Raw genomic sequence first — 112,088 nt, forward strand, 5'->3', positions numbered from 1 at the left:
GGGCTCCGTCGGTGGTGAAACCCTTGATCGCGACGTACGCCGAGCCGGGGCCGACCGCGCGCGAATCGTTGGTCACCGCGCTCACCTGCACGTCAGGCACATCGACACCGAGTACGTCGCGCAGGGCCGGGCCGTCCAGAATCACCGCGCGAGCGTATCGCTTGGTCTTTCTTGCCCTATCTAGGCTCGCCGCTAGACAGGTAGATACGGGGCAATCATGCCTCGGGTAACCAGCCGATCGCCCGGAATGTATTCAGCGCGAACTCTCCAACGTCAGGTGGGGTCAGTTCCGAACGGGCGAACCACTTCGCGGCGCCGAACCGGCGATCCGCGCGGCGTACACGGCGCTGACGTAGGCGACCTGATCTCCGTGGGGATAGGTCACCCGGAACTGTGGTCCGCCGATCACTCCGAGGAGGCCGGTGAGTTCGACGTCGAGACCGGTCTCCTCCTTGGCCTCCCGACGCGCCGTGCCCGACCTTCTCCCGCAGACGGGCAATGTGTGGAGCGACCGGCATTCTCCCAACGTACCTACGCGCTCAGCTGTGGGTCGCAGGATGTTGTCGGTGGTCGCAAGTACGGTCGTTTCATGGATGGGAAGCACCTTCTGGACGAGGCCGAGCAGGCCTCGATCGCAACCGTGCAGCGGTGGCGCGCTGAGGTGAATGCGACGGCGGGACAGGCTGCTTCACCACGGATCCAGCAGGGTTTGATTCAGGAGTTGGAGTACCTCAAGGACGCGATCACCGCCCGGCAGATCAAGTTGACCGCAGCTTCGTCTGAGGACACCCGTGCCCGTCGCCCGGGGATTCCGCATGACCGTTCGGATCGGCACACCGGGGTTGGAGTGGCCTTCGCGCGCCGACGTCACCCGGTGGCTGGGCAGCGGTTGGTGCACCAAGCCCGGGTCATCGTGGGCGAGATGCCGTCGGTATTGGCGGCGATGCGGGCTGGCCACCTGAACGAGGAGGCCGCCGCGGTCCTGGTCCGCGAGACCGAGGGCCTGAACCCGGCCGCCCGCGCACAAACCGCTCAGGAGTTGCAGGACCGGTGGCAGTACCTCGGCGAACGTGGCCTGCGGGAAGCGGCCCGGGGCATCGTCACGCGGCTGGATCCCGACCTGGCCAAGGTGCGCGCGATCGCCGCTGCCGAGGACCGGCACGTGACCTGGCGTTCGGCACCGGACTCGATGATGCGCCTGAGTGCCCTGGTGCCGGCCACCACCGGGTTGGGCTGTGTTCAAGCCCTGCAGTCCGCCGCGCAGGCTGCCATCAAGGAAAAGGGCGCGGAGAAGGTCACCCAGCAGGACCGTCGCCGCGCCGAGGCGGATGCCCTGGTGGCCCTGATCACCGGGGCCGAGTCGGGGCAGCAGCCCCCGGTCGATGTGCGGGTCAACCTGATGATCCCGATCGAGGCCCTGACCGGGGACGCGCCCGGAGTGTTGGACGGGTACGGCACGATCAGCGGCCACCTGGCGCGGGACCTGATCACGGCGTGCCCCGACGAGCAGGGCCCGGCCATCCGGCGGATCTTCACCGCGCCCGAGCATCAGGAGCTGATCGGGATGGAAAGCACCTCCCGCAGCTACACCGGGTTGCTGCGTGAGTTCATCCGGTTACGTGATCAACGCTGCCGCACGCCGTACTGCGAGTCACCGGCCAAGCACACCGACCACATCCAGCCCGCCGCGACCGGTGGTCCTACCACCGCAGGCAACGGCCGCGTCACGTGCGCCGGGTGCAACTACGACAAAGAAGACCCCGACTACCACGTCACTGGCGACGCTGGGCAGGTCATCTGCACGGTGGGCGGGGTGAGCGTCCGCTCCCAGCCTCCGCAACCGCCCAGCAGCTCACCGCCGACCACGGTTTTCGGATTCGAACGCAAGTTCATCGACATCATCTGGCACGGCTTCACCACGCCTCGACGCGAGTGAACACGTCGCAAGTGACCGCGAATCCGCCTCTGCCGCCGTACGATCTGCGCTGTGGCGAAGGTGACCCAGGTGACCCCGCGCGTACGCGAGGAGATGTGGCGCGAGCGGGTCGTCGACATGAACGATGGCATCCTCGGCGTGGCTGGCCTGCTCCAAGGACTGGTCGCCGCCGACATCTACAACTCGACGATCGTCATCACGGCCACCATCGCCATCGTCGCGGGTGCCTTCTCGCTGGGCGCCTTGCGGTACACCGAAGCCAGCTTCACCCGCGACGCAGTGATGGACGACATCGCTGAGGAAAAGCGCCTACATGCCCTGTCCCCGGACGAGGAGTTCCAGGAACTCGTCGACATCTATCTCGACAAGGGACTGAGCGATGAGCTGGCGCACCAGGTCGCGACTGAACTGACCGCGCGTGACGCTTTGGCCGCACATCTCACCGAAGAACTCGAGATCGATGAACGAGACATCGCATCCCCGTGGCTCGCCGGATTGAGTGCGTCACTCGCCTTCGCGGTCGGCGCACTGATCCCCACCGTCATCGCGATCGTTGTCACGCCGCACGACCGGCTCCTGGTCACCATCGCTGTCGTCACCCTGTCCCTGGCCCTCACGTCGTTCGTGGGCGCCAAGTTCGGCGGTACCCACCCGCTACGGACCGTGCTGCGCTCGGTGTCCTTCGGCTTGCTCATCATCGGCATCGCCGCGGCCGTCGGCGAAGTCATCTACTGACCACGGCCCCGCCGCACTACGATCTGCGCTGTGGCGAAGGTGACCCCGCGGATACGCGCGCAGATCTGGCGCGAGCGCGTGGTCGACGTCAACGACGGCATCCTCGGAGTGGCCGGTCTGCTCTCGGGTCTGGTCACCGCCGACCTGCGCAGCACCACCATCATCGTCACGGCGGCCGTCGCCATCGCTGCGGGCGCAACCTCGATGGCCGCCATGCGATTCACCGAAGCCTCCTTCAACCGGGACGCGATCATGGAGGAGATCGCGGAGACGAAGCGCCGGTTGGCGCTGACCCCGCAGGAGGAGTACGACGAGTTGGTCGATATCTACCTCGACAAAGGACTCAGCGACCGGTTGGCTCACGAAGTCGCGCAGGAACTCAGCGCCCACAACGCGCTCGAGGCCCACATCGACGACGAACTGGACCTCGACGAGCGCGACTTCCAGTCACCGGTCACCGCCGGGCTGACCGCCGCATTTGCCTTCCTGGTGGGCGCCCTCATGCCGACGCTGATCGCGCTCCTCGTCCCGCCCTACAACCAACTGATGGTCACCCTCGGCGCGGTCACCCTGTCGCTCGGCGTCACCTCGTTCGTGGGCGCGAAGTTCGGTCACACCCACCCGGCCCGCACCATCATCCGAGCGGTCGGCTTCGGGCTCCTGACGCTCGCTATCGCGTCCGGCGTCGGCGAACTGGCCGACTGACGCCCCTCAGGTAGGTGGCAGGCAGCGGGACCGACCGGCAAGGCTGACCCTATGAACCAACCGGCGATCCTGTGGCTGCGTCGCGACCTGCGCCGCCACGACCACCCCGCGCTGCTGAAGGCGCACGAGGACGCCGGCAGCGCAGGCGTCCTGCCCCTCTTCGTGATCGACCCCGTGCTGTGGAAGTCCGCCGGACCAGCCCGGCGCGGCTGGCTGGCCGCGACCCTCAAAGCCACCAGCTCGGCGTACGTCGATCGGCTGGTTATCCGCCTGGGTGACCCTGCCGCCGTGGTCCCGAAGGTGGCTCGTGAGCTCGGCGCCGCGCGCGTGCACGTGACGCGCGAGACCACCCCCTACGGCACGCGGCGGGACCGCAAGATCGCCAAGGAGGTCGAACTCGTCGAGACCGGAACGCCGTACGCGGTCGGACCCGGCCTGATCACCAACGGCAGCGGCAACCCCTACAAGGTGTTCACGCCGTTCTCGAAGGCGTGGCGTGATCACGGCTGGCCGGCGCCCGCACAGGTCGAGAGGGTGCACTGGGCGACCGCGGATTCCGACGGTCGCGTCGAGAAAATGCTCGACAAGGCGATCCGCGAGGCACCTGACCTGCCGCCCGCCGGTGAGGACGCCGCCATGAAGCGCTGGCACGAATTCCTTGACGACATCGGCGATTACGGCGACGACCGCGACCGCCCCGACCTCGACGCCACGTCCCGCCTGTCGCCCTATCTGAAGTACGGCGTCCTGCACCCGCGCACGCTGCTCGCCGAAGTGGCCAGAGGCAAGGGCGCTGAGCGCTACGTCACCGAGTTGGCCTGGCGGGAGTTCTACGCCGACGTCCTCCATCACAACCCGCGCTCCGCGTGGCACGACCTCAACCCGCTCGGCATTCCCTACGACGACCCCGACGAAACCTTCGAGGCGTGGAAGGAGGGTCGCACCGGCTTCCCCATCGTCGACGCGGGAATGCGGCAGCTGAACGAGACCGGCTGGATGCACAACCGGGTCCGGATGATCACCGCCAGCTTCCTCACCAAGGACCTGCACATCTGGTGGCCGCACGGTGCGCGCTACTTCCTGGACCGCCTGATCGACGGCGACATCGCGTCGAACAACCATGGCTGGCAATGGGTTGCGGGCACCGGCACCGATGCTGCTCCGTACTTCCGGGTCTTCAACCCGACCACGCAGGGCGAGAAGTTCGACCCAAAGGGCGCCTACGTCCGCCGCTGGATCCCCGAGCTCGGCACCGACGACTACCCCGAGCCGATCATCGATCACAAGGCCGAGCGCGAGGAGACGCTACGGCGCTACGAGCACCGGGGGCACTGACCGAAGATCTCCACGGTATGGCTGACCTGCGTGTAGCCGGCATCGGCAGCGATCTGCGCCGCCCACTTCTCCACCGCGGAGCTGGCCACTTCGACGCTTGCTCCGCACGAACGGCACACCAGATGGTGATGGTGCGAGTCAGCCTCGGACGGCCCGCACAGCCGGTACCGGCTCTCTCCATCCGGCCCCTGCACGACATCGGCCCGGCCGTCTTCGACGAGTGCGTTCAACTGTCGGTAGACCGTGGCCAGACCGATCGACTGGCCGTCCACCCGCAGGCCCGCGTGCAGTTCCTGCGCGCTGCGGAAGGTCGTATCGGACGCCAACGCCGCCTCGACCGCGGCGCCCTGCTTCGTGACGCGGCGGCTCATGCGACCCTCCTGGCCGTCCAACCGCGAGCGCTGCGGGCCCGCCCGACCGCCCAGCAGATCAGGTAGATCAGGAACGACAACGTGGTGACATATGGACTGATCGGGATGCTCGCACCCGTCGCCAGGAGAATCCCGCCGACCATCGCGATCAGCGCGAAAACCGTTGCCAGCACAGGCGCCCACACCGGCGAAGCGGTCACCCGGAACGCCGCCGCTGCCGGCGTCACGAGCAGCGAGAGCACCAGCAGCGCACCGACGACCTGGATCGACAGTGCGACCGCGACACCGAGCGCCAGCATGAAGGCCAGCGACAACGCCCGCACCGGCACACCGCGGGCCTGCGCGACCTCCGGGTCGACACTGGCGAAGAGCAACGGCCGCCACATGATCAGCAACGCGACGATGGCGACGACCGAGCCGACCAGCAACGCGGCCAGTTGGGTGTCGTCCACTGCCACGATCTGACCCAGCAACAACCCGAACTTGTTGGCCGAACGCCCTTGGTAGAGAGACAAACACAGCACGCCAAGGCCCAGACCGAACGGCATGAGTACGCCGATGATCGAGTTGCGATCCCGCGCCCGGCTCCCGAGGAAGCCGAGAATGGCCGCCGCAATCAACGATCCGATCACCGACCCGGCCACCACGTTGATACCGAAGAGCAGCGCCGCCGACGCGCCCGCAAAGGACAGCTCGCTGATCCCGTGCACCGCGAACGGCAGGTCACGCATCATCACGAAGGTTCCGAACAGGCCACCGAGGAAGCCCAGCGCGACCGCCGCGATGAGCGAATTCTGCACCAGCGGAAGAAGTTCCGCGTAGTCACTGAAGTCAAAGATCCGGTCCATCAGTGCTCCTCCCCCGGGTGGCAGTGCTGATGATGGGTGTCGCCGGCGGCGATGTCGGTGCCGAGCACCACGATGCGATCGCCGCGTCGGATCACCTCGATCGGTGCTCCATAGAGCCGGCTCAGCGTCTCGTCGTTCATCACTTCCTCAACCGTGCCCAGCTGGAAGCTGCCGTCGACCAGGTACAGCACTCGATCGCAATAGGGCAGCACGGGATTCAGCTCATGGGTGATGAAAAGCGTTGCCGTGTCGTTGCGCCGCTGGTCCGAGATCAGTTGCACGATGGCCTGCTGGTGGGGGATGTCCAGGGACACCAGCGGCTCGTCACACAGCAACAGCGCCGGCCGGTTGGCGATGGCCTGCGCGATCCGCAGACGCTGTTGCTCACCTCCGGACAACAACGACATCGGCACATCGGCATAGGAGGACGCCCCCACCTGCTCCAGCAGTTCGTCGACCCGTGCTTCGACACCGGCACGCCGCCGGCCCGGGCCCCAGTGGTTGCCGTCGATGCCCAGGCGCACCAGATCGCGGCCACGGATCGCGAATGCCGAAGCGGACGAACGGTGTTGCGGTACGTAGCCGATGTGTTCGTTGCCCTGATGGACCGGTTCACCGGCCACCCGGACCGTGCCCGAGAGGGGCTGCAACCCGAGGATCGCGCGCAGCAGGCTGGTCTTGCCCGAGCCGTTGGGACCGAGCACGGCGATGAACTCACCCGGCTCGACGGTCAGGTTCAGTCCGCTCCACAGGACGCGATCGCCGTACGCCAATGCGGCGTCGGTCAGCTCCAGTGCCGGGGTACTCACGGCTGGTCCAGGGCGTCAGACAGCGCGGTCAGTTGGCTCTTCATCCAGGTGACGTACGTCGATCCGGCCGGCAGCGTCTCGGTCACCGGCACCGCGGGGACGTGTGCGCTCTTCGCGGTGTCCAGCACTTTCTGAGTGATGGGCCCGGTGGTCTGAGCGTTGTAGACCAGCGCCTTCACTTGGTGAGCGGTGAACAGTTTCAGGGTCTCGTTCAGGACGCCCACCGAGACGTCGTTACCGTCCTCGATCGCGGCGCTGAAGGCTTCCGGGGTCTTGTTGACCAGACCGCACGCCTCCAGCAGGTAGCCCGGCACCGGCTCGGTGATCGCGACCGGTTGGCCGTTGTGGGCGGCCTTCACCGAAGCGGCCTGCGCTTCCAGGGTTTTCATCTGGTCGGTGAAGCCGGCCAGATTCGTGGCGAAGGTGTTCGCATGTGCGGGGTCCAGGGTCGCCAGCTTGTCCTTGATGGCGCCAGCGACCTTCAGGACGGTGGGAAAGTCGTACCAGACGTGTTCGTTGAGGTCCTCGCCCGCGGCAGCCGTCTTGCCGGAGATCTCGACGGCGTTGAGCACGGTGTTGCTGTCTCCGACAGAAGTGACCATCTTGTCCATGAAATCGTCGTAGCCACCGCCGTTCTCGATGACGATGCCGGCGTTCTTGATGGCGAGCTGGTTGCGGACGCTGGCCTCGTATTCGTGTGGGTCCTGGCTGGGGTCATTGATGAACGACGTGACCTGCACCTGATCACCGCCGATGGTTCTGGCGATGTCACCCCACACGTTGGTGGACGCCACCACCTGCACCGGCCCACCGCTGGAGGGGCCCGCCGAGGAGCCGCCACCGCCGCACGCCGCGAGCCCGACAGTGGCTGTTACCAATCCCAGAGAGATCCCCCAGCGGCGTCCTGTCATGACCTAAACGATAACGGTTCTCATTTCCATCAGCAAGTCAGAAGTGGGCGGTACGCGTGAGTAACCCAACATTTTCGCGCGACACGTGTCTCAAACGCGGTCAGGACTGCCGGTAACGCACAGTTATCGCAATACTGCTGGTATGAGCGAAACATTGATCTCCGATCCCGACGACTCCGGTCTCCGGATTGACGCCAATACCCTGGAGCGCACTGTCGCCCAGCGTTTCAAGCAGTTCCTGTTGGTGACCGGTGCGGTGTTGCTGGTCATTGGACTGCTCATCCTGATCTGGCCCGGTCACACCGCCAAGGCCATCACCGCGCTACTGGCGATCGGGGTGCTGTTCTCCGCCCTGGGTAACGCCGCTGTCGCCCTCACCCCCGGCCTGCCGACCCGCGCCCGGGTCATCGCCGCCATCGTTGCGGTGCTGTTTGCGTGGGCCGGCATCTGGGCGCTGTTCAACCTGGGCAGCACGACCGTGGGCCTGGCCTTCGTGGTCGGCCTGTTCATCGGTATCGCGTGGATCATCGACGGCATCGCCGCCCTGGTCACCCTGGGCGACGCACCCTCGAAGGTCTGGGCCGTCATCTTCGGTCTGATCAGCATCGTCGCCGGCGTCATCCTGCTGATCGGCCCGATCTCCGGTGCCGCCATCATCTGGCTGCTGGTCGGAATCGCCTTCGTGGTCATGGGTGTTCTGCAGATCATCCGTGGTCTGCGCTTCGGCAACCAGACGATCAAGGCAACCCTGTAACGAACCCCCTGGGCAAAGCCCCGGTTCTCGGTCACCGACCGCTGAACCGGGGCTTTTCCTTGGCCAGGAAGGACTTCACCGCGCCCAGGTGGTCCTGGGTGAGACCGAGCCGCTGCTGGGCGGGGCCTTCTGCATCGAGCGCCTGGTCCAGCGTCGACGAGGCGGCCTGATCGAGCAGAGCCTTGGACTCGGCGTACGCCGCGGTCGGGCCGGCCGCCAACCCCACCGCGAGTTTGGTTGCGACAGAGAGCACTTCGTCCGGCGCCACCAACTCAGCGGCGATCCCCCAACTAACGGCGTCGGTCGCCGGGAACGGCATCGGCAACAACACCAGACGCCGGGCGCGGGACAACCCCACGGCGCGCTGCAGCGTCCACGACAGGCCCGAGTCGCAGGTCAGCCCGATACCGGTGAAGGCCGTGCCCAGCTTCGCCTCGTTGGACAGCACCATCAGGTCGCACGCGAGCGCGAAGCCGAAACCCGCTCCGACACAAGTGCCGTTGACCGCCGCGATCACCGGCTTGGGCATCGTCGCGATGGATCGCACGATCGGGTTGTAGTGCTCATCAACGGTGTTCAGGCTGCGCTCCGGCGCCGACTCCAGGTTGGCGGCGTGCTCGGCGAGGTCCTGTCCAACGCAGAACGCGGAACCGGTTCCGGTGAGGATGACCGCCCGCACGGACTGGTTGGTCGCGACGCCGGCCAGCGCATCACGCAGCGCCACCTTCACCGCGACGCTCAGCGCCGGCTGCCCCAGGGTGATGGTCGCCACGGACCCGTCGATCGTCGTACTCACAACCTCGCTCATGCCTACGAGATTAGCCATGCAGTGGAAAGATCGAAGCCATGGCCACCGAGCAGGAATACCGCGACAAGGTCGCGGCTCTGATGCCGCAGATCATCGATGAACTCAAGGCGATGGTGGCGATCCCCTCGATCGCGTTCCCCGCCTTCCCGGCCGAGCCGGTCCATCAGATGGCGCAGGCCGCCGTCGACGCGTTCCAGCGGTACGGCGTGCCCGCACGATTGCACGACGTTCCGGGCGGTTACCCGGCCGTGTGGGCCGAAATCCCTGCACCGGAAGGCGCCCCCACCGTCCTGCTCTACGGGCACTACGACGTCCAGCCCGCCCCGAAGGACCAGGGCTGGAGCACCGAGCCCTTCGTCGCCACCGAGAAGGACGGACGGATCTACGGTCGCGGTGCCGCCGACGACAAGAGCGGCATCGCCATCCACCTGGCCACCCTCGCCGCCTTCGAGGGCAAACCACCGGTGGGGGTGAAGCTGGTCCTCGAGGGCGAGGAGGAGACAGGTAGCCACCTCGACGCGTACGTCGCGGCGCGGCCCGATCTGTTCCGGGCCGACGTCATGGTCGTCGCCGACATGGGCAACCTGACCGTCGGCGAGCCGGTGCTTTCCACCGACCTGCGTGGCCACGTCACGGCTGTCGTCGAGGTGTCGACCCTGCGGGATCCCGTCCACTCCGGCCTGTTCGGCGGCGCTGCTCCGGATGCCCTGATGGCACTGATCAAGCTGCTATCAAAGCTCACCGACGACGACGGCACCTGCCTCATCCCGGACATCGAGGCCACTGATTGGCAGGGCGCCGACTACACCGAGGAGATGCTGCGCACCAACGCCGGTGTCCTAGACGGGGTCGACCTGACCGGGACCGGCTCTATTGCCAGCCGCCTCTGGTCCAAACCGTCGATCAGCGTGTTAGGTATCGATGCCCCGAGCATCGACGAAGCGGGTAACGTGCTGCAGCCGCGGGCTCGGGCGCTGGTGGCAATGCGCATCCCTCCGGGACAGGACCCCGACCAGGCGGTGACATCGCTCAACGGCTTCCTGCGGGACAACGTCACCGGGGGCGTCCACGTCGAGATCATCGCCGACTCGGCGGCGCCTGGCTTCCATCAGGGCACCGACGGCCCCGCGTTCACGCAGATGAAGGCCGCTTTGAAAACGGCGTACGGCAGGGACGTCGGCCTCGCCGGTTCCGGCGGATCCATCCCGTTGCTGGACCGGCTGCGCGCCGCCAGCCCGCAGGCGGACTTCGTGCTGATCGGAGCCGAAGATGCGGCCCTGTCGCGCATCCACGGGCCCGACGAAAGCGTCGACCCCAGCGAGATTGAGAAGATGGCGCTCGCCCAGGTCCTGCTCCTGGATGCCCTGTCCCAGGGTTGATCGTCCTGGTCATCGGCTAACTTGCGGGGTATGCCGCAACCGACCCGTCCGCGCCGTGGCCGCCCCGGCCACGACCAGGGCGACATCCTGCGATGCGCGATCGACCTCTTCAACCGCCAGGGGTACGACGGCACGAGCGTTGGCGACATCGCCGCCGAGCTCGGGGTGGTCAAGTCCGCGATCTATCACCACGTGCCGAGCAAGGAGCACCTACTCGCGGCCGCGTTGGACGAAGCACTCTCCCAGCTGACCGCCACGGTGGAGGCGGCGAGCGTCAGCCAGGGCTCGGCGTACGACCGATTGCGGACGGTCGTGCACGACTCGGTGCTGATCCTCACCGAGCACCTGCCCGCGGTCACCTTGTTACTGCGGGTGCGCGGCAACAGCCCCGTCGAGCAGGATGCGTTGCGCCGCCGGCGAGCGTTGGACGAGCAGTTGGCCGGGCTCTACGCGCAGGCCGCCGCCGAGGGATCGGTGCGCGACGACATCGATCCCGTGGTCGCCAGCCGCCTGCTCTTCGGCATGGTCAACTCCCTGGTCGAGTGGTACCGCCCCGGTGGCCCGACCGACCCGCAGGCCCTCGCTGACGACGTGGTGCGTACGGCGTTTGACGGGCTTACGGCGTAAGGCCGGGATTGGGGCGTGAGGTGCCGCGACTGCGTCCCCGCAGGGTCGCGATGACCTCGCCGTCGCGGGTGACGTCGACGTCGTAGACACCGTTGCGGCCGCTCAGGACTCTCTCGGACGCGGTCGCCACGAGGACGTCGCCGAGCTTCGCCGGTTGCAGGAAGGTTACGTCGATGCTCGCCGCGACGGTCACCACACCACGCGAGTTGCAGGCCACAGCGAACGCGGAATCCGCCAGGGCAGTGATGAATCCACCGTGCGCGATCTCCCAGCCGTTGACCATGTCTTCACGCACGGCCATCGACACGGTCGCTGTCCCGGGCGACACCGCGACCACCTGCATGCCTAGCCCCTGGGAGGCGGCGTCGGTGCGCCACATCTCCCGGGTGCTCAACTCGGCAACCTGCTGCGGGGTCACCATTCGTAGAACCCCTGGCCGCTCTTGCGACCCAGCTCACCGGCCGCGACCTTGTCGCGCAGGATCTGCGGCGGCTCGAAACGGTCGCCCAACTCCTTGGCCAGGTGTTCGGCGATGGCCAACCGCACGTCGAGCCCCACGATGTCGGTGGTGCGCAACGGACCGGTCGGATGCTTGTAGCCCAGCGTCATGGCGGTGTCGACGTCCGCCGCACTGGCCACTCCGTCCTCGACCATCCGCATCGCCTCCAGCGCCAGGAAGACCCCGAGCCGGCTGCTGGCGAATCCCGGCGAATCCTGCACGGTGATAGCGGTTTTGCCCAGATCCTTCACCCAGCCCTGGGCACGCTCGACCAGTTCCAGCGCGGTCTGTCGACCGACGACGATCTCCACCAAGTCGCTGGCCGGGACCGGGTTGAAGAAGTGCAACCCAATCAGCCGCTCCGGCTTGGGTAGATCCGCCGCCAGCTCGGTCACCGACAGTGAGCTGGTGTTGCTGGCCAGCCAGGCGTCCGGCGCTTCGTGCGAACAGGTCTGCAGAACAGTCTTCTTCAAGGCAGGATCTTCGGGGACTGCTTCGACGATGAGGGTGCTGTCGTGCAGGGTCGTGGGATCGCTGCTCACGGACAGACGGGCGAGTAGGTCCTCCGGCGCGGTCCCCTCCGGAAGCGCTTGCCGCTGTGCGGCTTTCGCCAGACTGCCTGCGACTCGTTCTTTCGCCGCCTCGGCCGCCTCCTCCGACGCCTCGGTGATAACCACCTCGGCGCCGGTCAGCAGGAAGGCGTGCGCAATGCCCGCACCCATCCGGCCGCCGCCGTAGACCCCGACCTTCATGACCTCTTCCTCTCCAGGAACGCGGTCATCCGCTCCTGCTTCTCCTCGGTCTCGAAGAGCACCGCCTGCGCGATGTCGTCGATCAACGGGTGGGCTTCGCGGGGTGCGTGGAACACCCGCTTGGTGAGCTGCACCGCCAGCGGCGCGTTGCGGCCGATTCGGTCGGCCAGGCGATGACCGGCCGCGAGCAACTCCGCGGCCTCGACCACCTCGGTCAGCAACCGGACCGCCAACGCCTCGTCCGCACCCAGGACCCGTCCGGCGAGCAGGATCTCCTTGGCCAGCGGTTCACCGACCAGTTCCGCCAGCCGCCAGCTCGCACCCGCGGCGGCAAGGATGCCCAGGCCGATCTCCGGGTTGCCGATCTTCACACTTGGCGTCCCGATCCGGAAGTCGCAGGCGTAGGCCAACTCGGCGCCACCGCCGAGTGCGTACCCGTCGATCAGGGCGATTGTCGGCATCGGCAACCGGCGGATCCGGTCGAACAGCGCGGAGTTGATCCCCCGCAGCGCGTCGGCGCGCCGACGCTCCCGCAGCGCCGCGATGTCCGCGCCCGCCGCGAAGGTGCTGCCCTCACCGATGATCAGCGCAATCCGTGGATCGGCCTCCAACCCGGCGCAGACCTCGTGCAACGCATCGACCATCTCCTGATCGATGGCGTTGCGAGCCTGCGGACGGTTGAGCCGCACAACGACCCGGTCATCGGCCTGCTCCAGCAGCACCGGTTCAGGCATCGAAGTCCACACTGACCTCGTCGCTGACCGGATAGGTCTGGCAGGTCAGCACGAAGCCGGCGTCCACCTCGGCGTCGTCGAGCGCGTAGTTGCGTCGCATGTCTACCTCACCGCAGCGCACGATCGCCCGGCAGGTGCCGCAGACGCCGCCCTTGCAGGCAAACGGCACGTCACTGCGGGACGCGGCGGCACCATCGAGGATGCTGTGCTCGCGCGACATCGGGATCTGCGTCGCGCGGCCGTCCAGGGTCACCGTCACCTGGCTGACCGCACCATCGAGCGAGGCTTCCGGCCGGTGGACCTCCGGTGGCGGCTCGTCGACGTAGAACAACTCGAAATGCACACGCTCCGAGGGGAATCCGATCTCTTCGAGTACTTCCCGGGCGTCGGAGATCATCCCGAAGGGGCCGCACAGCCAGACGTCATCGACGTCGTCCATCGGCTGCAGGGCCAGCAACTGGCGCAGCCGATCGGCGTCCAACCGGCCGGAGAATAGATCGACCGACCGCGGCTCGCGCGACAGGACGTGCACCACCTCGAACCGTGCCGGGTACCGATCCTTCAGATCCGCGATCTCCTCCGCGAACATCACCGACCCACTGGTCCGGTTGCCGTAGAGCAACGTCACCTGCGCGTCGGGATGCGTCAGGACAGTCGCCGCGACCGACAGCATCGGGGTGATCCCCGAGCCAGCAGCGATGCACAGGTGCCGTCCACCCGCGGTGGGGTCCGCGCGGAAGCGGCCACTCGGCGTACCGACCTCGACCCGGTCCCCGACCCGGACCTCACGGGTCAGCCAGGTGGAGAACATCCCACCGCCGGGGATCTCCCGGACCCCGACCCGGGGCGCGCTGCCCGCGGGCGCACAGATCGAGTACGACCGCCGGTGCTCGGTGCCGTCGCTCCGGCGCCGCAGCGTCAACGACTGCCCCGCCCCGAAATCGAAGTCCCCGCGCAACTCGTCCGGCACCTCGAAGGTCACCGCGACCGCGTCGTCGGTGAGCCGTTCCACCTTGGCGACGCTCAACTCGTGGAAGGTGGCCATCAGATCTCCTTCACGTGTTCAAAGGGTTCGAGGCAGTCGGTGCATCGGTAGATCGCCTTGCAGGCGGTCGGCCCGAACTCGGAGGTCACCTCGACGCGCTCTGAACCGCAGCGCGGGCAGGACACCGCGCGCCGGGTTGGCAACAACGACAAGGGAATTGGTCCGGTACGCCGCGGGGCTGGCCCGGGTGCGGAGATCCCGTGCTCCTGCAGCGCCGCCCGGCCCTTCTCGGAGATCCAGTCGGTGGTCCAAGCCGGTTCGAGACTCACGTTGATCTGCACGTCACGAAAACCGTTGCGCTGCAACGCCGCCGCCAGGTCGTCGCGCATCGTGGCCATCGCCGGGCAGCCGGAGTAGGTGGGCGTGATGGTGACCGTGACGCCGTCGTCACCTTCGTTGACGTCTCGCAGTACGCCGAGGTCGGCCAGGGTGAGCATCGGCAGTTCCGGGTCGGTGACAGCCGCGGCCACTTCACGCGCAGTCAGCCGCGCCGTCGCCACGGCGTTCACCATTGCCCCGCCGGGTGCGCCCGGGCGACGGACTGCATCTCGGCCAGCATCCGGGAGAGGGCCTCGGTGTGCCGGCCGTCGCGACCGGTGCCACCGTTCACGGCACCCACCCGTCGCACTTCCGGCAGGTCGAGGTTAGCCGCCGAAAAGACCTGGGCCACAACGTCTTCCGCTTCGTCGCGCAGCGTGCTGGGCAGGACACCGACGCCCTGCTCGGCCATCAGCACCTCGACCGGATGATCCAGGAAGAGTTCGTCCCAGTAGGGCAACACCACCTGCAGCGCAGCCTCGACGCGGCGCCGTGACTCGTCCGTCCCCTTCGCCAGGGTCACCAGCCAACGAGCGGCGTAGTCCCGGTGATAGGTGACTTCCTTGACGCCCTTGGCGGCAATGGCGGCCAGCACCCGGTCACTGCTGAGCCGCAGGCGGTCCAGCAGCGCCAGCCGATAGGTCGCGAAGAGGAACAACCGCACGATCGTGACCGCGAAGTCGCCGTTGTCGGGCTCGACGAACCGCACATTGCGGAAGTCGGCGTCGTCCCGGAAGAACGCCAGGGCATCCTCGCCCGGAACGGGGGAACCCGCCGGCAGTGACGGCACGACGCCTGGATCGGCCAGCGCGGCGCGGGCCAGCAGCAACCGCGCCTGACCGAGCAGGTCCAGCGCGGTGTTGGCCAGCGCGATGTCTTCCTCGAGATCCGGTGCGTTGCTTGCCCATTCGGACAGCCGGTTGGCGTAGACCAGCGCATCGTCCCCGAGCATCAGGCAATAGGTCGTGAGCGCCGCGGCGTCCGTGCCCGGTGCGATGGTGGTGTCCACCCCGGCCAACGGGTCCTCGAAGTCCGTGCCGAACGCCCAGTTGGCATCCTCGCCACCGGCGAAACCGTCAAAGATTGAATCGTGACTCATCGGCGCCTGCTCACATGTGTGGGACGTTGTCGGGGATCGTGTAGAACGTCGGGTGCCGGTAGACCTTGTCCCCGGACGGCGCGAAGAGCGGGTCCTTCTCGTCCGGGCTCGAGGCGGTGATGTCGGCCGAGCGGACGACCCAGATGCTGACGCCCTCATTGCGACGGGTGTAGACGTCCCGCGCGTGCCGTACGGCCATGTCATCGTCCGCCGCGTGCAACGAGCCCACATGGACGTGGTTCAGTCCGCGCTTGCCCCGGACGAAAACCTCATACAGCGGCCAGTCGGCGCTCATCACGAAACCCCTTTCTCGGCGTACGCCGACGCTGCCTCCCGCACCCACGCACCCTCATCGTGCGCGCGCTGGCGGTGGGCCAATCGCTGTGTGTTGCAGGGACCTTCACCCTTGACGACGGCCTTGAACTCGGCCCAGTCGGGTGATCCGAAGTCGTAGTGCCCGCGCTCGGCGCTCCACCTCAACTCCGGATCCGGGAGCGTCACCCCGAGAGCCTCGGCCTGCGGCACGGTCATGTCGACGAACTTCTGGCGCAACTCGTCGTTGGTGTCGCGCTTGATCCCCCACGCCATCGACTGGGCGGTGTTGGGCGAGTCGTCGTCCGGCGGACCGAACATCATCAGCGCCGGCCACCAGAACCGGTCCACCGATTCCTGCACCATCGCCCGCTGCTCATCGGTACCGCGCATCATCGTGGACAACAACTCGAAGCCCTGCCGCTGGTGGAAGGACTCCTCCTTGCAGATGCGGATCATCGCCCGGCCGTACGGGCCGAAGGAGGTGCGGCACAGCGGCACCTGGTTGCAGATGGCCGCGCCGTCGACCAGCCAGCCGATGGTGCCCACGTCGGTGTAGGACAGCGTCGGGTAGTTGAAGATCGAGGAGTACTTCTGCTTGCCGGCCAGCAGCAATTCGGTCAGGTCGCCACGTGTGACACCGAGGGTCTCGCAGGCTGAGTAGAGGTACAGCCCGTGCCCGGCCTCGTCCTGGACCTTCGCCAGCAGGATCGCCTTGCGCCGCAACGACGGCGCGCGGGTGATCCAGTTGCCCTCCGGCTGCATCCCGATGATCTCCGAGTGCGCGTGCTGGGCGATCTGCCGGACCAGGGTGGCGCGGTACTTCTCCGGCATCCAGTCCCGCGGCTCGATGCGGTCGTTGGCCTCGATGACAGCATCGAAGTGCTCTTCGAGGAAGGTGTCGTCGACGAGGGTCATGGGGCCTCCTGGCGTATTTACAGACCGTTCGTTCAGTAATAATATGTCAGCTACGTCACACCCGCGCAACCCGAGAGGTTCCCTCGTGTCCGAACTGCTCAGCAGCTATCTCGCCGGCTCCTGGTTCACCGCCGCTGACGAGGGCCGCCCGGTCCTCGATGCCGTCACCGGTGAGGAGGTCTGCCGGGTGTCGGCCACCGGTGCCGACCTGGCCGGCGCCGTCGACCACGCCCGGTCGGTGGGTGTGCCCGCGATCCAGGCGCTGACCTTCCACGAGCGCGCGGCGATCCTGAAGAACGTCGCCAAGCACCTGACGGCGGCCGAGGACGGCTTCTACGAACTGTCTGCCCGCACCGGCGCCACGAAGCGCGACTCCGCGGTCGACATCGACGGCGGCATCGGCACCGTCTTCTCGTTCGCGTCCAAGGCCACCCGGGAGTTGCCCAACGACACCATCGTCCTGGACGGCAAACCGGAGGCCCTCGGCAAGGGCGGCACCTTCGTCGGCCAGCACATCTACACCTCCCGGCCCGGGGTCGCGGTGCAGATCAACGCCTTCAACTTCCCGACGTGGGGCGTGCTGGAGAAGTTCGCCCCGGCGTTCCTGGCCGGCCGCCCGACCATCGTCAAACCGGCCACCCAGACGGCCTACCTCACCCACGCGGTCGTCGCGTCGATGCTGGACAGCGGCTTCCTGCCCGACGGCGCCCTGCAACTGTTGTGCGGTAGCGCTGACGGCTTGCTGGATCTGCTGGGCACCCAGGACCACGTCGCCTTCACCGGTTCGGCAGCGACGGCGTCGACGCTGCGACAGCACCCCAGCGTCGTGCACGGCGGCCTCGAACTCGGGGTGGAGGCCGACTCTCTCAACTGCTCCATCCTCGGTCCCGACGTCACGCCCGACGACCCGGAGTTCGACCTCTTCGTCAAGGGCGTGGTCACCGAGATGACCGTCAAGGCCGGGCAGAAATGTACGGCGATCCGCCGGGTTCTCGTGCCCACCGAACGGGCCGACGACGTGATTTCCGCTCTGTCACAACGGCTGTCGAAGATCACCGTCGGCAACCCGGCTGACGACACGGTGCGGATGGGTGCCCTGGTCAGCCTCGACCAGCGTGACGAGGTGCGTAAGAGTGTGCAGTCGCTGCGGGCGTCCTCGGATCTGGTTTTCGGCGACCCCGACCACGTGACCGTCGTAGGCGCTTCCGCGGTGGACGGTGCCTTCATGGGGCCGGTGCTGCTGCGCGCCCACGAGGGCGCCACGGAACCGCACGAGGTCGAGCCGTTCGGACCGGTTTCGACCGTGATCACGTATTCCTCCGTCGCAGACGCCATTTCGCTGGCTGCGAAGGGCGGCGGCAGTCTGGCTGGCTCCCTGGTCACCCATGACCCTGCCGTCGCGCGCGAGGTCATCCTCGGAGTGGCGCCGTGGCACGGCCGCTTGCTGGTCCTCGACCGCAACGACGCTAGCGAGTCGACCGGCCACGGGTCGCCGTTGCCGAGCCTGGTGCACGGTGGCCCCGGGCGGGCCGGTGGTGGCGAGGAACTCGGTGGCATCCGGGCGGTCCTGCACCACATGCAGCGCACCGCGATCCAGGCCTCCCCCGATGCGCTGACCGCGATCACCGGATCCTGGTTCACCGGAGCCGAGCGCACGGTGTCCGAGCAGCACCCGTTCCGCAAGTCCTTGGCCACGTTGCGGATCGGGGACGCGATCGTCTCCGATCGACGTACCGTGACCGGCGAGGACATCGCCCACTTCGCGGAATTCACCGGCGACACGTTCTACGCACACACCGACCCGGAGGCCGCTGCGAAGAACCCGCTCTTCGGTGGGATCGTCGCGCACGGCTACCTGGTGGTGTCCCTGGCCGCGGGCCTGTTCGTCGAGCCCAACCCGGGTCCGGTCCTGGCCAACTTCGGCGTCGATAACCTGCGCTTCCTGACGCCGGTCAAGGTCGACGACGACATCGCGGTGACGCTCACGGTCAAGGCCATCACCCCCCGGTCGAGCGCGGACTACGGCGAGGTGCGGTGGGATGCTGTGGTCACCAACCAGCACGATGAACCGGTCGCGACGTACGACGTCCTGACCCTGGTCGCGAAGGAAGATGCCTGATGCACCGGATCACGGTCGTCTACGAACAGCCCACGAGTGTGGACGAATTCGAGGAGCACTACGCCAATACCCACGTCGATCTGGTCAAGTCGCTGCCCGGGTTGCGGCGCTTCACCACGTCGCACCCGCGTGGGCTGGGTGGGGAGAAGACGCCGTACTTCGTGGCGGAGCTGTGGTTCGACGACGAGGCGGCTCTGAATGCAGCGCTCACCTCGCCGCAGATGGCCGCCGCCGGCAAGGACGCCGCAACGCTGCCCGCAGACATGACGATGTACTTGGCCGAGGTCGTCGAGCAGTAGGGCCAGGTCAGTCGTCGGACCACGGTTCGAAGCGGCTGAAACCACCCTCCCGGAACCGTTTGCCGAGTCGCTCGTCGGTGTCGCGCGGATCGGCGGGCGCCGCCAGCCCGTGATCGCGCAGGTGGATGTCGCGGGCCACCAGGATGGCGGCGCGGGCTGCCTCGGCCCGCTCCTCACTCGTGGGGCCGCCACCGAGGAGGTTCTGCTCGCCGACCAGCGGCGCCTCCTTGACCCCGCGCTCGCCGTACCAGAACACCAGCCCGGCCCGGGACAGTTCGACAGCGGCCAGTTCGGCCAGCGGGATCCGCCGACCGAACAGATGCCCTCGCACCAGGACGTCCTCGTGCGTCAGGTCGATACCCGGCCGGAGCGCGAACAGCGCCAGGAAGCCTGCGAGCAATACCAGCGCCAGCATCATTCCGACCCGTTTCGGTTCGCCGCCGAGTCCGATGACGAGTGACGCACCGGCCAGCAGGGCGGCGGCGCCGCAGAAGAGCACGCGGAACCACACCGGCGCGCGCCAGGATCCGATCAGCTCGCTGGGCTCGGCCATACCGACATTCTCGACCTGCGCGAGCGGTAGTCCTACCGTTTCGGACGCTGGTCCACGATCCGGCGCATCTTGCCCACCGAACGCTCGACCGAGTCCGGAGCGACGACGTCGACCGACACGGAGACGCCGATCGTGCTCTTCACCAGGTGCCGCAACTCCTGACCGGCGGCGAGACCATCTGCCATAGAAGCGCTTTCGCGGTGCTCGACCAGCACGGTCATGGCATCCAGGGTGTCGGTGCGCGAGAGCACGCACTGGAAGTGCGGTGACAGGGCCGGCGTGCGCAGGATGAGCTCCTCGATCTGGGTCGGGAAGAGGTTCACCCCGCGCAGGATGATCATGTCGTCGGTACGACCGGTGATCTTCTCCATCCGGCGCATCGTGCGGGCGGTGCCGGGCAGCAACCGGGTCAGGTCGCGCGTGCGGTAGCGGATGATCGGCATGGCCTCCTTGGTGAGGCTGGTGAAGACCAGTTCCCCCTCCTCACCATCGGGCAGCACTTCACCGGTGATTGGGTCGATCACCTCCGGATAGAAGTGGTCCTCCCAGATGTGCAGGCCGTCCTTGGTCTCCACACACTCGTTGGCGACGCCGGGACCCATCACCTCGGACAGGCCGTAGATGTCGACCGCGTGCATGTCGAGGCGCTGCTCCATCTCCAGGCGCATGTCGTTGGTCCACGGTTCGGCACCGAAGATGCCCACCTTCAGCGACGTCTTCCGCGGGTCGACGCCCTGACGCTCCATCTCATCGATGATCGCCAACATGTAGGACGGGGTGACCATGATCAGGTCGGGCCGGAAGTCCTGGATGAGCTGCACCTGACGCTCGGTCATCCCCCCGGAGACCGGCACGACGGTGCAGCCGAGCTTCTCGGCGCCGTAGTGCGCACCGAGGCCCCCGGTGAACAAGCCGTATCCGTAGGCGTTGTGCATGATGTCGCCCGCGCGCCCACCGGCTGCGCGGATGCTGCGCGCCATCACGGTGGCCCAGGTGTCGATGTCCTTGGCGGTGTAGCCCACGACCGTGGGCTTGCCGGTCGTGCCCGACGACGCGTGCACCCGGGCGACCTGGGTGCGGGGCACCGCGAACATCCCGAACGGGTAGTTGTCCCGCAGATCGGCCTTGGCCGTGAACGGCAGCTTGGCCAGGTCGCTCAGTTCCTTGATGTCGTCCGGGTGCACCCCCGCGGTGTCGAAGCTGTTGCGGTAGTGCGGCACGTTCTCGTAGGCGTGCCGCACCGACCAGCGCAGCCGCTCGGTCTGCAGCGCGCGCAACTCATCGGTCGAGGCCCGTTCGATGGGTTCAAGGTCTTCGGGGTGCGGGGTGCGGTCTTCCATGAGGCCAGCCTTTCCTGAACGATCGGTCAGTATCTTATGTGGGCCGGGTCACATGTGGCAACCGGTGGGATGATCGCTGCCATGACCACCCCGTGGCCCGACCTGCCGACCCACCGTGAATGGCTGCACGAGCAGGCGCGTTCGCTGCTGACCTTCGGGCGCCGTACGCCGAGTGCGGACGGAGGTGCCTATTGGCTGGATGACCATGGAAACCCGTTGCCGCAGAACGGGATCCACACATGGATCACCGCGCGCACGGTGCACGTCTACTCCCTCGGTCACCTGATGGGCCTTCCGGGCTGCACCCCGATCGCGCAAGCCGCGCTGGACGGGCTGACCGGCCGGTTGCACGACTCGGAGTACGGCGGGTGGCTGGCCAGCGTCGGACAGCACGATGCGGACGGCACCAAGGCGGCCTACGCGCACGCCTTCGTCCTGCTGGCGGCCTCATCGGGGGTGACGGCCGGGCTCAGCGGCGCGGAGGCCCTCCTGGCGGACGCGCAGGACGTCCTCCTGGAGAGGTTCTGGGACGAGGAGGCCGGCCTGGCGGTGGATGAGTGGGACCGCACGTTCAGCACGCTGGACCCCTACCGCGGCATCAACGCCAACATGCATCTGGTCGAGGCGTGTCTGGCGGCGGCCGACGTCACCGGCGACCGCTCCTGGCTCGAACGGGCTTCCCGCATCTCGCAATTCGTCGTCACCCAGGCAGAAGGGAACGGTTGGCGGATCCCCGAGCACTTCGACGCCGACTGGCAACCGCAACTGGAGCTGAATCGCGACAAACCCGGCGACCAGTTCAAGCCCTACGGCGCCACCGTCGGACACGGCCTGGAGTGGTCCCGGCTGCTCATCCACCTGGACGCCGCCCTGGGCATCGACCGGGACACCGACTGGGTGACCCCCGCCAAAGCCCTCTTCGACCGCGCGGTCACCGACGGCTGGGCCGCGGACGGCGCCGATGGGTTCGTCTACACCACGGACTGGTCCGGTCGGCCGGTAGTGCGCGAACGGATGCACTGGGTCGTCGCCGAGGCGCTCGGCGCGGCCGTGACGCTGTGGCACCGGACCGGCGACCCGGCGTACGCCGATCGGTATGCGCAGTGGTGGGACTACACGCAGCGTTACGTCATCGATCACGAGAACGGTTCGTGGCACCACGAACTCGACGCCGCCAACCAGCCGGCCGCCACGGTGTGGGCGGGCAAGCCGGATCTCTATCACGCGTTCCAGGCGACGCTGCTGCCGTTGCTCCCGCTCACGCCCAGCTTTGCCACCGCGATCGCCCAGGGGCACCTCGCGTAGCGTGGGCCTGGTGACCAGGGCCGAGGACTTCGCCAACCATGTCGACGCGCTCGCCGGCAAGCCTCCGGCGAACGTCTACTACCAGAACCTGGCCGACGGCACCCCGATCAGCGCCTTGGTCTACCAGGACGTCCCGGAGGCGGGGATGCTCATCGGCGTCACCTACGGACTGTCGCTGCTGGACAACCCGGCGTGGACCCGGGGCCGCCCGGAGTTGCTGATCGGGGTGCGCTCCACCGATCACCGCTGGGCGCGCGCGGTCGGACTGCTGGCGGTCAACCTCACCGACTGCCCGTTCAGTTACGGCAACGTGCTGAACTTCGGCCAGCCGATCACGGAGGAATCCGCGATGGACCACTTCGTGATCTTCGCGCCGACCCTGCTGGACCAGCAGGACTTCCTCAACGTGCTCGACGCACCCGAGGGTGCCCCGGCGCAGGATGTCGTCAACATCGCTGGGATCTATCCGATCCACGCCTCCGAGGCGGCCGCCATCAACGACGGCGGGATGGAGGCGTTCTGGAAGTCCGGCGCCGACCTGTACGACGTGACCCGACCTCCGGTGCTCTAGCCGCCTACAGCTCGACGAGCGCCTGCTGACCCGCGCGCAGCGACGAGGTCGGCACGATGTCCTTGCCCAGCGGGACCAGCGCGATGGGGATCATCTTGAAGTTGGCGATCCCGAACGGGATCCCGATGATCGTGATGCACAGCGCGATGCCGGTCGTGATGTGGCCGAGGGCCAGCCACCAGCCGGCGAAGATGATCCAGATGACGTTGCCGATCGTGCTGCCGGCACCGGAGTTGGGTTTGCTCACGATGGTCCGTCCGAACGGCCACAGCGCGTAGGCACCGATGCGGAACGAGGCGATGCCCCACGGGATCGTGATGATGAAGATGCACAGCACAATTCCGGCGAGCAGGTAACCCAAGAACATCCAGAATCCGCACAGCACCAGCCAGATGATGTTCAGGATCGTCTTCATACCTCCATTGTCCGGCACGACCCACCTCGTTCACGAACTCGCGAGTTATGGTTCGCGCATGAGGCTGCACCGCTGCGCGATCGCCGGGGTCGCCGTCGCTCTGAGCGGCGGGTTGGCCGCGTGCGGCGGTGGGTCCGATGCGGGTACGCCGAGCCCCACCGCCACGAGTACCTCGCCGACCGCCTCGATCACCTCGTCCGCGTCGCCCACTCAGTCCACGACGGCCACTTCGTCCGCGTCGCCTACTGGGTCGATGACTACGCCACCCCCGGCCAACGACAGCAAGGCTGCCAGCCCGAACGCAGCGCTGGAGTCGGCGGTCCGTTCCTACTCAGGTTTCTACACCGGCGGCAACGGGCCGGCCGCGTACGCGCTGGTATCGGCCCGTTGTCAGAAGCTCTACAGCGAGCCGGTGTTCAGCGCCGTGGTGCAGAAGGTGCACCAGAGCTACGGCACGGCGCCGATCGCCACCCTCAGCGTGCTGGTCAACGCTGACTCTGGTTTCGCGACCTACACCTACGCCAAGAGCGGTCTGAACCAGAACCGCCAACCGTGGGTGCTGGAGAGCGGCTCCTGGAAGAACGACGACTGCTAGAGGACCTCATCGATCGGGGTGTCGCCGTCGTTGAAGGCGATAGTCCGCCCGGCCGCCTTGTCTCCTGCCGCAACGACGGCTGCGATCACCCGGGCGACGTTGCCGCGGGAGACCTGGGTGCCCTCGGTGGCGTCGGCATCGATGCGACCCGTGGGTTCGGCCAGCGTGAGCGAACTCGGCTGCAGCAGAGTCCACTTCAGCCCGGAGGCGGTCAGGTGCTGGTCGGCGGCGGCTTTCGCCTCGGCGTACGCGAAGAAGGAGTTGTCCGGCGGCACCCCGTGGTCCGGGCCGGCTCCGAAGTAGCTGACCATCACATACCGCGCCCCGTCCCGCTCCGCAGCGTCCATCGACCGGATCGCCGCGTCCCGGTCCACCGCGTAGGTGCGCTCCGGTGACCCGCCGCCCGCACCTGCCGACCAGACGATCGTGTCGTAGCCCTCGAATGCCGCGGCCATTGCGTCGACGTCGGCGCTCTCGACATCCAGCAACAGCGGCTCTGCGCCGGTCGCGCGCACATCGTCGAACTGGTCGCGGTTGCGCACGACGCTGGTGACCTCAGCCCCCTGCGCGATCATTAACGGCGCCGCCAGGAGAGCGACCTTGCCGTGTCCGCCGATGATCAGTACGCGCATGATTACCCCAGGTCGATCTCGTAGTGGACGAATCCGGTATCCGTCGCCACCTTGTCATAGAGCGACCGGGCGCGGGAATTGCCCTCCTGGGTGAGCCAATACACCTTGGCGGCTCCTGCATCGCGCGCCGCGCGGACCACATGCGCGATCAACGCCGCACCCGTGCCGTGCGCGCGGGAATCCGGCGACACGAAGAGATCCTCCAGGTAGCAGTAGCCCTGCGGCGTCCACGTCGAGGCGTGGAACAGCCAGTGCACGAATCCGATCGCCGTCCCGTCAGCATCCCGGGCGAGCACCCCGTGCAACTCCTCATCGGCAACGAGTCGCGCGAACGTGTCGTCGGTGACGGTGTCGGGCAACTGCTCCTCATAGAACTCCAGGTAGCCCTGCCACAGCGGCTCCCACACCGCCCGGTCCGCGGCAGTGATCGGGGTCAAAGCGGGCCCGAGCGGTTTGGTGAGCACCACGAAGGCCATATCCGGCCGACTGGCAGCGGCCAGCAGCTCCGGCGGCATCGGAATGACCTCGTCGGTGTCCTGATAACCGCGCCGGTGGTACCACTCGATCAGTTCCGCACGGGCGTCGATAACCTGCATGCGCATCGTGTCCGCGTGCCAGGTCTGTTGCGCGTAAACCTCTGCGGCGGTGAGTAGTTCACGGCCCACCCCGGCGTTCTGCAGGGTCGGGTCCACTGCGAACATCCCGAAGTACGCCGTGTGCTCGTCGAACCGTCGCAGCTCGGCGCAGGCGACGAGTCGGTCGCCGTCCCGTCCGTTCAGAACCGCGCTGTCAGCACCGTCGATGATGGCCCGCACACCGTCCGCATCGATCCGCTCGTCGTCAAGGAGATCGGACTCAGTGGTCCACCCACGACGGCCGGACTCACCGCGGTAGGCACTTTGCACGAGGTCAGCGATAGCGGCCGCTTCGTCGCGGCGGGCGGGACGGATCTGCATGGCGGCATCGTGTCATGGCGCCGGTCGCCTCAGGACAGCGAGATGACCTGGTCGGCCCAGTCGGCCAACTCCACGTCGTTGGTGGTCATCAGGACCGCAGCGCCGCCGTCGGCTGCCAGGCGTACGGCCCGCAAGACCAAGCCGCGACTAGCGCGGTCCAGCGCGCTGGTGGGTTCGTCCAGCAGCAGGGTCTTCGGCTGGGCAGCGAGGGCACGGGCCACGGCGAGTCGCTGACGCTGACCACCGGACAGTTCATCGGGCATGTTGCGGTCGACGCCGTCCAGCCCGAGCGCCACCAGCAACTCCTGACCGGCATGCTCCGCCTCGTCTGCCGATGCCCCTCGGATCAACCCCTGCAACACCAACTGCTCCAAAGCGGTCAGGCTGCTCGGCAACTGGTAGCTCTGCGTGACGACGGCGATCGGTTCGTCGACCGCAACGTTGCCCGCGTCCGGCTTCAGCACGCCCCGGCACAGGTCGATGAGCGTGGACTTGCCGCTCCCCGCGTGCCCGGTGACCAGGGCGACCTTGCGGTCCGGGACGTCCAGACTCAGCTTTTGCAAGACTGCTGTGTCACCGAATTGAACTGTGGCCGAATCGATCTGGATCACCGCAACTCCTCGACCTTCGTCAGGATGATCGCGCCGTTGGCCGGATCCCGCTCGATCCGCAACCGTGTGCCCGGTGGGAAGTCAGTGTCGAACTCCGCGCCCAGCAGGACGGTGCCGCCCTCGCCGACGAGGATCTCCGTGGTCTCGAAACTGGTGCTGTCGTTGCCGACCCGGCCATCCCGGATCGTCACGATCCGCCCACCCAGCCCGACGGCCACGTCCACGTCGTGCGTAACGGCCACGATCGTCGTACCTCGTTGGTTGTTGATAGCGCGCAGAGCCTCGGTGATCCGGCGAGCCTCATCGCCGGTCAGGCTCGAGGTGGGTTCGTCGGCCAGCAGCAGTTGGGGATCGGGCGCGACGCTCGATGCCAGGGCGGTCAACTGACGCACCGTCGGGGACACCGCGCCGATCGGGGAGTTCCAGTCCTCCTCGGGGACACCAACCATCTCCAGCGCGTCCGCCGGGCGGATCGCGGTGCGCAGCCGCGGTGGCGCCGTGAGACTGACGTTCTCGCGAACACTCAAGTAGGGCAACAGGTTCCGGTCGATGTCCTGCACCATGACGGCGACCTTGTCACCGCGCAGCGCGTCGACCTGCTCGGTGCTGGCCCGGGACAGGTCCAGATCACCCAGCATGACGCGGCCGGCACTAGGTGGGACCAGCCCGGACAGCACGCTCAGCAGGGTGGACTTGCCGGCGCCCGACGGCCCGACGAGCGCGACCACCGATCCGCTGGGCACCGCCAGACTGACCCCGGACAGCGCCGCGACGTCCTGGCCGTCCACGGTGTAGATCTGCACCAGGCGGTCCACTTGCACAGCCATGCCCTGCCGGGGCTCGAAGTCGGTCATCGGGCACCTCCCGCAGCCCGCAGCGCTCGACGGCTCACCAGCACGGCGATGATCGCCAGCACGAGGAAGAGGACGAGGACCGCCCCCACCCCGGCGGGCCAGGCGAATCCGGTTCTGGTGACGGGGTAGTCGGGTGGCGTCGACCACCAGGGCAGCGAGTCGCCGACAATCGTGGCGCCGACGGGCGCCGCGATCAGGCCGAGTACGGCCGCGACGACGGCGACCAGGAGGAACTCCATCGTGGTGGCTCGCGCGACCATCCGGCGCGGGACTCCGGCGGCCGCCAGCGAACGTACGTCGACCGCCCGTTGGCGTCGCGTCGCCGTGACCATGGTGGCGAGGGAGAGCAACGCCACCAAGACGGCCGCGGCGCCGAGCAACAAGCTCAGGTGCATCGACCACGCAGTGGCCGTGGCGTCATACTTGGCCCGCTGTTGGGCGATGCTGTTGACGTTGATGAGATCGAACCCGGCAGCACCCAGGTTGTCCTTCAACCGTTGCAGCACAGCGGGATCCGTCGTCGACGACCACACGCTTTCCAGCACCTGATCGGTCCGCGAGCCAGCAGCCAACATGGTCTTCAGATCGACGACGACCGCCTGCAACGGAACTCCGGGAATGTACGCGGTGGTCGCGACCACGGTCACCTGCCCGTCCCGGTCGGCCATGCTCGGCGCCGTCAGCTGGCTACCGGTCCTGGCGGTCACGGCGTCGGAGGTGATCGCGGAGAGAGCCGCCGGCAAACCAGGTTGGGCCAGCGCGTCCCAGGGCACGCTGGACGACAATCCGTCGGTCGCGGCAATTCGCTTCATGTCGGCCGGAATGACACCGACGGTGGCGAGCGCATTGTCCGACGCAGCGCTGATCTCGATGACCGGTGTCAGGTGGGTATGACTCGGATCGGTCTTGTCGACCGCTTCCAGGAGCGCCGAGGGGTCAACGGCCCCGGTCACCGAGGAACTCGCGCCCACGACGACGGCAGCCCCGATGTCGGCCGTCGCCCGCGCCTGCCGGTTCTCATCACCGCGCATCAACAAGCTGGCACTGAAGCTGACCAGTGTCGTGGCGATGATCAGCGTGGTCAGCACCGGGACGACCCCCGGGCGACGGATCGTCTGGGCCAGCCCGAGCGCACCGGTCGCCCGGCCGCTACTGAACAGTCGGCGTACCAGCGCAGCACCGACCACACCGAGCCCGGCCGCCAGCAGTGTGGCGAGCACGATGGCTGCCAGTGTCGGGACCAGCAGACTCGGTGCGCCGGACAGGTTGCCGGTGGCGGCGAGCACGACGCCAGCGAACGCGAGTGCACCGGCCACGATCAGCGACACCGGCACTCCACGGACCCGGCGCGGCGCGGCGCGCATCAGGTCGATGATCGGGGTCCGGGTCATCCGCGACCAGATAACGGCGAAGAGGGCGATCGCCGCAAGGACGGCGAGCACGGCCCACAGCAGCGCCCACCAGTTCCAGCTGGGCAGCGTGTGGGTCGGCAGGATGAACCGTCCGATCGCAGCGTCCGCGAGATAGGCGATCAACAGACCGATCGGCAGTCCCAGCAGGACCGCGCCTGCGAATTCACCCACCGCGAATCGCAAGAGGCTGCGCCGGTCGTGTCCACGCATCTTGAGCACGGCCGCATCCGAGCGGCGCAGGTTCGTCAGCAGACTGAACACCTGGTAGGCGAGGATCAAGACCAGGATCAGCAGTTGCACGAACAGCAACGGCACGAGTTGCTTGACCTGGTCGAGGTCGACCGCGATGTCCTGCTGGACCTGGGTGAGCGGCTCGGTGATCGTCACTCCGTCGGGCATCGCGCTGCTCGTCTTCGCCGAGCCCGCGACCGCTGTGCTGAGGGTGTTGGCGTTGATCGCGTCATTCTTGAGCGGGAACCTCGCCGACAGGTTCGGGGAGTACCAGCCCTGGCTGGTGTCGAACGTCGCCGGGCCGGTCAGCCAGACCTGGTTCGGCGCCGTGCGCGCCGGGTTGGGTGGGGCATACCGAGATGGGTCGACCCCGCCCCAGTACGAGGTGGCCGTCGCCGTGAACGACCCGACCACCTTGAGGACCTTCTTCGGCAGGTCCTGCGGCAATACCGAGCCGTTGACCTGCTGTACGTCGATCCCGGACCCAAGCTTGATGCCGCTCACCTTCTGCGCGGTGAGCGCCGCGTCGGACACCAGGATCTCGTTGGCCGCCGACGGACAACGGCCGGAGGTGATTTTGATCTGCTGGCACTGCCCGTCGCTGTTCTGCACGAGGACCAGGACGCTCTGGTCGGCCCACATCGCGGTTACCTGGGTGGTGTCCACGGGCGCCTCGGTCACCGCGCGCAGCCGCGGATCGACGTACCACGCCATTTGCTGAAAATCGTGGGCGTACCGCTGCGGCCCGGCCACCTCGACCTGGGCACTGACCGGCGGCAGGTTCTGCACGCGGTAGTCGACCAGGCCCGCGGAGAACGAGCGTTCCACCAGCGGGATCAGCGCGACGGTGGCCACGATCAGGGCGACGACGACGGTGACCACGACGTGCTGTCCGCGCCGGCTGCTGCGGGCGCGGGCAACCAGGGACGTCACCCGCCCACCCTGCCAGGAACGGACTTCCATCGGGTCGCAATGCGATAACGATCAGTCCATCGGTCGACCTCGCGACGAGGCGTTGCCTGCAGTTACGCAATTTTGCATTACTGCAACTTTGCGTTAGTGTAGCTATATGTCCACCTCAAAGACGTCCGGTCTGCGCGACCGGAAACGCACCGAGACGGCGGCCCGGATCCACGCGGCCGCCGTTTCCTTGGTCCTGTCAGGGGGATTGGACGCCGCCACGATCGAAGCGATCAGCGAGCGCGCCGATGTCTCGCCCCGGACCTTCTTCAACTACTACGAGGGCAAGGACGCTGCGATCCTTGGCATCCAGCCGGACGTTTCCGACGACGCGGCCTTCGAGGACGTGCTCGCCGTGGCCGAGACCGGGTCGGTGGATCCGCTGACTCTGGTGATCCGCCTCGTGCTGGCCACCATGGGCACCAGCAGCCACGTGCACACCCCGGCCCGTCACGCCGACCGGATGACGGTCATCCAACGCCATCCTGAACTCATCACCGGCCAGTTCGCGCAACTGGCCGCCCGGCGTACCCGCACCGTCGAGTACGCCGCGCGCATCCTGGCCGCACACCCCGCCTGGGCTGCCGATCCGGCGAGCGCGCCCTCGACTCCGCTGGTCATCGCCTTGTGCGGTGCCGCGGTCAAAACCGCGATCGAGGACTGGGCGGCAACGACGCCGGACCAGCCGCTCGATGAGAACCACCTTGAGGAGCGCGCACTCGCGCTCGTCCATCACACGATCAGGAGTCTTCAATGACCTCAGCTGCTCTTGAGCACGCTGGCGAACCCGATTCCGCCGCGCCGCAGCGCCGGGGAGTCCTGTTCGTCTTCGCCGGTCTGATGATCGCGATGCTGTTGGCATCGTTGGACCAGACCATTTTCAGCACCGCGCTGCCGACCATCGTCGGTGAGTTGAACGGTGTCGACCACATGCTGTGGGTGACCACGGCCTACATCCTGGCCTCGACGATCATGATGCCGGTCTACGGCAAACTCGGTGATCTGATCGGCCGCAAGAACATCTTCATCGCCGCCATCACCCTCTTCATGGCCGGCTCGGTCATCGGTGGGCTCGCCGGGACCATGACGTGGTTGATCATCGGCCGCGCCGTCCAGGGCCTCGGTGGCGGTGGCCTGATGATCCTGGCGATGGCCATCATCGCCGACGTGGTGCCGGCCCGCGAGCGCGGTCGCTACATGGGCATCATGGGCGGTGTCTTCGCGTTCGCATCGGTCGCCGGTCCTCTCCTTGGCGGCTACTTCACCGAGGGTCCCGGCTGGCGGTGGGCGTTCTGGATGAACATCCCGCTGGGCATGGTCGCCATCGCGGCCGCGGTGTTCTTCCTGCATCCGCACACGGCCACTGCCGACCGCCCCAAGCTGGACGTTGCGGGCACCGCGCTGCTGGCTCTCGCTTCCGCGTCGCTGGTCCTCACCTCCGTGTGGGGCGGCACGACGTACGCCTGGGACTCCGCTCAGATCATCGGCCTGATTGCCGTGACCCTCGCTGCCGCAGTCGGATTCGTCTTCGTCGAGCAGCGTGCCGATGAGCCGGTCATGCCGTTGCACCTGTTCCGGGAGCGCAACTTCGTCCTCACCACGGTCGCCGGTTTGTTGATCGGGATCGCGATGTTCGGTGCCATGGCCTATCTGCCGACGTATCTGCAGATGGTCACCGGCTCCAGCGCTACCAAGGCGGGTCTGCTGATGATCCCGATGATGGCGGGCGTCCTGATCACCTCGACACTCATCGGTCAGGTCGTCAGCCGCACGGGTCGCTACAAGATCTACCCGATCATCGGCGCCGTCGTCGTCGGTGTCGCGCTGTGGCTGATGTCCACGATGACCGCGGACACCTCGATCGTCGTGATCTGCAGCTACCTGGCCGTGATGGGCATCGGGCTGGGTCTGTCGATGCAGATCCTGGTCCTGATCGTGCAGAACACGTTCCCGGCCCGGGAGGTCGGCACGGCCACCGCGTCGAACAACTACTTCCGCCAGATCGGTGCTTCCCTCGGATCGGCCATCGTCGGAACGGTTTTCGCCAACCGCCTGGCCGAACTCCTCTCCGGTCTATCGACCAGTGGCAGCGGTGCATCGGCCAACTCGCTGACGCCGGAACTGGTCAAGACCCTCCCGGAGTCGGTGCAGCACGTGATCGTGTCGGCCTACAGCGAGGCGCTGACCCCGGTGTTCTTCTACCTGGTGCCGCTGATGGTGCTGGCTGCCGCGCTGCTCGGGTTCGTCCACGAGAAGCCACTGGCCACCACGATCGAGCACGAAGCCGCCGAACCACTCGAGGTTGCAGCCGTCATGGCCGACTAGACCGGCACGTCGACGAAGTGCTCGACCACCGGGAACGGGTCGTAAAAGTGGTGCAGCAACTCCTTCCACCGCTGGTATTCCGGTGACCGACGAAAGCCCTCGGTGTGCGCCTCGACGCTCTCCCATTCTACGAGTAACACGTAATGGGAGGGCGTTTCGGCGCTCCGCGCCAGTCGCAGCGAGACGAATCCCGGCTGGCCACTGATCAACGGGCGCGCTTCGGCGAAGGCGGCTTCGAACGCAGCCTCGTGACCGGGCAACACGGGCAGCAGAGCATGCTCAAGAATCACCCCCGGCACGCTAGCGCAGCCGCCGTCTTCCTCACGTAGGTCATCGATGCTCTAAATCGACCTGTGGACAACGGTTTTCGACCCTCCACACCGACCACACTGACCAACATGACACTCACCAAACCTGCAGATACTTTCGTCCGGACCGACGCCGACCTTCTCGAAACGTGGCGCAACCTCATGGGCCCGTTCGGCTTCAGCAAACGATCGCTCTGGCTGATCTTCATCGAGGAGGATGGCCGGCTCTCGCCGGTAATCCTGCCCATCGACGGCATCCCGGGCGAACCCGACAAGCAACTGCTGCGCAACCTGGCGATGGTCGTCCGGGAGACCATCCGACGGGAGTTGCCGACCTCGGCTGCCTTCCTGCTCTCACGACCCGGCGCAGCAGCTGTCCAGGACACCGACCGGCACTGGGCCGAGCAACTGGCCGCCGCCGTCGACCAAGAGCTAGCGCCCTGGCCGATGTACCTGGCGACCAACGATGGAGTTCGGCTACTGGCCGCGGAATAGCCTCAGCCGAAGGCGCCTTGTCCTGTATATGCGCGCTGCTGCCTACGACGAATACGGAAGCCCCGACGTACTCACCACCCGGGACCTGCCCGACCCCAAAGTCGGACCCGGTGAACTCCTGGTCGAGGTGCGCACAGCGGGGGTGAACCCGGTCGACTGGAAGCTGATGTCCGGCGGTCTCGACGGGATGATGGAGGCGACCTTCCCGGTCGTGCCCGGCTGGGACGTGGCCGGTGTCGTCCGTGCGACCGGTCCGGACACCCCGGAGTTCGAGGTCGGCGACGAGATCCTCGCCTACGCGCGCAAGGACTGGGTGCACGGCGGCACGTTTGCCGAGTTGGTCTCCGTTCCCGTCCGCGCGGCGGCGCGCAAACCCGACGCCCTCTCGTGGGAGGTCGCCGGTGCCCTGCCGCTCACCGGGCTCACCGCGCTGCGCACGTTGCGCGCGCTGCGGGTCAGCGAAGGCGACACCGTGCTCATCCACGGCGCGGCCGGCGGGGTGGGCCGGATCGCTGTCCAACTCGCGCGACTCCTGGGCGCCACCGTGATCGGCACCGCGTCCGACGCCAACCACGACCGCCTGCGCGGGCTGGGCGCAACCCCCATCACGTACGGCGATGGCCTGGCTGACCGGGTCCGTGACCTGGCGCCGGACGGAGTGAACGCCGTTGCCGACTTCGTCGGTGGGAATCTTGAGGACACCCTCGCGGTCCTGGCCGAGGGCGGGCGGCACGCCTCGGTCGCCGACCCCTCGGTGGAGCAGCACGGCGGTCACTGGATCTGGGTCCGCCCGGATGCGGCCGAGTTGCAATGGCTCGCCGATCTCGCGGGACGCGGTGAACTGGTCGTCGACATCGCCGGAACCTACGAATTGGACCAGCTAGCAGCGGCTTTCAAGCGCAGCCAGGAAGGACACGTCGCCGGCAAGCTGGTCATCGTGATCAGCGCGGAGATTTAGCCGGCCATCGCGGCCGCCAAAACTCGCGTGCCCTTCACACCCGCGCGGGTGTAGCGTTCGATCACCGTCACTCGCCCGGCTGCATCCCCGAACGTCGGCCGCGCCATCGCCCCTCCGGCAACTGGATCCCCCTCCCGACCTTCCAGGCGTGTCATGTCCGGCATTTTCACGACCCTCGCAGACGCGATCAAAGCCGCGCTGGAACCTCCCCACGACCCGCCACAAGCGGGAGACCCGCCACCACTACCCACACTCATCGAGGACGGTGCCGATCGGCTGACTGGCCTGTTCGATCTGAGCGGCGCTCTTTCGACGGCGCCAGCGGACCTGGAGAACTGGATCTCCAAGTTCAAAGAGTTGATGAGTGATGCAGATCTACGCGAATGCATCGCCATCCGCATGCTGCAGGTCCACCTCCCGCGGGTGGCCGAGGTCCTGACCCTCGCCGGCGTGATCACCGCGACCTGGCAACCACCGCAGAAGGCTCCACAGAAGTTCACCCTCAACTGGTCGGCGCTCAACTCCCTGACCAAAGACCCCGGCAGCTTCTACCTCAAGCAGTTGACTGCGGAGGTGACGGCGATCGGTGACGTCAAAGCATTTCAGGTGCTCCTGCTGTTACTGCTTGGTGGACCGCACGAGCTCCTCCAGCTCGAGTACGACCATCAGGGTTTCCTCGCGCTCCCGGTCGCGGACCACCCGGGCGTCAACCTGGATGACCTGATCAACCTGGTGAATTCCCCTATCGCAGTGGAACTTCCACCGCCTGACCCTCTGACCCTGAATAGTCTGACCACGGACACGACCATCCCAGCGGGCAAGAGCGGAAAACTGGTCTTCGACGGACCCGATGCACCACCGTCGCCCGCCAGTCCACTCAAGGACATCGGGCTACGGGTGGTCGCCCGTGAGACCACCGCCGTCCGCAAGACGATCCCCTTGCCGGGCAACTTCGCGCTCGACGTCGCATTCGATGCCTCGACGGGGCCACCCAACTCGCCCATCGTCGCGCTGAAGTTCGGTGACAACGGCTTCGATCTGTCAGCGCCCCGCCCCGCCGCCGGCCTGGAGGTGACGGTCAACAAACCACCCAAGGACCCCAAGGGCGACGCCTTCCTCTTCGGTGAGAAGGCGGGCACCCACTTCAGCGTCAAGTCGGTGGCGATCGGCGTCAAGATGGGCCTACCGGACGACAAGTCCGGGCTGTTCGCCTTCGTCTACCGCGCGCAGGACGTGGAGTTCCAGGTTGCGTCCGACCTGCTCAAGACGGTCGCCATGGGCCTGCCGGTCCCTCCGAGCCTGACCTTCCTGGCCCCGATCGAACGCACCATCCGCCAGGGGGTCTCGACGGCGACGGACGCAACGGCCGGTAAGCCGTTCAGCACCCAGTTCACCCAGCATCTCGGGCTGGCGATCGGATCGTCCGCGGCCGGCCTGTGGGTGGACGACATGTTGGTCCGCATCGAGATCATGCTCGCCGGCAACGGCGTTCTGTTCCGCACCGTGTTCCGCTTCGACGCCCGTGCGGCACTCGGGCCCCTCAAGGCGACGATGACCGGCGGCGGAGTCTGGATCGGACGATGGACGGGCGGCACTGCGGGGATCGTGCCGCCCGACGGGATCGGGCTGAGCCTCGCGGCCGGCCCAGTGAGCGGTGGCGGGTTCCTCAAGAACCTCGGACCCGGACGCTACGCCGGCGCCTTGCAGTTGAAGATCCTGGGTGTGGGCGTGTTCGCCTATGGCCTGTACGACGAGATCCCGGGTGGCGTGTCGTTCGCCGCCCTGATCGGGATCCGGCTGCCGATGCCCGGCATCCAGATCGGCTTCGGCTTCGCCGTCAGCGGATTCGGCGGATTGATCGCCGTCAACCGTCGCGCCGACCTCGACGCTCTACGCGACCGGCTGCAGAGTGGGTCGGCCGGGGACGTGCTCTTCACTGATAACCCGATGGCGAACGCACCCAAACTGCTGGGCGACATGGCGGCGATGTTCCCCGTGGAGCGCGGCGTGCACGTGTTCGGCCCGACGATGCAGCTCAACTGGTGCCAGCTGCTCATGCTGGACGTGGGCCTGTTCATCGAACTTCCCGGACCCCGCAAGATCTTCGTCGCCGGGCGGGCCCGGCTGATCATTGGTTCGGAGGACTTCGCGCTGGTCCGGATCAGGGTTGACTTCGTGGGCGGGGTCGATCTGACCGCCTCGTTGATCTTCTTCGACGGCATGCTCGTCGATTCCAGCGTGCTGGGCATCATCAAGATCACCGGCGGCGTCGGGCTGCGGATCGGTTTCGCGGGCACCGCGTTCTTCGTCTACAGCGTCGGCGGATTCCACCCGGATTTCAACCCGGGCAATCTGCCGGTGCCGGTCCTTCCGCGCGCCGGGGCCTCGCTGTCGATCGGGCCGCTGTGGATGAAGCAGGAGGCCTACCTCGCGGTCACCTCCAATACCCTGCAGTTCGGCTCGAAGACCGAAGCGGGCGTGAAGATCGGTCCGATAGGCGTGCACGGCTGGTTCGGCTTCGATGCGCTGATCCAGTACCGGCCGTTCTACTTCAAGGCCACGATCGATGCCGGCATGGAGGCGTCCTTCGAGGGTTGGTCGTTCGCGAGCATCCGCGTGAGAGGGTCGCTCACCGGACCGGGTCCGTTGGTGCTCTACGCCACCGCAACCGTCAAGATCATCTTCTCCATCAGCAAAGACGTCACGATCACCATCGACACCACGCCTGCCGAGCAACTACCCCCACCACCGGCACTGGCCGACCTGCTCGCACCCGAGTTGTCCCAGGTGAGCAACTGGCGCGTCGACGGCACCGACCCGGACGTCGCCTTCGCCGGGGCTGACGGTGTCGGCGAGCGGCTGATCCCGGTGGGCCGGTTGGTGTGGGAGCAGAAGCGGATCCCGTTGGATCAACCCATCGACCGCGCCGCGGGTCGCGACCTGCCGTCGCCCGCGAGCGCCTCGGTCACCCTGACCGACCCGGCGCTGCCCGCGTTGACGGCGGAGTCCGACCAGTTCGCGCTCGGAACGTTCAGTCGCCTGACCGACTCGGCCGCGCTGGCCGCACCGACCTTCGTCACGGCTCGTTCCGGAGGCGCGCTGGGTTCCGCGAGCCAGATGGACTCCGGAAGCGCAGCACCGAAGGACATCGAACTCAACCTGGTCACGCTGCCGCATCGCACCCGAACGCGCTTGGCCGGCGTGATCTTCACGCCGGCAGCCGGTCTCCATGCCGCCATCACCGAGCGGATCACCGGTGCAAGCGTCGCGCACGAGAGTCCGGTGGTCGGCGTACGCGACGAGGTGTACGACGTGTCCGGCGGCACGCAGCCACTCAGTGGCGTTGGTGCCATGCAGGCCTGGACCACCAGCCTGCATGGCGGTGGGGCTGTGGTGCCATCCGCCGACCCGGCGGTCGATCTCGCAGGGGTTCTGTGATGGCGCCCGACCTGAATTTCCGCAGTTGGCGCCGCCCGGCGCTGCTCAATACCGCCCAGTTCAGCGAAGGCAAACCACCCACAGTCTCCGTCGGGCTGACGGCGGTCGACAGCACCGGCCGATCGACGACGGGAAGCTACCAGGCCACGTTCCGTTGGCCCGGGGACGTGCGGGCACTCAATGCGTCCGCTATCAGGCACCGCGCACCCGCGCCGAGTGTCCAGGACGCCGAGACCACCAAGTTCGTACACATCGACTTCTGGTCACCGGACCTGCCGTGGCGCTACACGCCCCAGACCGGTGCGCAGTTGCGGCCCTGGCTCGCGCTCTTGGTGGCCGCCCCCGACGAACTGGATCTCGCCGCGAACACCCTGGGGGCATCGAACCGTACCCGTGGGCTTGTCGAAGCCAACGCCACGTTTGACGGCAAGGCGTTCCCGCCCCACCTCACCGCGCACCTCCAAGTCCCGGACGGAGAGGATCCAGCAGTAGCGGGAACCCCTGCAGCACAGCGATTTTCGCGATTGCTGTCCCCACGGGTCCTCACACCGCAGACCGACTACACGGCCCTGGTCATCCCGGCATTCCGTGCGAACGGCCGCCCGCTGTGGACCATCGCGGGCGACGCCGTCACCGTCGACCTGGGCGGATCACCCATCCCGGTCTTCGACCTTTGGCGTTTCCGGTCCGGCGAGGAGGGCGATTTCGAGACCCTCGCGGCACGGCTGTGGATGCCCGATCCCGGACAGGTCGGTCGGGCGTCACTGACCTACCAGCAGTCGGACGGCACGGACATCGCCATGGAAGTGCGCGGCGCGCTGTCCTCCCTCAAGGACGCCCAGCCGCCCGTCGGCGACCTGACCGCCGTCACCAAGGACCTTCGTTCGCTCACGCAGCTGGTCCCTCCTGACGGTGGGCCGGAGCCGATCGGGATGCCGCAGTACGGCGTGCCCTGGGTTGCCGACCCTTCGACCGCTCCCGCGGACAGCTGGACCGAGACGCTGCACCTGGATCCTCGCGAGCGGATCCACGCCGGCACAGGAGTCCGGATGGGGATCCTCGCCCAGGAGGACCTGATGCGGGCGGCCACCGAGCAGGCGGGCGCACTCGCAGAAGCGCGCGTGCGCATCGCGCAACTGGCTGCCGGGCTCGAACTGGGCCGGCGTACCTACTCGGCTGCGTTGCCCACCGATGAGGCCGAACGGATCGCGACTCTCGGCCCGATGACCGCCCGGCTGCGAAGCGGGGACCAGTCCACGGTCCAGACGGCGATCACCGGATCGGACAGCACTTTGTCCGCCGCGCTGCTCACCGGTGCCGGTAACCGGTTGCTGCACCGGGCGCCGTCGGAGCCCGGGCAGATCCTGGCTGCCGCCAACGAGGGTGCCCCACCAACGACTCCCGACCCACAGTCGGAGGCCGCGGCGAGCGCCGACGCAGCTGAACAGGTCTGGGATCAGGCGGGTGTCGACCGGGACCTGATCGATCGCATCAACAAATTCCTCTGCGAAGCGCTCCGGCGAAGCGTGCGCGCTGGGAGCACCTTCCGGCGACAGCGGTCGGTGGAGACCGACCCGGAACGTATCGCCAGACGACTCTTCAAGGCCTCAGCTGTCCTGCTCGAAGAACTGCAGCAACTCCTGGCAGATGCAGTTCCCGAGACGCGCGCGTGCAACAACGAGGACCTGATCAACATCGGGCAGGATCTGTTCGCGGTCGCTGGCCAGGTGGTGGGCGCCGGAACGCAACCGCCACCGGGCGGCGAGACGGACAACGAACGCCACGCCCGGCTCGACCAGCAGCGTCGGGGTTTCACCGCTCATCTGCTCACCGACGGCAACGAAGAAGGCGGCATCTACGGCGTCCTCGCCACCTTGATCCTGCGGTGTGTCCTTGATGGGCACCCCCTGTGGCCGGGCACCCGCAGGGACCACTGGGGCGACCGGTTCGGCGACCTCGGGTTCAGCGCCTGCGACCCCGGAAGTGCCGTCGACCTCGGGCGGCTCTCGGCGGCCCTGGATGCAGCTATCGACCCCGGCGGAGAGCAGCCCCCGGCGCGGGCCCGGCTCGGAGCACGCCTGGACGGGTTGCCGATGACCGACCTCGGTCCGCCGCGCTACCCGCTCGGTCTGGACTTCCCGACCTGGAGTCTGTTGAACCAGTACGAACGCGACTGGTTGCTGCCCGGTGCTGACGATCTCAAACCGGACTCCATCACCGCCTTAAAGACCAATCCCCGGTTCATCGATGGCTATCTGGTCGGTCTGAACACCCAGTTCCAGGCGGAGACCCGCTGGCGAGGCATGGCGTCTGATCCGACCGGCACTCCGCTGCGAATGTTCTTCGCACCGGTGGATCCAGCAACCGGCAGCCGAAACCCGGACATCATCCCGATCGGTGCGTGGCCCCCGGGCTCCGGGCTCGGCGCAGCGAATCACCTTGCCGGGGCGGCGGCGCTGGGTGGCGGAGCCGAGCGCTTGGTGATCCTGTTCAACAGCAGCCTGTTCCGGCGTTATCCACGCACCGTGGTCTACCTGCACGCGGCGGCCGGTGCACCCGCGGACCTCAAGGACCCACCGAAGCCCGCCAAGGACACCCCACCGTGTCTGACCGGTTCCATCACTCCCGATCTGGTCTTCTTCGGCTTCGACATCCCGGCGCAGGAGCTGGACAACTACTGGTTGGTGTTGGACGAACCGCCTGCCGAATTGCGCTTTCGCAACGACCAGCCCCAGAACCGTTCGGACTCAGCGAATTTCGCTGCTTCGACGATCGACCAACCCACTCGGGTCGCGATCTCGGGAGCTGACCTGCGGGCCTGGTCCACCGGGCAACCAGGAGGCGTGAAATGACCAGCTTCCGTCGCCGGGATGCCCGCATGGCCCTGATCGACAAGGCGCTGGCCAAGGACCCCGACAGCGCCGCGCTCGCAGCCGAGCGTACGGCGTACTCCGCACAGGACTGGACGGTGGCGGATCACACCGTGGAAACCGTCGGATACACGCAGTTGTGGACCGACCCGCGCCAGGCGGTAGGTCCACTCGATGACCCGGTCCTGAAGACGTTGCGGCGAAAGCACCGGTTCACCGACGCCGATGTGGCGGCCATCGAGGCTATCCCGCGGCCGGTCGGACCCACCGGTCCCGGCTTTCCCACAGCGGTCCTGAAGGCGCTGGGCAACCAGCGGGCCGCGCTGGAGGATCTGCTGGTCTCGGTCCACCACACCTGGCTGCTCTCGGTGGTCGGCGGGCAGCCGCCGTACCCCTTTGACGACGTGGGGGTGCTGCTGCCCCTGGGCATCGAGACGGTCTTCAAGCAGACCGGTGCGGACTGGAAGGTCCAGTTGCGGGTGATCCCGCAGCCGCCATCGATACACGGGTTCCGGGCCGCGCTGTCCACCGGCGAGCAGGAAGCCGCCGACCGGTTCTGGCAGTCCTGCAACCGGTCCGGGCGGATGCGGGCGACGTGGCTGGACACGGAACCCATTGCCCGGGCGTTCGAAGTGCTGACCCAATCAGTCGGACCCGCCCGGGCCGCGTGGATCGTCACAGCAACCAAAGGGGTGCGAAGCGGAAAACAGGTTGCGGCAGTAGCCATTGAGGAACCACCGGAGATCGCGGACGACATCCTGCAGCACGTTGTCGGTCTGCCACCGCAACTGTCGGTCGCGATCTGGACCCACGACGCCGCGGGCCAGCAGCAGATCCAGGAGATCGGCACCCTGCCACAGCCCGGCGCCGCAATCGATCCCCTGCTTCCGGTGCGGCTCCCGCAGACTCCGCAGGAGGTGAAGGGCAACTGGCTGGTTGACTGGGAGGCAGCCGAAAAGGTAGGACTGGCAGGCACTTTCGCGTTGCCGCCCGGTGTCGGCCCGGACGACCTGGGCGGGATCACCGTCGCCGGTATCGGTGACGAGTCACCGGGGCAGCTGTTCGGCGACCAGGTGCGTGCGGGGAACCTGGGCGAGGTGGTGCTGGGGGCGGCGACAGCAAGTGTGTCCGGCGCGACGACCGCGCTGTCGACCGCAGCGCCGGGTGGCGCTCCGGCCCTGGACGGCGCACCTGACACCGCGTCGTACCTGCTCGCGGCACAGGACCGGGTGCAGGACACGGCGCCGGCCCCCGGCTCCTTCGACGCGCTGGTGCGCGACTACCTGGCCGGCTCACCGGAGATCCCGGCGGTCGCGCGGGTGCGCGGTCTGGGCGCGCTGCAGGCGCAGGAGTCCATGCCCGACGAGGTCAGCACCCCTGGTGGCCTGTCCCGGATCATGGTCCGCGCCCTGTGGCCCGCTCTATGGGGCAACTGGGTGTTCAACGCATGGGGTCTGCAGGAGGAGGGCGGCGCGATCACCCGGTGGGCGCTGAGCCATCTCTACCCCGAAGGCCCCCTGCCGCCGGTGCGGTTCGGGACCTCGCCGTACGGCGTCCTGCCGGTCACGTGCCTATCCTCCTGGCGCCCGGACGAGGACGATCCTGACGGCCCGGTGCTGCAGGAAGTGGCCGCGCGGGTCAACGAGATCCGGAACCGGTTGTACGCCGGGGGCCGCTCACAGCGATCGATCCGCCGCACCGACGGTGGCGTCGTCGATCCGCAGACGCAGGCGAATCTCTTTTCCCGTGCAGGGGTTTCGGCTGGTATCCAGTTCCGCGGCTACCGACCCGTCAGCGCCCTACCCGACCCTGCGCCGTACCTGGACAACCTGAACACCGCGCTCAAAGAACTCGGTCTGCCGACCCGGAACGACTTCTGGGGTTCCACCGATCTGCGCGCCCGGCACAGCGGGCCGCAGTCGGTGGTGCCGCACCATTCGATGGTCTGGTTCTACCCCGACCGGCCACGCGACGTCGAGGCCTATTGGCTGCGCATTCCGCTGACCCGGCTGCTGGACTACGTGCTGCGGCGCGGTGAGTGGACCATCGCCGTGCCGGCGCCGAACGCCCTGACCGAACTGGACGCGTTGTTCGCGGGCGGCCTGAAACTAGGCCTCCTGGAAGACCCTGGACTCGAGCCTGGCGGTGGCCTCTTGCGGATCCTGCCGGACGATCTGCTCACCCGGCTCCTGGTGCAATCAGCACTCACCGCCAACGCTTGGCGGATCAATCCGTTCGCCGCAGCGCCGGACCTGGTCAAGGAGGCGCAGCCCGGTGCGCCCGAAACGGACCAGGACGACCAGATCGCTGCCTCGGTCCGTCTGGCGGCGCTGGCCGATCCGCACAAAGTGGAGCGGTGGGATGGTGTTGCGACGATCCCGGGTGGCACGATGCCGCACTTCGCGGTCGAGCAGGAGCCCGGCCGACGGGATCGTCTGGCGCGAGCGCTGGGTGCCACGATCGATGCCGTATCCCACCGGATCGACCCTGTCGCAACCGGATTCGCCTGGCAACGGCTCCGACGTTCGGTCGAAGGACCGACCGCTGCGCACCGGCTGGGTGCCTACGGCTGGGTCTTCGGACCGTTCATCGGAACCCCGGGGCCGACCCCCTCCGGCCGACTGCACACACCGTCCCTGGCGCAGACGACGACCGCCGCGATCCTGCGGGAGCGTTATGTGCGGGCCAAGGCTTCGGGCTTGACCAACCGCCAGGGCGAAACCCCGTGGGCGATGAACCTCACCAGCCGACGCGTCCGGCTGGCGCAGGAGTACGCCGGCGCCATCCGTGCGGGCCTGCATGTGTGGGAGGTGATCGGTCAGGAGGTGGAGCGGATCGTGGGTGAGTCGGCAGGTCCACGCGGTCCCTATCAGCGCATCGCGGACTTGCGGATGGACTACCCGATCGCCGACCCTGCGTCGCCGCACCGGACGTGCCACGGTCTCAAGGCACTTGCCGCGCTCCTCACCACGCCGGCCGGGCTGAACCAGGATAAGGTGGCAGCCCTTCGCGATGTGGACGGTGCGCTCGACGCGCTGGCCCAGCTGACCGTCATCGAAGGATTGACCCACGCCCAGTCGCGGGCCACCGGGCGGGTCGGAGCGGTGATGGACGCCGCGGCGGGCCTCGGCAGGATGCCGGATCTGGACTATCCCAAGACCCGCCCCAGCGGCTACCTGGTGCATTCGACCGTGCTGTCCGTGCTGCCGCTGGCGCAGGCCGGACCGGACGCCAGCCCGGGGCGGGTCGCCGATCCGTCGGTCGCGGCGTTCCTGGAGCAGCAACTCGGCACCGACTGGGTCTGGAAAGTCTCGTTCGAGGACAACACGTCCCACCAGGTCTCACTCCAGGATCTGGGTCTGTCTCCCGTGGACACCCTGGTGCTGTCCGAAGCGCAACTGGACGCCCTGGTCAGGACCGCAGCGGGCAGCCGGCCGCTGAGGATCGAGCAGGGGGAGAACCGCGCCTGGCAGGTCACGGATGACGCCGGCGACCGCGGCACCCACTCGGTCGCCGGTCTGAAGCTGAACCCACGTGACCTGTCCGAGCAGGGGGCCGCCTCCGTCAAGAGGGCGGTGCTGACGGCGGTGTACGGCGGTGTGCCCGACCCCAAAGTCCACCCCCACGCCGAGATCGTGCCCGCGCCGTACGTCGATCTCTGGACGGTGTGGGACCAGCTCGGCAACTTCGTCGGTAGCTACGACGCGAGGTCGTTCTTGGATCCGGACGCGGTGGCGGCACTACCGCGACCCGAACTGGAGAAGCGGGTGCGGCTCTCGCTGAACGCGCCCGCCGTCGTCACCGTGCAGCGCCCAGCAGAACTGGCTGCTGCCGCCGACCTGTGTCGCCTGCTGGGGACGCCGGCCACGCGGCGCCAGTTGGCACCTGAAGGTGCGGATGTCACCAATTCCGTTGCGTACGAGGAGCTTCGGGCGCGTTACGTTCGCCTGCTCGACGACCTGAAACAGGCGGGCGCGACGTGTACGGCCGCGGCCACGAAGGCTGCCACCGATGAGGACCGACGGGCGGCGTTGCGTACCGCCGCCCGATGGGGAGTCACCTGCGACGCGGTCCCGGCAGACGCAGCAGCGTTCTACTGCGCCCTGACCGACGCGGACCCCCCGGACGGAGCAACCCCGCTGCGGACCCTCCTCAGATCGGCCGCCAGCACACTGAAGAAGCGACTCGCGGGAGTGCCGAGTGCGGCCAAGTTGCCCAAGTCCGGACAGATGGACCAGCCGGTGGCCGATCCGTTGGCGCAGCGTGCCGCGGGCGTTCCGGACGGGGTGGCGTCACTGGCCGAACTGATCTCGCAGCTCGCGGCTCCGCAGGGCGCGCTGCCGGTCCTGGTCGCGTGGGACGTCGCCGACCTGAGGGCCACCACCGGCCTCGACACGACACCGCGGCCCGCCCTCGACAAGGACTGGCTGCCGATCCTGGCCACGGTGCGGGACAAGCTGGCCCGGGTCGCGGCGTACCAAACCTCCCCCACTGCACTGACGTCGTGGTCCAGCTCTGCCGACCCATGGCTGACGGCGCAGGTGGACGCCGTGGCCCAGGCTCGGCGTACCGCCTCGATCGAGTCGCTCACCCCGCCGTCGTTGACAGTCGCCTACGGACCAGCTGGGGCTCTGCAGACCAAACGCGTGGCGGTCGGTGTGATCGATGCGTACGGCGAGGCGATCCCCATGCGCGAGCGCGACACGTCCGTCGCGTTCGGCTTCAACGCCCCGGCCGCCCGCGCCCCCCAGGCCATCCTGTTGGCGGTACCTCCGCAGAAGGGCACCCGGCTGGATACCGCTGCGCTGCAGGACATTCTGCGAGAGACCCGCGAGTTGATGGTGGCCCGTACGGCGACCGTGGACGACCTGGGGTACGCCGACCGGATCATGCGTTCGGTGTGGCTGCCGGGAAGCTACGGCGACGGAATCCTCAGTGTTCCCGCGTACCAGTCGACGCCCTGAGAGACCAAGGATCAGACGATGCCGAATCTGCCCGATCGCCGCCTGCGGCTGGAGTCCGCTCCCGACGGGAACTGGGAGGATGCTGTCGCCCAACGCGTCCACGACCCTCTGTGGTTCCTCGCCCGGCAATGGCAGTTGGGCGAGTTCCAGGGGGAGAACGCAAGCACACCGGTGCAGGTCACCGCCCAGGTGAGCAAGGCGGACATCACCTATACCCTCGGCGCGGCTGACCCGGGCCAGGTGCCGGCCGAACCCCTAGTGGAGATGGGCGCACCCGATGGTCTTCCGGACCCGACCAAGCTGGGCTCGACGTGGGATCCGCGACAGTTGCGATACGACCGGAAGGACGTATTCCGCAGTGACGCAACATCATTCGATGTTCGACGGCATAACGGCGATCACGTGGACTGGTACACGGTCGACGCCAACAGCGCCGAACCCCCGCACCCCGGGCCGCCCGAGCCGGTCGTTCGTCTGCCGGTCCGGTTGGACTTCGCCAACAAACCGCCGCAGGGGATCTGGGAGATCGAGGATGCCGACGCGGACCTATCGGCGATCCCTCCGGACAGCGCCCACCCGAGCACCGCGATCGCGGTCGATCTGCTGAACGGCTCGCACGACGAATGGTTCGTCTTCCAGGTGCCCGGCCTGGCCGGAAGCGTGCTGTCGGTCGAGGGCGCCGAGGTCCTGGACAGCATGGGCGATACCTACGACGACGGGGACGTCGGGCTGCAGCCGCCGCAGGACTGGACGCTGTTCCTGACCGAAGGCCTGGCCGCTCACCAGTTGTTGCTGTGGAACATTGCCGAGTTCCCCTTGATGAGCGAGCCGATCGAGCGTGTCCAGTTCGGTGTCGATGAGGCAGCCAACCTGGTGTGGGCGGTGGAGCGCCGCATCGGGTCACGCGATGCCACCGAGGTGAATCCCGTGCCAGCGCCGGAACCACCCGAGCCCGGGGGCGACCTCACGGGTGCCCAGTCCTACCTTTATGTGCCCGGCGAAGGTGCGGCCGCGCACTGGATCCCCTACTCGCTGGATGAAGACAAGGCCGCCCCCGACCACGCGTTCGTGCAGCGGCGGTTGCTGGACCTGTCGACGCCACCGACACCAATGCCGATGCCGCGCCCGATGGCGCAGGTGCTGTTGCCCGACGAGGTCCATCGCGTGCTGTCGTCGGCGATCCCGCAGGACGGGATCGAGCTCGAGCGCCGGTACCTGTTGGCACGCGACATCCACGGCCAGCCGCAGTTGTGGATCCAGCAGCAGATCCGCCCGCTGCTCAGCCCACCGGCACGCGCGCTGGCGTTCGACGTGGCCCGGCCGCTGGGACACACCAGCGCGTAGGTCACTCCGCCTGGCGCGCCAGGTGAGCGGCTTGTTTGGCGCGGTTGCCGGCAGGCCCGCACCCGCGCCGCTTGCGGGCTTGGCTCGGAGACGAACGAGTGCACAGCGCTGGACTGAGCCCTACTGGGCAGACAGTTGGGCGCGGGCCAGACCGATGATCTCCTCATTGGTGTTCGCATGACCGGCCATGCCCCAGCCTCCGTCGTAGGTTTCCGTGAGTAGCACCCAGGTGCGCTCCTGCAAGGTGGGGTCACCGGCTGCGTCCGCCACAGCGGCCGTCAGTCGCCGTACCGCCTCCAGTTGCTTGTCTCGATCCAGCGCGCCCGCGTTGGTGAGCACCTGCACGCGGACGTGGTCGGCACTCCCGATCGCGTCGCTGACCACGACGTCGTGCACGAAAGCCGCTGTGTTCTCACGGAATAGCGGGATCGGCGGCACCTGCTCGACCTCCATCAGCGTCGCGGCCAGCGACAGGGCAAGGGCCTTGGGCTCCGCGAAGGTTCCCGGCGCGGCGTAGACATCGATCATCGGCATGGCGATCTCCTTGAGGTGGCAAACTATGTACATCGGCATAGTGACAGAAATTATGCACTATTGCATAGTTCTTAGGGAGGGCAAGCACGTGGCGGTTGGTGACAAACGCGCACAGTTGGTGGCCGGCGCCTTGCGCCTGTTGGCGACGCAGGGATTGGAAGGTACGTCGTTCGCCGAGGTGCGAGAGGTCGCCGGCGGTTCACGGGGATCGACCTACCACCACTTCCCCGGCGGCAAGGATGAACTCATCGCGGCGGCCCTGCAGTTGGCTGCCAGCCGGGCGTACGACGCCGTGGAGTCAGCGCGCGGATCCACACCCGTCGTGGTCCTGGATCGGTTCGTGGACATGTGGCGGCAGCTGCTGAGTAGGTCGGACCAGCGCGCCGGTTGCGCGGTTCTGGCTGTCACCGTCGCGACTGACTCGGAAACGTTGCGCGAGCAGACGGGAACGATCTTCGCCGAGTGGCGCTCGCATCTCGCGAGCCTCTTCATGGACGGTGGCCTTGACGCGAAGCGCGCGAACTCCCTGGCTGCGATGGCTATTTCGTCGATGGAGGGCGCCGTCGCGCTTGCTCGTGCCGAGCGCAGCATGGAGTCGTTCGAGCTCGTCGCAGAGCAGTTGCGAATGCTTGCCACCCCGTGACCGGCGCAGCCTGAGTGGCGTGATTTGCTCGGTGCCGAAGAAGGATTCCACGCAGCCCCTGCAACTCGTGGCGCTTCCGTCACCAATCGCTGCCGAACTACCCGTTGCACCCCGCAACTCGTGGCGCTTCCGTCACCAATCGCTGCCGAACTACCCGTTGCACCCCGCAACTCGTGGCGCTTTCGTCGATAGTCGCTTGCTATGCCTGCGTCGTGCTGTCGGCCCGGCTGGGTCAGTACGCGAACAACATGCAGGTGGTAACACCGTGAGCGATCACCCGATCGCGACTGTCGAGGATGCGGGCCTCCGCGGTCGCCGTACGCCGCCCGATCGTGACCACCTCACCGCGGCACCGCAGGGTGCCACTACGGAGGTTCGCGGCCCGGGTGAACTTGATCGTCAGATCCAGCGACGTGTACCCGGTCCCGGCCGGGAGTTTGGTGTGCACGGCGCAGCCGAGCGCCGAGTCGAGCAGACCGGCCAGCATGCCGCCGTGGACCGCGCCGATCGGGTTGTAGTTCCACTCCGCGGGCTGCAACTCGAACTCCGCCCAGCCGTCACCGACGGCGACGGGCACAACACCGGTGGTCACGCCGGCGGGCACTGCGGGCAGTTCGCCGCTGCTGACCTTGCCGAGGAACTCCAGTCCGCTGAGGCCCGGCGCAGCGTCGACGAAGATCTGCGGATCTTCCCAGGTGTAGGTGCGCTCGCGGTTCATGCGTCGCTCCGGGCAAGCTGCGGGTAGAGCGCCTCGATCGGACCGGCGAGCCCCGCCTTCACGTCGGCGCTGATCTGGTCGGCGAGGATCTCGTAGCTGCCCGCTTCCAGTCCGTCGTACGCCGACCGGACGACATCGGCCGGGGCGAGCTTGGGGCCGTCCACGTGCCGGGTCATGGGGGTGTCGGCGTAGCCCAGATGCAAGCCAGCGACGTGTACGCCGTGGGGTGCGAGCTTGATCCGCTGGGTGTTGGTGGCCTGCCACAGGGCCGCCTTGGAGGCGGAGTAGGCGTCGGCGATGCCGATCCAGCTGAGCACGGAAAGCACATTGAGGACTGCGCCGCGGGACGCCTTGAGTGCCGGTGTGAAGGCGTTGGTCACGGCCAGCGGCCCCCAGAAGTTGACCTCGAAAAGGTCTCGGACAGTGTCCAGATCGCCGAGCACACTGGAGCCGTTCGACGCGCCGGCGTTGTTGATCAACACGGTGACGTCAGGCGCGAGTTTCACTGCGGCATCGATGGATTCGGGTGACGCGACATCAAGCACCAGCGGGACGATGCGCTCGTCCCCCCAGTCCCGTGCCTGGCGAGCCGCGGCGTAGACCTTCGCGGCACCACGCTGCACCGCCTGCTGCACGAACTGGGTTCCGAGGCCACCGTTGGCTCCGGTGACGAGCACGACGGCGCCGTTGAGATTGGGCATGAGCGGTTCCTTCCGATCTGGCTGGCTATTGAATTCCGCAGTCAGGACTCTATACCCTGGCTATTGCTAAGCAAAGCCAGTATCAACCGTCAGGAGTGTGCGATGCCTTTCCTCACCGTTGGCACCGAGAATGGTGCTTCCGTCGAGATTTACTACGAAGACCACGGCCAGGGTCGGCCGGTCGTGCTGCTGCAGGGGTACCCACTGGACGGTGCCGCGTGGGAGCCGCAGACGATCCCACTGTTGGACGCCGGCTACCGGGTGATCACCCTCGACCGGCGTGGCTTCGGCCGCTCGAGCCGGGTGGCGGCCAGGTTCGGGTACGACGAACTGAGCGACGACGTACATGCCCTGATCCAGCACCTGGGTCTATCGGACGTGACGCTCGTCGGCTTCTCCATGGGCACCGCCGAGGTCGCGCGCTACATCGGCCGGCACGGCACCGGCGCCATCAGGTCGGCGGTGATGCTCGCACCGTTCGGACCCGGGCTACTCGCAGGCGACGACGGAATCGGCTTCCCCGAGTCGGTCTTCGACGGCATCCAGGACGCCATCCGCACCGACCGGCACCAGTACTTGGAGAACTACTTCCTGCAGCACTACGTCGCCGAGCAGAACCTCGGCACGCGGGTCAGCGCCGCGACGCTGCGCGCCAACTTCGCCGTCGGGGCGGCGGCCGGCGCATCCGCGATGCTGCATTGCGTCACGGCGTGGAAGGAGGACTTCCGCGACGATCTGCCCGCGATCAACGTACCGCTGCTGGTCATGCAGGGCACGGAGGACCGCAACATCCCGATCGACGTGGGCGCCCGGCGGATCCCGCGATACCTGCCCGACGCGACCGTCGTCGAGATCGATGGTGGTCCGCACGGGATCGGGGTGACCCACCCCGAGATCGTCAATCCGGCGTTGCTGGATTTCCTTGGAAAGTAGCGAGGCCTCAGACGCCGGGGATGACTCGCAAGTCGCGTACGACGCCGCCGTCGAGTGCGGCCAGCGCCTCTTGGTACGCGGGACTGTCGTGTGCGGCAATGGCCGCCTCCACGGAGTCGAACTCGATGACGACGGTTCGCATCGGCTTGCCCGCCTCCCAGGCCACGGCCGCCTCGCTGCGCGCGAGGAACGTGCCGCCCGCCGAGGTGATCGCAGGGCCGGCGAGCGTTGCGTACGCCGCGAGCTTGCTCTCGTCGAGGACTTCCAGGTAGGTGCTGATCCAGTAAGCGCTCACGACAACATCTTGACCCATGCGTGAACTGCGATAGTCGGGGCGTGACCACGACGACGCGACTCAGCCTGGAACGTCCCCTGCCAGACGATCTCGAGGCATTATTCGCGATCTACTCCGACCCACGTGTGTGGCAGCACTTCCCGTCGCTGCGGCACACCGATCCGGAGCGAACCGCAGCGATGCTGCGCGGCTGGATCGACGGGTGGGAGCGGGACGGGCTGGGGATGTGGATGGTCCGGCTCCCGGGTGATCCTGCACTGCTCGGGCACGGCGGGTGCACGATCCGCGCGGACTCGTTCTGGAACCTCGGTTACCGCTTCGCGCCGGCCGCGCAGGGTCACGGATACGCGACTGAGGTTGCGAGAGAGGCGGTTTCGGCTGCGCAGCAACACCGGCCGGATCTGCCGGTGGTCGCCTACCTGCTAGAGAACAACCTGCCCTCCGCCAACGTCGCGACAAAGGTCGGGCTGGCGCTTCAGCACCGCGCGCCCGATGCGGGCAACCCGGATCCGGGGGCAATCCGATTGGTGTACGCCGATCGGCAGCTGACCGCCGAACAACTCGCCGCGACGCTTCGCTGAGCGACGGCGGGTGTGGCGTGCTGATGAGCAGCGTGGCCTCCCGCAACTGGTGGTGGTTTCGTCGATAGTCGAGGTCCATCCGCCGCGTGACCCCACAACACTTGGCGATCTCGTCACTTGTCACTGTCCACCAGTCGTCGTTCCCAGCCGTCGGTGAAGAGGTGGGCAGACAAGCCGAGCGGCCACCTCGCCAGCGCGGTCAGGCGATAGCTTCGAAACGAAGTCGAAGCCCTAGCGCATGGGCAACCTTCATCACGGTCGCGAGGCTTGGATTGCCGTCAGCGGACAGCGCCTTGTACAGGCCTTCTCGGCTCATCCCCGCGTCACGGGCTATCTGACTGAGGTTGCGTGAGCGAGCGATTGCACCCAGGGCTGCCGCGATGACCGCGGGAGGCTTGGCACGGGATTGTTCTTGCCGCGAGCGATTGGCACGGGATCGTCGATTTCCTGGCCGATCTCAACAATCGCGTGCCAGACGTTCTCCAAGGCAACCATCCCGTGCCAGTCGCCGCCCGCAGGTAGCAACCGAGCCAGCGTTACAGCGTCAGACCGTCGTCGTCCGACCACTGCGCGGTGTACTTGCGCAACACCGACAGTTGGTCGGCGTGCTCGTCGTACTCACTCAGCAAGATGCCGCTCAGCGCGCGCATCGCGTTGTCGACCGAGACTGCGGCGTTCTGCGCCGGGGAGAAGCCGTCCGCCCGGGCCCGGGCCTGGTCTTCGGGCGGCAGATGCCGCAACACGGCGTACGTTCCGCTGATCGCTTCGGCCGCCCGCTGAGCGCGCACCTGCATTTCGGGCGACAGCTCGGACCACCGATCCGTGATCGAGCGGACCAGTGCGGCGTCCTTGCCCCGGTCGGCCTCCTCGAGCGCGGAAGCGGCCGCGGCGAACGCACTGGCCGGCGTCGACGGCGTCTCTCGCGGGATGTGGACCCTGAGCTCCCCGCGGGCGACCTGCACCGCCGCGTTGATCAACGCGATGACCCACTGCGGGTCCCCCACGGTGAAGAAGCCATCAGTGAGCGGCTCCACCACGACGCCGCTGCGGAAGGGAACCGCTCGGCGTACGTCGATCAAGGGCAGTTCCCGCGGACCGAGGATGAGGCGGTGGTTGGTGACGATCAACCGACCCGGGGTGAAACGCGCGGTGGGAGCCGACGTGGGGTACATCGAGATCGGGGTATCCAGGTGACAGACCTCTCCCGCGGCCAGCACGACGTTGGTGCCCACCAGCGGCAGGCGACCATGCTGCAGGTCGAGGAACCATCGGGCGCGGATCAGCCGATTACGTTGCGCTGCAACGGTTTCCCGCGACACCGGCAGGAGCGCCGCGGAGGCGTCGAACTGCGCGACATCATCGTCATCGACCTCGCCGGTCGCGATCGCCAGATCGACGAAGCTAGCCAACCAACTCCCCGCTGAGACGTTGTCAGCGCCCGCGATCTCCTTGAGCCCGTAACCCTGGCTGCTGACCCAGCGATGCAGTTCCAGCCAGCTCTGCATGCTCGTCGATCCGGCTGAACTGCGTTGCGCCGCCGCCATCCGGTAGTCGCGGCGAACCACTTTGCGTTGCGCAGCGCAGGCGGGACACAACGACTTCATCGTGCCCGCCAGCGCGCCGCACCGGCGGCAGACACCGGCGCGCAACCGCTGCCAGTCGTCAACCAGTTCGCGGGCGCGCTCAATGCCAAGAGTCACCTTGCCGCGGTCGTCCGAAGCCACTGAACCTCCTGGTCCCCGAGCTCCATTTTCGCACGTCCAGGCAGCGGCTCTTGCCCGCGCTCTCAGGTGGTCGGCAGCGTCACCGTGACCTTCGAGAACTTCACCGACCCACCGGTTGGGTGGGTGTTGATCTGGCTGCTGTCGGCAACCAGCTGCAGGGTGAAGCTCTGTCCGGCACTAGCGCTGGCGGCGACGTACTCCATCGGGATGTTCAACCGGTGAGTGCGCCCGTCCAACGTCACCGGGAACGGGGTCAGCTGGCTGCCCAGCACCACGCCAGTGCTGTTATCGACGATCTGGGCGAGGACCCGGTTGGCGTTGCCGGTGGCCTTGCCGGAGTACGTCACGGACAGCCGGGGTGCACCGAGAACCTTTGTGGCGCGGGTGAATTGGATCGGCACGTTGACCGCGTTGGGCGCCTTTGTCGCGATGAGCGCGGCGATCGGCCCCAGCTGAGCAGCACCCGGCCCGGTGTAGGGACCCGAGCCGCCCGCGGACACCAGCGGCAACGTCCCGGAGCCAGCGCCCCGCACCCCGCCGTGACCGACCTTGTTGGGCCGGTAGGTGGCCGCGGAGTGCCACGTCCCGTTCTGGTCCACCCACTCGAACCCGGCGCCGGTGCTGACGTGCTGCCGCTTGACGTACCGGTTCAACCAGGCGAGCGTGTCGCGCTCGATGACGCTGGTGTCGCCGGGGTTGGTCAGGCACACCCCGTGGCCACCGCAGAACCACACCATCTTGACCGGTACCCCGTTGCGACGGACCGACGCGTAGTTGGCTGCGGCCTCATCCAGCGGGAAGAGCGTGTCGACGGTGCCCTGCAGGATCAGTGCCGGGGCGTGCACCCAGGCAGCGAGGTTCGTGCGCTGCCAGGATCCGAGGAAGCCCACACCCTGCGGCGAGAGCGTCACCGACGTCGCGGCCTGCTGGAAGGTGGTGTCGATGATCGGGTTGTTCCGCTGCCCCGCCCCGACGGCCGTGGCGTACAGCGACGTGGCCCAACCGGACTTGGCGGTGCGGTTGGGGTAGAGGCTGGTCTTCAGGGAGTTCCACGAGATGTCCGGCGCGATCGCGTCGATCCGGCGGTCCAGCGCGGCCGCGGCCCACTGCACACCCCCGCCGTAGGAGCCACCGACCATCCCGACCGCGGGGTCGCCGGGCCTATCCAGTTGCGCCCACGGCTGCTTGGCCACCCAGTTCAGGATGGCCGACACATCGCGCCCCTCGTAGAGCACGCTGTCGGCCTGGGCCTGGCCACTCGACGTACGGAAACCTCTCGGGTTCCAACTGACCACGTTGTACCCGTTGGCCAGCAACGGGGCCACGCCGATGACGCCACCGGCAGTGCTGGTTCCTGCGGTCGGGTCGGTCAGCGCCGCGCCTCCCCAGCCGGGGCCCTCCAGGACCGTCGGAGCCCGTCGGCCATCGCTGGCCGGCGCCCGGAAGTAGTTGCCGGTGATCGTCGTACCGTCAAAAGACTTGACGGAGAAGGCAATGGGGCCAGAAGGTACGGCGGCCGGTGCGGCGTGCGCGATCGTTGCGGTACCGAGGAGCCCACCTCCTGCGATCCCTGCAGCACAGATGGCGGCAAGACTGCGGCGACGTACACGGCTGGTGGCTGGCGTCATGGTCGGGACCACTCCTTCGGGGTCGGATGTTCGCGGCCGGCGCTGTGCGCCAGGTCACAGCGACTGACGCTAGACCTGCGCGACACCCACGGCAACAGCCGGGCGTGTATCTGTGGCCAACCTGGGCGCTCCTTGCATCTGCCGGGTGCTGCGGGCCAACGCTCGGCGACGTCTCCTACTCCCTGCCCGCTGAAGAAAGGCACGGCTGATGAATGGTGCGATGCGATTTCGCGTAATCGGCACAATGGCGGCAACCGGCGCGCTGGCGATGACCGGTGGAGCTGCCATGGCGTGTGGCTCCGGCCCCGGTGGTTCACCCGGGTACACCTGCACCGGCGGGCTCGTCCCGTCCGGTACCTATTCCAACCTGAAGATCACCGGGCAGTGCGGCGTTGCGGACGGCGCAACAATCACCGTCCGCGGCAGCGTGTGGGTCGCCGCGAATGCGGCCTTCGACGCGCAGAGTGCTCCGGCGACGATCACCGTCGGCGGCAACGTGACTGCGAGCTCCGGCTCGCTGCTCGGTCTGGGTTGTCAGCCCGCCTCACTGGTCGGCAACTCCGCTCACCCGTGCGAGACCAATCCCACCGGTGCCTCGACGATCACCGTCCGGGGCAGCGTGACCGCGATCAAGGCGGCCGCGGTGCTCATCAACGGCACGACCGTCGGGGGCAACGTCACGGCACTCGGCGGTGGGTCACCCGAAATCCCGTGGTCGATCAAGAACAACACCGTCGGGCGCAACATCACCGTGGCCGGACAGAACACCGAGTGGATCGGCGTGATGTTCAACAAGGTCGGCCGCAACGTGCTGCTCTATGACATCGCGCTGAGCGATCCGGACCCCGGGGCCCCCGGCGTCTTCATCGTTCGGAACACCATCGAGCGGAACCTGGTGTGCTACCGGCTGACCCCCGGCGTCTCCGGCGGGTTCGTGCCGGGCTCCGTCAACGTCGTGGGAGGTGTCGCCCTCGGCCAGTGCGCGTCCCTCGTCTGACCGTCTGATCGCCAGGTGGTGGGCACCTGACCGTCACGTGTCCACCACCTGGTGCCTCCCCTCGGTGCGGTCGGGCGAGACAGGATGATCTGGTGCAGTCGAGATTCGTGGGTTTCGATCAGGTCCCTACCCACCTGAGCGAGCCCGTTGTCGTGATCGACGTCCTGCGGGCGTTCACCACTGCGGCCTGGGTGGTGGAGAGTGGCGCCAGCGGGCTGTGGTCGGCCCCTTCGACGCGCGATGCCCTCGCCACGAAGACCGACCTCGGCCCACGCGCCATCGCCATCACCGACCGCGATGTCAGCGGCGGCTTCGATCTCGGGAACTCACCGGCCCTGGTCCGCCGGCACGATCTGGATGGTCGCCCCGTGGTGCAGACGACAACCAACGGCACCGTGGGCGTGCACGCAGCCCGTCACGCTCCGTTGATTCTGTGCGCCGCTCTGGTGACAGCAACGGCGACCGCCCGGGTTCTGGCGGCCTCAGGTGCCGAACGGATCACCTACGTCATCACCGGCGACAACGGGCACGCGGAGGAGGACGTTGCCTGCGCGGACCTCATCCAGGCAATTCTCACCAGTCGCGGCATTCCGACCGACACCGTGGACCGGGTCCAGCAATCACGTGCTGCCCACGGCCTCCGAGAAGCCGTGACCGCTGGGCTTCCCGGAGTGGATGCAGAGGACATCGAACTCGCCTGTGAGGTCGACCGCTTCGACTTCACGCTCCGAGCCATCGACCAGAACGGCTTGATCCAGGTCCAGCCAGTAGCGGCCGGACAAACGGACCGATGATGCGAGGAGGCTAGGCCTGCGAGCGCAGGTACTGGCCGAAGTGCGGCACCGTGAACGCGATGCGCCCGCGCTCGCCCGAGTAGATCAGACCCTTCTTCAGTAGCGCATCCCTTGCGGGAGAAAGTGATTGGGGCTTGCGCCCGAGCACTACCGCCACCTCGGACGTGGGCACCGACTCGGTGTCGTCCAGGTCCTCGAGTGTCAGCGCCGCGTCGGCCATCGCCCGCAGATACTCCCGTTCGCCAGGCGTCGCCCGGTCGAACCGGGAGCCGAAGAAGCCCACTGCGAGTTCGGCTTCCGCGATCGGCGCCGCCATCTCCACGTCGGCCGCGGTGATCGGCGAGGCCGTCGCCGCGTCCCACACGACCTTCCCGTACGCCTGGATGAAGTACGGATAGCCGCCCGTCACGGCGTACATCGCCTCCAATGCCTCCGGCTCGTACGCCGCGCCCTCCTCCTCCGCGGGCGTCTCCAATGCGCGGTCCGCCTCCGCACGCGGCAACCGGTCAATCCGCGCGAAGCGAAACAGCCTCTCGCTGTATGACTTTGACGCCGACAGCACCGCCGGCACGTGCGGCAGGCCCGCCCCGACGATGAGCACCGGCAGTCCCGACTGGCTGATCTCGTGGCATGCGGCGCACAGCGCCGACACGTCCTCGGGATGCAGGTCCTGCATCTCGTCGATGAAGATCGCCACGCCGCGGCCCACGTCGGAAGCGAATCCCCCTACGTCGGAGAGCAATTCGACCAGGTCGATCTCGATGTCGCCCGAGTCTGCGCGACCGGAGACTGCGGGTACGTCGATCCCCGGGCTCCACTTGTCCCGCAACTTCGCGTTCGGTCCAGCCTCGCGCTGCGCGAAGGCCTTCACCACCCCCAGCACCTGATCGAAAACCGGACCGGCTGCTCCCAGCTCACGCAAGGCCTGGTGCAGCGCCGATGACAACGGCCGCCGCAGTCGCTGCTCCGGACGGGCCTCGAGCTTGCCGGTGCCCCATCCGGCTCGCACCGCCGAGGATCGCAGGGCGTTCAGCAGCACGGTCTTGCCGACGCCGCGCAGTCCGATCAACACCACCGATCGCTCCGGACGCCCCCGGGCCACGCGCTCCAGCGTGATCGCGAAGGTCGACAACTGCTCGTCGCGGCCAGCCAACTCCGGCGGTCGTTGGCCGGCGCCGGGCGCGTAGGGGTTACGGATCGGGTCCACGATTGCACCGTATACGCGAATCTAGCGTCAGCCCGATATATCCCTAGCGAGCCCGATCGTGTCGCCAGTTGCTTCAAGGAACCGTGTCCGCTGCAATGAATATGTGACCGACTCGAGCGAAGATTCCCGGCCGACGAATGACCGTGAAGTCCCCGCCGAGGACCCTCTGCAGCGTGACCACGTCGGGCTGCGCAGATCGGACTCCGTTGCAGATCACGAACGTCGGAAGCGACGGGACCGCCTCTTGGAGCAACTCGTCGTCGAGAACGCCGAGGTATTAGAGCGGCTGAAGGACAACTAGCCGGTTCAGTCCCCGAGCACTCGCGCCAAGAAGGCGTTGCCGAACTTCCGCTCCGGATCCACCCGGTCGCGCAGTGACCGGAATGCGGGCAACTGGTCGTAGAGCTGCGCCAACTCCGCAGAACCCGCGACAAAACACTTCCCCCAATGCGGCCGAGCGCCCAACGGCAGCAATGCATCCTCGATAAGCGGCAGCAGGGCATACACCGCGTCAGGGTCGCGCCGCCAGGTGAAGTGGACCCCCAGGACGTCCCGCCCCGACGCCGGGCTCAACCACTGGTCGTCGGCCGCCACCGTCCGGAACTCGGCCGCCTGCAGAAGAGGCGCCATCACCCCACCCAAAGATCGCAGCCGGTCGATCGCCGTCAACGCCTGCGACCGGGGCACCAGATACTCGCTCTGCAACTCCGCCCCGTTGCTGGGCGTGAACTCCATCCGGAAGTGCGGCAACCGGTGCAACCACGGCCCCGCCACCCCCAACTGCTGCGTCGTCGCCGCAGCATCGCCGTCGGCCAGCATGTGGGTCTGTTCACTGGCGACTCGTGCACCGAAATCTCCTGGCACAACGGAGAGTTCACGCGATTTGAACCACGCCTGGTGCACTCCCTCCGGGCCAAACCGGGTGAACAGACTCACGCTGTAGGCCGCCCCCATCAGCTCGTCCAACGACGACTCGACCGTGCTCCACGGCAGGTTGAGCAGAACGTCCTGCCGCACCTCGAAGGTCAGCTCCAAATCCAGCTCGACGGCCACCGCGATCCCCAGAACACCCAACGCGACCACACTGCCGGGGAAGTCGGCATCGCCCCGGGCCACTCGGCGTACTTGACCGTCAGCGCCCACGTAGTCGATGGCGCCGACGGCCGCCGACAGTGCCTGGTTCTTGTCCCCCGAGCCGTGCGTGCCCGTGGCCACCGCACCCGCGACACTGATGTGCGGCAACGACGCCAACCCGGCCAGCGCCCAACCCTGCCGCTCCAACTCCTCGGCCACCACGCCGTACTTCGACCACGCCGTCACCCGCGCGGTCGCTCTTGCCGCGTCGACCTCGACCTCGTCCGCGAGCCCTGACAGGTCCAGCAGCAACCCCTCACTGTCCGGCAGATCGGTGAAGCTGTGCCGCGATCCCAGCGCGCGTACCCGGGGCGAGCCGGCGATCAGGTCCTGCGCTTCGCCGACCGTCCGGGGCCGGACGACACGACCGCCGTAGCGATAGTTGCCAGCCCAATTCCATTCCGCTGCAGCAGAGTTCACGTCAAGACCTCATACACCGTACGTCGCGTGCACCAGTTCGCTGTACCGGCTCACCAGTCCGGTGGCCGAGTCAGGATCCGCGTGGAACTCGGCGTCGACCCCCAACGCCCAATCCGGGGGTGCCACAGCACCGCTCAGCGCCCACGCGGCCTGCCGGGCAGCCCCGATGCCGACATACTCACCGGCCGCGGGCACTACGACGGGCACCCCGAAGATCGCCGGTGCGATCTCTTGCACCGCTGCCGACGCCGATGCGCCACCGATCATGAGAACCCGGTCCACCTGCACGCCGTGCGCCCGCAGCGCGGCGACCCCGGCACCGACGTTGCACAGCATGCCCTCGACGACCGCGCGGGCCAGATTCTGCGGTGTGCCGTTCGCCCGGGTCAGACCGTGCAGGCTGCCGGTGGCATCGGGCAGGTCAGGGGTGCGTTCACCGTCGAGATACGGCAGGAGCGTCAGACCGCCCGCCCCGGGCTGCGCCGAAAGCGCCAGGGCATCCAACTCTCCCAACGAAACTCCCAACATCGCGGCACCGGTCGTCAGCACTCGAGCCGCGTTCAACGTGCACATCAGCGGCAGATAGTTGCCCGTCGCATCCGCGAACGCAGCGATCGCCCCCGTGTCGTCCTGGATCGGCTTCTCGTGAGGGGTGAAGACCGTGCCACTGGTTCCCAGCGACACCACGACATCGCCGGGTTCGAGGACCAGTCCGAGGGCCGCACCCATGTTGTCGCCCGTACCCGCGGCGACCACCATCCCGCTCGAGGTGCGACCAGCCACCTGCGAGGGACCAAGGACCGCAGGCAACGCCAGGTCCCGGCCGAAGGCGAGCTCCAGGAGATCTCGCCGGTATTCACCGGTCTCGGCAGCGAAATAGCCTGTGCCCGAGGCGTCCCCGCGATCGGTGGTCCATTGCTCGAAACCTCCGTCGGCCTGCAGGATGCGCCCCGTGATCCAGTCGTGCGGCAGGACCACCCGGCTAACCCGCGACGCATTCGACGGCTCGTGCCGCGCCAGCCACCGCAGTTTGGTCACGGTGAAGCTGGCGACCGGCACCAGTCCGACCGCATCCACCCAGGCCGCCGGGCCACCTAACTCCTGCACCAGATCCGCCGCCGCGCCCGAACTGCGGGTGTCGTTCCAGAGCAAGGCATCCCGCACGACCTCGTCGCCCGCGGTGAGCGCCACCATGCCGTGCTGTTGACCGCCCACCGCGAGCGCCGACACCCCATCGAGCAGCCCGTCGGCCGTTGCCGCCTGGTAGGCGTCCCACCAGTGCCGCGGATGCACCTCGGTGCCGTCCGGATGCGGGGCACGGCCCGTCCGGACCACCTCACCGGTCTCGGCGTCGCACACCACGACCTTCGTGGACTGGGTCGAACTATCGACACCGGCGACAAGTGTCCTGGCAGTCAGCGTGTGCTCCATTCCTCGAGCGTCGCCCGAGCGCCCTTGGAGTGCAAGGACGACAGACCCTCCCGATAGATGGTGGTGAACCGCTCCTGATCGACCAGGTCACCGAAGAGATCGTCGTCCCGCAGGAACGCCAGGTCGTCGTCCTTCTGCCGGGCGGCGGCTGCCATAACGCGGTCCTTGAGCCGGTCCACGATCTCGATGGGGTGGTCCTGCTCGTCGGTCCCCTCGGCGTATCTCGCCCAGGACGCGACCACGAGCGCGGACCGGTCGATCTCCCCGCCGGTGCGCAGATTGTCCCGGATCACCGGGACGAGCCACTTGGGGATGCGGTCCGAACTCTCCGCGCACAATCGCGCCAACGTGTCCCGCACCTCCGGGTTGGCGAAGCGCTCGATGAGCTCCTGCCGGTACGCCGCCAGGTCGACCCCGGGCACCTCCGGCAACGTGGGGCTGCCCTCCCGCTCCATGTAAGCCAGCAGGAAATCCACGAACAGCGGATCCTGGCAGACCTCGTGCGCGTAGCGGTAGCCCGACAGATAGCCCACGTAGCACAACGCCTGGTGGCTGGCGTTGAGCAACCGGATCTTCATCAGTTCGTACGGCGTGACGTCGTCCACGATCTGCGCGCCGACGTCCTCCCACCGGGGACGCCCGTCGGTGAAGTGGTCCTCGATCACCCATTGGGTGAACGGCTCGCACACCACCGGCCAGCCGTCGGCAACACCGAATTCGCTTGCCAGACGGTCGATATCGTCCTGGGCGGTGACCGGCGTGATGCGGTCGACCATGGCGTTGGGGAAGGCGACGTTGTCGGCCATCCAGTCGGCCAACTCCGGGTCCTTGAGCCGGGCGAACGCGCTGATCATCTTGCGAGCGACGTCACCGTTGCCCGGTAGGTTGTCGCACGACTGCACCGTGAAGGGCGGCACTCCCGCCGCGCGACGTGCGGCCAGACCGGCCACGATATATCCGAAAACCGTTCGGGGAGTGGCACCTTCGACCAGGTCCGCCTGAATCGAAGGGTCGTCGGCGTCGAACTCCCCGGTCACCTGGTTGACCAGGTAGCCGCCCTCGGTGATGGTCAGCGACACGATCCGGATCGCCGGGTCGGCCAGCTGGTCGACCACCGCCTGCGGATCATCCGGTGCGAAGAGCACCTTCATGATGCTGCCGATCACCCGCGGCTCGCGGTGACCGTCGGGATACTTCAGCACCAGCGTGTAGAGACCGTCCTGGGCGTTCAACGTGTCGGCGATGCGCCGGTCGTGCGGCAGGGCGCCGACGCCGATGATGCCCCAGTCCAGGTCTTCGCCCTTGTTCATCAACCGATCGAGGTACATCGCCTGGTGCGCCCGGTGGAAGCCGCCGACCCCGAAGTGCACGATGCCGGGCGTGATGGCCGATCGGTCGTACGCCGGTCGCGCAACCCTCGGGTCGAGCTCGCCGAGTGTCGCCTGGCTGAGTTGGATGGCCCCGCTCATCGGACTGCTCCCATCGACAGGCCCTGGACGAGTTTGTCCTGGGCGGCGAAGCCGGCGATCAGCACCGGCAGGGAGACCACCAACGAAGCGGCGCAGACCTGGGCCAGGAACAAGCCCTGGCTGGTGACGAATCCGGTCAGGAAGACCGGTGCGGTCTCGGAGATGGTCGCGGTCAGCACCCGGGCGAAGAGCAACTCGTTCCAGGAGAAGATGAAGCAGATCAGCGCCGCCGCCGCCAGACCGGGCATCACGACCGGCGCGATCACCTTGCGGAGCGTCAGCACCATCCCGGCCCCGTCGATCTGCGCGGCCTCCAGCATCTCGGTGGGTACTTCGGCCAGGAACGACCGCAGCATCCAGATCGCGATCGGCAGGTTCATCACCGTGTAGAACAACGCCAGCAACCAGATGTTGTCCAGGAGTCCGACCGCCTTGGCGAACAGGTAGATCGGGAGCAGGCCCGCAACGACCGGCAGGAACTTGGTGGACAGGAAGAAGAACAACACGTCCGTCCACTTGCGCACCGGCCGGATCGACAGCGCGTACGCCGCCGGGAACGCCAGCAGAATTACCAGGATCGTCGAGCAGATGCTCGCCGTCGCGGAGTTGATCAACGGCGCGGTCGGCCCCGCATTGATGAAGTTCTGGTAGCCCTCCAAGGACAAGGGTGCGAACAGCTTGGGCGGGTTGCTCGCCGCGTCGGTCTCCTTGTGGAAGGAGGTCAGCACCATCCAGGCCACCGGGAAGAAGAAGAACAACCCGAAGATCCACGCCAGCAATCCGAAGAGCGAGTTGGTCCAGGATCGTGGCTTGCGGTTGGCCGCAGGGACATCGCGGCTCTGAGGAACACGCGTGCCACCGCCGGAGTCGGCGTCCACGTCCTGGGTGCTGATTTCCTGGGTCGTCATCGGGTCTGCTCCTTGAAGAGGCTGAACACGGTCCGCAGCGCCACCGTTGCCACGATCAACGTGAGCAATACGACGATCACGCCTGCGGCCGAGGCCAATCCGTAATCGTGCGCCGTGTAGAAGGTTTGGTAGATGTAGTACGGCAGGTTGGCCGTGCCCAGTCCGCCCGAGGTGATGGTGAAGACGTGGTCGAAGTCCTGCACCACGTAGATCGTGCCCAGCACCGCGGACAGCTCGATGTACGGGCGCAGGTGCGGCAGCGTCATGTGCACGAAGATCTGCCACGAACTGGCCCCGTCCATCCGGGCCGCCTCCACCACGTCCAGCGGTCGTGACTGCAACCCGGCCAGCAGGATCAGCATCATGAACGGCGTCCACTGCCAAGAGATCGCGAAGATCAACGACCACATCGGGTGATCACTGATCCAGTCCGGCTGCGGGGCCTTGTCACCGAAGAGGAACTTCAACGTGCCGTTCAGCAACCCGTAGTTGGGGTTGAAGATCGCGTGCTTCCACAACAGCGCGGCAGCGACCGGCACGATCAGGAACGGAGTGATCATCATCGTGCGCACCACGCTGCGGCCAAAGAACTTACGGTCCAGGAGCAGCGCGATGATCAGACCCAGGATCAGCGAGACCATCACCACCGAGAACGTCAGCAGCACCGTCACCCAGATCGCCGAGCGGGCGTCGGGATCGGTCAACACCGTCTTGAAGTTGTCGATACCGGTGAAGCCACGCTGGTCCGGGTAGTAGGCGTTCCAGTTCATGAACGAGATGACGATCGTGGCCACGAAGGGCAACTGGGTCACGATCACCACCAGCAGCAGCGCCGGCAGCAGCGGGGCCCGCCGCGCCCAGTCACCTGAGCGTTGCAGGGCCCCGCGCTGACCGGAGCGCGACGGACCTGTGGTCGAAGCGGTCGCGGTCATCGGGTGCTACTTCTGGTACTTCTTGCCGACGGCTTCCGCCAGCGCCTGGCCCTTGTCCAGGGCGTCATCGACACTGCCCTGGCCGGCGATCGACGAGGAGACGTACTGGCTGACCTTGGTGCCCAGGTCGGGGAACTCCGGGATGTCGACGAACTGGATACCCGGAGCCGGCCGCGGCTGCAGACCGGGGTTGTTCGGGTCGACCGACTCGATCGCGTCCTTGGTCGGTGTCGCGAACGCCGAGGCGACCTTCAGGTACTCCGGGTTGGTGTACGTCGAGGCGCGCTTACCGGCGGGCACCCGCGACCAGCCCAGCTTCTGACCGACCAGTTCCTCGTACTTCTTGCTCGAGGCCCAGGACACGAACTTCCACGCCGCGTCCTTGTTCTGCGACGCCTCCTCGATACCCCACGCCCAGGTGTACAACCAGCCGGAGGACTTGGTCTTGTTCACGGGAGCCGCGACGTACCCGATCTTGCCCTTCACCGGCGAGTCACTGGCGTCCAGCGAGCCAGCCGCGGACGTGGCGTCGTACCACATCGCCGTCTTGCCCTGGGTCATGTTGTTCAGGCACTCGGTGAACCCGGCCTGTGCCGCGCCCGCCTCGCCGTGACTCCTCACCAGGTTGACGTAGAAGTTCGTCGCCGCCTTGAACTCCGGTGCGTTCACCTTGGCGTTCCAGTCCTTGTCGAACCAGGTGCCGCCGTAGGTGTTGGTCAGCGGTGCGAACAACTGGCCCCACCCGGGTTGACCACGAAGGCAGATCCCCCGCATCCCGGAGGGATTGTCGACCTTCGCCGCGATGTCGGCCACCTGGTCCCAGGTGGGGTTGCTCGGCATCGTGACGTTCTTGGCCGCCAGCACGTCCTTGCGGTACATCAGGAACGAGGACTCGCCGTAGAACGGCTCACCGTAGATCTTGCCGTCGACCGACAGGGCCGAGGTCATCGGCTTGAGGATGTCGCCCTGGTCGAACGCGGTGTCCTTGTTCACGTAGTCGGTCATATCGGCGACCCACTTGTTCTTGGCGTAGATCGGGATCTCGAAGTTCGACAGCGTGGCGACGTCGTACTGCCCCGCCTGGGAGGAGAACTCCTGGCTGGTCTTGTCCCGCAGGTCGTTCTCCGGCAGCACCGTGAAGTTGACCTTGATCCCGGTCTCCTTGGTGAAGTTGTCCGCCGTGAGTTTCTGCAGATCCACCATCTGCGGGTTGTTGACCATCAACACCCGGATCGTCTGTCCGCCGCCGCTGGCGTTACCACCGCCGCCGCCACCGCCACCAGCGCCCGAACACGCGGTCAGTCCGACCGTGGCCAACGCTCCGGCGGCCACCACTGAGGTCAACATCCTGCGGGTCATGCGATCTCCTCGTTCGTCCTCCGCCGTCCCACCTCGGGTCGCGGATTGCTCATTTGAGCGGGTGAATGCACATATGAGTAAAGTGACGTGAGTCACCAATGTCAACCAGCGCGCCGAAATCGTTACCCAGGGGGTGGACGAAGCACCGACGCGGCACACTCAAGGACGTGAAGGACATGACCAAGGACCGACGCGGGCCGGCCGAGTTGGTGCTCACGGCCACCGTGGCGCGCAAGCACTACCTGCAGGGCCGATCCAAGGTCGAGATCGCCGACGAGCTCGGACTCAGCCGGTTCAAGGTCGCGCGACTGCTGGACGCGGCGATCGAGACCGGCATCGTGCGCTTCGAGATCGTGGCCGCCGGGGACATCGACCTGGACCGCTCGGCCCGGTTGCAGGAGCGGTACGGACTGCGCCACGCGATCGTCCTCGACAGTGCCCGCTTGGAACCGGAGACCCTGCCGGAGGCAATGGGAACCGTTGCAGCACAAGCACTTTCAGAGATTCTTGAACCGGGTGACGTACTCGGCCTGCCGTGGTCGCGATCGGTGCTGACCATGGCCCGAGCACTGGCCGACCACGATCTGCCCCCGGTCGACGTGGTGCAGATCAGTGGCGCGATGGCCGTGCCCGGTTACGACACCAGCGCCGTCGACATCGTGCGCCGGGCCGCCCGGGCCAGCGGCGGGCACGGGGCGATCTTCTACGCGCCGCTGCTGCTGGACGACGCCGACAACGCGGCCAACCTGCGTCGCGAGCCGCAGGTGGCTGAGGTCCTGGCCCAGGGCGCCCGGGTCACGGTGGCTGTCGTGGGGATCGGCGCCTGGGCCCCGGGCGATTCGACGCTCTATGACGCCGCGTGCGACGCCGATCGCGAGGCCGTGCGAGCAGCCGGCGCCGTCGGGGAGTTCGCCGGCACCTTCTTCGACGTCGCCGGGCGCCCCCTGCGCACCCCGCTGAGCGACCGCATTATCGCCATCTCGGCCGAGCACCTGGGCCAGGTCCGGGAGGTCATCGGGATCGCGACGGGTGAGAGCAAACGGGACGCCGTCCGCGCCGCGTTCGCCGGCGGCATCCTCAACGCGGTGGTGACCGACGCAGTCCTCGCGGACGCGTTGCTCGCGGACTGACCGCTGACCCAGCCGTTATACCCGCGGGATCTCGTGCCGGGCCATCACCGCGTCGACGAACTCCTTCAGCATCGGCGCCGCCGCGTCCAGCTTCGGGTACTTCACCGCGACATTCCCCTTGCCGCCCGCCGCACCGGGGATCCGCGAGCGGAACTCGGAGACCAGGTCGAAATCGATCGCGTGCGTCGCGAAGTGCGTCTTCGCGGCCGTGAACATGACGTAGCCCTTGAGATACGAGTCCTCGAACTTGTACATCGGCACTCCGCGGAACATCACGGGAGGTACCGACGGATAGTGCGTATCGACGTACGTCCAGAACTCACGCAACCAAGGCTGCCCGGCCTCCGGAGCGCTCGCGAGGTACTCACCCGTTGAGTCCGCCATGCTGGCAGTATGGCCTACGTCACAGTAGCTACTCGTTAGTTACGCGCCCACCGGCCGACCCGAGCAAGGAGCACGACGTGCATCCGATCCGCACCATCAACGCGATGATGGCCGACGGGGGTCGCTACGCCAGCACCATCGCGATGCGCGGCCTGGGCACCATGATGGCGCTGGACGTCGCGGTCCCGCTGGTCGCCTACTACCTGGCCCGGCTGGCGCACATCGGGATGACGCCCTCCCTGTTCATCGCCACGATCGCGGCCGGGATCCGGATGCTCTGGCTGATCCGCAAGAACGGCGAACTCGACGGCTTCTCGGTCTTCATGCTGGTGATCTTCGCCGGTGGTCTGGCGCTGTCGGTGGTCACCGGCGACCCCCGGTTCATGCTGGCCAAAGGCGCCGCCGCGACCATCGTCGGTGGCCTGGTCATGATCGCGTCGGCTGCCGTCAAACGCCCGATCACCTTCATGGTCGGCAAGCGCCTGGCCGGCAAGGACCCCCAGGCGCGCGGTGAGCTCGAGCGGGGCTGGGCCGAGTGCCGCAACTTCCGCATCGGGTTCTACGTGATGGCCTGCGTCTGGGGTGTCGGTCTCATCCTGGAGTCGATCGTGCGGCTGTGGCTGATCTACACCGTGAATCTGGACGTTGCCGTCGCCAGTACGACGGCCATCACCGTGGCGACCTTCCTGATCCTGGTCGCGTGGCAGATCTGGTTCGTCCAGCGCTCGCGCACGCTGGCCAAGCGCGCCGGCTTCCTGACCAACGACAACGTCCTGCGGCTGGACGCCCCGGAGGCCGCGACGGCCGAAGCGGCCTTCCTGGAGTGACGATCACGACGCCGGCAGTTCCCCTGGGCGACACCTCGCGCGACGCGCGGAAGCGGTAGTTTCACGTCGTACCGCAATTTGTTACCTGCCGGAGGTTGTCCCGTGGCCAAGTCCAAAGCCGACAAGAAGACTGAAGTGCTCCAGCCGGAGGTGGGCACCCTTCTGACTCCGCTCGGTGGAGTGGACGAGACCGCCACCTGGACGCACAACTACCCCTACGACACCAAGATGTCGCGGCGGGAGTACGAGCGCCTGAAGAAGGGCCTGCAGATCGAGCTGCTGAAGATGCAGGCCTGGGTCAAGGAGTCCGGGGAGAAGGTCGTCCTGCTCTTCGAGGGTCGCGACGCGGCCGGCAAGGGTGGCTCGATCAAGCGCTTCACCGAGCACCTCAACCCCCGTGGTGCGCGGGTCGTGGCCCTGGAGAAGCCCACTGACCGGGAAATGTCCCAGTGGTATTTCCAGCGTTACGTCGAGCATCTGCCGACCGCCGGGGAGATCGTCTTCTTCGACCGCTCCTGGTACAACCGGGCCGGCGTCGAGCGCGTGATGGGTTACTGCACGGATGCGCAGTACGACGAGTTCATGCGGTCGGCGCCCGGGTTCGAGCAGATGCTGGTCAACTCCGGCACCCGGTTGATGAAATTCTGGTTCTCCGTCGGGCAACAGGAGCAGATCACTCGCTTCGAGCGCCGCCGCACCGATCCGCTGAAGCAGTGGAAGCTGTCACCGACCGACCTGGCCAGCCTCGACAAGTGGGACGCCTACACCGAGGCGAAGGAAGCCATGTTCGCCGCCACCGACACCCCCTGGGCGCCCTGGACGGTCGTGAAATCCAACGACAAGAAGCGCGGCCGCATCGAGGCCATGCGCTTCGTGTTGTCGCGGCTGCCCTACCCGGCGAAGGACCCCCTGGTCGTCGGTGCCCCCGACCCGCTGATCGTCGGCTCCGGCAAGCAGATCCTGGACGAGGGCGAGGCCGGTTTCCAGGGCGGCTACCGCGCGGGGCGCTGACTCAACGCAGCCGGACTGCCTCGAATTGCCCACTGGGGTGGGCGATTCCGTCCTGCGCCGCGATCAACGCGATCTCCCGCGAACCAGCCTCGTGGGTGGTCGCCATGATCGTGAACACTGAGTCGGCGGTCTCGGCGAGTGCCGTGGCCGGGTCCTGGCTCAAGACGTGGGCCAGGAAGATCGCTGCCGTCGCGTCCCCGGCGCCGGAGACGTACATCGGCAGTAGCGGGGTGGTCACCAGCCATGCGCCCGCATCGGTGGCCAGCACCATCTGGACCGAGTCGGCCGGCGTCTCGTCGGTCTGCACCGAGGTGACCAGTACCGTTTTCGGACCCCTTGCCCGTACGCCGTCCACGGCCGTGAGCAGCTCATCGACCGTGGCGATGGGGCCGCCTGTGAGGTACTCCAACTCGAACTGGTTCGGGGTCAGAATGTCAGCGACGGGAACCACGCGGTCCCGCATGAACTCCGGAATCCCCTCCCGCACGAAGAAACCCCGCCCGACGTCACCCATCACCGGGTCGGCGCAATAGACCGCCGCGGGGTTGGCTGCCTTCACGCGAGCAACCGCGTCCAGGATGACCTCGCCGATCTCGGCGTCGCCCATGTAGCCCGACAGCACCGCGTCGCACTGCGGCAGCACGCCCCGCTCCTCGATACCCAGGACGACGTCGGCGACCGTTTCCGGGCTGAAGACCGGTCCGCGCCACTGGCCGTATCCGGTGTGGTTGGAAAAATGCACGGTGTAGACCGGCCACACCTCATGGCCGAGGCGCTGAAGAGGAAAGACTGCGGAGGAGTTGCCGGCGTGCCCGTAGGCGACGGAGCTTTGGATCGACAGGACCTTCACGATCGATCAGCCTAACCACGCAATTGCGATCAACCGGTGGACAGGCGCACTTCCGTTACATACCGTAACGGAATGAAGGCCAAGCAGATCCCCGCGATGGGCCGGCCGCAGGACGAAGGGCTCACCCACCGCATCCTGGAGGCGACCGTCGAACTGGTCCTCGAGGGAGGGTACGCCGGGCTCAACATGGAGGCCGTCGCACGTCTGGCCGGCTGCGGGCGACCGGCCATCTACCGCCGGTTCTCGGGCAAGGACGAACTGGTGGCCGCTGCGGCCGCAACGGTACTTCGGCTCGGCCCGCTACCCGACCACGGCAACCTCGAGGACGACCTGCTCGACCATGTTCTCTTCAACCGGGACCACCAGAACCAACCCCGACTGATCCGCGAAGGCATCATCCGGGGGCTTCCCGCCATCTTCGAACCGGGCGTCTTCACCCTGTTGTGGGACACGTTGCTCAGCAAGCGCCGGGACCAGGGGGTCGAGATCATCGAGCGGGGGATCCACCGTAGTGAGATCGACGCTCGCGTCGACCCCGACGTCGTGCTCGACCTGCTCGCCGGACTGACCCTCTACCGGCAGTCGATCAAGCGCATCGACGTACCGCAGGAGCAGTACCGCACCGCCATCCAGGCCCTCATCGCGCACCCGCCCCTGAAGGTAACGGCCGCAGCTACTTGACCTCGCGGTGCAGCACCCGCCACACGCCGATCGCCATCGGTACCCCGACCCAGACGGCGGCTCCCGTCGCCAGGTGCGCCCAGTCCGACCCGTGCATGTCGCCGTCCAACAGCGGGCCGGTGACCCGGTTCAGGTCCAACCAGACCGCGGCCTTGTCCAGCCAGCTCGCCAGCGACGAGGCAGCCGTCCAGATCGTCGGCAGGACGAAGGTGGCCACGATGGCCAGCGGCGTGTTCAGGAAGGCAAAACCGAACGCCAGCCCCTGCAGGACGAAGATCAGCAGGCCGACGATCACGCCCACCAGCAGACCCAGACTGCCGTCCCAGCCACCGTCGGCGCCGCGGACGCCGCTGGCGATGAGTTGAGCCAGGGCCGATGCGGCGATCGCCACCGCGATGACGATCAGCCCGAGCACGATGGCGGCGGCGATCTTGGCGACGATCACCCGACCGCGTCGCGGCTCTAGGGTGAAGGTGACCAGCCCGGTGCGCTGCGACCACTCGGCCGTGCCGGCCATCACTCCGATGACCGGCATGATGACGCCCAGCACCAGCGTGTTCAGGCCGAGGAACCCCTTGAAGGTCATCTCCTCCGGATGGCCGAAGATCAGTAGACCGCCGGTGATCACCAGGACCAGCGCGCCCATGGCGATCAACATCCAGCGACCCGCGCGGGTGTCGACCATCTTGCGTAGTTCGACCCTGATCAGCCGGCTCATCGGGGTCCGGTGCCCGCCGAGGTCGGCCGTGGCGATGGGCGGGGTGGTCGGTGTCTCGATCGTCATGGCGTTGCGCCTTCCCGGGCGTGGTCTGCTGTCAGTTGCAAGAACATCTCTTCCAGTCCGTCGCTGCCTGCCGCTCTCAATTCGGTGAGTACGACGCCCGCCGCCAGAGCGGCGCGTCCCACCTCCTGCGTGCTGGCAGCGGTGTGCACTGCGTCGCGGTCGGGGTTAGCTTCGAATCCGGCTGCCACCAAAGCGTTCGCGAGCGCGGGTGCGTCCAGGGACCGGGCGATCGATCCGCGGTTGCCGAGCAGTTCAGCCTTGCTGCCCTGCGCCACGATCCGCCCGTGGCCGATCATCACCAACTCGTCGGCGACGATCTCCACTTCGTGCAACAGGTGGGAGGACAACAGCACGGTGCCGCCCCGGTCGGCGAAATCGCGCAGCAGGGTGCGCATCCAGTGGATCCCTTGTGGGTCAAGGCCATTGGCTGGTTCATCGAGGATCAGCACCTGTGGATCGCCGAGCAGTGCTCCGGCCAGACCGAGTCGTTGCCGCATGCCCAGGGAGTAGTTGCGCACCCGGCGGTCGGCTTCCTTCTCACTCAGGCCGACCCGGGCCAGCGCGGCAGGGACGGCGTCCTTGCCCAGGCCCAACTGCATCGCGACGAGCCGCAGGACTTCACCACCGGTGCGGCCGACGTGCTGGGCAGACGCGTCGAGCATGACCCCGACGTGTCGACCCGGGTTGGGGATGTCGCGGTACTCCCGGCCCAGCACCAACGCCCGGCCACTGGTGGGAGGGGTCAAAGCGGTCATCATCCGCATCGCCGTCGACTTGCCCGCACCGTTGGGTCCGAGGAAACCGGTGACGGCTCCAGCCCGGGCCACGAACGACACGTCGTCGACGGCGGTCATCGAGCCGTACCGCTTGGTGAGGTTTTCCGTGACGATCATGACCGCAACCCTGCCCGAGCCTCAGGTGCGCACACATCACCCAGGTGGCTATCGGCGTACCGACTTTGGTCTATGCCTGGCTGCGACGGGCTGCCATCGGTCACCCGGCCCCCTAACCTGGCGGACATGTCACCGCAGCCGACCCGCACCCCCTGGGGCATCGCCTGGCGGTTCCTGCTGGCGGCGGCCATCGGCGCGCTGTCCTGGGTGGCGCTCTTCCCCCAGGAGCACGCGTCCGACCTGGTCAACCTGTGGTTGATGATCGGCGACCCGGTGGTCGGCATCCTGTGCCTGGTCGGGGCGCTGCGGTGGGTGCGTCGCTACCCGGTCGCAGTCGGCCTGCTCACCGCGGCGGCGGCCTGCGTCGCCCCGGTGGCTGGCGGCGCCGCGGCGTACGCCCTGGGTTCGGTATCCACCCGCAGACAGTGGAGGGAAATCGCCGTTGTCGGCGTCGCCAACGTGTTGTCGGGGATCGTCGCCAGCTGGATCTACCCGCGCAGCGATGACAGCTCACCGTGGTGGTCGGAACTGCTGATCGGGGTCCTCGTCACGGCAGTAGTGATCGCGGTCGGCGTCGCGGTCGGGCAGCGACGGCAGCTGGTCGCCAACCTGCGCGAGCAAGTCGCGGCGGCGCAGCGCGAGCAGGCAGTGCGTGAAGACGCGGCGCGGGCGACCGAGCGCACCCGGATCGCCCGCGAGATGCACGACGTCCTGGCGCACCGCATCTCCCTGGTCGCCATGCACGCCGGGGCCCTCGCCTACCGCCCGGACCTGACGGCGACCGAACGCACTACGGCGGCCCGCACCGTGGAGGAGAACGCGCACCTGGCGCTGCAGGAGTTGCGCGATGTTCTCGGGGTCCTGCGGGATCCGACCACCGGTGTCGAGTCACCTGAGAGTCCCCAGCCACTCATCGGCGACATCCAGGCGTTGGTGGAGGAGAGCCGGGCGGCCGGCGTACGGGTCGACCTCGAGCAACGCGTGAGCGGCGAGCCGTCGGCGACAATCTCGCGCACGGCGTACCGGGTGCTGCAGGAAGGCCTCACGAACGCACGCAAGCACGCTCCGAACACGGCGGTCCGGGTGCTCGTGGACGGTGCCCCGGAGGACGGGGTCAGTATCGTGGTCACGAACCCACTTCCATTGTCTCGCAACGATTCTCAGCTACCCGGTGCCGGGATGGGGCTGCTCGGAGTCAGCGAACGCGTCACCCGGGTCGGCGGGACAGCCAGCCACGGCCCGGAACGTGACGGCTTCCGGCTGGCCGTGTGGTTACCGTGGTCGACGTGACCCCGCCCGTGCGCATCGTGCTCGTCGACGACGACCCGATGGTGCGTACGGCGCTCGGCATGATCCTCGGCGGGGACCCTTCGCTGCGGGTCGTCGGAGAGGCCGCGGACGGGCAGGAGGCGTTGGAGGTCGTCGCGGCACTCCGTCCGGATGTCGTGTTGATGGACATCCGGATGCCGCGACTGGACGGGTTGGCTGCGACCCAGGAGTTGCTGCGTGGTGAGCGACCGCCGCGGGTGATCGTGCTGACGACCTTCGACACCGACGACATGGTGGTGCGGGCATTGCAGCTCGGTGCGGCCGGCTTCCTGCTCAAGGACACCCCACCGGCACGGTTGGTTGAGGCCGTGCGCTCGGTGGCAGCGGGTGCTTCGACGCTGTCGCCGCAGGTCACTGCTGCATTGGTTGCGTCGGTAAGCAGCGCCGGGACAACCAATCCCGCGCTGCGTGACCTGTCCGAGCGGGAGCGCGAGGTCGCGGAGGCGATCGCGCGCGGCCTGTCCAACGCTGAGATCGCCGCAGAGCTCTACATGTCGTTGGCGACGGTCAAAGCGCACGTCGGTCGCATCCTGAGCAAACTCGGCGTGGACAACCGGGTGCAGATCGCCCTGGCCGTCCGCGGCTAGCTACTCGGGCAGTCTGCCGACGGTGACCCAACCGGCAGCGTGCGAGGTCTGCTCCAGGTCGGGCAATGTGAGTTCGATGGCGGAATCCGGGCTGCCGGCGGCGGGGAACACCGTCTCGAACCGTTGCAGCGAAGTGTCCAGCCACACGGTCGCGCCGGGCGGATTCGCGAAGGGACACACGCCGCCGACCGGGTGCCCGGTCAACGCCAAGACAACCTCCGGTTTGAGCATGCTGGCCTTGCGACCGAAGCGGGTCTTGAAGAGGGTGTTGTCGCTGCGGACATCGCCGGCCATGACGATGAGTTCGCAGGTGTCGTCGGTATCGCCTTTGTAGGCAAGGGTTTTCGCGATCCGGGCAGGCTCGACGCCGAACGCAGCGGCCGCCTGGTCGACGGTGTGGCTGGACCCGGGGGTGACGAGCAGTTCGTGCTCGCGGCCCAGGGTGGCGAAGTAGTCACGGACGGTCTCGAGCGACATGGGGCAACGGTAGCCACGCCCCACTACCGGCTGTGTGACGGGTCGGCCCACGAGATGCGATCTCGTGGGCCGACCCGTCCCGAACCCGGAAGGACTTGCTCAGTTGTGGTGCAGCTTCGCCTTGAGGTTGGAGATCTTCTCGTCGCGCTTGGCCTTGCGCTCGGCCTTGTGCGCTTCGTGCAACTTCTCCTCGGCGGCAGCCGCGGCGGCGTCGGCGGCCTCGTCGGCGTTGGCGATCTCGTCCAATACGTCGTCCTCGGAGCGGCGCAGCAGCGTGGCGCCGTTCTGGCTGGCGAACGTGTCCAGCGTGTCATCAGAGGTCTCCTCGACCTCAGCCACGATGGCCGTGCGCCCGGGCGGCAGGGCCTTGCCGGCAGAAGCGACGACGCTGTCGGATGCGTCGCCGCGGTCCACGTCGGCCAGCGAACCGATCAGACCGCCGGTAGCGCCACCGAGCAGAACCCCGAGCGGACCACCGAGAATGCCGAGCAGCAGACCAATGGTGCTACCGCCGAGAGCACCGATCCCGATCACGTTGTCCTGGCCGTCGGTGACCTTCAGCTGTCCGTCGGTGCCGCGTTCCACCACTGCGGAGCTGTTGATCCGGATCGTCCCGGCGTCGAGATCCTTGAACTTGCTGAACGCCTCGTACGCCTTGCTCGAGTCGTCCCAGCTGATCAGCACGATGTTCTTAGTCATCCTGAACTCCTTTGTCGCATAGGTGTTTTCGATGTCGCGGAGCAGCTGCCATTGATCATCGCGATTGCTCCGACCAGTTGCGACGCTACCCACGCACGGCTCATTGGCCGCCCCCCTCAAGGGTGTACCGAAAGCGGCCCGGAACTCGTCGGGGACGCAGGTGGAACACGAGGCCTGCGGACAGCGACAATGGCGTCATGACGGATATCACTGTGGCCCAGGTTCCCGACGACGCGGTCATCCTCGACGTGCGCGAGCAGGACGAATGGGACGCCGGACACGCACCGAACGCCGTACACATCCCGTTGTCCGAGCTGCCCACCCGCATCGCCGAACTTCCCGAGGTCGACGAGCTGCCCGTGGTGTGCCGCCGCGGCGGCCGCTCGGCCCAGGCCGTTGCCTGGTTGGAGCAGCAAGGCTTCGACGTGGTCAACGTCGAAGGCGGCATGAGTGCGTGGGAGTCGGCCGGCAAGCAACTGGACCGCGACGGCGCCACGATCATCTGACCGTGCTCTCGAAGGAGTCGCCGTCTGCGGCGCACCTGGCCGTTGGCGCGGTCGTCGGCGTCATCGTGGGAGTGGTCTTCGCGACGGTCACGGGTCGCGTCATTGCGTCGATCCTGGCCGGCTGGGCGGCCCTGGCCCTGACCTTCGTCGTGTCGATGGTCCTGACCCTGTGGCCGTTGGATGCCGAACAGACCAGCGCCCGGTCCACCCGCGAGGAGCCGTCGCGGCGGCTGACGCACACGGTGGCCCTGGCCGCCGCGGTGCTGAGCCTGGCCGGAGTGATCGCGGTGATGGCGTCGGGCGATCAGGAGGATCGGATCGCCAGCGTCGTGGTTGCCGTCCTGGCCGCGCTGTCGTCGTGGGCGATGATCCATGTGCTGTACGCGCTGCGCTACGCCCGGATCTACTACACCGAGCCCAAGGGCGGGATCGACTACCACCAGAAGGAAGACCCGCAGTACTCCGATTTCTTCTACACCGGATTCGCAGTGGGCATGAGCTACGCGATCTCCGACACCGACCTCGCCTCGACCCAGATGCGTAAGTCCGCCTTGGCGCAGAGCCTGCTGGCCTACGTGTTCGGTGCGATGATCCTGGCCGCGTTGATCAACCTGATCGCCGGACTCTGATCCGACTCCACCGCTCACCCGAAGCGCGCGTGTGTACTCACAAGCGGTTTGACGCACTCTTTCTATACGGACGGGTTGCAGATATAACTGCAACTGCTTACGCTTACATCCGAAATCAAGGAGTTCGCTATGCCTACGAAGAGTGCTTCAGCCATCCTCACCGGTGAACGCGACGCGGCTCTCGCGCGTGACGTTCTTCAGACGTTGGAGGGGCCGACCGGTGAGCTGTCTGTCGCCCGAGACGCTGAGTCACCGCGTCCGCTCCCTCGCGAACTGGGTCAACTGCTGCAGGATGTACTGGAGTCGATCGCTTCCCAATCCAGCGTCACCGTCCGCGCTCTTCCCGACGAGTTGACAACATCGACCGCTGCATCCGTGCTCGGCGTGTCGAGGCCCACCCTGATGAAGATGGTCAAGAACGGCGAGATCCGGGCACACAAGGTCGGCGCACACACTCGTCTTCGACGCGAGGATGTGACCGCCGCACGACGTGCGAGGCGCGAACGTGAACGCGCTGCGTTCGCCGAACTGCTGGAGGCCGAGGGAGACGAAGTCGACTGACTGCTGGTAGTTTCCGCGAATGAGCGGAGGCGCCCAGCGCGTGTTTGTCGACGCCAACGTCTTCTATTCACGGACGCTACGCGACTGGTTGGGAAGCTCTACACAACTCCCGACGCGCCGCCTTTCATCGTGTGCTGGACCGAGGATGTACTAGCGGAGACCATCTACCGCCTCCGCCGGGCTCACCCAGATTGGGACGGTGCGCGAATCTCTCGTATGAGAGATGCCATCGCAGGATCTTTCGAAGGTGGCCGGGTCGACGCCTACTCGCCCGGCGCATATCCAGGCACAGATCCCAACGACGCCCACGTGCACGCCGCAGCCGTGGCAGCACAGGCCGACTACCTGGTCACTGGCAACACCAAGGATTTCTCCTGGGACGCCGATAGTGCGCCCTATGAGGTTCTGACGCCTGATGAGTTCTTCGTCCCGGTGGACCAGGCGATGGGTGACTTAGTTGACCTCGTTGCGCAGAAGATGAGCGACTACTGGGTAAAGCGATCCGGCGAGGCAGACCTTCCCGCCCGACTCGTCGCTGCAGGTTGCCCAGAGTTTGCGGTTCGCGTCAGAACCCACCTGCAACGCCACATGTGAACTGCGGATCAACCTGATCGCCGGGCTGTGACCCGATCGGGGATCAGCACGACAGGGATCGTGAGAGCAAGCAGGATGGCACCGAAGATCATCACGACGGTTCCCGAAACATGCTCCAGCGCAAGGGTGATCAGATACGGAACGGCGAACCCGACGTACGTCAGGGAGTAGAAGATCGCGTTGAGGGTGCCCAGGTCGCCCGGTTGGGCGACCGACTCCACGCCGGTCAGTCCACCGACGAGGATCAGCCCGTACGCCGCGCCAAGCCCGATCGCGGCCGGCACCACCAGCCACCAGGCGCCCGTCATCGCCATGACAGCCGCGATGAGCAGCCCGACACTTCCCGCGATCGCACCCGCGATCAGCATCTTGGGAGCGCTGCCCAGCCGGCGCCCGAACGGTTGCAGCAGCACGCCGGAGTAGAGCGTGAGCGCCGCCAGCGCCCCGCCGACGGCGATCGACGGACCGGGGATGTGCGTGAGCGACGGCAGCGTCGCGAAACTGACGGAGGCACACCCGAAAACCCATGGGGCCGTGGGTAGTACACGGCGGATGAAGGTCGGTTCGCGCAGCGCCGCAGCAACCTCGCTCTCCTGCTCCCGCTCGGTGACAACGGCCCGCGCAGGCTCGGGGGTGTTCCACGCGATCACGGTGACAGCAGCCGCCAGGATCAGGTGCGGCACATAGGGCAACACGGTGGGCCACGGCGCCCACTGCGCAAGAACTCCGGCCACCAACGGTCCGCTGGCAAAGCCCGACGAGAGGGCGATCGTGGCGCGCCGGGCGCCGGTTCCCGCTGCGCCGGTGGACAATTCCTTGACCCAGGCCGTCCCCGGCGCGAAAGCGGCGCCCGAGGCGATGCCGGCCAGCAGCCGCCCGAGCAACAGCAACCACAGGTGGCTGCCGCCGGCTATCAGCACGCAGGTCGCCACGATGGACAGCAACAGCACCGGTCGCAACACCCGGCGTCGGCCGATGCGGTCCGAGATCGGCGAGATGATCAGCAGGGCGGGGATGATCCCGATCGCGTAGGCACCGAAGAGCAGCGTGACTTCAGCGGCGGATGCGTGATCGTGCGCCTTGTAGACCGGCAGCATGGCCGCGAACTGGTTGGCACCCCAGCCGACGGCAAACAACGCCAGCGCGGCTCGCAGCCAGGGGGTCCTCACGCGCACCCACCATACGGTCGCTATGGAGTCAGTTGAGCGCAGGGGTGTCCGTCGGGATGACGCCGCCGTCGTACAGCGATTCGCCGAGGTCGCGCAGCGCCCGCAACGCGACACGTTGGGTCAGCGGGCCGTAGGAGATCCGGGCGACACCGAGGGCTTCGTATTCCTTGGCCGGCAGGGCACCGGGCAATCCGATGAGGGTCAGCCGGCCGGGACCGAGCCCTTCGACGAGGCGCCGGACGTCGCCGGCGCCCACGGCACCGGGTACGAAAACCACTGGTGCACCAGCGTCGATGAACGCCCGGCCGCGCCGGATGGCCTCTTCGATCCGATCCTCGCGCGACAGCGTCTCGTTGCGCATCGCATCGGTGCGGGCGTTCAACTGGAACTGCACTCCCTCGGCCAGAGCGGCCTTGGTGATCTCGGCCACCCGCGCGACCGCCTCGTCGAAGGGCCGGTTGCGGTCCTCGACGTTGGCACCCACGATCCCGATGCCGATGGCGCGCCGGACCGTCTCGCCCGGGTCGTCGTACCCGTCGTCGAGGTCCGCGGACACCGGCAGGTCGACGGCATCGACCACGACCTTCGCCCCGGCCAGGGCGACGTCCAGCGGCATCTGGCCATCGTCGTACCCGAGGGAGGCAGCAATCGAGTGGCCAGCGGTAGCAATGGCTTTCGTGTCCGGGAGGTCAGCGATGGTCTTCGCGCTGATCGCGTCCCAGACGTTGACGACCTGGAGGATTTCGGGGGCCTCGTGCAGCGCCTTGAGGGCGAGGGCGCGATCCGCGGTGCTCATAACTGGACTGTAGGCACCGGTCTACGATCGCGCTATGACCCTACGGCGGCTGGGCTTCCTGACCCTCGGCCTGTTCGACCCTGCCGATCCGGCACCCGGGCACGAGTCGTTGCTGCAGGTGATCGAGCTCGGCGAGCAACTCGGATTCGACAGCGCGTGGCTTCGGCACCGGCACCTGCAGCACGGCGTCTCCTCCCCGATCGCCATCCTGGCGGCGGCCTCCCAGCGCACGTCGCGGATCGAACTGGGCACGGCCGTCACGCCGTTGGGCTGGGAGAACCCGCTGCGGCTCGCAGAAGATCTCGCGACCGTCGACATCCTGACCGGTGGGCGGATCAACCCCGGCGTGAGCGTGGGGCCACCGATGAACTTCGACTCCGTTCGCGATGCGCTGTATCCGGACACCGCCGATATCGAGGACTTCAGCTACGAGCGGGTGCTTCGGCTGGTGCGCTTCCTGCGCGGGGAGCGAGCATCCACCTTCGAAGGGACTCGCGGCATCGAGGTGTTCTCCTCGATCGTGCAGCCACACTCGCCGGGGCTGTCCGACCGGGTCTGGTACGGCGGGGCGAGCCTTCGGTCGGCCGTCTGGGCTGGGCGCGAGGGCCTGAACTTCCTGACCAGCAGTGTACTGAAGCCGGAACCGGAGGACGGCCTGGATTTCGCACGCATCCAGCAACAGCAGATCCGCGCCTACCGCGCAGCGCACCCGCTCGGCTCGAAAGCCCGTGTGTCGCAAGGGCTCGTGGTCATCCCGACCGACTCGGCGACGTCAGAACAGAAAGCCAAGTACTCGGCGTACGTCGAGGCCCGGCTCCCGCGCACCCGTGAACTCCAGGGGCCGGGCATGTTGTTCTCTCCTGACCTGATCGGCACGAGTTCGCAACTAGCAGAGCAACTTTCGGCGCACGCCGGTTATCAGGAGGTCGACGAGGTGGTCTTCGCGTTGCCGTTCAGCTTCGAGCACGAGGACTACGTGCAGATCCTGACCGACATGGCCCAGCACCTCGGACCCGCCCTGGGTTGGTCACCGGTATCTGCCAGCGGGTGATCGACTCCTAGGTGGTATGTCCATCCGTCGAACCTCCGTCCTCGGCCTCATCCCCGTGGTCGCTGCCCTTCCCGCGCTGGCCGCGTGTGGAAGCGTGAGTACGACGAGCGACCCGTCACCGGCGACCGTCACCGTTACTGCCAGTCCGGCGTCCGTCTCGCAGACCCCGCAGGCGATGCCGGAGACCGCGACGAGCGTTCCCTCGTCAGCGCTTTCGGCGCCGACGGTCACCGCTAGGCACGTCGCGACCAGTCAGCCAGCAGCCACCCGGCAGGCCAGCGTTCAACCCAAGGCCCCGCGGCCGCTGATCACTGACTTCACCGCCAGCGAGACGAAGGTCGCCTGCTCCGCCGGTGGTCCCGGCTTCCCCGCCAAGCTTGATTTCGACATCACCTTCACCTGGGCCACCAAACACACCAAGGCCGTCTACCTGGGCGTCGACACGACCGATGCGCTGCACAACTCCTACTCCGGCGCGATGCCGACGAGCGGATCGATCACGATCGGCTACGGCTGCTACGACCCGCACACCTACACGCTGGCGGCCGTCGGGACCGACGGGAGGGTCATCCAGCACACGATCACCGTCAAGAACGTCGGCGACCCCGGTGCGTGAAGCAACTCGCAATGAATCTACTTGAGCAGCCGCGACATTCGCCGGTCGGCCAGGATCTTGCCACCGGTCTGACAGGTCGGGCAGTACTGCATCGACCGGTCCGCGAACGACACCTCGCGCACCGTGTCACCGCACACCGGGCAGGTCTCGCCGGTGCGGCCGTGCACCTGCATCCCGGCCCGTTTGGCGTCCTTGAGGTCCTTGGCCGGCTTGCCGGAGGCCTCGCCGATCGCCGTCTCCAACGTTGAGCGCAACGCGAGGTAGAGCCGCGAAACCTCCTCCTCCGTCAACGATCCCGCGACCGCGTACGGCGATAGGCGCGCCGTGTGCAGTACCTCGTCGGAGTAGGCGTTGCCGACTCCCGCGATCACCGACTGGTCGCGCAGCAGACCCTTGATCTGCGTACGCCGACCGGCCAGGAGCGCTGCGAAGTCCGGTTCGGTGAGGGACAGGGGCTCAGGTCCCAACGACGCAATGCCCGGGACCTCGGATGGTGACCGCACGACGTACGCCGCGAGTCGTTTCTGGGTTCCCGCCTCGGTCAGGTCGAACCCGGAGCCGTCCTCGAAACGCATCCGCACCGCGATCGGCGACTTGCCCGGCCGGATCATCGCGTTGGACAGCGACTCCGACCAGCGCAGCCACCCCGCGCGGGACAGGTGGAACACGAAGTGGATGCCGTCCGCGTCGATGTCGATGAATTTCCCATGTCGCGCAACGGAAGTCACCAGCAGACCGGACAACGCGGTCACCGGCGGGTCGTAGGTCTTGAGCACACTGAACGAGCCCAACTCCACCCCGGCCACCGCCAACCCCACGACCCGCGACGACAGGAAGTCCACCAGACCCTGCACCTCGGGCAGTTCAGGCATCGCGGTCACCCGCGGAGGACAGGGTGGTCGCGTCGATCCGCGGCGTCACCTGTTCCCACTGCCGCCGGGTCGCGGCCCGCGCGAACTGGAACGCGCCGCGCAACTGCCGGTGCAGGGCGTAGCCGTCCGGCCCCTCGAAGACCATCACCCGCACCGGTCGACCGGTGACGTCGTCGTGGGTCAGCGGGTGGCCGTGCGACAGCACCTTCTGGGTCACCGTCAGTTTGCGGATCGCGATGCCGGCGACGTGATCCGGTTGTTCGAGGGTGAACTCCTCATAGATCTTCGGATCGTTCTGACCGTCGTCTCCGACGAGAAGCCATGACACCTGGGGGAATTCGCTGGCCAAGCGGCGCAGGGTGGAACGCTTGTGGGCCTGTCCGCTGCGGAACCAGGAATCCTCTGTCGGACCCCAGTCGGTCAGCAGCATCGGTCCGGCCGGGAAGCCGTGCCGACCCAGGAAGCGGCGCAGGATGGGTTCGTTGTTCCAGGCCCCGGTCGACAGATAGATCACCGGTGCGTCAGGTTCACGGGCCCGCAGCGCACGGTAGAGCGCCGCCATGCCGGGCACCGCGCGGCGAGCGGTCTCCACCAGCACGAACGAGTTCCAGGCCGCGATCATCGGCCGCGGCAGCGAGGTCACCAGGCAGGTGTCGTCGATATCGCTGACGATCCCGAAGCGAACATCGTCGCCGATGATCTGCAGGGTCACTTTCTGCACGACCCCATCGGTTTCGATGGTCGCTTCCTGCCAGCCGTCGGACAGGCCATGGCCCTCGACCATCAGGTCGAAGTAGCCGCCGCGATCGGTCATGGCGGTCACGCTGGCGTCCCCCACGCGCACCGCCACCTCGACCTCGGCCAGCGGTGCCGTGAAATAGGCCCAGTAGCCGCGCCGACCGTCGGGATGTTCCTGCGCCTTGTCGTGGTTGGGATCCCCCGGGCGGCTCAGCACGACCCGGCCCAGCACCCGCGCGAACCGCGGGCTGCCGTACCCCACATAGCCCAGAATGCGCGTGCTCCAGCCCCGACCGGCCAGCCGCCCTGCCAGCCAGTCGTTCAGCGCGTCTTCGGCACGCGCAGCCAGATGCCTCTCGGACATGGGCACAGCCTATGCGCCGACCCGCCCGGGCACATCTATCCTGACGCGGTGGTGAGTGACCCCCAGGCTGGTCTGAGCCGGCGGGGACTGCTCGCGGGCACGGTCGGGGTCGCCGGTGTCCTGGGCGCGACCCAGTGGTGGCTCACCGAGCATCCGGGGCCGATGTCGCTGCTGTCGGAGACGATCGCCTGGGCGCGCCCCGGCCACCGGGCGTTCGTGCAGGACCCCGCGGACGTCGTACCTTCCTCCCGGGTCCTGGCTGACGCCACGTCGCGGACCGAACTGCTCGCCGGTGAGCAGGACTGGCGGGACGCCGCGCCCCCCTGGCTTCGGCAGGGCCCGTGGGCCTCACTCGCCGACGGCGCGATGCTCGATCTGCGGGTGCTGACTCTCGGGTTGCCGGCGACCGCTGCCGGCTGGTCCCAGCGCTGGCGTTACGTGTGGCCGCGCGATGCGAGTACGGCGGCCGTTGCCCTGGCCACGATCGGCCAGCCCGCGGCGGCGCTGGCGAATCTGTCCTATTTGCAACGGGTTCAGAGTCCCGACGGCTGGTTCCAGGCCCGCTACGACCCGCTGACCGGTCACCCGCCGGACGACCGCACGCGCCAGTTGGACGGCGCGGGTTGGGCCTTGTGGGCGACCGATCAGGTACGCCGAGTGCTCACCTCGGGTGCGGACCAGGCGGTGACGTCGTTGGCTGACCTGGTGCGTCGCAGCACCGCGCTCATCCTCCAGATCACGGATCACGGCTACCAGTTGCCACCGGCCGGTCCGGACTACTGGGAAGTGAGCGAGCGGGTCGTCACTCTCGGCACGGTCGCGATGCTGGCCGCGGGACTGGAAGCGGCCACCCACCTGCTGCCGATCATCGGCGAGGAAGCCTCGACGGCGGCGCTGGCGGCCCGGCAGTTGCAGGAACTCATCGGGGGTCGCTTCGACGGATTCCCCCGGCACGCGGACGGTGATGACCCCGATGTCTCCGTCGCGTTCACCATGCCCCCGTTCCGCGAGGCGCCGGCCGCCGGCTCGCTGGAGGCACTCCTCGCGCTGGAACCGCGGATCCGGCGGCCCGCAGGTGGTCTTGCTCCCGGTGTCGGCTGGCGCGACGACGGGATCAGCTGGACCCCGGAGACGGCACTGGTGGCGTTGGCCTACGCGGCTGCGGGTGAAGGCAACCACGCGGCGTACCTGCTCAATTGGCTCCAGGATCACCGGACATCGGCCGGCTCGTTGCCCGAGAAAGTCCTCTCGACAGGGGCGCCGGCCTCCGTCGCGCCGCTGTCCTGGACCGCTTCCCTGGTTCTGCTGGCCATCTCCCACCTGACCTGACCTGCCTACCGAACCCGTATGGCTCACATCTCGTCGGCAGTGGTCAGCAGTTCGGCTTCCTCGATGGAGTCGCGCTCCAGGGCGCCGTGGTTGGGCTCCTCGTCGATGTGCGCGAACAGCGGGCGCCACACGATCAGCACACCCATGCCGAGAAGCACCATGACCGCGCCCAGCCAGAACGGGGCGTGCGGGTTGATCTGCTCACCCAGCTTTCCCGCCAGGTACGGCGCGATCGAGCCGCCGAGGAACCGCACGAAGCTGTAGGCCGCAGAGGCGACCGGGCGCTCCACGGGAGCTGCCTTCATCACGGTCTCGGTGACCAGCGTGTTGTTGATGCCCAGGAAGATGCCGGCGATGACGACGCACGCGATGACGACCGGCTTGGACGAGGTGGCCAGGGCCATGATCGCCAGGATCAGTGCGAAGCAGAACAGCGCACCCGTGACGGAGTTCATCGTGCCGAAGCGGGCCTGCAGTTTCGGCGCCACGAACACCGAGCTGACCGCCAGCATGATGCCCCAGCCGAAGAAGATGAAGCCGACCTGGATGGCGGTCATGTTGAGGGTGAACGGGGTCCACGCCAACAGGGTGAAGAAGCCGAAGTTGTAGAGCAGGGCGGTGATGCCGACGGTCCGCAGGGCACCGTGCCTCAGGGCCCGCAGCGGTTCCATCACGGAGGTGTGGTGATCTGGCTTGGGCGTCGACGGCAGGAGGAATCCGGTGACCAGCATCGCGATGACCATCAGCACGGAGACGCCGAAGAACGGGCCGCGCCAGGAGATCTCACCGAGCAGTCCACCGATCAGCGGACCAGCCGCGATGCCCAGCCCCAGGGCCGCTTCGTAGAGCAGGATTGACTGAGCGACCGAGCCCCGGGCGGCACCCACGATGGCCGCCAGCGCGGTGGCCACGAACAGCGCGTTGCCCAGACCCCAGATGGCCCGCCAACCGATGATCTGGTTGATCGTGCTGGAGGAGCCGGCGAGGAACGAGCCCACGACGATGATGCCCAGACCCAGCAGCAGCGTCTTCTTGGCACCGATCCGGCTGGAGACGGCGCCGGTGATCAGCATCGCGAAGGCCATGACGACCAGGTAGCTGGTGAACAGTAGCGACACCTGTGACGGCGAGGCGTGCAGCTGCTCGGCGATCGGCGCCAGGATCGGGTCGACCAGGCCGATACCCATGAAGGCGATGACCGAGGCGAACGCCACGGCCCAGACGGCCTTGGGCTGTTTCCACATCGACTCCTTCGCGGGAGCCGGAACGGTGACTGCGTGTTCCATATTGTTCCTTTGTGTATCTATATATATGGGCGGAGGACGCCGCCTTGAACTTTTCTTCTGGACCTCAGGGCGTCAAAAAGGTAGGCGGGGACAGCTAGTCGCCATCGACCGCCGACACCATCCGGTCGATCGCGCCGATCGCGGTGTTGATGGCCGTGACCTCTTCCGGTGTGAGCGACGCTAACGCGGGACCGAGCGCGACCCGGCGGGCTCGGCGTACTTCCTCGAGCGCCGCACTGCCTTCCGGGGTGATCTCGATCAGCGCCACCCGGGCGTCGGAGGGATCCGAGCGCCGCTGGACCAGACCAGCCCCTTCGAGCCGCTGTACCTGGATGGTCATCGTCGGTTGGCTGGAGTGGTCAGCCACCGCCAGCTCCCCGATCCGTGCGGGGCCGGCTTCGTTGATCAGCGCCAGCAACCGGGCCTGCGCCGGCGGGGTGTCGAACTCGGCCTGACGAGTGGCCCAGCGGTTCAGTCGGGCGACGGAGGACAGCAGCCGAGAACCTACGTCGGCCACGGAGGGGTCGATCGCGACGGCATCGGGGGCGTTCATGCCGACCATATTACATAGCTAGGCTATGGTTCGTCAACACTGAGCGCCCCGACCCTGCGTGGTCGGGGCGCTCAGTCGCGAAGCCGCTATAGCAATGTTCTACACGCCTGCGCTCTGGTTCGCCTCGGTTTGCGCGGAATCCTCAGCCAACGTGCGCAGTTCGCGCTTCAGGATCTTGCCGGTGGCACCCTTGGGCAGTTCGCCGATGAACTCGATCACCCGCGGGTACTTGTAGGCGGCGACCCGCTCCTTGATCCATTCCCGCAACGTGTCCACGTCCAGGTCGGCACCTTCGGTCGGCACGACGTACGCCGCCACTTCCTCCCCGTAGTGCTCGTGAGCGATACCGATCACGGCCGCCTCGGCCACCTGCGGGTGCTCGTAGATCACTTCCTCGATCTCGCGCGGGTAGACGTTGTAGCCGCCACGGATGATCATGTCCTTGGCCCGGTCGACGATGTAGTAGTAACCGTCCTCGTCCTTGTTGGCCAGGTCGCCACTGAAGAACCAGCCGTCCCGGATCGCCTCAGCGGTCGCGTCGGGACGGTTCCAGTAGCCCTTCATGATGTTGTGGCCCTTGATGGCGATCTCGCCGATCTCACCGGCCGGGGTGTCCGAGCCGTCGGACTGGGCCAGCCGCATCTCGACGCCCTCGATGGGAGTGCCGATCGATCCGGGCTTGCGCTCGGCGTTCGGGTGGTTGAACGAGGCGACCGGTGAGGTCTCCGAAAGTCCATAGCCCTCAAGGATTTTCGCACCGAAGCGGTCCTCGAACTTGCGCATCACCTCGACCGGCATGGACGAACCACCCGAGCAGCAGGTCCGCAGCGAGGAGACGTCGACGTCCGGCATCGAGGCACCCGCCATCAGCATCGCGTTGTACATCGTGGGCACACCGGCGAAGATCGTTGCCTTGTCGCGCTCCAGGATCTGCAACGCCTTGGCCGGCTCGAAGCGCGGGATCAGCGTCAGCGTCGCTCCCTTGGCGATCGAGGTGTTCATCGAGCAGGTCAGACCGAAGACGTGGAAGAGCGGCAGGCAACCGAAGACCACGTCATCGGGCCCGAGCTGGATGAGGGTGCGGGCGACCACCTCCTGGTTGGTGTTCAGGTTGGCGTGGGTCAGCTCCGCGCCCTTGGGCCGCCCGGTGGTGCCGGAGGTGTAGAGGATGACCGCAGTGTCGTCGTCGGCGCGGTCGACGATGTCCGCCTTCGGCTCGTGCTGCGGAAGCAGCGACAGCAGCGAGGTCGGGTCGGTCTCGAAGAACTTCACCCCGGCCTGCTCGGCGCCCACGGCGGCGTCGCCGGGCATGCCGAAGAGCAGCGAGACGCCCGCATCGCTCAGGTAGTACTCGACCTCGCGCGGCTTGAAGAGCGGGTTCATGGGTACGACGATCGCCCCGGCCTGCAGCGCGCCGTAGAAGATCACCGGGAAGGTGGGCAGGTTGGGCTGGGAGAGGGCAATCCGGTCGCCCGGCTTGATTCCCTCGGACTCCAGATAGGTAGCCAGCCGTCCGGCGGCGTCCTTGAGAGCGGCGTACGTCAACTCGAAGTCGTCCAGCTTGATGGCGACGTTGTCGGGGTACGCGGCGGCGGAAGTGTGCAGGTTCGCGGCGAGATTGGTCATACTCCACGGTAACTGGGAAGTGTTGCCCGCGTCACACGGGTTGGTACAACCGCCGCACCATCAGGGCCGCGACGGCCCCGGCCAGCGGGATGCCGACGGCGGGCAGACCTGCCACCAGCCAGCCTGCGACACCGATCACCATCCAGCCGTACTCCAGTAGCAGCCCCCAGCCGCCGCGCCGGCGATGCGCCGCGTGCTCAGCCCCCCACAGACCCCAGACGACGGCCATCAGCGCGATGGCGGCTGTGGCCGCGAGGAGCCCCGGAGCGCTCAGATCGCTCCACGCCCCGTTGACCCGACGTAGTGCCGCAACGCTGACACCGCTGTAGACGCCCATCTCGACCAGGAAATACGCCGCGTCCCAGCCCGATACCGGGCGGGCGGCCGCCGGTCGTGACTCATGGGTACGGGCCTCCCGCAAGGCACGACGGGAGACCGGTACGTCAGTCGTCACAGGGGAAACTCCAAGGTTCGAGCGTCAGTCGATCGCGCCTGCGACGATACCTTCCGCCGCATCCAGCCGACGCATCGCATCGGGCACGCTGAGGCCACCGCGCAGCATCACGATCGCCACCTTCGCACTGCCCCCGGCGGCGTCGATCGCCGCCCGGGCGGTGTCGGTGTCGACCCCGCTCACCTGCGCCACGATCCGGCCGGCGCGATCGGCGAGTTTGGCGTTACTCGCCCGCATATCGACCATCAGGTTGCGGTAGGTCTTGCCGATCCTGACCATCGCGACGGTCGACAACATGTTGCAGACCATCTTCTGCGCAGTGCCCGCCTTGAGCCGGGTCGAGCCGGTCAGTACCTCCGGTCCCGTGTCCACTTCGATGGCCACGTCGGCGAGATGACTGATCGCCGCACCGCGGTTGCACGCCACCGACACCGTGGCACTGCCCCGCTCCCGGGCCCGGCGCAGCGCGCCCAGCACGTACGGCGTGCGACCGCTGGCCGCCAACCCCACCAGAACATCGTGTTCGCCGAGGTCCACCAGATCCACATCTCGTGCCCCCGCGGACTCGTCGTCCTCCGCGCCCTCCACGGCTTGCAGGAAGGCACCGGGCCCACCCGCCAGGAGGGCGATCACCTGCTCGGGATCGGTGTCGAAGGTCGGCGGACATTCCACCGCGTCGAGCAGGCCGAGCCGGCCGCTGGTGCCTGCTCCGGCGTAGATCAACCGACCGCCGGAGCCGAGGGCGGCAGCGACCTGATCCGCGGCCCGCGCGATGTCGGCAAGGACAGCGTGGACGGCGGTCGCCACCGTCGCGTCCTCGGCGTTCATCAGGTCGACCATCTGCCGGGTGCTCATGGAATCAAGCTGCGCCGATGCCGGATTGGCCTGCTCGGTGCGCAAACCGCCGAGCGCCAATTCGGGCGGCAGGCCGCTCACGGCAGCCCGCTCGACGACGATCGGGGATGGCGACGTTGCCCGCGCCGGTTGGCCGACCGTCGGGAGTCAACAGCATCGAAGGTCCGGCTCAGCGCGTCGGTGGTCTCCGCCAGTTGGGTGCGTGCCACACCGACGAAGAGGATGTCGATGACCGCCAGTTGCGCCGTGCGGCTTGCGGTGGCGCCGGACCGGAACACGGTTTCGCGCGCCACCGTCGTGAGCACGATGTCCGCGAGGGAGGCCACCGTGCTACTGGGGAAGTTCGTGACCGCGATCGTGGTCGCGCCACGTTCACCGGCCAGCCGCAGCGGTTCGATCGTGTCGACGGTCTCCCCGGAGTGGGAAACACCGATAAACACGTCACCGACCCCGGCGAGCGCGGCCGCCGTTGCGGCGGCGTGAAAGTCCTCCCAGCAGAAGGCAATCCGACCGGAGCGATGCAACTTGGCCGCGAGATCACGAGCGACACCACCACTGGCGCCCATCCCGATCACATCGGTCCGTCGCGCGGCAGCGACGGCATCGACCGCCGACTGCACAGCGGCCAGGTCCAGGTGCTCGGCGGTCTCCTGCAGCGCTCGCACTTCGTGATGAATGATCGTGTTGACCACGTCCGCGAGCGGCGAGTCCGCGTTGAGGTCCTCCGGTGGTCGGCGACTGGGGGCACTCAACGCCCGTTCGCGGGCCGCGCCGGCCGCGAGCGCGAGCCGCAACTGGGGGTATCCCCCGAAGCCCGTCGACCGGCTGAACCGGGCGACGGTCGCCACCGACGTGCCCGCCTGGTGCGCGAGTTCGGTGATCGAAAGACCCGCTGCTCCGGCGGGATCGTTGAGCACGACCTCGGCGACCCGGTGTTCGGCCGGTTGCAGGGCGGGCAACGCCGATCGCAAACGCACCAAGACATCGGAGGACGGGTCCGACTGGGTGTCCGTGTGAGTCGCCATCGCACTCCTTGCAGTTCCGCCGGGAAAAGACATCGCAGGGGGCCCGGATGCGGCCACGATAGTGCACTCATGGCAATAAATGGCGTTAGCCGCCCGTCGACGGAAAAAATTGCCATACTCAAGACGTGACCGCGGCCAACCAAAACCAGACTAGCCCCGCACTCCTGGTGGACCTGGGCAAAACCAAAACAGCTGCCGCGGTGTCGTTGCCGGACGGATCACGCCGCGATCTGCCCACTGGCCCCGGTGCTGCCGGATTGAGCCAACCGGACGGGTTGTCGGACGCGGTCGCGGCCATCGCGCAGGTGGCGCCACCGGATGCGGTGGCCGCCGTGGCCGTCGGCGCCGCCGGAGCGCTGGCTGCCCCGGAACGAAGGGCACAGCTGGCCGGCGAGTTGACCGCCGTGACCGGTGCGGCCAGCAGCGTCGTAACCAGCGATGCCATCACGGCCCACCTCGGCGCCCTGGGTGGCCAGGCGGGGGTGGTCCTGATCGCCGGCACCGGAGCCGTGGCGGTGGCCGTGACCCGTGCGGGCGCCGTGCACATCTGCGACGGTGCCGGGCCGCAACTGGGCGATCGTGGCAGTGGCGGATGGCTCGGGCGGGCCGCCCTGGACTTGATGTCCGAGGGTCAGGCGCAGGCCGGCGTACGTGCGGTCGTGCAGACCACCCTGGGTGCCGACTGGCCCGCAGTGGCGGCCCGCACGGATGCCGCGGCCGCCGCCGAACGCGGGCGGTTGGTGCCCGGCCTCGCCGAACTCTGGCGTGAGGGGGACGCCCAGGCCGCCGGGTTGTTCGACCGGGCCGCCAACGAGTTGGCGGCGACCGTGCGGGACGCGATCGGGTACGACGATGCGCACCAGGTCGCGCTGCTCGGAGGCCTGGGCGGGCTGGGTCCGCGGTTCGTGGATCTCCTGGGCGCCAGAGTCCCCGGCGTGACGTGGCTAAGCCCGAAGGGCGATGCCCTCGACGGTGCGGCCCTGCTGCTGACCCACCACGATCTGCCGCACGAAACCGTGGTCAGCCGGAGCGTCGCATGATCGTCGCTGGCAGCATCTCGGGGACCTCCATCGACGGGATCGACGTCGCGGTCGCGGAACTGAGCGGTATCGAGACCGGCACCATCACCCTGCGACCGATCCACGCCACCACGCACGCCTGGTCCGACGGGGTGCGCGAACGTCTGCTGGCCGCTCTACCGCCCGCGCCGTGTGATGCGCAGGAACTATGCGAGCTGGACGTGCTGTGCGGCCAGGAGATCGGCGCAGCGGTCGCGGCCACACTCCACGCAGCGGCGGTCGATGCGGAGCTGGTCGTCAGCCACGGACAGACGATCTTCCACTGGGTCCGCGCCAACGGCGTGGCGATGGGCTGCATCCAACTGGGCCAACCGGCGCACATCGTGCAGGCCACCGGTCTTCCCGTGGTCTCTGACCTGCGCAACCGGGACATCGCCGCAGGCGGCCAGGGCGCCCCGCTGGCGGGAACCCTGGACGGCCTTCTGCTGCGCTCGCTGCCGCCCGGTTCGGCGCTGCTGAACCTGGGCGGGATCGCCAATGTGACCGTGTTGCAGGGTGATTCAGTCCTGGCCTTTGATACCGGGCCGGCGAGCTGCCTCATCGACCTGGCCGTGCAGGAACGCACCGGCGAGGCCTACGACCGTGACGGATTCCTGGCGACCACCGGGGTCGTGGACATTCTGGCCCTGACCGGTCTGCTCAACGATCCCTACTTCTCCCTCGAGCCGCCCAAGTCCACCGGGCGGGAGCATTTCGACCGGGAGTACGTCGCAGAGCATCTGGCCGGACTGACTCCGCTCAGCGACTCCGACCTGGTCGCGACGCTGACCGAATTCACGGCGATCACCGTCGCGGATTCCGTGCGGCCGTTCGGGATCAGCCGGTTGTACGCCTCCGGGGGTGGCGCGCACAATCCGGCGATGCTGGCCCGGATCGAGCACCATCTGGGGGCACCGGTCGGCACCACCGATGAGTTGGGGCTCGACCCGGACAGTAAGGAGGGCTATCTGATGGCGCTCCTGGGCTACCTGACCTGGCACGGGGTGCCGGGTGTCCTGCCCGGGATGACCGGCTCCGCGATGCCCCGGGTTCTGGGCCGGATCAGCCCGGGAGACAGACCATTACGGCTCCCCGAGCCGGTGGCACCGCCGGTCCGGCTGACGATTACTTAGCCTTCTTGGCCTTCTCCGCGGCGCGCTCCTGGGCCTGCGCCGCCGCCTGCTCGAAGATCGATTCCTTCAGCCGCGCGGGTGCGTAGCGGCTGGCTGCCCGCTGCCAGCCGATCAGCACCACGAACGCACCGGCTGCCACCGCGATGGTGGGACCGAGGTGGGCCAGGAAGGCGGAGATCACGACCACGATCGCCGGGTGCGCCATCCACAGTGCAGCGCCTCCGCCGCCGGCACCGGTGGACATGCCGATCAGCGCCGACGGTGGGCTGGCTTTGTGCGCCGACAGCAGCTGACCACCGATCACCGTCAGAGTCAGGGCGAGAGCATGCGACACCGCGAGCGCCGGCGCGGCGCCACTGAGCAGGCCCGTGGCCAGCGACACCACGAGGTCCACGATCGCGAGCGGGCCCAGGTGCAGGATGGTCTGCTCCTGCCAGGACAGCCCCAGGATCGAGGGCACTCCCGCGCCGTCCGCCTGGGCCTGGTGACCCCGGGTCAGGCCGGTGGCCGACAGATGGGCCAGCAGGTAGAAGACGGGCAGGACCAGCGGGGACGGCGCGTGCAGGACGACCGCGAGACTGCCGGTGATGATCGCCGCGAGGTGCGCGACCAACCAGGCCAGGCTGGCGGTACCGGTCCGTCGCAGCCCGGCCAGGTCGGCGCGCAGGATGGTGGCGCGCGGTCCGGAGACCGCGATCCGCTCGGGCCGGTGGCTCAGGCGCAGTTGGAACACCTGGGTGCGGGCCCGGCGCGAGTCCCCGGCGGTCAGCGACATCGTGACGCTCTCGGACAGCAACGACTGCTGCAACACCGCCTGGGCGGGCAACTCCTCCAGCAACGCGGACGTACGCCGAGTGCCCACCGGGCCGTGTCCGGCCACCTGACCGGCGAGCCAGGCCCGCAGGATCCCGGCGGCGGCGATCGCACCCAGCACGATCCCGACCGGGATCACGGCCGGGGTCACGTTGGCCAGGGTCATCCCGATCGGTACCGCGGCGCCGAGGCCGAGGCAGGTGGCGACGACCACGATGACGCTGCCGCGCCAGGAGTTGCGCAGGGTCATCGACCGCGGCAGATCGGTGCGCACGATCGTCTCGATGAATCCGGGCTCGGGCACGGCCGGCCCCCGAGTGCGGCCCGCACGCCATGCGACCAGGATGGCGAGCGCGATCACCACGATCGGGATCAGCGTGGCGATCACCGGGTTCTGGTGCACGAAGGTCAGGGTCTGCGGCCACTGGGTGAAGACGTAGTGCATCAGCACCGAGCCGTAGATGACACCGACCAGACCCAGCACGTACGCGGCGAACAGGGATCCGGACAGCGGATTGCCCTCACCCTTGAGCCGGAACTCGTAGGCGTCGGCCAGGCGGTGCTTGTCCTCGCGCAGTTCCTCGGCGCTGAGGGTCATTTGCTGCCGCCCTGCGGGAAGCGTTCGATCCGGGTGGCGACGCTCTCGGCCATCACCGGGTCGTGACAGACCCACACGATCGAGGAGCCCTGCTTACGGCGCTCGTCGAGGACCTCGGCCAGCATCGCGCGGCGTCCGGCGTCCAGGCGCTGCTCCGGCTCGTCCAGGACCAACAACGCGCTCGGGCGCAGCAACGCCATCGCGAGTTCGGCCAACTGCCGCTGTCCCGAAGACACCTCCGACAGGTACCGGTTGGCGAGGGAGAGGATGTCGAGGCGGTTCAGCACAGCAGCGATCCGGTCGCCGGCGCCCGCGCGGTCCCCGCCCCAGGTCTGGTCGACCAGGATCAGGTGGTCGGCGATCGTCATATCGCGGAATCCGGCGATCGGGCCGATCAAACTGGAGATGACCCGGCGGTTCGCCGGGTCGCGCTCGTCGACGGGCCGACCGTCGCGGGTGACCGTGCCGCCACTGGGTTCGAGGTTGCCGCTCAGCACCCGCAAGAACGTGGTCTTACCCGCACCGTTCTCACCGAGGATCGCGACGTTCTCCCCGGGCCGCACCCGCATGCTGGTGGGCGGAAGCATCACGTTCTCGCCGACCTTGCAGGTCACGTCCTTGGCGACGAACTCGGTGAAGGTCGGGGGGTGGGCGACGTTGGTGCCGCCGGGGAGCGCGGGCGTCTTGGGGGTAGGCGCGCTGGGCGTGCCGCCGGGCGCGGCAGCCTTCTTGGGTGGCGTCTGCGCCGGACCCTTCTGTGCCGGACCCTTCTTGCGCGCCATCAGAGCCAGCCCACCGAGTTGTGCAGTAATGCGTATCCCACGAACGCCACGGTATCCAGGATTGTGTGCGCGACCACCATCGGCAGCACGCGGCGTACCCGCAGATAGACCAGCCCGAAGACCAGGCCCATGATCAGATTCCCCAGGAACCCGCCGAAGCCCTGGTAGAGGTGATAGCTGCCGCGGACCACTGCGGAGGTGATCAGCACGACCGGCAGTCGCCACCCCGCCTGCGTCCAGCGGGTGAACAGATACCCCAGCATGATCACTTCTTCGACGATCGCGTTCTGCGCCGCCGAAGCGATCAGCACCGGCCAGGACCACCAGGTGTCCCCCAGGCCGGAGGCGACCACGGTGGTGTTGAAACCCAGGTCGCGGGCGATCACGTAGAGCGCCAGACCCGGGATCCCGATGCACGCGGCCAGCAGCGCGCCCAGCGACAGGTCGAACTTGGGCCGGGTCAGGTCGAACCCGAGATACCGCGTCGCGCTGGTCATCTCGCGGCCGAGCAGGTGGATCACCAGGATCGCCGGCACCAGGGCCAGACCGATCCCCACCACCTGATAGATGAAGTCGAGCCACTGCTGCTGGGCCTGGGAGGTGTTCAGGGACGAACTCTGCTGGTTCAGGCTGGTGTTGGTCTGAGCCGCCACCACCAGTCGGCGGATGATCGACAGCAGGCTGTAGATCGCCGAGGCGCCCAGGCTGAGCAACAGCACCAGCACGGTCTCGGTGTTCAGTTGGCGCCGGGTGAGGGGCGTCGCGGGCACACTCATCGGCGTACGCCACAGGTCTGCCACCCCGGCCAGGCGCTCGCGGATCGTCACGGTGTATCAGCCTAGGTGCGCCGGGTGGCCGTCCTGCGAGTTCTCACGCCAACCTGGCCTGCGGACGCCTCTTACAGTAGGTCCGTGCCCACGCTCTACCGCCACCCCCGCATCTGGACCGGTGACCCGCACCAACCCTGGGTGACGAGCCTGCTGGTCGACGGCGAACGCATCGTGTCGTCCGGTGACGTCGACGAAACCATCGACCTACCAGGGGAATTGGTCATCCCGGGGTTGCATGACGCGCACATCCACACCGGGTGGATGGCCCGCTCCATGGCGGACGTGGACCTGCGGCCGACGCGATCCCTGGACGAGGCGCTGGCCCGGATCGAAGCGCATGCGGCCGCTCGCCCGGCCGGTGAGTGGCTGTTCGGCGGCTGGTGGGACATGAACCTGTGGAGCCCGAGCGTGTGGCCGGACCGGTGGGCGGTCGACGCCGTCAGCGGCGACCACCCGGTCGCCCTCTCCAGCCGCGACGGTCACTCCATGTGGGCCAATTCCGCTGCACTGCAAGCAGTTGGCATCACCCGTGAGACTCCCGACCCGGAGGGCGGCGCGATCGATCGTACGCCGGACGGCGAGCCCACCGGCCTGCTACGGGAAGCCGCCGGGCGTGGGTTGGAGGCACTGCAGACCACCGATCTCGGCGGTGACCTGACCGTGCTGCTGCCGCGGCTGCAGGAGCACCTGTTGTCGCTGGGGGTCACCGCGGTGACCGATATCGACGGCGAGGACGTGCGGGCGGCCTATCTGGCGATGGCTGCTGCGGGGACTCTCGACATCCGGGTCGTGAAGTGCCTACCCGTGACCGCGCTCGACGTGGCGATCGCCGACGGTCGTCGTTCCGGGGACGGTGACGACTGGGTGCGCACCGGACCGATGAAGATCTTCAGCGACGGCGCGCTGGGCTCGCACAGTTGCGACATGCACCACGGGTTCCACGGCGACGAGGACAACCAGGGCATCGAGGTCACTGACTCAGATGCATTGTGGGAGTTGGCTTCTCGGGCGACATCGCACGGCATCGCGGTGACGACCCACGCGATCGGTGACCGGGCCAACACCCGCGTCCTGGACGTCTATGAACGCCTCCGCGGCAACGGAGTCGGCCTGCCGCTACGGATCGAGCACGCCCAGCACGTCGCACCCGCGGATGTCGCACGCTTCGCCGCTTTGGACGTCATCGCCTCCGTCCAACCGACCCACGCCACCAGCGACATGGACCTGGCGGACGATCTGCTGCGCGGTCACGACGTGCTGCAGTACCCCACCCGGACCCTGCTCGACGCCGGAGCCCTCGTGGCCTTCGGGACCGATGCGCCGGTTGAGTTGCCTGACCCGCTGGCGACGCTCTATGCGGCCGTCACCCGGCAGCGACCCGATGGGACTCCGAGCGGCGGTTGGCACCCAGAGGAACGAGTCACGCTGGAGCAGGCGATCAGAGCACATACGACCGGATCGTGGCTGGCCGCAGGGGGATTCACCGCTGCCGGTCAGCTGGTGCCGGGTCAACTCGCGGACTTTGTGGCGGTCGACACCGACCTGTTCGCCGCGGACTCACCGATCGCGATCAGCCAGGCACGCGCCGTACGCACAGTGGTCGGCGGCGTCACCCGCTGGTCCGGGTAACCGACGCGTAGAGTCAGGGTTCCTTCAGGTGCGGCTCCTACCGTCACAGGCGTGGATATCGCCCGGCGGTCGGTGCTGATCGGCTCCGTTGCAGCAGTCGCCAGCAGTGTGGCGGCGTGCTCGTCGGCCACGCGCTCCGTGCCCCAACCGACGACCGCACCCTCGTCAACTCAGCCGTCGGCCACCCCAACAGCCAGCAACCTGCTCGAGCTGCGCAGCCGCACGGAAACGGTGGCGAAGTTCGAGGGGCAGAAGCCCACGTACTGGGGGTTCTACGCACCCGGCGTCCTGACGAAGTTCCCCACCGACGGTGCGGGCAAGGACGCGGTTGCGCTCACCTTCGACGCGTGCGGCGGCAAGGTCCTGCGCTACAACGCCGACCTGATCGCGGCGTTGCGCAAGCACGAGGCGAAGGCCACCCTGATGATCGCGATGCAGTGGGCGCAGCACAATCCGAAGATCTTCAAGGAACTGCTGAACGACCCGCTCTTCGAGATCGGGAACCACGGCACCCGGCACGTGCCGTTGTCGGTCACTGGCCGATCGGCGTACGGCGATCCGGGCACCCGCAACGTCGGGGAGGTCTGGGACGAGCTCGCCGGCAACTTCCATTACATGGCTGACACGTGGGGCCATCGGCCGCGTTTCATGCGGGCGGGGACCGCCTACACCGACGACGTTGCCTCTCGCGCAGCGGATTTCGCCGGTCAGCAGCTGATCAGTTTCGAGACCAACGGCGACGCGGGGGCCACCTTTCCGGCCGACGTCGTCTACCAGCAGGTGAAGGCTGCGCCTGCCGGTGCCATCGTGATCGGGCACATGAACCGGCCCCAGTCAGGTACGGCGCCCGGTTACGACCGCGCGATCCCCGCCCTGAAGGCGCGCGGGCTGAAGTTCGTGCAGCTCAGCGAAGTGCTCCCCGCCGCCACCTGACAGCGCTCATCCCGCGCCCGGTTCGGACGTTGCTGCGAAGAACACCTGCACCGCCCGCGCACCCTCGACGCGGGGCTGCCCCTTACGCCGGCGTTTCTCGTACGGCGCCAGCCACTCCTCGAGTCTGCCCGCCAACTCGTCCAGTTCCTCAGGCGTCAGCAACGCAGCGCTCTCGATGAGCCGCACGTCGCCGCCCTTAACGGAACCACGATCGACCGCTGTCGCGAGCCGGTCGAGATGCTGTGCGGCGAACGCTCGCCGCTCCCGCGGCGCCGACTCGGTCTGGAACGAAATGCTGCGTGCTGCGAGGCGCCAGGGGTGCTCGCGCCCGTCGCCGGTGGGCTCGATGCGCTCGACGATGCCCCACTTCTCCAACGCCCGCAGGTGATAACTCATCGCTGATGGGGAGATGCCGACCTGCGCAGCAGCCTGGGTCGCAGTGAGCTGATCTTCGGTCCCGAGCACGTCCAGCAGCTGCCGGCGAACGCCGTGAGCCAGCACCCGATACGCCTTCGGGTCGGTCAGCACCAGTTCGTCGGACCGTTCTCGCGCCTGCCTGGCCATGAAACAAGTCTTTCACACTCCCTTGCCGCCGATCATTGCGAAGCACTACTTTCATATTTATGAAGCAGTTATTTCGCAATCGGGACGTGGCCGTCATGCTCATCGGGCGGACGACCAGCGTCCTGGGCGATGCCGTCCTCGATGTGGTCCTCCTGCTGCACGTCCACGACAGCGGGCAGGGCGAATTCGCGGTCGCCGCTCTGATGGCCTGCGAAGCGCTGCCCCTCGTGCTGTTGATGACGTGGGCGGGACGGATCGCCGACCGCTTCGATTCGCGGACCGTCCTGCTCGCGGTCACCTCAGCCCAGGCGGCGCTGTGCCTCGGGTTGCTCTGGGCGCCGCACCTCGCCGTACTCCTCCTGCTCGTGCTGCTCATCCAGTCCGCCCAGGCGATCGGGATGGCCACCTGGTCCGGACTCGGGCCGCGCCTGGTCGCGCCCGACGACCTGGGCCGGCTGATCTCCGCGGTCCAGGGCCTGGGGGTGGGCGCTCAACTGGCAGGTACGGCGATCGGTCCCGTCCTGCTCTCCCTCGCCGGGGTGCGGCTCACCGTAATCATCGACGCTGCGACCTTCTTATTGCTCGCGGTCGCAGTCCTGGCCATCCGCACCCGGCGACACATCGGGGCCACGATGGAGGCGAGCCACGGCGTACGCCTCGACCTGTTGAGGCGGGATCCACGCATCTGGGTGTTCGTGCTCACCCTGCCCGTGGTGGTGCTCTTCCTGGTCGGCGGCAACGTGCTCGACGTGTTCCTGGTGCGCGACGAATTGCACGTCCCCGCAGAGTGGTTCGGCGTGTCGACGGTTGCGTGGGGTGTCGGGGCGATCAGTGGAGCAGTGGTTGCCGCCCGCCTGCCGGACGACCGTTCGCGATTCATCGCCCTCCCCGTGGCACTGGCCGCGATCGGCGTATTCGGCACCGGCACCGGCCTCGCGCCGACGTTCGCGATCTACCTCGCCTGCGGGGTCGGGATAGGAGTCGCCAACGCCGTCCTCAACGCAGCGTTCGGGACCGTCCTCATGGCTGGCACGCCCGACGAGGACCGCGGCAAGGTGTCGGCCGCGATGAACGGCATCACCCAGACCGCTGCGCTCCTCGGGTTGCCGCTGGGACCCGTCCTGGGCAATCTGCTCGGTGTCCGCGAGGCACTGGTCGCGATGGGCGTGGTCACCGTGCTGCTCGCAGCAGTCCTCGCGGTTCGCCTGACCCGAGCCAGTGAGACAACCGGCGGGGTCAGATCGTCACATGCTCATCCGACGGCGGAGCCATCGCCTGGCGCCGCGCGATCACCGAATTGATGATCGCCGCGATGATGAAGGAGATCCCCACCGCTCCGATCACGAATTCGCCCAGGTGCCAATGGATCGACAGTAGCAGCATGATCGCGAGCGCCCCGATGGCCCAGTGCGCTCCGTGTTCGAGGTATTTGTACTCACCCAACGTGCCGTTGTCGACCAGGAAGACCGTCATGGACCGCACGTAGAGCGCGCCCACGCCGAGACCGAGCATGATGATCAGCGGATCGGGGGTCACCGCGAACGCACCGATGACACCGTCGAAGCTGAAGGTGGCGTCCAGCACCTCCAGGAACATGAACATCGAGAACGCCGCTTTGCCCGCGAGCAGCACGGTGTGCCCGGCGGAACGGTCAGCCGCCTCCAACTCCGCGGTTCGCGCCGCGTCACGTTCCTGCAGGACCGAGGACAGACCGCTGACCAGCAGATAGATCACGATCCCCAGCAGGCCCGAGAACAACACCGTCGCATCCTCGTCGGCAGGCACGAGGAACTGGGACACCAGCAGCAGGACGATTCCCGCCACCGCGACGGACAGCGTCGAGAGCCGGCCCAGCTTCTGCAGCGGTCGCTCGATCCAGGACAGCCAGGTGATCTCTCGCGACCCGTCGAAGAGGAAGTCCAGGAACAGCAGCAGCAGGAACATCCCGCCGAACGCCGCGATCGCAGGATGCGCGTCGTTCAGCAGATCGGCATAGCTGCCCTCCTGGTCGACCGAACCCTTCTGCAGCGCAAGGTCGATCGCCTCCAGCGGCGTCACACCCCCGGAGAGGCAGACGATCACGAACGGGAAGATCAACCGCATCCCGAAGACGGCAATCAGGATGCCGACGGTCAGGAACATCCGTCGCCAGAAGTGATTCAGCCGCACGAGGTACTTCGCGTTGACCGCGGCGTTGTCGAAGGAGAAGACGATCTCCACCAGGATCAACACCGCGGTCAGGTAGACCCCGGCCCACGAGTCGTAGAGGAAGGCGATGACCAGCACCGCGAGGGTGATGATCAGGTCAATGCGAAAGTGCTTGAGCGCCTTCACGAATCAATCTGCGGGGTGTTCCCCGCAGACGACGTCGGCAGGCTGTCCCCGCTCTGCCGCATCGAGCGCTCCATGTACGGCTTGGACCGTTCGATCTGATTCTGCAGCGCGCCGATGGTCTGCTGCATGTTCTGCGCGGCCTGCACCCGGAAGGTGTCGATCTCGTCCATCGCCTGGAACACGTTGTCGAACGCCTTCTCCAGTCGATCGACCTCGATCGTGCTGCTGGCGGCCTGCTCCTGGATCTGCACGCCCTGGGTCTTCAGCTGCTCCGAGGTCGCCTCGATCATCGAGGAGGTCGTGGCGTTCAGCGCGGAGATCTGGTCCAGCACCAGCTTCTGCTGACCCAACGCCTGCGAGGTGATGACCGCCGTACGCAATGCCGACAGGGTCGTCGTCTGCGCCCGGTCCACACCGCGGATGAGCTCCAGGTTGTTCTTGCGCACCAGGTCCAGCGCGAGGTAGCCCTGCACCGACACCGCCATCTGGGTGGCGATGTCCTGGCGGCGCTGCCGCACGGCGAACAGCACGTCCGACTGCATGATCCGGGAGTCGTCGGTGCGACCGGCCGCGTCGAGCTCGGCGACCTTGCGCTGCACTTCACCATCCAGCGCAGTGGCGAGCTGGTTGTACTCGCCGAGCTTCTGCATCGTGGTCCACATGTTGGTGCGCTCGACGTCGATCGAGGCGTTGTCCTTGCGCAACTCGTCCTGACCGGAGGCCAGCGACCGGGTGATGTCATCGAGCTGGGACTGGGCCGACTGGTACTTGGCGAAGTAGTGGTCCACCTTGTTGCCGCCAGGCAGCCACTTCAGCAGCTTCTTCACCCCGGTCAGGTCGGCGCGGTGCGGGTCGAGATCGGTGACGGTGTTGCGCAGGTCGGTAAGGGTCTTGGCGACCTTGCCCTGTGGTGAATCCTTGTCCATCCGCACCGAGGGACGGTCCAGCATCCGGTTGGACACCGCAGACGAACGGCGAATGTCACTGTCGCCCATCAGGATGATCGAGTTCACCTTCTCGGTAAAGGCCGGTGACTGCATGTCGACGCTGGCGAGATCCTCGACGAACGCCTTGGCGCGCGCTTCGATCTTGGCCTGCTCCTCACTCGAGACCGGAACGGCCTGCACCGCTTGGTGTTCCTCGACGACGGCCACGGCATCCGGCGGGTTCAGCACCAGGGCGGTGGAGTTGACCGGAGCGACCGCGGGAATGACCGGAGCCGGCGTGGGCTCGACCGTGGCCACCGGGGCGGCAGGCGCAGCAGCAGGTGCAGCAGCCGGGGCGGGCGCTGCGACCGGTGCCGACTCAGCAGCGGGAGCGGCCGGGGCGGACTCAGCGGCCGGTGCCGATGCGGCAGGTACGGCGCTCGCCGACTCCGCGGGCTCGTCAGGTGTGGGGGCGTCAAGATCGAGATTGGACATCAGGTTCCTCCTAGCGCGCCCTCGTCGGCGCTGTTCGACTGGCACCACTCTAGAGAAGGCGTGGGTTGACTGTCTCGGCCAACGATTACGCAGTGGCTGCGGGTTCCCCGGTGTCCTGGCCTTCTTCCTGGGCCACGAGTGAAGCCACCTCGGCCTGCGTCTCGTCGGTGACCGGGTACTTCGTCTTGTAGATCTCGGTCAGGGCCACGCAGGTCGCTCCGATCGGCACCCCGAGGAGTGCGCCGGCGACGCCGAACAGTTGGCCACCGAGGACTGCCGCACCGAAGGAGACCGCCGGGTGCAGATCGACGGCTCTCGCCGAGATGTTCGGCTCGATCGTGAGGTTCTCGATCTGCTGGTAGATCAGCGCATACGCCAGCACCCACACACCGTTGATCCAATGCCCTGAGGTAAGACCGACGATGACCGGCAGGATGATCGAGATGTAGGTACCGACGTTCGGCACGAACTGCGCGACCAGACCGGTCCACAGGGCCAGCGGCAACCAGTACGGAAGGTCGATCAGGTAGAACGCGATGGCACTACACGCGGAGTTGATCGCCGCGAGCACCACCCGCGCAGCCATGTAGCCACCGACCTTGATCTTCATGATGTCCCACGCGGCCAGGAACGGGACCTGGCGATGCGGCTTCATCCGGGTGGCGCACCACATCCGCAACTGCGGCATCGAAGCCGAGATGTAGAAGGCGAAGAAAGCCAGCACGAACAGCCCGAGGAACCCCGACACGATCGATGCGATCAGTCCGAGTACGCCGCCCGCGACGTTCTGGGCGTATCCCGCCAGATCCGTGTTGGACAGATCCAGGTTCTTCAGCAACGTGTCGCTGGACATCGAGGAACCGGTGATCTTGTTCCACCACGTGAGGACGTTGTCGGTGATCGAGGGGACGGCCTTGATCAGCGAAACCAACTGGTCGATGAACAGATTGCCGAAGACCAGGATGAAGGCGACGACACAGATGGCCGCGATCACCATGACGAGACCGGTCGCGACCCCGCGGCGCATCCGCTGGCTCAGTTTGGCGACCGCTGGCTCCATCGCGAGCGCCACAAACCAGGCAATGACCACGTTGATGATCAGCCCGGAGCCACGCCAGACGATCAGACCGACCAGCGTGCACAGCAGCGCGATGCCGACCACCAACCAGGCCCGCCGCCAGAACGGCCGGTCCGATTCGTCCGACAACACTTTCAAATCGGCCATACATGCAACCTAGAGGTCAACCCCGCACGGTTTCCAACAGTCTCAGCCACACTTCGCTGACCGTCGGGTAGGAGGGTACGGCGTGCCACAACCGCGCCAGCGGCACTTGCCCCACGATCGCAATGGTCGCGGCGTGCACCAGCTCGGCGACGTCCGGTCCGGCGAAGGTGGCCCCGACGATCACGTCACCGTCAATGATCAGTCGCGCCTGTCCGGTGTAACCGTCACCCTGCAGGGACGCGCCCGCCACATTCGCCAGGTCATAGTCGACGATCCGCGCATCCGGTGCCTGCGCCGAGGTGAGGCCGACAGCAGCAACCTGAGGTGTGGTGAAAACGACCTGCGGCACGATCCCGTCGTCGGCCAGATCCCGGAACTCGTCACCGTCGAGTGGCGCTCCGGTGGCACGGGCGGCGATCACCGCACCGGCGATCCGACCCTGGTACTTGCCCATGTGGGTCAGCAGTGCTTTGCCGTTGACGTCACCCACCGCGTAGAGCCACGGCTTGCCCGGGACGGTGAGGTGTTCGTCGACCCGTAGGTAGCCGTGGTCCGTGCTCACGCCGACTGCGTCGAGGGCCAGGTCCGCAGTGGCGGGTGCCCGCCCGGCAGCCACCAGGATCTCGTCCACCTCGACCTGCCGATCGGCGTACGTGATGGTCACGGGGCCGCCGTGCACGTGCCCGACGCCGGTCTGGCGGGCGTCGGGGCGGCTCACGGAATCGATCGAGGAGTTGAGGACGACCTCAATTCCCTTGTCCCGCAGGCCTTTTAGCACCAACTCGGAAGCGAACGGTTCAACCCGCTCAAGGGGCCGGTTGCTGCGGCCGATCAGCGTGACGTCCGCGCCCAGGGCCGCCAGCCAGGTCGCCGCCTCGCAGGCGACAACGCCGAGTCCGAGGATCGCGATCCGGCCCGGCACCTCGTGCAGGTTGGTCGCGTCGCGGGAGGTCCAGGGGTACGCCGCGCGCAGACCGGGCAGGTCCGGCACCACCGCGGTCGTGCCGGTGGCGATGATCACCGCGTGCCGGGCGCGCACGGTGTGCTGGTTGCCGTCGCTGTCGGTGATCGTGACGGAGCGTTCGCCGCTGAGTCGGGCGCTGCCGCGCAGAACGTGGATCCCGGCATCCTCAGCCCACTTCACCTGACCGGAATCGTTGAGATGAGAAGTGAAGTCATCGCGTCGCTCGAGCGTCCTGGCCAGGTCCGGGTGCACGTCGCCGATCAGCGGCAGGGCGTGGGCTGCGTCGGTCACCTCCACCGGTCGCAGCAGCGCTTTGCTGGGCATGCACGCCCAGTAAGAACACTCGCCGCCGACCAGTTCGCGTTCGATCAGCACGGCGGTCCGGTCGCTGCCCTGGATCGCGTACTGCGCGGCGTTCTCACCGGCGGGTCCACCGCCGATCACGACCACGTCGTAGTCCTCGTGCGGGGCCGGTTCAGCAGTCATACGTCAACGCTAGGGCTCGCGGGCCGCCACCACCGACTTTGGGAGGCGTTGACCCTCAGCCGCCGGTTTTGTGGGACAGCCCGTCCCACACCCGTCGGCGGTCAGTAATGCCGGGGACGGTGCAGCAGGCGACTCAACAGACCCGGCGCGCGATCGGCGTACTCCGGGGCACCCAGGGCTCGTAGATCTGCGGTCATGCGTGCCCGGTCGCGGTCGGTGAAAGCGAGATGTTCGTTGTGGTTGTAGCTGTTTCGCGGTGTCATGTCTCCAGCGTGGCGCCCCTGATTGATTAGCACCAGCGATTCTTTCTGCATCACCATTCAGTAGTGCTGTACGGTCGGAGGATGATCGACGTCCACCGGCTGCGGGTGTTCCGCGCCGTCGTCGCCAGCGGTTCGGTGCAGGCCGCAGCGACGAACCTCGGCTATACCCCGTCGGCCATCAGCCAGCACCTGACCGCGCTGCAGAAGGAGACCGGCCTGGCGCTCTTCGCCAAGGACGGCCGCGGCATCGCACCGACACCGGCCGGCCGCGTTCTGGCCGAGCAGAGCGATGCGGTGATGGCTCAGTTGTCCCGGCTGAACGGTGTGGTCGACGACCTGCGGGAAGGACGCACCGAGACGCTGACCATTGCCAGCTTCGCCTCCGCGGGCCAGGTCTGGATGCCCCAGGTGGCTCGCGGGTTGCGTGATGAGTTCCCGGATCTGCAGCTGACGGTCAACCTGAACGAACTGCCGGGCGTGCAGCTCCCGGACGGCGCCCAGTTGGATCTGCGTACCGAGGATCCCTCCGGACCGCCGAGCACGATGCCGGGGTACACCCGCGTCCCGTTGTGCGAGGAGGACTACGTGGTGGCGGTTGCCGTCAATCATCCACTGGCACAACGGGATTCGATTGTCTTGTCCGAGTTGGCCGCTGAGCGGTGGATCAGTGACACCAGCGGAGCCGACATCTGCGCCGCGATCTTGCGAGGGGCAACCCAAGCTGCCGGGTTCACCCCACGCTTCGCCGCGGTGACCTCGGACCATCACTCGTCGCTGGCCTTCGCCGCCGCGGGGATCGGGGTCGCGGTGCTGCCGCTACTCACCGTCGCCACCCCACCGCCGGACATCGCGATCGTTCCGATCACTGACGGACCGCGGCGGCGGATCGTGGCGTTCGTGCTGGATGATGCGACGACCTCAGCCGCGGTGCAACGAACCATCGCCCTGTTGCGCTCGGTGAGCGCGAGCACCGTCAGCTGATCGCCGACAGGTTGCAACCGTTGCCGCGACTCGTGATGAGTTTCGAGGTGCGGGCCCAGGAGCCCGGGTCCACTGCCGCCGGTGCGCCGGATTCGGGTACGACGTACGCCCGGTAACCGTGTAACCGATCCACCCAGGTGGGCTGGTACTGCTCCTTCGCCGCAGTGATCGTGCCATCCGCAGACCGCTCGAATGTAACAATCACTCCGATGCCGTCCTGGGTCTGCACCGGATAGCCGAATTGCGTTCCCTGGTCGGACAATTGGTTGCCCAAGCCGTAGTTGACGAACATCCCGCCGATCTTGTCGCAGCCCTGCACCACGTGCGGATGGTTGCCGATGATCCAGTCGACGGCACCGGACTGTCCGATCTGCTGCGCCAGCGCGATGTCGTCGGCGTCCGGGGTGAATTTGAACTGCGTGCCCCAGTGCATCGAGACCACCACGATATCCGCTCCCGCCGCCCGGGCGGCCTTCGCGTCAGCGATAATCCCTTGTGCCCCAATGACACTGAAGAGGTTCTTCTTCAGGAACGGTGCCGATGCCGGGGTGCCCGTCTGACTGCCTTCGGCGAAGTTGTCGAGCGTGTAGCTGTAGGACAGTTGGGCGATCTTGAACCCGTCCGCTTCGTACCACGCGGGCTGTCCCGGCTTGCCATCCGCACTGTCCTGCGGCCCGGCCAGTTGCAGATCGTTGGCGGTCATGATGGCCCGGGTCTGCACCATCCCGGTCAACCCGTTGTCGAAGGTGTGGTTGTTGCTGAAGCTGCAGCCGTCGTACCCCGTGGCCCTGATTGCCGGCGCTACCTGGTGCGGGCTGTTGTGCACGATGCCGTGGCCGAGATTCGTATTCGTTTGTGACAGAGGCGTTTCCAGCTGGCAGATCGCTACGTCGGCTTTCGTGACCAGCGGTTTGAGGCCGATCAGTTGCGGCACGAAGTCATAGCCCGTGCCGCCCGCGTCAGCCTTTGCCTGCGCGATCAGACCTTCGTTGGTGAAGATGTCACCGCCAGCCATGATCGTGACGCTGCCGACTGGTTTGGCGCTGGTGCTCGCCGTGGTACTCGCTGTGCTTGAAGTGACCGACGTGCTGGAGGTCGTGCTCCCCGAGGATGGCGTGCTGCTCGCCGCGGAGGTGCCGGCCGACGAGGAGCCCGCGGTCGGCGTACCTGACGATCCACCCGAACACGCTGCCAGGCTGAGACCGAGGCCCGCCACGGCCAGGACGCAGACTCGACGGCGGATCACGGGCGGCTCAGCTGATCGCGGTCAGATCGCAGCTGTTGCCAGCTTTGTGGATCTGAACTTCGGTGCGGCCGTACGAGGTTGGGTCGATCGCCGGTGAGCCGCCGCTCTTGGGCACCAGGTAGACGCGGTAGCCATGCGTGCGGTCGACCCAGGTCGGCTGGTACTTCTCCGGTGACGGCGTGATCTTGCCGTCGGCGTCTCGGGTGAAGGTGACTTCGACGGAGATACCGTCCTGGCTCTGCGGCGGGAAACCCCACTGGGTGCCCATGTCGGACAACTGGTTGCCGAGCGAGTAGTTGACGATCATGTTGTCGATCCGCTCGCAGCCGTGCACGACGTGCGGGTGGTTGCCGACGATCCAGTTCACGGCGCCGGACTTGGCGATCTCGGCGGCCATCTGGGCGTTGTCGTCGTCGTTGGTCATCTTGTGCTCGGTGCCCCAGTGCATCGACACGATCACCAGATCGGCGCCTTCCGCGCGCACCTTCTTGGCATCGTCGATGACGCCCTGGGCGCCACGGACCATGAAGAGGTTCTGCTTGAAGAAGGGTGCATCAGCAGGCGTGTGCGTCATGTTGCCCAGCTGCAGATTGTCCGCGGAATAGGTGTAGGACAACTGGGCGACCTTGAAGCCCTTGGCTTCGTACCACGCCACCTGTCCGCCTGGGGAATCCGCGGGCTCGTCAGCACTGTCCAGCGGACCGGCGAGCTGTAATCCGTTGGCCTTCATGATCGCCCGGGTCTGCTTCATCCCGGACAAGCCAGCGTCGTAGGTGTGGTTGTTGGCAAAGCTGCAGCCGTCGAATCCGACGTCCTTGAGGGCAGTCGCCAGCTGGAAGGGGCTGTTGTGCCGCTTCTGGTAGCCCAGGTTGGTGTTGGTCTTGGTCAGTGGTGTCTCGAGCTGGCAGATCGCCAGATCCGCCTTCGACACCAGCGGTTTCAAGCCAGCGAGCATCGGGACGAAGTCGTACCCGTTACCGCCCGCGTCCTTCTTGGCCTGGGCCATCGGCAGTTCGTTGGTGAAGACATCGCCGCCGGCCATGATGGTGATGCTGCCGGGCGCTTTGCTGCTGCCCTGGGAGGCGGAGGAGGACGAGGAGCCGCCGGTCGCCGTACCTGCCGGCGGTGCTCCCGCCGGGCGCCCGTTCGCGTTGCTACACGCCGCCAGGCCGATCGCGGTAGCGGCAAGGGCAACGGGCAATAACGTAGTACGGCGGGTGGGCACCCCACGATGGTAGGTGCCCACCCGCCGTGCTCGAGTCAGGCCGCGGCCGTGTCGGTCTCCACGACGTTGGGCCGGACGCGCGACGGCAGCGCGGTCGGCTCGACCCGCTTGCGACGCGACGGGAACTTCAGCTTCGCGGCCAGGTGGTTGGGCAGCGAGAGGCGGATGACCTTCATCCACGCCGAGCCGACCTGCTTGGGCAGCGGACCGGTCATGTACTGCAGGCCGTAGCGCTCGCACACGTCCTTCACCGCCGGAGCGATCTCCTGGTAGCGGTTGCTCGGCAGGTCGGGGAAGAGGTGGTGCTCGATCTGGTAGCTCAGGTTGCCGGTCGCGATGTGCATCGCCTTGGAGCCGGAGATGTTGGCCGAGCCGATCATCTGACGCAGGTACCAGTCACCGCGGGTCTCCCCGACGATCGAGGTGCGGGTGAAGGTCTCGACACCCTCGGGGAAGTGACCGCACATGATGACCGAGTGGCTCCAGATGTTGCGGGTCACGTTGGCGATGGCGTTGGCGGCCAGGGTGGTCTTCCAGGCGCCGAACGGGGCGGCGAGCAGCGGGTTCAGGACGTAGTCCTTGGTCATCTGCTTGCGGATCTTGTTCAGGACCTTCGTGCCGTTGGTCTTGAAGACTTCCTTGTCGCCCTTGCCGGCCATGACCTTGCCGATCTCCAGGTCGTAGGCAGCGATGCCGTACTCGAAGAAGCAGGCGTTGATGCCGTTCCAGAGCGGCTGCGCCAGGTAGAACGGGCTCCAGCGCTGGTCCTCATCGACCCGCATGATGCCGTAGCCCAGGTCGTTGTCCTTGCCCAGCACGTTGGTGTAGGTGTGGTGCAACTCGTTGTGCGAGTGCTTCCACAGCTCGGCCGGGGCGGCGTTGTCCCACTCCCAGGTGGTGGAGTGGATCTTCGGGTCACGCATCCAGTCCCACTGGCCGTGCATCACGTTGTGCCCGATCTCCATGTTCTCCAGGATCTTCGCAACGGCCAGACCCGCGGTGCCGACGAAGAACGCGGGCTTCCACTTGGAGGCCAGCAGCACGCCGCGGCTGCCCATTTCGAGCCAGCGCTGGGTCTTGATCACCCGGCGGATGTAGCGCGCGTCCGCCTCGCCACGGGTGTCGATGACCGACTGGCGGATGGCGTCGAGCTCGACGGCGAGCGCGTCGATGTCCTCGCGGGTGAGGTGGTCGATCGGGCTGGTTTCCTTGCGCTGCAGGGCAGTCATGGGTTGCCTTTCCTGGTTCCGGTACGTCGAGTGGTCGAGTTGGTCTGTTGGTTCGTCGATCGCGGTTAGAGGACGATTTCGCACTTCCCGGCCGCGGCCGAGATGCAGGTCTGGACGAGGACGTTGTCGCCCTCGAGGGCTTGGGTGACTTCACCGGTGCGCAGGTCGCGGACCGCGCCTTCCCGCATCGGCAGGACGCAGCCGTAACAGATGCCCATGCGGCACCCGGACGGCATGAGGACGCCGGCTTCTTCGCCGATGTCGAGGATCGGTCGTGCGCCGTCGCACTCGAGTTCTTTGTCGATCTCGGTGAAGTGGACCGTGCCGCCCTCACCCGGCTCGACCAGCTTGGGCCGGAACTGCTCGACGATGAGCTGGTCGCGCCGACCCTCGCGCTCCCAGTGCTCTTCGAGCATCTCCAGCATGCCGGCGGGGCCACAGGCGAAGGTCTGCCGCTCGCGCCAGTCGGGCACGAGGCTGTCGAGTTCGACCGGGTCGAGCATGCCGTGGGTGTCGGTGTGCCGCTCGAGCAGCGTGAGGCGGCCCTGCTGCGCGAGGTCGTGCAATTCGGTGGCGAAGATGACGTCTTCAGGGCGGGGTGCCGAGTGCAGCATGACGACATCGAGGTCCTGCTGTGCGCCGACGGTGTGCCGCAGGATGCCCATCGCGGGCGTGATGCCGCTACCACCGGTCAGCAACAGCACCGGCTTGTCGAGGTTGTCGGGCAGGACGAAGTCACCCTCGGCCTGCTCCATCTGCACGATCTGCCCCTCGCGCAGGTGCTCGTGCAGGTAGGTGCTGACCGCGCCGCCGGTGAGTGCTTTGACGGTGACTGCGATCAGGCCGTCGGTGCGCGGCCCGGAGGTGATGGAGTAGGCGCGCCACAGTCGGATGCCGTTGATGTCGACACCGATGCGGGTGTACTGACCCGGCTTGTGGCCCTTCCAGGTGCGGCCCGGCTGGATGACGACGGTGATCGCATCCTCGGTCTCCCGCACGATCTGCTGCACCCGGCCCCGCAGGATGGTCGAGGTCTTCAGCGGGTCGACGAGGTCGATGAAGTCCTCGGGCAGCAGCGGGGTGGTGAAGCCCTTGACGACGCTGAAGGCGCGCTGCTTCCACTTCGACGCCTCCGTGCCCTGCGGCCGGAAGCGGTCACCGGAGTTGCGCACCGGCTTGCCCGAGGGCTGCCGGGCCAGGGCTCCGGTGTCATCGGTCCGCATGAACATCACCACCCTGCCAGTGTGGTGCGTTTCAGGGCGTAAAATCTTGGCCACGCGACGTGAATCTGCGCCGCGGAACTGTTCATCACGAACAAAGCAGGGGCAACCATGAACACCGAGGTCACCAGTCCCGCGCTGGGCGCTCGCCAAGTGGCGGCGGTGAGCCGCGAACTACCGCGGATCGCGGTGCAGTGTGTCGACGCCATCGTGACCGAGGTGCCCGCCTACCGCGTGACCCTGCGCGGAGATCTGCGGGTGGCGATTGAGCAGGCCGTGCAGCTTGCCCTGGCCGGCTTCCTTCGCCTGGCGGCCGGCCGACGCGTGGGCGATCCGTCGACTCCCATCGAGCAGTCCCTGGCCGGTGCGTATGAGTTGGGTCGCGGTGAGGCCAAGAGCGGCCGGCGGATGGATTCATTGCTGTCGGCCTACCGCGTGGGGGCGCGTACGGCGTGGCGCGAGATGTCGTCGCTGCCCGCCGTGCAGAAGGCCTCGGCCTCGGACGTCGCCCACTTCGCGGAGTTGGTGTTCGCCTACATCGACGAGTTGTCCGCGTCGTCGGTGACGGGTCACGTGGATGAGCTGACCGATGAAACCAACTCTCGCGGCCGATTGGCGAATGCGCTTCTGGCGGAACGTGATCCGGCGACGATCGAAGCCCTCGCGGCGGAAACGGGCTGGGCGTTGCCCGAGTCCTTGACCGCCGTACTGGTAGCGCCGACCAGGCTGTCCACGCTCCTCGGACGCCTGCCCGACGGCTGGTTGCGGGCCACGGACGATCCCGGCCGGCACGGCCTGACCGTCTTCCTCGTGCCCGGCGGCCGGGTCCGCTTGCTCAAGGCGTTGGGCGATCGACGCGCGTACGTCGGGCCCACCCGTCCGTGGGCGCAGGTCGCCACCTCTTACGGCCGGGCCACGCGCGCTGCGGAGTTGGACGCGTTGGGCGCCTTCGCGGCGGTCGAAGGGCCGATCGACACCGATGCGCACCTGTCGACCCTGGTGCTGAACTCCGACCCCGGAGCGCTCGCCGATCTGCGGACCCGGGTGCTCGATCCGCTCTCGGCAGAGAACGAGTCCTCCCGCGACCGCCTGGCCGAGACCCTGCGGTCATGGTTGTTGCACCAGGGCCGGCGGGACGCAGTGGCTGCCGAGCTACACGTGCACCCGCAGACGGTGCGCTACCGGATGACGCGGATCAGGGAGTTGTACGGCGACCGCCTGGACGACCCTTTTGTCGTTCGCGACCTCGTGATCGCCCTCGGCTGACCGCCCCCGCCGCCTTTCCGCCTCCACCGCGCTTTCACCCGCTTTGTGACAGGTTGTCCCACCGTGCCGCGATTCGTGGGACATCCCGTGCCGAAGTCGACGGGGCTGCGAGCCCGGTCATCGGATTCTTTGAAGTAGAAGGCCAATAACATCTGTTGGACAGGCACTAGTCGTGTCGTCAAGACTTTTCCTACCGTCCTTCAACCATCAGGCCGGCGCAACGTCGCGCAGCGCAGATGACGACCGGAAGAGTCCACCATGTCTGAATCCACCGAACCGCTGCGTGACGTCGAGGTCGCTGTGATCGGAGCCGGTCAAGCCGGCGTTGCCGCGAGCGAACACCTCGGTCGGTAC

114 protein-coding genes and 2 pseudogenes (2 of these 116 cut by a window edge) are annotated in these 112,088 nt (G+C 67.4%); 47 read left to right on the forward strand and 69 right to left on the reverse strand.

Going from position 1 to position 112,088, the window contains the following annotated elements; all coding sequences use genetic code 11:
- Both AZH51_RS07115 and AZH51_RS18715 read right to left on the reverse strand, forming a co-directional pair.
- Positions 1-145, reverse strand: the 5' portion of a protein-coding gene (locus AZH51_RS07115) for a UDP-N-acetylmuramoyl-L-alanyl-D-glutamate--2,6-diaminopimelate ligase (protein WP_291522699.1). Its footprint begins 1,283 nt before the window's first position; only the first 145 of its 1,428 coding nucleotides appear in the window; it begins with the start codon at positions 143-145; its stop codon lies beyond the left edge, outside the window.
- 138 nt (positions 146-283) lie between these two features.
- The gene (locus tag AZH51_RS18715) at positions 284-604 is read right to left on the reverse strand and encodes an NUDIX domain-containing protein (RefSeq protein ID WP_367188033.1); all 321 of its coding nucleotides are present in this window, start codon (positions 602-604) and stop codon (positions 284-286) included.
- Here AZH51_RS18715 and AZH51_RS07120 point away from each other — a divergent pair.
- Genes AZH51_RS07120 through AZH51_RS07135 form a run of 4 tightly spaced genes read left to right on the forward strand, consistent with a single transcriptional unit; the run spans position 590 to position 4,711 of the window.
- Complete coding sequence (locus tag AZH51_RS07120) at positions 590-1,936, forward strand: DUF222 domain-containing protein (protein ID WP_291522700.1); 1,347 nt, start codon at positions 590-592, stop codon at positions 1,934-1,936. The genes AZH51_RS18715 and AZH51_RS07120 overlap by 15 nt on opposite strands.
- 51 nt (positions 1,937-1,987) lie before the next feature.
- Positions 1,988-2,671 carry a VIT1/CCC1 transporter family protein gene (locus tag AZH51_RS07125; protein ID WP_291522702.1) on the forward strand — a complete coding sequence of 228 codons (684 nt, stop codon included), beginning with the start codon at positions 1,988-1,990 and terminating at the stop codon, positions 2,669-2,671.
- 30 nt (positions 2,672-2,701) lie between these two features.
- Positions 2,702-3,376, forward strand: coding sequence for a VIT1/CCC1 transporter family protein (locus tag AZH51_RS07130; RefSeq protein ID WP_291522704.1), 675 nt, complete (start codon positions 2,702-2,704; stop codon positions 3,374-3,376).
- Positions 3,377-3,427: 51 nt separating this feature from the next.
- The gene (locus AZH51_RS07135; protein ID WP_291522706.1) at positions 3,428-4,711 is read left to right on the forward strand and encodes a deoxyribodipyrimidine photo-lyase; all 1,284 of its coding nucleotides are present in this window, start codon (positions 3,428-3,430) and stop codon (positions 4,709-4,711) included.
- Here AZH51_RS07135 and AZH51_RS07140 read toward each other — a convergent pair.
- From AZH51_RS07140 to AZH51_RS07155, 4 genes are read right to left on the reverse strand one after another with little or no spacing between them, the layout of a single operon-like run.
- The gene (locus tag AZH51_RS07140) at positions 4,690-5,082 is read right to left on the reverse strand and encodes a Fur family transcriptional regulator (RefSeq protein WP_291522708.1); all 393 of its coding nucleotides are present in this window, start codon (positions 5,080-5,082) and stop codon (positions 4,690-4,692) included. The genes AZH51_RS07135 and AZH51_RS07140 overlap by 22 nt on opposite strands.
- A complete protein-coding gene (locus tag AZH51_RS07145) occupies positions 5,079-5,930 on the reverse strand; it encodes a metal ABC transporter permease (protein ID WP_291522710.1) in 852 nt (283 codons plus the stop codon). Before AZH51_RS07145 ends, AZH51_RS07140 begins: the two co-directional genes overlap by 4 nt.
- The gene (locus AZH51_RS07150) at positions 5,930-6,739 is read right to left on the reverse strand and encodes a metal ABC transporter ATP-binding protein (RefSeq protein ID WP_291522713.1); all 810 of its coding nucleotides are present in this window, start codon (positions 6,737-6,739) and stop codon (positions 5,930-5,932) included. The genes AZH51_RS07145 and AZH51_RS07150 overlap by 1 nt, the downstream gene beginning before the upstream one ends.
- Complete coding sequence (locus AZH51_RS07155; protein ID WP_291522715.1) at positions 6,736-7,650, reverse strand: zinc ABC transporter substrate-binding protein; 915 nt, start codon at positions 7,648-7,650, stop codon at positions 6,736-6,738. The genes AZH51_RS07150 and AZH51_RS07155 overlap by 4 nt, the downstream gene beginning before the upstream one ends.
- Before the next feature lie 142 nt (positions 7,651-7,792).
- On the opposite strand from AZH51_RS07155, the gene AZH51_RS07160 reads away from it, so the two are divergent.
- Positions 7,793-8,404 carry an HdeD family acid-resistance protein gene (locus AZH51_RS07160; RefSeq protein ID WP_291522717.1) on the forward strand — a complete coding sequence of 204 codons (612 nt, stop codon included), beginning with the start codon at positions 7,793-7,795 and terminating at the stop codon, positions 8,402-8,404.
- Positions 8,405-8,435: 31 nt separating this feature from the next.
- On the opposite strand, the gene AZH51_RS07165 is transcribed toward AZH51_RS07160, so the two are convergent.
- Positions 8,436-9,212 carry an enoyl-CoA hydratase-related protein gene (locus tag AZH51_RS07165; protein ID WP_291522719.1) on the reverse strand — a complete coding sequence of 259 codons (777 nt, stop codon included), beginning with the start codon at positions 9,210-9,212 and terminating at the stop codon, positions 8,436-8,438.
- A 38-nt stretch (positions 9,213-9,250) separates the two neighbouring features.
- Between AZH51_RS07165 and AZH51_RS07170 the strand changes: the two genes are divergently transcribed.
- Both AZH51_RS07170 and AZH51_RS07175 read left to right on the forward strand, forming a co-directional pair.
- Positions 9,251-10,591 (forward strand): M20/M25/M40 family metallo-hydrolase, encoded by a 1,341-nt coding sequence (locus AZH51_RS07170; RefSeq protein ID WP_291522721.1) that lies wholly within the window; start codon positions 9,251-9,253, stop codon positions 10,589-10,591.
- 30 nt (positions 10,592-10,621) lie between these two features.
- Positions 10,622-11,218 (forward strand): TetR/AcrR family transcriptional regulator, encoded by a 597-nt coding sequence (locus AZH51_RS07175; RefSeq protein WP_291522723.1) that lies wholly within the window; start codon positions 10,622-10,624, stop codon positions 11,216-11,218.
- Here the strand turns inward: AZH51_RS07175 and paaI are convergent.
- From paaI to paaA, 8 genes are read right to left on the reverse strand one after another with little or no spacing between them, the layout of a single operon-like run.
- Entirely contained in the window at positions 11,208-11,639 is a 432-nt protein-coding gene (gene paaI, locus AZH51_RS07180) for a hydroxyphenylacetyl-CoA thioesterase PaaI (protein WP_291522725.1), read from the reverse strand. The two genes, AZH51_RS07175 and paaI, sit on opposite strands and share 11 nt — an antisense overlap.
- The gene (locus tag AZH51_RS07185; RefSeq protein WP_291522727.1) at positions 11,633-12,469 is read right to left on the reverse strand and encodes a 3-hydroxyacyl-CoA dehydrogenase family protein; all 837 of its coding nucleotides are present in this window, start codon (positions 12,467-12,469) and stop codon (positions 11,633-11,635) included. The genes paaI and AZH51_RS07185 overlap by 7 nt, the downstream gene beginning before the upstream one ends.
- Entirely contained in the window at positions 12,466-13,203 is a 738-nt protein-coding gene (locus tag AZH51_RS07190; RefSeq protein ID WP_291522729.1) for an enoyl-CoA hydratase/isomerase family protein, read from the reverse strand. Before AZH51_RS07190 ends, AZH51_RS07185 begins: the two co-directional genes overlap by 4 nt.
- Entirely contained in the window at positions 13,196-14,248 is a 1,053-nt protein-coding gene (gene paaE, locus AZH51_RS07195) for a 1,2-phenylacetyl-CoA epoxidase subunit PaaE (RefSeq protein WP_291522731.1), read from the reverse strand. The genes AZH51_RS07190 and paaE overlap by 8 nt, the downstream gene beginning before the upstream one ends.
- On the reverse strand, positions 14,248-14,748 hold the full coding sequence (gene paaD / locus AZH51_RS07200) for a 1,2-phenylacetyl-CoA epoxidase subunit PaaD (RefSeq protein WP_291522733.1): 501 nt from the start codon (positions 14,746-14,748) through the stop codon (positions 14,248-14,250). The genes paaE and paaD overlap by 1 nt, the downstream gene beginning before the upstream one ends.
- A gap of 5 nt (positions 14,749-14,753) precedes the next feature.
- Positions 14,754-15,665 (reverse strand): 1,2-phenylacetyl-CoA epoxidase subunit PaaC, encoded by a 912-nt coding sequence (gene paaC, locus AZH51_RS07205; RefSeq protein WP_291522735.1) that lies wholly within the window; start codon positions 15,663-15,665, stop codon positions 14,754-14,756.
- A gap of 10 nt (positions 15,666-15,675) precedes the next feature.
- Complete coding sequence (gene paaB, locus AZH51_RS07210; RefSeq protein ID WP_291522737.1) at positions 15,676-15,960, reverse strand: 1,2-phenylacetyl-CoA epoxidase subunit PaaB; 285 nt, start codon at positions 15,958-15,960, stop codon at positions 15,676-15,678.
- On the reverse strand, positions 15,960-16,895 hold the full coding sequence (paaA, locus tag AZH51_RS07215; protein WP_291522739.1) for a 1,2-phenylacetyl-CoA epoxidase subunit PaaA: 936 nt from the start codon (positions 16,893-16,895) through the stop codon (positions 15,960-15,962). The genes paaB and paaA overlap by 1 nt, the downstream gene beginning before the upstream one ends.
- A gap of 43 nt (positions 16,896-16,938) precedes the next feature.
- Here paaA and paaZ point away from each other — a divergent pair, with 43 nt between their 5' ends.
- Both paaZ and AZH51_RS07225 read left to right on the forward strand, forming a co-directional pair.
- Positions 16,939-19,014 carry a phenylacetic acid degradation bifunctional protein PaaZ gene (gene paaZ, locus AZH51_RS07220; protein WP_291522741.1) on the forward strand — a complete coding sequence of 692 codons (2,076 nt, stop codon included), beginning with the start codon at positions 16,939-16,941 and terminating at the stop codon, positions 19,012-19,014.
- The gene (locus AZH51_RS07225) at positions 19,014-19,313 is read left to right on the forward strand and encodes an EthD family reductase (RefSeq protein WP_291522743.1); all 300 of its coding nucleotides are present in this window, start codon (positions 19,014-19,016) and stop codon (positions 19,311-19,313) included. Before paaZ ends, AZH51_RS07225 begins: the two co-directional genes overlap by 1 nt.
- Before the next feature lie 7 nt (positions 19,314-19,320).
- Here the strand turns inward: AZH51_RS07225 and AZH51_RS07230 are convergent, their stop codons facing one another.
- On the reverse strand, positions 19,321-19,866 hold the full coding sequence (locus AZH51_RS07230) for a hypothetical protein (RefSeq protein ID WP_291522745.1): 546 nt from the start codon (positions 19,864-19,866) through the stop codon (positions 19,321-19,323).
- A gap of 32 nt (positions 19,867-19,898) precedes the next feature.
- Entirely contained in the window at positions 19,899-21,206 is a 1,308-nt protein-coding gene (paaK, locus tag AZH51_RS07235) for a phenylacetate--CoA ligase PaaK (RefSeq protein ID WP_291522747.1), read from the reverse strand.
- Between the two features lie 81 nt (positions 21,207-21,287).
- On the opposite strand from paaK, the gene AZH51_RS07240 reads away from it, so the two are divergent.
- Positions 21,288-22,511 carry an AGE family epimerase/isomerase gene (locus tag AZH51_RS07240; RefSeq protein ID WP_291522749.1) on the forward strand — a complete coding sequence of 408 codons (1,224 nt, stop codon included), beginning with the start codon at positions 21,288-21,290 and terminating at the stop codon, positions 22,509-22,511.
- 10 nt (positions 22,512-22,521) lie between these two features.
- Positions 22,522-23,082: a suppressor of fused domain protein gene (locus AZH51_RS07245; protein WP_291522763.1), complete on the forward strand. Its 561-nt coding sequence runs from the start codon at positions 22,522-22,524 to the stop codon at positions 23,080-23,082.
- A gap of 4 nt (positions 23,083-23,086) precedes the next feature.
- On the opposite strand, the gene AZH51_RS07250 is transcribed toward AZH51_RS07245, so the two are convergent.
- The gene (locus tag AZH51_RS07250) at positions 23,087-23,497 is read right to left on the reverse strand and encodes a YccF domain-containing protein (protein WP_291522765.1); all 411 of its coding nucleotides are present in this window, start codon (positions 23,495-23,497) and stop codon (positions 23,087-23,089) included.
- 58 nt (positions 23,498-23,555) lie between these two features.
- On the opposite strand from AZH51_RS07250, the gene AZH51_RS07255 reads away from it, so the two are divergent.
- The gene (locus tag AZH51_RS07255) at positions 23,556-24,092 is read left to right on the forward strand and encodes a hypothetical protein (RefSeq protein ID WP_291522767.1); all 537 of its coding nucleotides are present in this window, start codon (positions 23,556-23,558) and stop codon (positions 24,090-24,092) included.
- On the opposite strand, the gene AZH51_RS07260 is transcribed toward AZH51_RS07255, so the two are convergent.
- The 5 genes from AZH51_RS07260 to AZH51_RS07280 are packed head-to-tail and all read right to left on the reverse strand — an operon-like array spanning position 24,089 to position 29,721.
- Positions 24,089-24,727, reverse strand: coding sequence for an NAD(P)H-binding protein (locus AZH51_RS07260; protein WP_291523019.1), 639 nt, complete (start codon positions 24,725-24,727; stop codon positions 24,089-24,091). The genes AZH51_RS07255 and AZH51_RS07260 overlap by 4 nt on opposite strands.
- The gene (locus AZH51_RS07265) at positions 24,727-25,680 is read right to left on the reverse strand and encodes a GNAT family N-acetyltransferase (protein ID WP_291522769.1); all 954 of its coding nucleotides are present in this window, start codon (positions 25,678-25,680) and stop codon (positions 24,727-24,729) included. Before AZH51_RS07265 ends, AZH51_RS07260 begins: the two co-directional genes overlap by 1 nt.
- A 29-nt stretch (positions 25,681-25,709) precedes the next feature.
- Positions 25,710-26,291, reverse strand: coding sequence for an ATP-binding cassette domain-containing protein (locus AZH51_RS07270; RefSeq protein WP_291522771.1), 582 nt, complete (start codon positions 26,289-26,291; stop codon positions 25,710-25,712).
- On the reverse strand, positions 26,288-27,145 hold the full coding sequence (locus AZH51_RS07275) for an ABC transporter ATP-binding protein (RefSeq protein WP_291522773.1): 858 nt from the start codon (positions 27,143-27,145) through the stop codon (positions 26,288-26,290). Before AZH51_RS07275 ends, AZH51_RS07270 begins: the two co-directional genes overlap by 4 nt.
- Positions 27,142-29,721: an FtsX-like permease family protein gene (locus tag AZH51_RS07280; RefSeq protein WP_291522775.1), complete on the reverse strand. Its 2,580-nt coding sequence runs from the start codon at positions 29,719-29,721 to the stop codon at positions 27,142-27,144. The genes AZH51_RS07275 and AZH51_RS07280 overlap by 4 nt, the downstream gene beginning before the upstream one ends.
- 136 nt (positions 29,722-29,857) lie before the next feature.
- Between AZH51_RS07280 and AZH51_RS07285 the strand changes: the two genes are divergently transcribed.
- Positions 29,858-30,505, forward strand: a complete 648-nt coding sequence (locus AZH51_RS07285; protein ID WP_291522777.1) for a TetR/AcrR family transcriptional regulator — start codon at positions 29,858-29,860, stop codon at positions 30,503-30,505.
- Positions 30,502-32,073 carry an MDR family MFS transporter gene (locus AZH51_RS07290; RefSeq protein WP_291522779.1) on the forward strand — a complete coding sequence of 524 codons (1,572 nt, stop codon included), beginning with the start codon at positions 30,502-30,504 and terminating at the stop codon, positions 32,071-32,073. The genes AZH51_RS07285 and AZH51_RS07290 overlap by 4 nt, the downstream gene beginning before the upstream one ends.
- Here AZH51_RS07290 and AZH51_RS07295 read toward each other — a convergent pair.
- On the reverse strand, positions 32,070-32,363 hold the full coding sequence (locus tag AZH51_RS07295) for an antibiotic biosynthesis monooxygenase (protein WP_291522781.1): 294 nt from the start codon (positions 32,361-32,363) through the stop codon (positions 32,070-32,072). The two genes, AZH51_RS07290 and AZH51_RS07295, sit on opposite strands and share 4 nt — an antisense overlap.
- 108 nt (positions 32,364-32,471) lie before the next feature.
- Here AZH51_RS07295 and AZH51_RS07300 point away from each other — a divergent pair, with 108 nt between their 5' ends.
- The gene (locus tag AZH51_RS07300; RefSeq protein ID WP_291522783.1) at positions 32,472-32,876 is read left to right on the forward strand and encodes a hypothetical protein; all 405 of its coding nucleotides are present in this window, start codon (positions 32,472-32,474) and stop codon (positions 32,874-32,876) included.
- A 28-nt stretch (positions 32,877-32,904) separates the two neighbouring features.
- The gene (locus AZH51_RS07305) at positions 32,905-33,834 is read left to right on the forward strand and encodes an NADP-dependent oxidoreductase (RefSeq protein WP_291522785.1); all 930 of its coding nucleotides are present in this window, start codon (positions 32,905-32,907) and stop codon (positions 33,832-33,834) included.
- On the opposite strand, the gene AZH51_RS07310 is transcribed toward AZH51_RS07305, so the two are convergent.
- Complete coding sequence (locus AZH51_RS07310; protein WP_291522787.1) at positions 33,831-33,989, reverse strand: hypothetical protein; 159 nt, start codon at positions 33,987-33,989, stop codon at positions 33,831-33,833. The two genes, AZH51_RS07305 and AZH51_RS07310, sit on opposite strands and share 4 nt — an antisense overlap.
- Between AZH51_RS07310 and AZH51_RS07315 the strand changes: the two genes are divergently transcribed.
- From AZH51_RS07315 to AZH51_RS07330, 4 genes are read left to right on the forward strand one after another with little or no spacing between them, the layout of a single operon-like run.
- Positions 33,988-37,272, forward strand: a complete 3,285-nt coding sequence (locus AZH51_RS07315) for a DUF6603 domain-containing protein (protein WP_291522789.1) — start codon at positions 33,988-33,990, stop codon at positions 37,270-37,272. The two genes, AZH51_RS07310 and AZH51_RS07315, sit on opposite strands and share 2 nt — an antisense overlap.
- Positions 37,272-40,124 (forward strand): hypothetical protein, encoded by a 2,853-nt coding sequence (locus AZH51_RS07320; protein WP_291522791.1) that lies wholly within the window; start codon positions 37,272-37,274, stop codon positions 40,122-40,124. Before AZH51_RS07315 ends, AZH51_RS07320 begins: the two co-directional genes overlap by 1 nt.
- On the forward strand, positions 40,121-45,106 hold the full coding sequence (locus AZH51_RS07325) for a hypothetical protein (RefSeq protein ID WP_291522792.1): 4,986 nt from the start codon (positions 40,121-40,123) through the stop codon (positions 45,104-45,106). Before AZH51_RS07320 ends, AZH51_RS07325 begins: the two co-directional genes overlap by 4 nt.
- Before the next feature lie 18 nt (positions 45,107-45,124).
- Complete coding sequence (locus tag AZH51_RS07330) at positions 45,125-46,450, forward strand: hypothetical protein (protein ID WP_291522794.1); 1,326 nt, start codon at positions 45,125-45,127, stop codon at positions 46,448-46,450.
- Between the two features lie 120 nt (positions 46,451-46,570).
- On the opposite strand, the gene AZH51_RS07335 is transcribed toward AZH51_RS07330, so the two are convergent.
- Positions 46,571-46,984: a hypothetical protein gene (locus AZH51_RS07335; protein ID WP_291522796.1), complete on the reverse strand. Its 414-nt coding sequence runs from the start codon at positions 46,982-46,984 to the stop codon at positions 46,571-46,573.
- An 88-nt stretch (positions 46,985-47,072) separates the two neighbouring features.
- Between AZH51_RS07335 and AZH51_RS07340 the strand changes: the two genes are divergently transcribed.
- Positions 47,073-47,627, forward strand: coding sequence for a TetR/AcrR family transcriptional regulator (locus AZH51_RS07340; protein ID WP_291522798.1), 555 nt, complete (start codon positions 47,073-47,075; stop codon positions 47,625-47,627).
- Positions 47,628-47,859: 232 nt separating this feature from the next.
- On the opposite strand, the gene AZH51_RS07345 is transcribed toward AZH51_RS07340, so the two are convergent.
- Positions 47,860-48,345, reverse strand: coding sequence for a PaaI family thioesterase (locus tag AZH51_RS07345; protein ID WP_291522800.1), 486 nt, complete (start codon positions 48,343-48,345; stop codon positions 47,860-47,862).
- A complete protein-coding gene (locus tag AZH51_RS07350; RefSeq protein ID WP_291522802.1) occupies positions 48,342-49,046 on the reverse strand; it encodes an SDR family oxidoreductase in 705 nt (234 codons plus the stop codon). The genes AZH51_RS07345 and AZH51_RS07350 overlap by 4 nt, the downstream gene beginning before the upstream one ends.
- Positions 49,047-49,148: 102 nt before the next feature.
- Here AZH51_RS07350 and AZH51_RS07355 point away from each other — a divergent pair, with 102 nt between their 5' ends.
- A complete protein-coding gene (locus AZH51_RS07355) occupies positions 49,149-49,979 on the forward strand; it encodes an alpha/beta hydrolase (RefSeq protein WP_291522805.1) in 831 nt (276 codons plus the stop codon).
- 7 nt (positions 49,980-49,986) lie between these two features.
- On the opposite strand, the gene AZH51_RS07360 is transcribed toward AZH51_RS07355, so the two are convergent.
- Positions 49,987-50,274 (reverse strand): DUF1330 domain-containing protein, encoded by a 288-nt coding sequence (locus tag AZH51_RS07360; protein WP_291522807.1) that lies wholly within the window; start codon positions 50,272-50,274, stop codon positions 49,987-49,989.
- 41 nt (positions 50,275-50,315) lie between these two features.
- Between AZH51_RS07360 and AZH51_RS07365 the strand changes: the two genes are divergently transcribed.
- Positions 50,316-50,855 carry a GNAT family N-acetyltransferase gene (locus tag AZH51_RS07365; RefSeq protein ID WP_291522809.1) on the forward strand — a complete coding sequence of 180 codons (540 nt, stop codon included), beginning with the start codon at positions 50,316-50,318 and terminating at the stop codon, positions 50,853-50,855.
- 199 nt (positions 50,856-51,054) lie between these two features.
- On the opposite strand, the pseudogene AZH51_RS07370 reads toward AZH51_RS07365, so the two are convergent.
- The 3 genes and pseudogenes from AZH51_RS07370 to AZH51_RS07380 all read right to left on the reverse strand — a co-directional run.
- Positions 51,055-51,243 (reverse strand): annotated as a pseudogene (locus AZH51_RS07370) (addiction module antidote protein); the annotation flags it as partial.
- Positions 51,244-51,391: 148 nt separating this feature from the next.
- Positions 51,392-52,579 (reverse strand): hypothetical protein, encoded by a 1,188-nt coding sequence (locus tag AZH51_RS07375; RefSeq protein ID WP_291522811.1) that lies wholly within the window; start codon positions 52,577-52,579, stop codon positions 51,392-51,394.
- Positions 52,580-52,641: 62 nt separating this feature from the next.
- Entirely contained in the window at positions 52,642-54,207 is a 1,566-nt protein-coding gene (locus AZH51_RS07380; RefSeq protein ID WP_291522813.1) for an alpha/beta fold hydrolase, read from the reverse strand.
- Between the two features lie 220 nt (positions 54,208-54,427).
- Between AZH51_RS07380 and AZH51_RS07385 the strand changes: the two genes are divergently transcribed.
- Entirely contained in the window at positions 54,428-55,204 is a 777-nt protein-coding gene (locus AZH51_RS07385; RefSeq protein WP_291522815.1) for a hypothetical protein, read from the forward strand.
- Between the two features lie 92 nt (positions 55,205-55,296).
- Positions 55,297-55,998 (forward strand): 2-phosphosulfolactate phosphatase, encoded by a 702-nt coding sequence (locus AZH51_RS07390; RefSeq protein WP_291522817.1) that lies wholly within the window; start codon positions 55,297-55,299, stop codon positions 55,996-55,998.
- A gap of 10 nt (positions 55,999-56,008) precedes the next feature.
- On the opposite strand, the gene AZH51_RS07395 is transcribed toward AZH51_RS07390, so the two are convergent.
- From AZH51_RS07395 to AZH51_RS07425, 7 genes are all read right to left on the reverse strand, one after another.
- On the reverse strand, positions 56,009-57,205 hold the full coding sequence (locus tag AZH51_RS07395) for an ATP-binding protein (protein ID WP_291522818.1): 1,197 nt from the start codon (positions 57,203-57,205) through the stop codon (positions 56,009-56,011).
- Positions 57,206-57,511: 306 nt separating this feature from the next.
- The gene (locus AZH51_RS07400) at positions 57,512-58,759 is read right to left on the reverse strand and encodes a D-arabinono-1,4-lactone oxidase (protein WP_291522821.1); all 1,248 of its coding nucleotides are present in this window, start codon (positions 58,757-58,759) and stop codon (positions 57,512-57,514) included.
- Positions 58,760-58,768: 9 nt separating this feature from the next.
- Entirely contained in the window at positions 58,769-60,190 is a 1,422-nt protein-coding gene (gene xylB, locus AZH51_RS07405) for a xylulokinase (RefSeq protein ID WP_291522823.1), read from the reverse strand.
- A complete protein-coding gene (locus tag AZH51_RS07410) occupies positions 60,175-61,659 on the reverse strand; it encodes a mannitol dehydrogenase family protein (RefSeq protein ID WP_291522824.1) in 1,485 nt (494 codons plus the stop codon). Before AZH51_RS07410 ends, xylB begins: the two co-directional genes overlap by 16 nt.
- Positions 61,656-62,567, reverse strand: coding sequence for a carbohydrate ABC transporter permease (locus AZH51_RS07415; RefSeq protein ID WP_291522826.1), 912 nt, complete (start codon positions 62,565-62,567; stop codon positions 61,656-61,658). The genes AZH51_RS07410 and AZH51_RS07415 overlap by 4 nt, the downstream gene beginning before the upstream one ends.
- Entirely contained in the window at positions 62,564-63,499 is a 936-nt protein-coding gene (locus AZH51_RS07420; RefSeq protein ID WP_291522828.1) for a carbohydrate ABC transporter permease, read from the reverse strand. The genes AZH51_RS07415 and AZH51_RS07420 overlap by 4 nt, the downstream gene beginning before the upstream one ends.
- 6 nt (positions 63,500-63,505) lie before the next feature.
- Entirely contained in the window at positions 63,506-64,858 is a 1,353-nt protein-coding gene (locus tag AZH51_RS07425; protein WP_291522830.1) for a sugar ABC transporter substrate-binding protein, read from the reverse strand.
- A gap of 176 nt (positions 64,859-65,034) precedes the next feature.
- Here AZH51_RS07425 and AZH51_RS07430 point away from each other — a divergent pair, with 176 nt between their 5' ends.
- Complete coding sequence (locus AZH51_RS07430) at positions 65,035-65,988, forward strand: sugar-binding transcriptional regulator (protein ID WP_291523021.1); 954 nt, start codon at positions 65,035-65,037, stop codon at positions 65,986-65,988.
- A 15-nt stretch (positions 65,989-66,003) separates the two neighbouring features.
- On the opposite strand, the gene AZH51_RS07435 is transcribed toward AZH51_RS07430, so the two are convergent.
- Entirely contained in the window at positions 66,004-66,372 is a 369-nt protein-coding gene (locus tag AZH51_RS07435; protein ID WP_291522832.1) for a hypothetical protein, read from the reverse strand.
- 77 nt (positions 66,373-66,449) lie between these two features.
- Between AZH51_RS07435 and AZH51_RS07440 the strand changes: the two genes are divergently transcribed.
- Both AZH51_RS07440 and ppk2 read left to right on the forward strand, forming a co-directional pair.
- Positions 66,450-67,199, forward strand: a complete 750-nt coding sequence (locus tag AZH51_RS07440) for a VC0807 family protein (protein WP_291522833.1) — start codon at positions 66,450-66,452, stop codon at positions 67,197-67,199.
- A 150-nt stretch (positions 67,200-67,349) separates the two neighbouring features.
- Positions 67,350-68,210 carry a polyphosphate kinase 2 gene (gene ppk2, locus AZH51_RS07445; RefSeq protein ID WP_291523023.1) on the forward strand — a complete coding sequence of 287 codons (861 nt, stop codon included), beginning with the start codon at positions 67,350-67,352 and terminating at the stop codon, positions 68,208-68,210.
- A 1-nt stretch (position 68,211) separates the two neighbouring features.
- Here the strand turns inward: ppk2 and pdxY are convergent, their stop codons facing one another.
- Entirely contained in the window at positions 68,212-69,060 is an 849-nt protein-coding gene (pdxY, locus tag AZH51_RS07450; RefSeq protein ID WP_291522835.1) for a pyridoxal kinase PdxY, read from the reverse strand.
- A gap of 72 nt (positions 69,061-69,132) precedes the next feature.
- On the opposite strand from pdxY, the gene AZH51_RS07455 reads away from it, so the two are divergent.
- On the forward strand, positions 69,133-69,741 hold the full coding sequence (locus tag AZH51_RS07455) for a TetR/AcrR family transcriptional regulator (protein ID WP_291522837.1): 609 nt from the start codon (positions 69,133-69,135) through the stop codon (positions 69,739-69,741).
- Here the strand turns inward: AZH51_RS07455 and AZH51_RS07460 are convergent.
- Together AZH51_RS07460 and AZH51_RS07465 are read right to left on the reverse strand one after the other, a co-directional pair.
- Positions 69,734-70,525, reverse strand: coding sequence for an ABC transporter permease (locus AZH51_RS07460; protein WP_291522839.1), 792 nt, complete (start codon positions 70,523-70,525; stop codon positions 69,734-69,736). The genes AZH51_RS07455 and AZH51_RS07460 overlap by 8 nt on opposite strands.
- Positions 70,522-71,418 (reverse strand): ABC transporter ATP-binding protein, encoded by an 897-nt coding sequence (locus tag AZH51_RS07465; RefSeq protein ID WP_291522841.1) that lies wholly within the window; start codon positions 71,416-71,418, stop codon positions 70,522-70,524. Before AZH51_RS07465 ends, AZH51_RS07460 begins: the two co-directional genes overlap by 4 nt.
- A 126-nt stretch (positions 71,419-71,544) precedes the next feature.
- On the opposite strand from AZH51_RS07465, the gene AZH51_RS07470 reads away from it, so the two are divergent.
- Together AZH51_RS07470 and AZH51_RS07475 are read left to right on the forward strand one after the other, a co-directional pair.
- On the forward strand, positions 71,545-72,708 hold the full coding sequence (locus tag AZH51_RS07470) for a histidine kinase (protein WP_291522843.1): 1,164 nt from the start codon (positions 71,545-71,547) through the stop codon (positions 72,706-72,708).
- Positions 72,696-73,334, forward strand: coding sequence for a response regulator transcription factor (locus AZH51_RS07475; protein WP_291522845.1), 639 nt, complete (start codon positions 72,696-72,698; stop codon positions 73,332-73,334). Before AZH51_RS07470 ends, AZH51_RS07475 begins: the two co-directional genes overlap by 13 nt.
- Here AZH51_RS07475 and AZH51_RS07480 read toward each other — a convergent pair whose 3' ends face one another.
- Both AZH51_RS07480 and AZH51_RS07485 read right to left on the reverse strand, forming a co-directional pair.
- Positions 73,335-73,811: a YbaK/EbsC family protein gene (locus tag AZH51_RS07480; protein WP_291522847.1), complete on the reverse strand. Its 477-nt coding sequence runs from the start codon at positions 73,809-73,811 to the stop codon at positions 73,335-73,337.
- Between the two features lie 99 nt (positions 73,812-73,910).
- Positions 73,911-74,510, reverse strand: a complete 600-nt coding sequence (locus tag AZH51_RS07485) for a DUF1269 domain-containing protein (RefSeq protein ID WP_291522849.1) — start codon at positions 74,508-74,510, stop codon at positions 73,911-73,913.
- Positions 74,511-74,707: 197 nt separating this feature from the next.
- Between AZH51_RS07485 and AZH51_RS07490 the strand changes: the two genes are divergently transcribed.
- The 5 genes and pseudogenes from AZH51_RS07490 to AZH51_RS18725 all read left to right on the forward strand — a co-directional run bounded on the left by AZH51_RS07490 (position 74,708) and on the right by AZH51_RS18725 (position 76,800).
- Positions 74,708-75,016 (forward strand): rhodanese-like domain-containing protein, encoded by a 309-nt coding sequence (locus tag AZH51_RS07490; RefSeq protein WP_291522851.1) that lies wholly within the window; start codon positions 74,708-74,710, stop codon positions 75,014-75,016.
- A 2-nt stretch (positions 75,017-75,018) separates the two neighbouring features.
- Positions 75,019-75,645, forward strand: a complete 627-nt coding sequence (locus AZH51_RS07495; RefSeq protein WP_291522853.1) for a DUF1345 domain-containing protein — start codon at positions 75,019-75,021, stop codon at positions 75,643-75,645.
- A gap of 129 nt (positions 75,646-75,774) precedes the next feature.
- Complete coding sequence (locus tag AZH51_RS07500) at positions 75,775-76,206, forward strand: helix-turn-helix domain-containing protein (RefSeq protein ID WP_291522855.1); 432 nt, start codon at positions 75,775-75,777, stop codon at positions 76,204-76,206.
- Between the two features lie 129 nt (positions 76,207-76,335).
- Positions 76,336-76,512 (forward strand): annotated as a pseudogene (locus tag AZH51_RS18720) (PIN domain-containing protein); the annotation flags it as partial.
- A gap of 3 nt (positions 76,513-76,515) precedes the next feature.
- On the forward strand, positions 76,516-76,800 hold the full coding sequence (locus AZH51_RS18725; RefSeq protein ID WP_367188035.1) for a hypothetical protein: 285 nt from the start codon (positions 76,516-76,518) through the stop codon (positions 76,798-76,800).
- An 8-nt stretch (positions 76,801-76,808) separates the two neighbouring features.
- Here AZH51_RS18725 and AZH51_RS07510 read toward each other — a convergent pair whose 3' ends face one another.
- Positions 76,809-77,969, reverse strand: coding sequence for an MFS transporter (locus tag AZH51_RS07510; protein ID WP_291522858.1), 1,161 nt, complete (start codon positions 77,967-77,969; stop codon positions 76,809-76,811).
- A 28-nt stretch (positions 77,970-77,997) separates the two neighbouring features.
- Entirely contained in the window at positions 77,998-78,765 is a 768-nt protein-coding gene (locus AZH51_RS07515) for an isocitrate lyase/phosphoenolpyruvate mutase family protein (RefSeq protein WP_291522860.1), read from the reverse strand.
- A 34-nt stretch (positions 78,766-78,799) separates the two neighbouring features.
- Here AZH51_RS07515 and AZH51_RS07520 point away from each other — a divergent pair, with 34 nt between their 5' ends.
- Together AZH51_RS07520 and AZH51_RS07525 are read left to right on the forward strand one after the other, a co-directional pair.
- Entirely contained in the window at positions 78,800-79,816 is a 1,017-nt protein-coding gene (locus AZH51_RS07520; protein WP_291522862.1) for an LLM class flavin-dependent oxidoreductase, read from the forward strand.
- 16 nt (positions 79,817-79,832) lie between these two features.
- Positions 79,833-80,432 carry a hypothetical protein gene (locus AZH51_RS07525; protein WP_291522864.1) on the forward strand — a complete coding sequence of 200 codons (600 nt, stop codon included), beginning with the start codon at positions 79,833-79,835 and terminating at the stop codon, positions 80,430-80,432.
- A gap of 17 nt (positions 80,433-80,449) precedes the next feature.
- Here the strand turns inward: AZH51_RS07525 and AZH51_RS07530 are convergent, their stop codons facing one another.
- Positions 80,450-81,304 carry a DNA-formamidopyrimidine glycosylase family protein gene (locus AZH51_RS07530; RefSeq protein WP_291522866.1) on the reverse strand — a complete coding sequence of 285 codons (855 nt, stop codon included), beginning with the start codon at positions 81,302-81,304 and terminating at the stop codon, positions 80,450-80,452.
- Complete coding sequence (locus tag AZH51_RS07535; protein WP_291522868.1) at positions 81,297-82,406, reverse strand: App1 family protein; 1,110 nt, start codon at positions 82,404-82,406, stop codon at positions 81,297-81,299. The genes AZH51_RS07530 and AZH51_RS07535 overlap by 8 nt, the downstream gene beginning before the upstream one ends.
- Before the next feature lie 48 nt (positions 82,407-82,454).
- On the opposite strand from AZH51_RS07535, the gene AZH51_RS07540 reads away from it, so the two are divergent.
- A complete protein-coding gene (locus tag AZH51_RS07540) occupies positions 82,455-83,735 on the forward strand; it encodes a hypothetical protein (protein WP_291522869.1) in 1,281 nt (426 codons plus the stop codon).
- 23 nt (positions 83,736-83,758) lie between these two features.
- Here the strand turns inward: AZH51_RS07540 and AZH51_RS07545 are convergent, their stop codons facing one another.
- From AZH51_RS07545 to AZH51_RS07570, 6 genes are all read right to left on the reverse strand, one after another.
- Positions 83,759-85,021, reverse strand: a complete 1,263-nt coding sequence (locus tag AZH51_RS07545) for an MFS transporter (protein ID WP_291522871.1) — start codon at positions 85,019-85,021, stop codon at positions 83,759-83,761.
- A 94-nt stretch (positions 85,022-85,115) separates the two neighbouring features.
- A complete protein-coding gene (locus AZH51_RS07550; RefSeq protein ID WP_291522873.1) occupies positions 85,116-85,574 on the reverse strand; it encodes a MarR family winged helix-turn-helix transcriptional regulator in 459 nt (152 codons plus the stop codon).
- 99 nt (positions 85,575-85,673) lie between these two features.
- Positions 85,674-87,200, reverse strand: a complete 1,527-nt coding sequence (locus AZH51_RS07555) for a long-chain fatty acid--CoA ligase (RefSeq protein ID WP_291522875.1) — start codon at positions 87,198-87,200, stop codon at positions 85,674-85,676.
- A 31-nt stretch (positions 87,201-87,231) separates the two neighbouring features.
- A complete protein-coding gene (locus AZH51_RS07560) occupies positions 87,232-87,654 on the reverse strand; it encodes a DUF2568 domain-containing protein (protein ID WP_291522877.1) in 423 nt (140 codons plus the stop codon).
- A gap of 24 nt (positions 87,655-87,678) precedes the next feature.
- Complete coding sequence (murQ, locus tag AZH51_RS07565) at positions 87,679-88,590, reverse strand: N-acetylmuramic acid 6-phosphate etherase (protein ID WP_291522879.1); 912 nt, start codon at positions 88,588-88,590, stop codon at positions 87,679-87,681.
- The gene (locus AZH51_RS07570; RefSeq protein WP_291522881.1) at positions 88,587-89,534 is read right to left on the reverse strand and encodes a MurR/RpiR family transcriptional regulator; all 948 of its coding nucleotides are present in this window, start codon (positions 89,532-89,534) and stop codon (positions 88,587-88,589) included. Before AZH51_RS07570 ends, murQ begins: the two co-directional genes overlap by 4 nt.
- A gap of 125 nt (positions 89,535-89,659) precedes the next feature.
- Here AZH51_RS07570 and AZH51_RS07575 point away from each other — a divergent pair, with 125 nt between their 5' ends.
- Both AZH51_RS07575 and AZH51_RS07580 read left to right on the forward strand, forming a co-directional pair.
- A complete protein-coding gene (locus AZH51_RS07575) occupies positions 89,660-90,574 on the forward strand; it encodes a BadF/BadG/BcrA/BcrD ATPase family protein (RefSeq protein WP_291522883.1) in 915 nt (304 codons plus the stop codon).
- Positions 90,571-91,725 carry an anhydro-N-acetylmuramic acid kinase gene (locus tag AZH51_RS07580; RefSeq protein ID WP_291522885.1) on the forward strand — a complete coding sequence of 385 codons (1,155 nt, stop codon included), beginning with the start codon at positions 90,571-90,573 and terminating at the stop codon, positions 91,723-91,725. Before AZH51_RS07575 ends, AZH51_RS07580 begins: the two co-directional genes overlap by 4 nt.
- On the opposite strand, the gene AZH51_RS07585 is transcribed toward AZH51_RS07580, so the two are convergent.
- The 3 genes from AZH51_RS07585 to AZH51_RS07595 are packed head-to-tail and all read right to left on the reverse strand — an operon-like array spanning position 91,718 to position 94,745.
- A complete protein-coding gene (locus AZH51_RS07585) occupies positions 91,718-93,136 on the reverse strand; it encodes a hypothetical protein (protein WP_291522887.1) in 1,419 nt (472 codons plus the stop codon). The genes AZH51_RS07580 and AZH51_RS07585 overlap by 8 nt on opposite strands.
- Positions 93,133-93,918, reverse strand: coding sequence for an ATP-binding cassette domain-containing protein (locus AZH51_RS07590; RefSeq protein ID WP_291522889.1), 786 nt, complete (start codon positions 93,916-93,918; stop codon positions 93,133-93,135). The genes AZH51_RS07585 and AZH51_RS07590 overlap by 4 nt, the downstream gene beginning before the upstream one ends.
- Entirely contained in the window at positions 93,918-94,745 is an 828-nt protein-coding gene (locus AZH51_RS07595) for a CPBP family intramembrane glutamic endopeptidase (protein ID WP_291522891.1), read from the reverse strand. Before AZH51_RS07595 ends, AZH51_RS07590 begins: the two co-directional genes overlap by 1 nt.
- Before the next feature lie 84 nt (positions 94,746-94,829).
- Here AZH51_RS07595 and AZH51_RS07600 point away from each other — a divergent pair, with 84 nt between their 5' ends.
- On the forward strand, positions 94,830-96,377 hold the full coding sequence (locus AZH51_RS07600; protein WP_291522893.1) for an amidohydrolase: 1,548 nt from the start codon (positions 94,830-94,832) through the stop codon (positions 96,375-96,377).
- Positions 96,378-96,428: 51 nt separating this feature from the next.
- Positions 96,429-97,310 carry a polysaccharide deacetylase family protein gene (locus AZH51_RS07605; RefSeq protein ID WP_291522895.1) on the forward strand — a complete coding sequence of 294 codons (882 nt, stop codon included), beginning with the start codon at positions 96,429-96,431 and terminating at the stop codon, positions 97,308-97,310.
- A gap of 6 nt (positions 97,311-97,316) precedes the next feature.
- On the opposite strand, the gene AZH51_RS07610 is transcribed toward AZH51_RS07605, so the two are convergent.
- On the reverse strand, positions 97,317-97,874 hold the full coding sequence (locus AZH51_RS07610; RefSeq protein ID WP_291522897.1) for a helix-turn-helix domain-containing protein: 558 nt from the start codon (positions 97,872-97,874) through the stop codon (positions 97,317-97,319).
- 59 nt (positions 97,875-97,933) lie between these two features.
- On the opposite strand from AZH51_RS07610, the gene AZH51_RS07615 reads away from it, so the two are divergent.
- Entirely contained in the window at positions 97,934-99,175 is a 1,242-nt protein-coding gene (locus AZH51_RS07615; protein ID WP_291522899.1) for an MFS transporter, read from the forward strand.
- On the opposite strand, the gene AZH51_RS07620 is transcribed toward AZH51_RS07615, so the two are convergent.
- The 5 genes from AZH51_RS07620 to AZH51_RS07640 all read right to left on the reverse strand — a co-directional run bounded on the left by AZH51_RS07620 (position 99,111) and on the right by AZH51_RS07640 (position 104,567).
- Entirely contained in the window at positions 99,111-100,208 is a 1,098-nt protein-coding gene (locus AZH51_RS07620; protein WP_291522901.1) for a DUF475 domain-containing protein, read from the reverse strand. The two genes, AZH51_RS07615 and AZH51_RS07620, sit on opposite strands and share 65 nt — an antisense overlap.
- On the reverse strand, positions 100,205-101,629 hold the full coding sequence (locus AZH51_RS07625; protein WP_291522903.1) for a toxic anion resistance protein: 1,425 nt from the start codon (positions 101,627-101,629) through the stop codon (positions 100,205-100,207). The genes AZH51_RS07620 and AZH51_RS07625 overlap by 4 nt, the downstream gene beginning before the upstream one ends.
- An 85-nt stretch (positions 101,630-101,714) precedes the next feature.
- Positions 101,715-102,854, reverse strand: a complete 1,140-nt coding sequence (locus AZH51_RS07630; protein WP_291522905.1) for an AI-2E family transporter — start codon at positions 102,852-102,854, stop codon at positions 101,715-101,717.
- A 16-nt stretch (positions 102,855-102,870) separates the two neighbouring features.
- A complete protein-coding gene (locus AZH51_RS07635; protein ID WP_291522907.1) occupies positions 102,871-104,304 on the reverse strand; it encodes an NAD(P)/FAD-dependent oxidoreductase in 1,434 nt (477 codons plus the stop codon).
- A 101-nt stretch (positions 104,305-104,405) separates the two neighbouring features.
- On the reverse strand, positions 104,406-104,567 hold the full coding sequence (locus AZH51_RS07640; RefSeq protein ID WP_291522909.1) for a hypothetical protein: 162 nt from the start codon (positions 104,565-104,567) through the stop codon (positions 104,406-104,408).
- 81 nt (positions 104,568-104,648) lie between these two features.
- Here AZH51_RS07640 and AZH51_RS07645 point away from each other — a divergent pair, with 81 nt between their 5' ends.
- Positions 104,649-105,548 (forward strand): LysR family transcriptional regulator, encoded by a 900-nt coding sequence (locus AZH51_RS07645; RefSeq protein WP_291522911.1) that lies wholly within the window; start codon positions 104,649-104,651, stop codon positions 105,546-105,548.
- Here the strand turns inward: AZH51_RS07645 and AZH51_RS07650 are convergent.
- The 5 genes from AZH51_RS07650 to AZH51_RS07670 form a co-directional block, all read right to left on the reverse strand.
- Positions 105,541-106,563 (reverse strand): CapA family protein, encoded by a 1,023-nt coding sequence (locus tag AZH51_RS07650; protein WP_291522913.1) that lies wholly within the window; start codon positions 106,561-106,563, stop codon positions 105,541-105,543. The two genes, AZH51_RS07645 and AZH51_RS07650, sit on opposite strands and share 8 nt — an antisense overlap.
- Positions 106,550-106,735: a hypothetical protein gene (locus AZH51_RS07655; RefSeq protein WP_291522915.1), complete on the reverse strand. Its 186-nt coding sequence runs from the start codon at positions 106,733-106,735 to the stop codon at positions 106,550-106,552. Before AZH51_RS07655 ends, AZH51_RS07650 begins: the two co-directional genes overlap by 14 nt.
- Positions 106,736-106,801: 66 nt before the next feature.
- A complete protein-coding gene (locus AZH51_RS07660; protein ID WP_291522917.1) occupies positions 106,802-108,019 on the reverse strand; it encodes a CapA family protein in 1,218 nt (405 codons plus the stop codon).
- 35 nt (positions 108,020-108,054) lie between these two features.
- A complete protein-coding gene (locus AZH51_RS07665) occupies positions 108,055-109,248 on the reverse strand; it encodes an acyl-CoA desaturase (protein WP_291522919.1) in 1,194 nt (397 codons plus the stop codon).
- A gap of 65 nt (positions 109,249-109,313) precedes the next feature.
- Positions 109,314-110,471 (reverse strand): ferredoxin reductase, encoded by a 1,158-nt coding sequence (locus AZH51_RS07670; RefSeq protein ID WP_291522921.1) that lies wholly within the window; start codon positions 110,469-110,471, stop codon positions 109,314-109,316.
- 108 nt (positions 110,472-110,579) lie between these two features.
- On the opposite strand from AZH51_RS07670, the gene AZH51_RS07675 reads away from it, so the two are divergent.
- Positions 110,580-111,734, forward strand: coding sequence for a CdaR family transcriptional regulator (locus AZH51_RS07675; RefSeq protein WP_291522923.1), 1,155 nt, complete (start codon positions 110,580-110,582; stop codon positions 111,732-111,734).
- Between the two features lie 258 nt (positions 111,735-111,992).
- Positions 111,993-112,088, forward strand: the start of a protein-coding gene (locus AZH51_RS07680) for an NAD(P)/FAD-dependent oxidoreductase (protein WP_291522924.1). It continues 1,167 nt past the right edge of the window; the window shows 96 of its 1,263 coding nt (coding positions 1-96); the start codon lies at positions 111,993-111,995; its stop codon lies beyond the right edge, outside the window.

Origin of the sequence: Branchiibius sp. NY16-3462-2 (assembly GCF_001594145.1) — a bacterium.
GTDB lineage: Bacteria > Actinomycetota > Actinomycetes > Actinomycetales > Dermatophilaceae > Branchiibius.

What these genes read in the sequence shown, in the direction of transcription:
- AZH51_RS07570 (WP_291522881.1), bottom strand. Translation starts at nt 89,534, where the DNA reads ATGGCGACTCACACGGACACCCAGTCGGACCCGTCCTCCGATGTCTTG.
- AZH51_RS07170 (WP_291522721.1), top strand. Translation starts at nt 9,251, where the DNA reads ATGGCCACCGAGCAGGAATACCGCGACAAGGTCGCGGCTCTGATGCCG.
- AZH51_RS07520 (WP_291522862.1), top strand. Translation starts at nt 78,800, where the DNA reads ATGACCCTACGGCGGCTGGGCTTCCTGACCCTCGGCCTGTTCGACCCT.
- AZH51_RS07515 (WP_291522860.1), bottom strand. Translation starts at nt 78,765, where the DNA reads ATGAGCACCGCGGATCGCGCCCTCGCCCTCAAGGCGCTGCACGAGGCC.
- AZH51_RS07585 (WP_291522887.1), bottom strand. Translation starts at nt 93,136, where the DNA reads ATGACCCTCAGCGCCGAGGAACTGCGCGAGGACAAGCACCGCCTGGCC.
- AZH51_RS07645 (WP_291522911.1), top strand. Translation starts at nt 104,649, where the DNA reads ATGATCGACGTCCACCGGCTGCGGGTGTTCCGCGCCGTCGTCGCCAGC.
- AZH51_RS07225 (WP_291522743.1), top strand. Translation starts at nt 19,014, where the DNA reads ATGCACCGGATCACGGTCGTCTACGAACAGCCCACGAGTGTGGACGAA.
- AZH51_RS07650 (WP_291522913.1), bottom strand. Translation starts at nt 106,563, where the DNA reads ATGGCTGGCGGTGACATCTTCACCAACGAAGGTCTGATCGCGCAGGCA.
- AZH51_RS07640 (WP_291522909.1), bottom strand. Translation starts at nt 104,567, where the DNA reads ATGACACCGCGAAACAGCTACAACCACAACGAACATCTCGCTTTCACC.
- AZH51_RS07610 (WP_291522897.1), bottom strand. Translation starts at nt 97,874, where the DNA reads ATGGCCAGGCAGGCGCGAGAACGGTCCGACGAACTGGTGCTGACCGAC.
- AZH51_RS07135 (WP_291522706.1), top strand. Translation starts at nt 3,428, where the DNA reads ATGAACCAACCGGCGATCCTGTGGCTGCGTCGCGACCTGCGCCGCCAC.
- AZH51_RS07455 (WP_291522837.1), top strand. Translation starts at nt 69,133, where the DNA reads ATGAAGGCCAAGCAGATCCCCGCGATGGGCCGGCCGCAGGACGAAGGG.
- paaZ (WP_291522741.1), top strand. Translation starts at nt 16,939, where the DNA reads ATGTCAGCTACGTCACACCCGCGCAACCCGAGAGGTTCCCTCGTGTCC.
- AZH51_RS07330 (WP_291522794.1), top strand. Translation starts at nt 45,125, where the DNA reads ATGCCGAATCTGCCCGATCGCCGCCTGCGGCTGGAGTCCGCTCCCGAC.
- AZH51_RS07480 (WP_291522847.1), bottom strand. Translation starts at nt 73,811, where the DNA reads ATGTCGCTCGAGACCGTCCGTGACTACTTCGCCACCCTGGGCCGCGAG.
- AZH51_RS07335 (WP_291522796.1), bottom strand. Translation starts at nt 46,984, where the DNA reads ATGCCGATGATCGATGTCTACGCCGCGCCGGGAACCTTCGCGGAGCCC.
- AZH51_RS07420 (WP_291522828.1), bottom strand. Translation starts at nt 63,499, where the DNA reads ATGACCGCGACCGCTTCGACCACAGGTCCGTCGCGCTCCGGTCAGCGC.
- AZH51_RS07250 (WP_291522765.1), bottom strand. Translation starts at nt 23,497, where the DNA reads ATGAAGACGATCCTGAACATCATCTGGCTGGTGCTGTGCGGATTCTGG.
- AZH51_RS07345 (WP_291522800.1), bottom strand. Translation starts at nt 48,345, where the DNA reads ATGAACCGCGAGCGCACCTACACCTGGGAAGATCCGCAGATCTTCGTC.
- AZH51_RS07140 (WP_291522708.1), bottom strand. Translation starts at nt 5,082, where the DNA reads ATGAGCCGCCGCGTCACGAAGCAGGGCGCCGCGGTCGAGGCGGCGTTG.
- AZH51_RS07190 (WP_291522729.1), bottom strand. Translation starts at nt 13,203, where the DNA reads ATGCCTGAACCGGTGCTGCTGGAGCAGGCCGATGACCGGGTCGTTGTG.
- AZH51_RS07550 (WP_291522873.1), bottom strand. Translation starts at nt 85,574, where the DNA reads ATGAACGCCCCCGATGCCGTCGCGATCGACCCCTCCGTGGCCGACGTA.
- AZH51_RS07230 (WP_291522745.1), bottom strand. Translation starts at nt 19,866, where the DNA reads ATGGCCGAGCCCAGCGAGCTGATCGGATCCTGGCGCGCGCCGGTGTGG.
- AZH51_RS07305 (WP_291522785.1), top strand. Translation starts at nt 32,905, where the DNA reads ATGCGCGCTGCTGCCTACGACGAATACGGAAGCCCCGACGTACTCACC.
- xylB (WP_291522823.1), bottom strand. Translation starts at nt 60,190, where the DNA reads ATGGAGCACACGCTGACTGCCAGGACACTTGTCGCCGGTGTCGATAGT.
- paaI (WP_291522725.1), bottom strand. Translation starts at nt 11,639, where the DNA reads ATGGTGACCCCGCAGCAGGTTGCCGAGTTGAGCACCCGGGAGATGTGG.
- AZH51_RS07410 (WP_291522824.1), bottom strand. Translation starts at nt 61,659, where the DNA reads ATGAGCGGGGCCATCCAACTCAGCCAGGCGACACTCGGCGAGCTCGAC.
- AZH51_RS07530 (WP_291522866.1), bottom strand. Translation starts at nt 81,304, where the DNA reads ATGCCTGAACTGCCCGAGGTGCAGGGTCTGGTGGACTTCCTGTCGTCG.
- AZH51_RS07635 (WP_291522907.1), bottom strand. Translation starts at nt 104,304, where the DNA reads ATGACTGCTGAACCGGCCCCGCACGAGGACTACGACGTGGTCGTGATC.
- AZH51_RS07415 (WP_291522826.1), bottom strand. Translation starts at nt 62,567, where the DNA reads ATGACGACCCAGGAAATCAGCACCCAGGACGTGGACGCCGACTCCGGC.
- AZH51_RS07545 (WP_291522871.1), bottom strand. Translation starts at nt 85,021, where the DNA reads ATGGAACACGCAGTCACCGTTCCGGCTCCCGCGAAGGAGTCGATGTGG.
- paaE (WP_291522731.1), bottom strand. Translation starts at nt 14,248, where the DNA reads ATGGCCACCTTCCACGAGTTGAGCGTCGCCAAGGTGGAACGGCTCACC.
- AZH51_RS07380 (WP_291522813.1), bottom strand. Translation starts at nt 54,207, where the DNA reads ATGACGCCAGCCACCAGCCGTGTACGTCGCCGCAGTCTTGCCGCCATC.
- AZH51_RS07315 (WP_291522789.1), top strand. Translation starts at nt 33,988, where the DNA reads ATGTCCGGCATTTTCACGACCCTCGCAGACGCGATCAAAGCCGCGCTG.
- AZH51_RS07425 (WP_291522830.1), bottom strand. Translation starts at nt 64,858, where the DNA reads ATGACCCGCAGGATGTTGACCTCAGTGGTGGCCGCCGGAGCGTTGGCC.
- AZH51_RS07535 (WP_291522868.1), bottom strand. Translation starts at nt 82,406, where the DNA reads ATGTCCGAGAGGCATCTGGCTGCGCGTGCCGAAGACGCGCTGAACGAC.
- AZH51_RS07555 (WP_291522875.1), bottom strand. Translation starts at nt 87,200, where the DNA reads ATGACCAATCTCGCCGCGAACCTGCACACTTCCGCCGCCGCGTACCCC.
- AZH51_RS07470 (WP_291522843.1), top strand. Translation starts at nt 71,545, where the DNA reads ATGTCACCGCAGCCGACCCGCACCCCCTGGGGCATCGCCTGGCGGTTC.
- paaB (WP_291522737.1), bottom strand. Translation starts at nt 15,960, where the DNA reads ATGAGCGCCGACTGGCCGCTGTATGAGGTTTTCGTCCGGGGCAAGCGC.
- AZH51_RS07490 (WP_291522851.1), top strand. Translation starts at nt 74,708, where the DNA reads ATGACGGATATCACTGTGGCCCAGGTTCCCGACGACGCGGTCATCCTC.
- AZH51_RS07435 (WP_291522832.1), bottom strand. Translation starts at nt 66,372, where the DNA reads ATGGCGGACTCAACGGGTGAGTACCTCGCGAGCGCTCCGGAGGCCGGG.
- AZH51_RS07350 (WP_291522802.1), bottom strand. Translation starts at nt 49,046, where the DNA reads ATGCCCAATCTCAACGGCGCCGTCGTGCTCGTCACCGGAGCCAACGGT.
- AZH51_RS07485 (WP_291522849.1), bottom strand. Translation starts at nt 74,510, where the DNA reads ATGACTAAGAACATCGTGCTGATCAGCTGGGACGACTCGAGCAAGGCG.
- AZH51_RS07615 (WP_291522899.1), top strand. Translation starts at nt 97,934, where the DNA reads ATGAAGCAGTTATTTCGCAATCGGGACGTGGCCGTCATGCTCATCGGG.
- AZH51_RS07185 (WP_291522727.1), bottom strand. Translation starts at nt 12,469, where the DNA reads ATGAAGGTCGGGGTCTACGGCGGCGGCCGGATGGGTGCGGGCATTGCG.
- AZH51_RS07430 (WP_291523021.1), top strand. Translation starts at nt 65,035, where the DNA reads ATGACCAAGGACCGACGCGGGCCGGCCGAGTTGGTGCTCACGGCCACC.
- AZH51_RS07525 (WP_291522864.1), top strand. Translation starts at nt 79,833, where the DNA reads ATGTCCATCCGTCGAACCTCCGTCCTCGGCCTCATCCCCGTGGTCGCT.
- AZH51_RS07590 (WP_291522889.1), bottom strand. Translation starts at nt 93,918, where the DNA reads ATGGCGCGCAAGAAGGGTCCGGCACAGAAGGGTCCGGCGCAGACGCCA.
- AZH51_RS07145 (WP_291522710.1), bottom strand. Translation starts at nt 5,930, where the DNA reads ATGGACCGGATCTTTGACTTCAGTGACTACGCGGAACTTCTTCCGCTG.
- AZH51_RS07175 (WP_291522723.1), top strand. Translation starts at nt 10,622, where the DNA reads ATGCCGCAACCGACCCGTCCGCGCCGTGGCCGCCCCGGCCACGACCAG.
- AZH51_RS07630 (WP_291522905.1), bottom strand. Translation starts at nt 102,854, where the DNA reads ATGGCCGATTTGAAAGTGTTGTCGGACGAATCGGACCGGCCGTTCTGG.
- AZH51_RS07665 (WP_291522919.1), bottom strand. Translation starts at nt 109,248, where the DNA reads ATGACTGCCCTGCAGCGCAAGGAAACCAGCCCGATCGACCACCTCACC.
- AZH51_RS07155 (WP_291522715.1), bottom strand. Translation starts at nt 7,650, where the DNA reads ATGACAGGACGCCGCTGGGGGATCTCTCTGGGATTGGTAACAGCCACT.
- AZH51_RS07320 (WP_291522791.1), top strand. Translation starts at nt 37,272, where the DNA reads ATGGCGCCCGACCTGAATTTCCGCAGTTGGCGCCGCCCGGCGCTGCTC.
- AZH51_RS07285 (WP_291522777.1), top strand. Translation starts at nt 29,858, where the DNA reads ATGTCCACCTCAAAGACGTCCGGTCTGCGCGACCGGAAACGCACCGAG.
- AZH51_RS07275 (WP_291522773.1), bottom strand. Translation starts at nt 27,145, where the DNA reads ATGACCGACTTCGAGCCCCGGCAGGGCATGGCTGTGCAAGTGGACCGC.
- AZH51_RS07675 (WP_291522923.1), top strand. Translation starts at nt 110,580, where the DNA reads ATGAACACCGAGGTCACCAGTCCCGCGCTGGGCGCTCGCCAAGTGGCG.
- AZH51_RS07165 (WP_291522719.1), bottom strand. Translation starts at nt 9,212, where the DNA reads ATGAGCGAGGTTGTGAGTACGACGATCGACGGGTCCGTGGCGACCATC.
- AZH51_RS07240 (WP_291522749.1), top strand. Translation starts at nt 21,288, where the DNA reads ATGACCACCCCGTGGCCCGACCTGCCGACCCACCGTGAATGGCTGCAC.
- AZH51_RS07310 (WP_291522787.1), bottom strand. Translation starts at nt 33,989, where the DNA reads ATGACACGCCTGGAAGGTCGGGAGGGGGATCCAGTTGCCGGAGGGGCG.
- AZH51_RS07300 (WP_291522783.1), top strand. Translation starts at nt 32,472, where the DNA reads ATGACACTCACCAAACCTGCAGATACTTTCGTCCGGACCGACGCCGAC.
- AZH51_RS07500 (WP_291522855.1), top strand. Translation starts at nt 75,775, where the DNA reads ATGCCTACGAAGAGTGCTTCAGCCATCCTCACCGGTGAACGCGACGCG.
- AZH51_RS07160 (WP_291522717.1), top strand. Translation starts at nt 7,793, where the DNA reads ATGAGCGAAACATTGATCTCCGATCCCGACGACTCCGGTCTCCGGATT.
- AZH51_RS07325 (WP_291522792.1), top strand. Translation starts at nt 40,121, where the DNA reads ATGACCAGCTTCCGTCGCCGGGATGCCCGCATGGCCCTGATCGACAAG.
- paaA (WP_291522739.1), bottom strand. Translation starts at nt 16,895, where the DNA reads ATGACCCTCGTCGACGACACCTTCCTCGAAGAGCACTTCGATGCTGTC.
- AZH51_RS07460 (WP_291522839.1), bottom strand. Translation starts at nt 70,525, where the DNA reads ATGACGATCGAGACACCGACCACCCCGCCCATCGCCACGGCCGACCTC.
- AZH51_RS07120 (WP_291522700.1), top strand. Translation starts at nt 590, where the DNA reads ATGGATGGGAAGCACCTTCTGGACGAGGCCGAGCAGGCCTCGATCGCA.
- AZH51_RS07290 (WP_291522779.1), top strand. Translation starts at nt 30,502, where the DNA reads ATGACCTCAGCTGCTCTTGAGCACGCTGGCGAACCCGATTCCGCCGCG.
- AZH51_RS07255 (WP_291522767.1), top strand. Translation starts at nt 23,556, where the DNA reads ATGAGGCTGCACCGCTGCGCGATCGCCGGGGTCGCCGTCGCTCTGAGC.
- AZH51_RS07265 (WP_291522769.1), bottom strand. Translation starts at nt 25,680, where the DNA reads ATGCAGATCCGTCCCGCCCGCCGCGACGAAGCGGCCGCTATCGCTGAC.
- AZH51_RS07355 (WP_291522805.1), top strand. Translation starts at nt 49,149, where the DNA reads ATGCCTTTCCTCACCGTTGGCACCGAGAATGGTGCTTCCGTCGAGATT.
- AZH51_RS07385 (WP_291522815.1), top strand. Translation starts at nt 54,428, where the DNA reads ATGCGATTTCGCGTAATCGGCACAATGGCGGCAACCGGCGCGCTGGCG.
- AZH51_RS07580 (WP_291522885.1), top strand. Translation starts at nt 90,571, where the DNA reads ATGATCGTCGCTGGCAGCATCTCGGGGACCTCCATCGACGGGATCGAC.
- AZH51_RS07465 (WP_291522841.1), bottom strand. Translation starts at nt 71,418, where the DNA reads ATGATCGTCACGGAAAACCTCACCAAGCGGTACGGCTCGATGACCGCC.
- AZH51_RS07670 (WP_291522921.1), bottom strand. Translation starts at nt 110,471, where the DNA reads ATGCGGACCGATGACACCGGAGCCCTGGCCCGGCAGCCCTCGGGCAAG.
- AZH51_RS07625 (WP_291522903.1), bottom strand. Translation starts at nt 101,629, where the DNA reads ATGTCCAATCTCGATCTTGACGCCCCCACACCTGACGAGCCCGCGGAG.
- paaC (WP_291522735.1), bottom strand. Translation starts at nt 15,665, where the DNA reads ATGAGTCACGATTCAATCTTTGACGGTTTCGCCGGTGGCGAGGATGCC.
- paaK (WP_291522747.1), bottom strand. Translation starts at nt 21,206, where the DNA reads ATGGAAGACCGCACCCCGCACCCCGAAGACCTTGAACCCATCGAACGG.